At 52.4% G+C, this 111,935-nt stretch carries 120 protein-coding genes (1 of these 120 only partly in view); 83 read left to right on the top strand and 37 right to left on the bottom strand.

Annotated elements, in window-relative coordinates; translation table 11 throughout:
* Nucleotides 1-269, top strand: the final stretch of a protein-coding gene (locus tag E6C74_RS11720; RefSeq protein ID WP_136485339.1) for a 1,4-dihydroxy-2-naphthoate polyprenyltransferase. The gene continues 649 nt to the left of window position 1, outside the view; only the last 269 of its 918 coding nucleotides appear in the window; its start codon lies beyond the left edge, outside the window; the stop codon is at nt 267-269.
* 75 nt (nt 270-344) lie between these two features.
* Entirely contained in the window at nt 345-899 is a 555-nt protein-coding gene (gene rraA / locus E6C74_RS11715; RefSeq protein WP_136485337.1) for a ribonuclease E activity regulator RraA, read from the top strand.
* 157 nt (nt 900-1,056) lie between these two features.
* Here rraA and E6C74_RS11710 read toward each other — a convergent pair whose 3' ends face one another.
* Nucleotides 1,057-2,427: an MATE family efflux transporter gene (locus E6C74_RS11710; RefSeq protein WP_136485335.1), complete on the bottom strand. Its 1,371-nt coding sequence runs from the start codon at nt 2,425-2,427 to the stop codon at nt 1,057-1,059.
* Nucleotides 2,428-2,629: 202 nt separating this feature from the next.
* Nucleotides 2,630-3,400, bottom strand: a complete 771-nt coding sequence (gene tpiA, locus E6C74_RS11705; protein ID WP_136485333.1) for a triose-phosphate isomerase — start codon at nt 3,398-3,400, stop codon at nt 2,630-2,632.
* 231 nt (nt 3,401-3,631) lie between these two features.
* On the opposite strand from tpiA, the gene E6C74_RS11700 reads away from it, so the two are divergent.
* Nucleotides 3,632-3,979, top strand: coding sequence for a 5-carboxymethyl-2-hydroxymuconate Delta-isomerase (locus E6C74_RS11700; RefSeq protein ID WP_136485331.1), 348 nt, complete (start codon nt 3,632-3,634; stop codon nt 3,977-3,979).
* Between the two features lie 32 nt (nt 3,980-4,011).
* Nucleotides 4,012-4,470 carry a DUF805 domain-containing protein gene (locus E6C74_RS11695; RefSeq protein WP_240798176.1) on the top strand — a complete coding sequence of 153 codons (459 nt, stop codon included), beginning with the start codon at nt 4,012-4,014 and terminating at the stop codon, nt 4,468-4,470.
* 56 nt (nt 4,471-4,526) lie between these two features.
* Here the strand turns inward: E6C74_RS11695 and E6C74_RS11690 are convergent, their stop codons facing one another.
* Together E6C74_RS11690 and E6C74_RS11685 are read right to left on the bottom strand one after the other, a co-directional pair.
* A complete protein-coding gene (locus E6C74_RS11690; protein ID WP_136485329.1) occupies nt 4,527-4,874 on the bottom strand; it encodes a DUF3135 domain-containing protein in 348 nt (115 codons plus the stop codon).
* Nucleotides 4,875-5,016: 142 nt separating this feature from the next.
* Nucleotides 5,017-5,634, bottom strand: coding sequence for a metalloregulator ArsR/SmtB family transcription factor (locus tag E6C74_RS11685; RefSeq protein WP_136485511.1), 618 nt, complete (start codon nt 5,632-5,634; stop codon nt 5,017-5,019).
* A gap of 251 nt (nt 5,635-5,885) precedes the next feature.
* On the opposite strand from E6C74_RS11685, the gene E6C74_RS11680 reads away from it, so the two are divergent.
* The 3 genes from E6C74_RS11680 to modF all read left to right on the top strand — a co-directional run bounded on the left by E6C74_RS11680 (nt 5,886) and on the right by modF (nt 9,485).
* A complete protein-coding gene (locus tag E6C74_RS11680) occupies nt 5,886-6,176 on the top strand; it encodes a co-chaperone GroES (protein WP_136485327.1) in 291 nt (96 codons plus the stop codon).
* Between the two features lie 54 nt (nt 6,177-6,230).
* On the top strand, nt 6,231-7,868 hold the full coding sequence (groL, locus tag E6C74_RS11675) for a chaperonin GroEL (protein ID WP_136485324.1): 1,638 nt from the start codon (nt 6,231-6,233) through the stop codon (nt 7,866-7,868).
* A 162-nt stretch (nt 7,869-8,030) separates the two neighbouring features.
* Entirely contained in the window at nt 8,031-9,485 is a 1,455-nt protein-coding gene (gene modF / locus E6C74_RS11670) for a molybdate ABC transporter ATP-binding protein ModF (protein ID WP_136485322.1), read from the top strand.
* Nucleotides 9,486-9,565: 80 nt separating this feature from the next.
* Here modF and E6C74_RS11665 read toward each other — a convergent pair whose 3' ends face one another.
* Both E6C74_RS11665 and epmB read right to left on the bottom strand, forming a co-directional pair.
* Nucleotides 9,566-10,039 carry an MgtC/SapB family protein gene (locus tag E6C74_RS11665; RefSeq protein WP_136485320.1) on the bottom strand — a complete coding sequence of 158 codons (474 nt, stop codon included), beginning with the start codon at nt 10,037-10,039 and terminating at the stop codon, nt 9,566-9,568.
* A gap of 116 nt (nt 10,040-10,155) precedes the next feature.
* Nucleotides 10,156-11,178: an EF-P beta-lysylation protein EpmB gene (gene epmB, locus E6C74_RS11660; RefSeq protein WP_136485318.1), complete on the bottom strand. Its 1,023-nt coding sequence runs from the start codon at nt 11,176-11,178 to the stop codon at nt 10,156-10,158.
* Nucleotides 11,179-11,211: 33 nt separating this feature from the next.
* Here epmB and efp point away from each other — a divergent pair, with 33 nt between their 5' ends.
* Nucleotides 11,212-11,778, top strand: coding sequence for an elongation factor P (gene efp / locus E6C74_RS11655; protein ID WP_136485316.1), 567 nt, complete (start codon nt 11,212-11,214; stop codon nt 11,776-11,778).
* 228 nt (nt 11,779-12,006) lie between these two features.
* On the top strand, nt 12,007-13,410 hold the full coding sequence (locus tag E6C74_RS11650; RefSeq protein ID WP_136485314.1) for an SPFH domain-containing protein: 1,404 nt from the start codon (nt 12,007-12,009) through the stop codon (nt 13,408-13,410).
* Between the two features lie 70 nt (nt 13,411-13,480).
* On the opposite strand, the gene frdD is transcribed toward E6C74_RS11650, so the two are convergent.
* From frdD to frdA, 4 genes are read right to left on the bottom strand one after another with little or no spacing between them, the layout of a single operon-like run.
* Nucleotides 13,481-13,843, bottom strand: coding sequence for a fumarate reductase subunit FrdD (gene frdD, locus E6C74_RS11645; protein ID WP_168797018.1), 363 nt, complete (start codon nt 13,841-13,843; stop codon nt 13,481-13,483).
* Between the two features lie 10 nt (nt 13,844-13,853).
* A complete protein-coding gene (frdC, locus tag E6C74_RS11640; protein WP_136485509.1) occupies nt 13,854-14,237 on the bottom strand; it encodes a fumarate reductase subunit FrdC in 384 nt (127 codons plus the stop codon).
* 2 nt (nt 14,238-14,239) lie between these two features.
* Nucleotides 14,240-14,998, bottom strand: a complete 759-nt coding sequence (locus E6C74_RS11635) for a succinate dehydrogenase/fumarate reductase iron-sulfur subunit (protein ID WP_136485310.1) — start codon at nt 14,996-14,998, stop codon at nt 14,240-14,242.
* On the bottom strand, nt 14,998-16,803 hold the full coding sequence (frdA, locus tag E6C74_RS11630) for a fumarate reductase (quinol) flavoprotein subunit (RefSeq protein WP_136485308.1): 1,806 nt from the start codon (nt 16,801-16,803) through the stop codon (nt 14,998-15,000). Before frdA ends, E6C74_RS11635 begins: the two co-directional genes overlap by 1 nt.
* A gap of 306 nt (nt 16,804-17,109) precedes the next feature.
* On the opposite strand from frdA, the gene epmA reads away from it, so the two are divergent.
* From epmA to cysE, 5 genes are all read left to right on the top strand, one after another.
* Nucleotides 17,110-18,084, top strand: coding sequence for an elongation factor P--(R)-beta-lysine ligase (gene epmA / locus E6C74_RS11625; protein ID WP_136485306.1), 975 nt, complete (start codon nt 17,110-17,112; stop codon nt 18,082-18,084).
* Between the two features lie 149 nt (nt 18,085-18,233).
* Nucleotides 18,234-18,668 (top strand): rhodanese-like domain-containing protein, encoded by a 435-nt coding sequence (locus tag E6C74_RS11620; RefSeq protein ID WP_136485304.1) that lies wholly within the window; start codon nt 18,234-18,236, stop codon nt 18,666-18,668.
* Nucleotides 18,669-18,847: 179 nt separating this feature from the next.
* On the top strand, nt 18,848-19,315 hold the full coding sequence (gene secB / locus E6C74_RS11615) for a protein-export chaperone SecB (RefSeq protein ID WP_136485301.1): 468 nt from the start codon (nt 18,848-18,850) through the stop codon (nt 19,313-19,315).
* Between the two features lie 222 nt (nt 19,316-19,537).
* Nucleotides 19,538-20,575 carry an NAD(P)H-dependent glycerol-3-phosphate dehydrogenase gene (gene gpsA, locus E6C74_RS11610; RefSeq protein WP_136485299.1) on the top strand — a complete coding sequence of 346 codons (1,038 nt, stop codon included), beginning with the start codon at nt 19,538-19,540 and terminating at the stop codon, nt 20,573-20,575.
* Between the two features lie 91 nt (nt 20,576-20,666).
* Nucleotides 20,667-21,488: a serine O-acetyltransferase gene (gene cysE, locus E6C74_RS11605; RefSeq protein ID WP_136485297.1), complete on the top strand. Its 822-nt coding sequence runs from the start codon at nt 20,667-20,669 to the stop codon at nt 21,486-21,488.
* Between the two features lie 114 nt (nt 21,489-21,602).
* Here the strand turns inward: cysE and E6C74_RS11600 are convergent, their stop codons facing one another.
* The 3 genes from E6C74_RS11600 to argE all read right to left on the bottom strand — a co-directional run bounded on the left by E6C74_RS11600 (nt 21,603) and on the right by argE (nt 26,490).
* Nucleotides 21,603-22,142 (bottom strand): PadR family transcriptional regulator, encoded by a 540-nt coding sequence (locus E6C74_RS11600; protein WP_136485295.1) that lies wholly within the window; start codon nt 22,140-22,142, stop codon nt 21,603-21,605.
* 348 nt (nt 22,143-22,490) lie between these two features.
* Nucleotides 22,491-25,124, bottom strand: a complete 2,634-nt coding sequence (ppc, locus tag E6C74_RS11595) for a phosphoenolpyruvate carboxylase (protein WP_136485293.1) — start codon at nt 25,122-25,124, stop codon at nt 22,491-22,493.
* Between the two features lie 229 nt (nt 25,125-25,353).
* On the bottom strand, nt 25,354-26,490 hold the full coding sequence (gene argE / locus E6C74_RS11590) for an acetylornithine deacetylase (protein WP_136485291.1): 1,137 nt from the start codon (nt 26,488-26,490) through the stop codon (nt 25,354-25,356).
* A 179-nt stretch (nt 26,491-26,669) separates the two neighbouring features.
* Here argE and argC point away from each other — a divergent pair, with 179 nt between their 5' ends.
* The 4 genes from argC to argH all read left to right on the top strand — a co-directional run bounded on the left by argC (nt 26,670) and on the right by argH (nt 32,011).
* Nucleotides 26,670-27,674 (top strand): N-acetyl-gamma-glutamyl-phosphate reductase, encoded by a 1,005-nt coding sequence (gene argC / locus E6C74_RS11585; protein WP_136485289.1) that lies wholly within the window; start codon nt 26,670-26,672, stop codon nt 27,672-27,674.
* Between the two features lie 9 nt (nt 27,675-27,683).
* Entirely contained in the window at nt 27,684-28,475 is a 792-nt protein-coding gene (argB, locus tag E6C74_RS11580; RefSeq protein WP_136485286.1) for an acetylglutamate kinase, read from the top strand.
* Between the two features lie 179 nt (nt 28,476-28,654).
* Nucleotides 28,655-29,872, top strand: coding sequence for an argininosuccinate synthase (locus E6C74_RS11575; protein WP_136485284.1), 1,218 nt, complete (start codon nt 28,655-28,657; stop codon nt 29,870-29,872).
* Between the two features lie 264 nt (nt 29,873-30,136).
* Nucleotides 30,137-32,011 carry an argininosuccinate lyase gene (argH, locus tag E6C74_RS11570; RefSeq protein WP_136485281.1) on the top strand — a complete coding sequence of 625 codons (1,875 nt, stop codon included), beginning with the start codon at nt 30,137-30,139 and terminating at the stop codon, nt 32,009-32,011.
* 196 nt (nt 32,012-32,207) lie between these two features.
* Here argH and E6C74_RS11565 read toward each other — a convergent pair whose 3' ends face one another.
* Together E6C74_RS11565 and E6C74_RS11560 are read right to left on the bottom strand one after the other, a co-directional pair.
* Entirely contained in the window at nt 32,208-32,471 is a 264-nt protein-coding gene (locus tag E6C74_RS11565) for a DUF3624 domain-containing protein (RefSeq protein WP_136485279.1), read from the bottom strand.
* Nucleotides 32,472-32,723: 252 nt separating this feature from the next.
* On the bottom strand, nt 32,724-33,464 hold the full coding sequence (locus E6C74_RS11560; protein ID WP_136485277.1) for a glutathione peroxidase: 741 nt from the start codon (nt 33,462-33,464) through the stop codon (nt 32,724-32,726).
* Between the two features lie 143 nt (nt 33,465-33,607).
* On the opposite strand from E6C74_RS11560, the gene oxyR reads away from it, so the two are divergent.
* A complete protein-coding gene (oxyR, locus tag E6C74_RS11555) occupies nt 33,608-34,528 on the top strand; it encodes a DNA-binding transcriptional regulator OxyR (RefSeq protein ID WP_136485275.1) in 921 nt (306 codons plus the stop codon).
* 83 nt (nt 34,529-34,611) lie between these two features.
* Here the strand turns inward: oxyR and E6C74_RS11550 are convergent, their stop codons facing one another.
* Nucleotides 34,612-37,092 (bottom strand): PBP1A family penicillin-binding protein, encoded by a 2,481-nt coding sequence (locus E6C74_RS11550; RefSeq protein WP_136485273.1) that lies wholly within the window; start codon nt 37,090-37,092, stop codon nt 34,612-34,614.
* A 211-nt stretch (nt 37,093-37,303) separates the two neighbouring features.
* Here E6C74_RS11550 and pilM point away from each other — a divergent pair, with 211 nt between their 5' ends.
* From pilM to E6C74_RS11465, 17 genes are all read left to right on the top strand, one after another.
* Nucleotides 37,304-38,287: a type IV pilus assembly protein PilM gene (gene pilM, locus E6C74_RS11545; RefSeq protein ID WP_136485271.1), complete on the top strand. Its 984-nt coding sequence runs from the start codon at nt 37,304-37,306 to the stop codon at nt 38,285-38,287.
* Complete coding sequence (locus E6C74_RS11540) at nt 38,284-38,847, top strand: PilN domain-containing protein (protein WP_136485268.1); 564 nt, start codon at nt 38,284-38,286, stop codon at nt 38,845-38,847. Before pilM ends, E6C74_RS11540 begins: the two co-directional genes overlap by 4 nt.
* A complete protein-coding gene (pilO, locus tag E6C74_RS11535; protein WP_136485266.1) occupies nt 38,844-39,452 on the top strand; it encodes a type 4a pilus biogenesis protein PilO in 609 nt (202 codons plus the stop codon). Before E6C74_RS11540 ends, pilO begins: the two co-directional genes overlap by 4 nt.
* Nucleotides 39,445-39,939 carry a hypothetical protein gene (locus E6C74_RS11530; protein ID WP_136485264.1) on the top strand — a complete coding sequence of 165 codons (495 nt, stop codon included), beginning with the start codon at nt 39,445-39,447 and terminating at the stop codon, nt 39,937-39,939. Before pilO ends, E6C74_RS11530 begins: the two co-directional genes overlap by 8 nt.
* A 2-nt stretch (nt 39,940-39,941) precedes the next feature.
* Nucleotides 39,942-41,360: a type IV pilus secretin PilQ family protein gene (locus E6C74_RS11525; protein ID WP_136485262.1), complete on the top strand. Its 1,419-nt coding sequence runs from the start codon at nt 39,942-39,944 to the stop codon at nt 41,358-41,360.
* A gap of 188 nt (nt 41,361-41,548) precedes the next feature.
* Nucleotides 41,549-42,067, top strand: coding sequence for a shikimate kinase AroK (gene aroK, locus E6C74_RS11520; protein ID WP_136485260.1), 519 nt, complete (start codon nt 41,549-41,551; stop codon nt 42,065-42,067).
* A 27-nt stretch (nt 42,068-42,094) separates the two neighbouring features.
* Nucleotides 42,095-43,180, top strand: coding sequence for a 3-dehydroquinate synthase (gene aroB / locus E6C74_RS11515; protein WP_136485258.1), 1,086 nt, complete (start codon nt 42,095-42,097; stop codon nt 43,178-43,180).
* 46 nt (nt 43,181-43,226) lie between these two features.
* Nucleotides 43,227-44,714 carry an AAA family ATPase gene (locus tag E6C74_RS11510; protein ID WP_136485256.1) on the top strand — a complete coding sequence of 496 codons (1,488 nt, stop codon included), beginning with the start codon at nt 43,227-43,229 and terminating at the stop codon, nt 44,712-44,714.
* Nucleotides 44,715-44,828: 114 nt separating this feature from the next.
* Nucleotides 44,829-45,668, top strand: a complete 840-nt coding sequence (locus E6C74_RS11505; RefSeq protein WP_136485254.1) for a Dam family site-specific DNA-(adenine-N6)-methyltransferase — start codon at nt 44,829-44,831, stop codon at nt 45,666-45,668.
* 113 nt (nt 45,669-45,781) lie between these two features.
* Nucleotides 45,782-46,453, top strand: a complete 672-nt coding sequence (rpe, locus tag E6C74_RS11500) for a ribulose-phosphate 3-epimerase (RefSeq protein ID WP_136485252.1) — start codon at nt 45,782-45,784, stop codon at nt 46,451-46,453.
* A gap of 64 nt (nt 46,454-46,517) precedes the next feature.
* A complete protein-coding gene (locus E6C74_RS11495) occupies nt 46,518-47,198 on the top strand; it encodes a phosphoglycolate phosphatase (RefSeq protein WP_136485250.1) in 681 nt (226 codons plus the stop codon).
* A 150-nt stretch (nt 47,199-47,348) separates the two neighbouring features.
* Nucleotides 47,349-48,365: a tryptophan--tRNA ligase gene (gene trpS, locus E6C74_RS11490; protein WP_136485248.1), complete on the top strand. Its 1,017-nt coding sequence runs from the start codon at nt 47,349-47,351 to the stop codon at nt 48,363-48,365.
* A 418-nt stretch (nt 48,366-48,783) separates the two neighbouring features.
* Nucleotides 48,784-49,362 carry an aminodeoxychorismate/anthranilate synthase component II gene (locus E6C74_RS11485; RefSeq protein WP_136485245.1) on the top strand — a complete coding sequence of 193 codons (579 nt, stop codon included), beginning with the start codon at nt 48,784-48,786 and terminating at the stop codon, nt 49,360-49,362.
* Between the two features lie 421 nt (nt 49,363-49,783).
* Nucleotides 49,784-50,995, top strand: a complete 1,212-nt coding sequence (locus E6C74_RS11480; protein ID WP_136485243.1) for an aspartate aminotransferase family protein — start codon at nt 49,784-49,786, stop codon at nt 50,993-50,995.
* Between the two features lie 98 nt (nt 50,996-51,093).
* Nucleotides 51,094-52,113, top strand: coding sequence for an arginine N-succinyltransferase (astA, locus tag E6C74_RS11475; RefSeq protein WP_136485241.1), 1,020 nt, complete (start codon nt 51,094-51,096; stop codon nt 52,111-52,113).
* 34 nt (nt 52,114-52,147) lie between these two features.
* Nucleotides 52,148-53,605 (top strand): succinylglutamate-semialdehyde dehydrogenase, encoded by a 1,458-nt coding sequence (gene astD, locus E6C74_RS11470; protein ID WP_136485239.1) that lies wholly within the window; start codon nt 52,148-52,150, stop codon nt 53,603-53,605.
* Nucleotides 53,606-53,709: 104 nt separating this feature from the next.
* Nucleotides 53,710-54,504 (top strand): DUF1338 domain-containing protein, encoded by a 795-nt coding sequence (locus E6C74_RS11465; protein WP_136485237.1) that lies wholly within the window; start codon nt 53,710-53,712, stop codon nt 54,502-54,504.
* 168 nt (nt 54,505-54,672) lie between these two features.
* Here the strand turns inward: E6C74_RS11465 and crp are convergent, their stop codons facing one another.
* From crp to E6C74_RS11435, 6 genes are all read right to left on the bottom strand, one after another.
* Nucleotides 54,673-55,305 (bottom strand): cAMP-activated global transcriptional regulator CRP, encoded by a 633-nt coding sequence (gene crp / locus E6C74_RS11460; RefSeq protein WP_004728582.1) that lies wholly within the window; start codon nt 55,303-55,305, stop codon nt 54,673-54,675.
* 233 nt (nt 55,306-55,538) lie between these two features.
* On the bottom strand, nt 55,539-56,408 hold the full coding sequence (locus E6C74_RS11455; protein WP_136485235.1) for a phosphoribulokinase: 870 nt from the start codon (nt 56,406-56,408) through the stop codon (nt 55,539-55,541).
* Between the two features lie 93 nt (nt 56,409-56,501).
* Nucleotides 56,502-56,711, bottom strand: a complete 210-nt coding sequence (locus E6C74_RS11450) for a YheU family protein (protein ID WP_136485232.1) — start codon at nt 56,709-56,711, stop codon at nt 56,502-56,504.
* A 42-nt stretch (nt 56,712-56,753) separates the two neighbouring features.
* Nucleotides 56,754-57,728: a hydrolase gene (locus tag E6C74_RS11445; protein ID WP_136485230.1), complete on the bottom strand. Its 975-nt coding sequence runs from the start codon at nt 57,726-57,728 to the stop codon at nt 56,754-56,756.
* Between the two features lie 97 nt (nt 57,729-57,825).
* Nucleotides 57,826-58,299, bottom strand: coding sequence for a TIGR02444 family protein (locus tag E6C74_RS11440; protein WP_136485228.1), 474 nt, complete (start codon nt 58,297-58,299; stop codon nt 57,826-57,828).
* Entirely contained in the window at nt 58,296-60,218 is a 1,923-nt protein-coding gene (locus tag E6C74_RS11435; protein ID WP_136485507.1) for an ABC transporter ATP-binding protein, read from the bottom strand. Before E6C74_RS11435 ends, E6C74_RS11440 begins: the two co-directional genes overlap by 4 nt.
* 134 nt (nt 60,219-60,352) lie before the next feature.
* Between E6C74_RS11435 and kefG the strand changes: the two genes are divergently transcribed.
* The 7 genes from kefG to E6C74_RS11400 all read left to right on the top strand — a co-directional run bounded on the left by kefG (nt 60,353) and on the right by E6C74_RS11400 (nt 67,090).
* Nucleotides 60,353-60,943 carry a glutathione-regulated potassium-efflux system ancillary protein KefG gene (gene kefG, locus E6C74_RS11430; RefSeq protein WP_136485226.1) on the top strand — a complete coding sequence of 197 codons (591 nt, stop codon included), beginning with the start codon at nt 60,353-60,355 and terminating at the stop codon, nt 60,941-60,943.
* Complete coding sequence (gene kefB, locus E6C74_RS11425) at nt 60,924-62,726, top strand: glutathione-regulated potassium-efflux system protein KefB (protein ID WP_136485224.1); 1,803 nt, start codon at nt 60,924-60,926, stop codon at nt 62,724-62,726. Before kefG ends, kefB begins: the two co-directional genes overlap by 20 nt.
* A 14-nt stretch (nt 62,727-62,740) precedes the next feature.
* The gene (locus E6C74_RS11420; protein ID WP_136485222.1) at nt 62,741-62,941 is read left to right on the top strand and encodes a YheV family putative zinc ribbon protein; all 201 of its coding nucleotides are present in this window, start codon (nt 62,741-62,743) and stop codon (nt 62,939-62,941) included.
* Nucleotides 62,942-63,133: 192 nt separating this feature from the next.
* Nucleotides 63,134-63,664 (top strand): peptidylprolyl isomerase, encoded by a 531-nt coding sequence (slyD, locus tag E6C74_RS11415; RefSeq protein ID WP_136485220.1) that lies wholly within the window; start codon nt 63,134-63,136, stop codon nt 63,662-63,664.
* A gap of 187 nt (nt 63,665-63,851) precedes the next feature.
* The gene (locus tag E6C74_RS11410; RefSeq protein ID WP_136485218.1) at nt 63,852-64,793 is read left to right on the top strand and encodes an isoaspartyl peptidase/L-asparaginase; all 942 of its coding nucleotides are present in this window, start codon (nt 63,852-63,854) and stop codon (nt 64,791-64,793) included.
* Between the two features lie 129 nt (nt 64,794-64,922).
* Nucleotides 64,923-66,239, top strand: coding sequence for an adenylosuccinate synthase (locus E6C74_RS11405; RefSeq protein WP_136485216.1), 1,317 nt, complete (start codon nt 64,923-64,925; stop codon nt 66,237-66,239).
* A gap of 215 nt (nt 66,240-66,454) precedes the next feature.
* Nucleotides 66,455-67,090: a tetratricopeptide repeat protein gene (locus tag E6C74_RS11400; protein ID WP_136485214.1), complete on the top strand. Its 636-nt coding sequence runs from the start codon at nt 66,455-66,457 to the stop codon at nt 67,088-67,090.
* A 125-nt stretch (nt 67,091-67,215) separates the two neighbouring features.
* Here the strand turns inward: E6C74_RS11400 and E6C74_RS11395 are convergent, their stop codons facing one another.
* A complete protein-coding gene (locus tag E6C74_RS11395) occupies nt 67,216-69,063 on the bottom strand; it encodes a DUF3413 domain-containing protein (protein ID WP_136485212.1) in 1,848 nt (615 codons plus the stop codon).
* A gap of 185 nt (nt 69,064-69,248) precedes the next feature.
* Here E6C74_RS11395 and rnr point away from each other — a divergent pair, with 185 nt between their 5' ends.
* From rnr to rplQ, 30 genes are all read left to right on the top strand, one after another.
* Nucleotides 69,249-71,696, top strand: a complete 2,448-nt coding sequence (rnr, locus tag E6C74_RS11390; protein ID WP_136485210.1) for a ribonuclease R — start codon at nt 69,249-69,251, stop codon at nt 71,694-71,696.
* A gap of 10 nt (nt 71,697-71,706) precedes the next feature.
* Nucleotides 71,707-72,447, top strand: a complete 741-nt coding sequence (rlmB, locus tag E6C74_RS11385) for a 23S rRNA (guanosine(2251)-2'-O)-methyltransferase RlmB (RefSeq protein WP_136485208.1) — start codon at nt 71,707-71,709, stop codon at nt 72,445-72,447.
* A 428-nt stretch (nt 72,448-72,875) separates the two neighbouring features.
* Nucleotides 72,876-73,187, top strand: a complete 312-nt coding sequence (gene rpsJ / locus E6C74_RS11380) for a 30S ribosomal protein S10 (RefSeq protein ID WP_001181007.1) — start codon at nt 72,876-72,878, stop codon at nt 73,185-73,187.
* Between the two features lie 14 nt (nt 73,188-73,201).
* Nucleotides 73,202-73,831 (top strand): 50S ribosomal protein L3, encoded by a 630-nt coding sequence (gene rplC / locus E6C74_RS11375; protein ID WP_136485206.1) that lies wholly within the window; start codon nt 73,202-73,204, stop codon nt 73,829-73,831.
* A 16-nt stretch (nt 73,832-73,847) separates the two neighbouring features.
* Nucleotides 73,848-74,450 carry a 50S ribosomal protein L4 gene (gene rplD / locus E6C74_RS11370; protein WP_136485203.1) on the top strand — a complete coding sequence of 201 codons (603 nt, stop codon included), beginning with the start codon at nt 73,848-73,850 and terminating at the stop codon, nt 74,448-74,450.
* On the top strand, nt 74,447-74,749 hold the full coding sequence (rplW, locus tag E6C74_RS11365; RefSeq protein WP_004394523.1) for a 50S ribosomal protein L23: 303 nt from the start codon (nt 74,447-74,449) through the stop codon (nt 74,747-74,749). Before rplD ends, rplW begins: the two co-directional genes overlap by 4 nt.
* 16 nt (nt 74,750-74,765) lie before the next feature.
* On the top strand, nt 74,766-75,590 hold the full coding sequence (rplB, locus tag E6C74_RS11360) for a 50S ribosomal protein L2 (RefSeq protein ID WP_136485201.1): 825 nt from the start codon (nt 74,766-74,768) through the stop codon (nt 75,588-75,590).
* A gap of 20 nt (nt 75,591-75,610) precedes the next feature.
* Nucleotides 75,611-75,889, top strand: a complete 279-nt coding sequence (gene rpsS / locus E6C74_RS11355) for a 30S ribosomal protein S19 (protein WP_004394525.1) — start codon at nt 75,611-75,613, stop codon at nt 75,887-75,889.
* Between the two features lie 10 nt (nt 75,890-75,899).
* Entirely contained in the window at nt 75,900-76,232 is a 333-nt protein-coding gene (rplV, locus tag E6C74_RS11350) for a 50S ribosomal protein L22 (protein ID WP_136485198.1), read from the top strand.
* A 19-nt stretch (nt 76,233-76,251) separates the two neighbouring features.
* Nucleotides 76,252-76,953, top strand: a complete 702-nt coding sequence (gene rpsC, locus E6C74_RS11345; protein WP_020329479.1) for a 30S ribosomal protein S3 — start codon at nt 76,252-76,254, stop codon at nt 76,951-76,953.
* A gap of 11 nt (nt 76,954-76,964) precedes the next feature.
* Nucleotides 76,965-77,375, top strand: a complete 411-nt coding sequence (rplP, locus tag E6C74_RS11340; RefSeq protein WP_004728605.1) for a 50S ribosomal protein L16 — start codon at nt 76,965-76,967, stop codon at nt 77,373-77,375.
* Nucleotides 77,375-77,566 (top strand): 50S ribosomal protein L29, encoded by a 192-nt coding sequence (rpmC, locus tag E6C74_RS11335; RefSeq protein WP_136485196.1) that lies wholly within the window; start codon nt 77,375-77,377, stop codon nt 77,564-77,566. Before rplP ends, rpmC begins: the two co-directional genes overlap by 1 nt.
* Complete coding sequence (gene rpsQ / locus E6C74_RS11330; protein ID WP_136485194.1) at nt 77,566-77,820, top strand: 30S ribosomal protein S17; 255 nt, start codon at nt 77,566-77,568, stop codon at nt 77,818-77,820. The genes rpmC and rpsQ overlap by 1 nt, the downstream gene beginning before the upstream one ends.
* A 159-nt stretch (nt 77,821-77,979) precedes the next feature.
* Nucleotides 77,980-78,351, top strand: coding sequence for a 50S ribosomal protein L14 (gene rplN, locus E6C74_RS11325; RefSeq protein ID WP_136485192.1), 372 nt, complete (start codon nt 77,980-77,982; stop codon nt 78,349-78,351).
* 14 nt (nt 78,352-78,365) lie between these two features.
* The gene (gene rplX, locus E6C74_RS11320; protein WP_136485190.1) at nt 78,366-78,683 is read left to right on the top strand and encodes a 50S ribosomal protein L24; all 318 of its coding nucleotides are present in this window, start codon (nt 78,366-78,368) and stop codon (nt 78,681-78,683) included.
* 24 nt (nt 78,684-78,707) lie between these two features.
* Nucleotides 78,708-79,247, top strand: a complete 540-nt coding sequence (gene rplE, locus E6C74_RS11315; protein WP_136485187.1) for a 50S ribosomal protein L5 — start codon at nt 78,708-78,710, stop codon at nt 79,245-79,247.
* A 17-nt stretch (nt 79,248-79,264) separates the two neighbouring features.
* Nucleotides 79,265-79,570 carry a 30S ribosomal protein S14 gene (rpsN, locus tag E6C74_RS11310; RefSeq protein WP_020329484.1) on the top strand — a complete coding sequence of 102 codons (306 nt, stop codon included), beginning with the start codon at nt 79,265-79,267 and terminating at the stop codon, nt 79,568-79,570.
* A 29-nt stretch (nt 79,571-79,599) separates the two neighbouring features.
* Entirely contained in the window at nt 79,600-79,992 is a 393-nt protein-coding gene (rpsH, locus tag E6C74_RS11305) for a 30S ribosomal protein S8 (RefSeq protein WP_136485185.1), read from the top strand.
* Nucleotides 79,993-80,008: 16 nt separating this feature from the next.
* Nucleotides 80,009-80,542 (top strand): 50S ribosomal protein L6, encoded by a 534-nt coding sequence (gene rplF, locus E6C74_RS11300; RefSeq protein ID WP_136485182.1) that lies wholly within the window; start codon nt 80,009-80,011, stop codon nt 80,540-80,542.
* A gap of 9 nt (nt 80,543-80,551) precedes the next feature.
* Nucleotides 80,552-80,905 carry a 50S ribosomal protein L18 gene (rplR, locus tag E6C74_RS11295; RefSeq protein ID WP_136485180.1) on the top strand — a complete coding sequence of 118 codons (354 nt, stop codon included), beginning with the start codon at nt 80,552-80,554 and terminating at the stop codon, nt 80,903-80,905.
* A gap of 14 nt (nt 80,906-80,919) precedes the next feature.
* Nucleotides 80,920-81,423 carry a 30S ribosomal protein S5 gene (rpsE, locus tag E6C74_RS11290; RefSeq protein ID WP_136485178.1) on the top strand — a complete coding sequence of 168 codons (504 nt, stop codon included), beginning with the start codon at nt 80,920-80,922 and terminating at the stop codon, nt 81,421-81,423.
* A 7-nt stretch (nt 81,424-81,430) separates the two neighbouring features.
* A complete protein-coding gene (gene rpmD / locus E6C74_RS11285; RefSeq protein ID WP_000201159.1) occupies nt 81,431-81,607 on the top strand; it encodes a 50S ribosomal protein L30 in 177 nt (58 codons plus the stop codon).
* A gap of 5 nt (nt 81,608-81,612) precedes the next feature.
* On the top strand, nt 81,613-82,047 hold the full coding sequence (gene rplO / locus E6C74_RS11280; RefSeq protein WP_136485176.1) for a 50S ribosomal protein L15: 435 nt from the start codon (nt 81,613-81,615) through the stop codon (nt 82,045-82,047).
* 20 nt (nt 82,048-82,067) lie between these two features.
* On the top strand, nt 82,068-83,402 hold the full coding sequence (gene secY, locus E6C74_RS11275; protein WP_136485174.1) for a preprotein translocase subunit SecY: 1,335 nt from the start codon (nt 82,068-82,070) through the stop codon (nt 83,400-83,402).
* 36 nt (nt 83,403-83,438) lie between these two features.
* Complete coding sequence (gene rpmJ, locus E6C74_RS11270) at nt 83,439-83,552, top strand: 50S ribosomal protein L36 (protein ID WP_000868186.1); 114 nt, start codon at nt 83,439-83,441, stop codon at nt 83,550-83,552.
* 149 nt (nt 83,553-83,701) lie between these two features.
* On the top strand, nt 83,702-84,058 hold the full coding sequence (rpsM, locus tag E6C74_RS11265) for a 30S ribosomal protein S13 (RefSeq protein WP_136485171.1): 357 nt from the start codon (nt 83,702-83,704) through the stop codon (nt 84,056-84,058).
* Between the two features lie 19 nt (nt 84,059-84,077).
* Nucleotides 84,078-84,467, top strand: coding sequence for a 30S ribosomal protein S11 (gene rpsK, locus E6C74_RS11260; RefSeq protein ID WP_001118870.1), 390 nt, complete (start codon nt 84,078-84,080; stop codon nt 84,465-84,467).
* 27 nt (nt 84,468-84,494) lie between these two features.
* Entirely contained in the window at nt 84,495-85,115 is a 621-nt protein-coding gene (rpsD, locus tag E6C74_RS11255; RefSeq protein WP_136485169.1) for a 30S ribosomal protein S4, read from the top strand.
* Nucleotides 85,116-85,139: 24 nt separating this feature from the next.
* Nucleotides 85,140-86,132 carry a DNA-directed RNA polymerase subunit alpha gene (rpoA, locus tag E6C74_RS11250; protein ID WP_004728619.1) on the top strand — a complete coding sequence of 331 codons (993 nt, stop codon included), beginning with the start codon at nt 85,140-85,142 and terminating at the stop codon, nt 86,130-86,132.
* A 26-nt stretch (nt 86,133-86,158) separates the two neighbouring features.
* Nucleotides 86,159-86,545 (top strand): 50S ribosomal protein L17, encoded by a 387-nt coding sequence (gene rplQ / locus E6C74_RS11245; protein WP_136485167.1) that lies wholly within the window; start codon nt 86,159-86,161, stop codon nt 86,543-86,545.
* A 98-nt stretch (nt 86,546-86,643) separates the two neighbouring features.
* On the opposite strand, the gene E6C74_RS11240 is transcribed toward rplQ, so the two are convergent.
* On the bottom strand, nt 86,644-87,150 hold the full coding sequence (locus E6C74_RS11240) for a DUF2780 domain-containing protein (protein WP_136485165.1): 507 nt from the start codon (nt 87,148-87,150) through the stop codon (nt 86,644-86,646).
* Nucleotides 87,151-87,254: 104 nt separating this feature from the next.
* A complete protein-coding gene (locus E6C74_RS11235) occupies nt 87,255-87,875 on the bottom strand; it encodes an FKBP-type peptidyl-prolyl cis-trans isomerase (RefSeq protein ID WP_136485163.1) in 621 nt (206 codons plus the stop codon).
* Nucleotides 87,876-88,106: 231 nt separating this feature from the next.
* On the opposite strand from E6C74_RS11235, the gene E6C74_RS11230 reads away from it, so the two are divergent.
* Nucleotides 88,107-88,709 (top strand): LysM-like peptidoglycan-binding domain-containing protein, encoded by a 603-nt coding sequence (locus E6C74_RS11230; protein WP_136485505.1) that lies wholly within the window; start codon nt 88,107-88,109, stop codon nt 88,707-88,709.
* Between the two features lie 122 nt (nt 88,710-88,831).
* Here E6C74_RS11230 and E6C74_RS11225 read toward each other — a convergent pair whose 3' ends face one another.
* Entirely contained in the window at nt 88,832-89,284 is a 453-nt protein-coding gene (locus tag E6C74_RS11225) for a GNAT family N-acetyltransferase (protein WP_136485161.1), read from the bottom strand.
* 171 nt (nt 89,285-89,455) lie between these two features.
* On the opposite strand from E6C74_RS11225, the gene dbpA reads away from it, so the two are divergent.
* Nucleotides 89,456-90,838, top strand: a complete 1,383-nt coding sequence (gene dbpA, locus E6C74_RS11220; RefSeq protein WP_136485159.1) for an ATP-dependent RNA helicase DbpA — start codon at nt 89,456-89,458, stop codon at nt 90,836-90,838.
* 5 nt (nt 90,839-90,843) lie between these two features.
* On the opposite strand, the gene E6C74_RS11215 is transcribed toward dbpA, so the two are convergent.
* On the bottom strand, nt 90,844-91,431 hold the full coding sequence (locus E6C74_RS11215) for a Crp/Fnr family transcriptional regulator (protein WP_136485157.1): 588 nt from the start codon (nt 91,429-91,431) through the stop codon (nt 90,844-90,846).
* Nucleotides 91,432-91,895: 464 nt separating this feature from the next.
* Here E6C74_RS11215 and cobA point away from each other — a divergent pair, with 464 nt between their 5' ends.
* From cobA to cysC, 5 genes are all read left to right on the top strand, one after another.
* On the top strand, nt 91,896-92,771 hold the full coding sequence (cobA, locus tag E6C74_RS11210; RefSeq protein WP_136485155.1) for a uroporphyrinogen-III C-methyltransferase: 876 nt from the start codon (nt 91,896-91,898) through the stop codon (nt 92,769-92,771).
* A 72-nt stretch (nt 92,772-92,843) separates the two neighbouring features.
* Entirely contained in the window at nt 92,844-93,752 is a 909-nt protein-coding gene (gene cysD / locus E6C74_RS11205; protein ID WP_032082223.1) for a sulfate adenylyltransferase subunit CysD, read from the top strand.
* Nucleotides 93,753-93,769: 17 nt separating this feature from the next.
* A complete protein-coding gene (gene cysN, locus E6C74_RS11200) occupies nt 93,770-95,197 on the top strand; it encodes a sulfate adenylyltransferase subunit CysN (RefSeq protein ID WP_136485153.1) in 1,428 nt (475 codons plus the stop codon).
* 46 nt (nt 95,198-95,243) lie between these two features.
* Nucleotides 95,244-96,968 carry an SLC13 family permease gene (locus E6C74_RS11195; protein WP_136485151.1) on the top strand — a complete coding sequence of 575 codons (1,725 nt, stop codon included), beginning with the start codon at nt 95,244-95,246 and terminating at the stop codon, nt 96,966-96,968.
* 33 nt (nt 96,969-97,001) lie between these two features.
* Nucleotides 97,002-97,631, top strand: a complete 630-nt coding sequence (gene cysC, locus E6C74_RS11190; RefSeq protein ID WP_136485149.1) for an adenylyl-sulfate kinase — start codon at nt 97,002-97,004, stop codon at nt 97,629-97,631.
* A 98-nt stretch (nt 97,632-97,729) separates the two neighbouring features.
* On the opposite strand, the gene E6C74_RS11185 is transcribed toward cysC, so the two are convergent.
* The 8 genes from E6C74_RS11185 to msrA all read right to left on the bottom strand — a co-directional run bounded on the left by E6C74_RS11185 (nt 97,730) and on the right by msrA (nt 104,029).
* Entirely contained in the window at nt 97,730-98,626 is an 897-nt protein-coding gene (locus E6C74_RS11185; RefSeq protein WP_136485146.1) for a TIGR03899 family protein, read from the bottom strand.
* Nucleotides 98,627-99,005: 379 nt separating this feature from the next.
* Entirely contained in the window at nt 99,006-99,485 is a 480-nt protein-coding gene (locus tag E6C74_RS11180) for a DUF3299 domain-containing protein (protein ID WP_240798177.1), read from the bottom strand.
* A 104-nt stretch (nt 99,486-99,589) separates the two neighbouring features.
* Complete coding sequence (locus E6C74_RS11175) at nt 99,590-100,849, bottom strand: ABC transporter permease (protein ID WP_136485142.1); 1,260 nt, start codon at nt 100,847-100,849, stop codon at nt 99,590-99,592.
* The gene (locus E6C74_RS11170) at nt 100,846-101,562 is read right to left on the bottom strand and encodes an ABC transporter ATP-binding protein (RefSeq protein ID WP_136485140.1); all 717 of its coding nucleotides are present in this window, start codon (nt 101,560-101,562) and stop codon (nt 100,846-100,848) included. The genes E6C74_RS11175 and E6C74_RS11170 overlap by 4 nt, the downstream gene beginning before the upstream one ends.
* 51 nt (nt 101,563-101,613) lie before the next feature.
* Nucleotides 101,614-102,225, bottom strand: a complete 612-nt coding sequence (locus E6C74_RS11165; RefSeq protein WP_136485138.1) for a DUF2796 domain-containing protein — start codon at nt 102,223-102,225, stop codon at nt 101,614-101,616.
* Nucleotides 102,226-102,336: 111 nt separating this feature from the next.
* Nucleotides 102,337-102,609, bottom strand: coding sequence for a DUF2607 family protein (locus E6C74_RS11160; RefSeq protein ID WP_240798175.1), 273 nt, complete (start codon nt 102,607-102,609; stop codon nt 102,337-102,339).
* A gap of 115 nt (nt 102,610-102,724) precedes the next feature.
* Complete coding sequence (locus tag E6C74_RS11155; RefSeq protein WP_136485134.1) at nt 102,725-103,276, bottom strand: YtfJ family protein; 552 nt, start codon at nt 103,274-103,276, stop codon at nt 102,725-102,727.
* Between the two features lie 123 nt (nt 103,277-103,399).
* Nucleotides 103,400-104,029 (bottom strand): peptide-methionine (S)-S-oxide reductase MsrA, encoded by a 630-nt coding sequence (msrA, locus tag E6C74_RS11150; protein WP_136485132.1) that lies wholly within the window; start codon nt 104,027-104,029, stop codon nt 103,400-103,402.
* Between the two features lie 176 nt (nt 104,030-104,205).
* Between msrA and E6C74_RS11145 the strand changes: the two genes are divergently transcribed.
* From E6C74_RS11145 to E6C74_RS11135, 3 genes are read left to right on the top strand one after another with little or no spacing between them, the layout of a single operon-like run.
* Nucleotides 104,206-105,921, top strand: coding sequence for an autotransporter assembly complex family protein (locus E6C74_RS11145; protein ID WP_136485130.1), 1,716 nt, complete (start codon nt 104,206-104,208; stop codon nt 105,919-105,921).
* Nucleotides 105,918-109,676, top strand: coding sequence for a translocation/assembly module TamB domain-containing protein (locus E6C74_RS11140; protein ID WP_136485128.1), 3,759 nt, complete (start codon nt 105,918-105,920; stop codon nt 109,674-109,676). Before E6C74_RS11145 ends, E6C74_RS11140 begins: the two co-directional genes overlap by 4 nt.
* A 39-nt stretch (nt 109,677-109,715) precedes the next feature.
* Nucleotides 109,716-110,063 (top strand): gamma-glutamylcyclotransferase, encoded by a 348-nt coding sequence (locus tag E6C74_RS11135; protein ID WP_136485126.1) that lies wholly within the window; start codon nt 109,716-109,718, stop codon nt 110,061-110,063.
* Nucleotides 110,064-110,115: 52 nt separating this feature from the next.
* Here E6C74_RS11135 and ppa read toward each other — a convergent pair whose 3' ends face one another.
* Both ppa and fbp read right to left on the bottom strand, forming a co-directional pair.
* The gene (ppa, locus tag E6C74_RS11130; RefSeq protein ID WP_136485124.1) at nt 110,116-110,646 is read right to left on the bottom strand and encodes an inorganic diphosphatase; all 531 of its coding nucleotides are present in this window, start codon (nt 110,644-110,646) and stop codon (nt 110,116-110,118) included.
* Nucleotides 110,647-110,887: 241 nt separating this feature from the next.
* Nucleotides 110,888-111,898, bottom strand: a complete 1,011-nt coding sequence (gene fbp, locus E6C74_RS11125) for a class 1 fructose-bisphosphatase (RefSeq protein WP_136485122.1) — start codon at nt 111,896-111,898, stop codon at nt 110,888-110,890.
* Between the last annotated feature and the right edge of the window lie 37 nt (nt 111,899-111,935).

Below are 111,935 nucleotides of genomic sequence, written 5' to 3'. Positions count from 1 at the left end.
GTCAGCAACGCGCCAAGCACTATCACTTTCTGCTCCTGGCGGGTGCGCTGGTGGCATTTGGCGGCTATCTGCTGATGCAGAGTAAACCGGTCTGGATCAGCCTGCCGTTTCTGCTCAGCCTGATTATTGTTACCCGCCACAGCCGTGCGGTATGGGCGACCCAAAAGCCGGCCCAGATTGCCCCTATGCTACCGGCGATCGTCAAATGTTCGCTGGTGACTAACCTTTTGTTTGTTGGGGTAGTTATCGCGCAAACTCTGACGAGTTAATGTGCACAATGTCATTGCATTGACTCAACGACCCGATATACTCGTTTAAAGACTGTTCGCAAAGAGACTCAAGCTATGGAATATAACACCTCTGCGTTATGTGATATCTATCTCGACCAGGTGGATGTGGTAGAACCCATGTTTAGCAATTTTGGCGGCTGTGCTTCCTTCGCGGGGCAGGTCACGACCATTAAATGTTTTGAAGATAATGGTCTTATCCGCGAAACCCTCGAGCAGGACGGCCTGGGCCGGGTACTGCTGATTGATGGGGGCGGCTCACTGCGTCGTGCGCTGATTGACGCTGAACTGGCGGCATTGGCGGAAGAGAACGAATGGGAAGGCATCGTGGTCTACGGCTGTGTACGTGAAGTCGACGAGCTGGAAGACATGAGTATCGGCATTCAGGCCATGGCCTCGATCCCGGTTGGTGCCACCGCGCAGGGGATTGGTGAAGTGGATGTACCGGTCAATTTCGGTGGCGTCACTTTCCTGCCGGAAGATTATCTCTATGCGGACAATACCGGTATCATCTTGTCACAAGAGCCGCTCAACAGTGGTCTCGACGGTGAAGAAGATGAAGTGCTGGAAGAACTGGAAGAGATTCTGGACGATGACGACAGACTGCTCTGATCGTTACTGAAATTAAGCCGGCCTGACAGCCGGCTTTTTTGTCGCCACCAGACAGTGAGCTTGTTGCTGGCAGACAGATTACTGCTGGTAGATAGCTTACGGCTGACAGAGATCTAGTGATGCGGCTTAAGGGTCGCAATGCGACTGACGTGTTGGCTTAGTGTGTCGCCGCGGAGCTGCCTGCTTGGTGGTGCGCGGCGCTAAAACGGCGGCGCAGCAGCACGGCGTACAGATAACCTAACACGCCGCCGAGGACATTGCCGCAGGCAATACCGATAAATAACCCTTCAATATCGAACAGCCATGACCCAAGCCAGGCCGCAGGCAGGGTAAACACAAACAGACGCATAAAACTCCACTGAAACGCCTTGAGCGGCAGATGCAGGGCATTCAGCGCTGATACCAGCATCATTACCACTCCCTGACAGCCGTAGCTGAACGGCACCACCAGCAGGTAATGCCATAACAGATCACGCACCGCCTGCTCTTGTGAGAACAGCGCCGCGAGCGGAATGCTCAGTGGCACCATCATGATAAAAATCATCAGTTGAAACAGCAGGGCAAAACGCAGGCTGAGGAACAGGCCGGCAAAACTGCGCTGCGGATTCCCCGCGCCCAGATTCTGCGCCATAAACGGCGTCAGCACCGAAGTCAGCGACATCAGTACCAGGATCAGAATGGATTCAATCCGCTGTGCCGCACCATAAGCTGCCACCGCTGCCGTACCGTGACTGGAGAGCAGCTTCATCAGCAGTGCGCCGCAGATAGGGTTCATGGCGGTGGAGAGCGCGGCCGGAGTACCGATTTTCAGGATCTGGCGCCAGTCGTGCAGCAAATAATTGAGGCGCGGCACAGCCAGCAGGTGTTCGCGTTTGATCAGCACATACCCGGAGCCGAGCAGAGCGCCGAGCCAGGATACAGCGCTGGCAATCGCCGCGCCCTGCATGCCCAGTTCGGGAAACGGACCGTAGCCAAAGATCAGCAGCGGATCGAGGCCGCCGTTAATCGCTCCGGCTAGCAGCATCATTTTCGCCGGTGTTTTGGTGTCACCGGTGGCGCGAATCGCGCTGTTGCCGGCCATCGGGATCACCAGCAGCGGAATCGTCAGGTACCACACCTGCATATACTGTTCGATCAGCGGCAGTAGCTCAGGTTTGGCGCCCAGTGCCAGAAACAGCGGCTCGATAGTGAAGAAGCCGCTGAGTGAGGCGAGCGTGACCAGACACACGGCCAGGATCAGACCATGAGTGGCAAAACGGGCGGCATTCGGGGCTTCGCCCTGGCCGAGCAGGCGGCCGATGCTGGTCGATAAGCCGACGCCGATGCCCATGGTGATGCAGTTGACGGCAAACGTGACCGGAAAGGTATAACTGATCGCCGCCAGGGCATCAGTACCGAGCAGAGAGATGAAAAAGGTGTCGACCAGATTGAACATCAGAATTGCTATCATGCCGACGACCATAGGGAGGGTCATCTGGCGCAATACCAGCGCAATCGGTGCCGAGAGCAGGCCGTGTTTATCGTTCATATCTGTTTCTGCAAGCCGGTTGGTGATGTATGAAGCCGCCGGGAGACTCGCGCCTGTGGGCTCAGATGAAGACGGATAGGCGAGTGTGGCAGCGCAATATAATAAGGATACCTGATATTGCCGGGAGGCACTAGCACGCTGACGGTAAGGCGCAGCAACGAAAAAAGGCCGGCAAGCCGACCTTTTTTACCCAGAAAAGCGATTAAGCTTTGGCTTTTGCTGCTGCTTTAGCAATCGCGGCAAAGCTTTTCGCATCCAGAGATGCGCCGCCAACCAGAGCACCGTCGATGTCTGGTTGGGCGAAGTAAGCTTCTGCGTTTTCAGGTTTTACTGAACCGCCGTACTGGATGATCACTTGCTCAGCCACCGCTGCGTCTTTGGCTGCGATCAGGGCGCGGATAGAAGCGTGGATGCGCTGTGCATCGTCTGCAGTCGCTGCTTTACCAGTGCCGATTGCCCAGATTGGTTCGTAAGCGATGATCGCGCCGTTCAGGGCTTCTACGCCGTAAGCGTCGATCACTGCGTTGATTTGACGTGCGCATACTGCTTCAGTTTCGCCCGCTTCGTTTTGCGCTTCAGACTCACCGATACAGAAAACCGGAGTCAGGCCGTTTTCTTTCAGGAACGCAAATTTCTTCGCGACGAACTCGTCTGATTCGTGGTGGTATTCACGACGCTCTGAGTGACCGATGATGATGTGAGAAGCACCGAAATCTTTCAGCATAGCCGGAGACATATCGCCAGTGAACGCACCGCTGTTGTTCAGGTCAGTGTTTTGTGCACCCAGGATCATCTTGTTGCCGCCTTCTGCGATCAGACGCTCAGCCAGATCCAGGTAAAGTGCCGGTGGCGCGACTGCCACGTCAACACCAGTTACACCTTCAAGTTCTGCATTCAGGCCAGCCAACAGTTCAGTCACCATTGCTTTGCTGCCATTTAGTTTCCAGTTCCCCATCACTACAGGACGACGCATAGGAATATCTCCAATTTCAATTAATAAAAAAAACCTGATTGCGACTGAATATAACAGATAAAACTGAGCAGATCATGACTCCGGTCATGACTTTCTGGGATCTTATCCAGTGCCGCACGTGTGCGGCAGTGATCTGCTATACAGAATAGAGGGGATATGCTCGGATTTTGTGCTGCGACTTGCTATTAGTGTCAGTTTACTATGATGAAATGACGTAACAGGGAAGTGACTATGCCTAATTTGGTGCTGGAGTACTCTAATTCAGTTGAGGAGCGCGTCAATGTGCAGGGGCTGCTGGAAGATCTCCATCAAGTGATGATTGAGTCCGGATTATTTGATGTGCTGACGGTGAAATCACGCACCCTGCGCTGTCATCACTGGTTGATTGGCGATCAGGCCGACAGTGAAGACTTTATTTATATCAGTGTCGAAGTGATGTCCGGTTACAGCGCTGAGCAGAAGCAGGCGTTATCGCAGCAACTGATGCAAGTGCTCGACAGCCAGACCGGGCAGGTACGTAGCTTATCGGTCAGTATTCGTGAATTGGATCAGGCCTGTTTCCGTAGTGTGATGCATTGACATTCCGCCAGCCCGGGCCCAAAGGAGAGGTTATGTCGTTAAGAGTTATGTCTTTAGATTCACAATCGTTACAGCAGTTGCTGTTCTCTTTTCAGGGCCGGGTCGGACGGCGTACCTTCTGGATCTGGAATCTGTGCTACTACCTGAGCATCGTGGTCTTTATTCAGCTGTGTCACCGCCTGGTGCCGGGGCTGGCTCCGGTCCTGATCCCTTTGCTGCTGCTGGTATTACTCATCCCCGATCTGGCTGTCACCGCCAAACGCTGGCACGATCGCAATAAAACCAGCTGGTGGTTGCTGCTCAATGTGCCGCTGGTGATCGGGCGTATGATGGTGCCGGGCGCCGAAGATGACATGGCCATCACGCCGACCTTGCTGGATACCGGAGCGACCCTGCTGGCGCTGCTGTGTGGCAGTTGGATTTTAATTGAGTGTGGCTTGTTACCCGCCGTTGAAGACAACAACCGGTTTGGCCCGCCGGAGCAGGGCTGAAACCGCTGACTTATCGCTCCGCTTTGGAGGATACCCTGGCATCCTCAGGATGAGTGTTAGCGCCAGGTGTCATTGCGCGGCCGGAATGGAATAACCTGCGCTTCACTTTGTTCATCCAGATCGCCATCCAGTGCATTGCGGAATTTTACCATCTGCATCGACAGTTCGCGCATCAGGGTCACATTGGCGTGGTCGGGATTTTTGCAGTGACTGAGGATCAGGTCGATGTGGCTCTGCTGGGCCTGCAGTCTGGCCTGCATGGTATCTGAGGCCGACTGAATCATCTCCTGACACATGGTGTGCTTAAAGCGGTTGAATCCATCCGGATCGGTTTTGGCCATTTCGACCAGTTCATCAAACGGTGGCAGCGTCTGCAGGGCTTCATGGGTATGTGGGGGGGACATGGCTTGCTCCTGTGCCAGCATGGCATTGATGATGTTATCAATACTTCAAGCATAAGAGACAAAACGGCATACTGCCTGGCGGCTATGGGTGCTTCTCAAAAATGAGACAGCGCTGTTGGTGTGACGGCCAGTCAGCGCCTGATCAGAGCGGATAAATCTGGTAGGTACAGCGCCGCTCACCGGCAATGATATGTTCACTGCGTTCCACCCGGCATTCATCGCCGAGCAGGCGCTGAAACACGTTGAGCTCTGACTGACACAGATTCGGACAGCGTTGGGCGGCTTTACAGATAGGGCAGTGGTTTTCCACCAGCAGGTAGCCCTGCTCGGTCTGTTCCAGTTCGGCCATGTAGCCTTCCTGCTCGCGAAGTTCGACCAGTTTTTCCAGCTTCGCGGTCAGATCGGGGCAGTGTTGCACCGCTTGCTGATACTGGGCCAGTGTCTGCGCTTCACGCTCAGCGGCGACTTTAGCTAGCCCTTTTTTACCGAAAATGTGTTCCACCGCTTCGATAACCTGAATGGTCAGCTCGCCGTGGCGGTCGGCAAACTGATCATGGCCCTGTTTGGTCAGGGACCAGTGGCGGGTCGGACGGCCGACTTTGACCTTCACATCATGAAAGGCCAGAACACCGTCATCTTCTAAGGCCTGCAGGTGCTGACGGGCCCCCATGGTGGTGATGCCTAAGTCTTCGGCAAGCTGTTTGGCGGTCACGGCACCTTCACGTTTGATGGTGTGTAAAATCCGGTCGATCGTCTTCATCATTTCCCTCTTATTCCTCTGATCTATTATGGATAATCAGGTTAATAAAGCAAATTATTTACTATACACGGGCAAGGAAAACGTGCCGCAGTGCAGTAGCTGATGAATGACTGCGCAGATTCGTTAATTTCATCACATTTTTTTCACTTCACCCCCTTGGGTTATGCTGTTTTATCCCCCACATATCATTCACAAGCTGGTCACCCAGCGTTACATCAACCAAATGGAAATTTAATCAGGAGAGACGACCGATGAATATTCGTCCATTACATGACCGAGTTATCGTTGAACGCCAAGAAGTTGAATCTAAATCTGCTGGTGGAATTGTTCTCACTGGTTCTGCAGCTGAAAAGTCAACGCGCGGTAAAGTGCTTGCAGTAGGTAAAGGCCGCATTCTCGAAAACGGTACAGTTCTGCCTCTGGACGTGAAAGTTGGCGATGCAGTGATTTTTGCAGAAGGCTACGGCACCAAGTCAGAAAAAATCGACGGCAAAGAAGTACTGATTCTGTCTGAGAACGACATTCTGGCAATCGTTGAGTAATTGCTCCGAATCAAAACGATTAATTAAAACCGAATTCAAGAGAGGAAATACAAAATGGCTGCTAAAGACGTAAAATTTGGTAATGACGCTCGAGTAAAAATGCTGGAAGGTGTAAACGTTCTGGCTGATGCAGTAAAAGTAACCCTGGGCCCTAAAGGCCGTAACGTGGTACTGGACAAATCTTTTGGTTCACCTACGATTACTAAAGATGGTGTATCTGTGGCGCGTGAAATTGAACTGGAAGACAAATTCCAGAACATGGGCGCACAAATGGTGAAAGAAGTGGCGTCGCAGGCAAATGACGCAGCAGGCGACGGTACCACTACCGCGACTGTACTGGCACAGGCTATCGTCAACGAAGGTCTGAAAGCCGTGGCTGCGGGCATGAACCCGATGGATCTGAAGCGCGGTATCGACAAAGCGGTCATCGCGGCCGTTGAAGAGCTGAAAGCGCTGTCTGTTCCATGTGCAGACAACAACGCCATCGCGCAGGTAGGTACCATCTCTGCCAACTCTGATTCAAGCGTTGGTAACATCATTGCTCAGGCGATGGAAAAAGTCGGCCGTGACGGCGTGATCACCGTTGAAGAAGGTCAGGCTCTACAGGACGAGCTGGACGTAGTAGAAGGTATGCAGTTTGACCGCGGTTACCTGTCTCCTTACTTCATCAACAACCAGGAAGCGGGCAGCGTTGATCTGGAAAACCCGTTCATCCTGCTGGTTGACAAGAAAGTGTCTAACATCCGTGAACTGCTGCCAGTTCTGGAAGGTGTCGCGAAAGCATCTCGTCCGCTGCTGATCATCGCAGAAGACGTAGAAGGCGAAGCGCTGGCAACACTGGTTGTCAACAACATGCGTGGTATCGTGAAAGTCGCCGCAGTGAAAGCTCCTGGTTTTGGCGATCGTCGTAAAGCGATGCTGCAGGATATCGCAATCCTGACTGGCGGTACTGTTATCTCTGAAGAGATTGGTCTGGAACTGGAAAAAGCGGTTCTGGAAGATCTGGGTCAGGCGAAACGTGTCACCATTACCAAAGAAAACACCACGGTTATCGACGGTGCCGGTGAAGAAGCCGCGATTCAGGGCCGTGTGGTTCAGATTCGTCAGCAAATCGAAGAAGCAACTTCTGACTACGACAAAGAGAAACTGCAAGAGCGCGTGGCTAAACTGGCCGGCGGTGTTGCGGTCATCAAAGTTGGCGCAGCCACTGAAGTTGAAATGAAAGAGAAGAAAGACCGCGTTGAAGATGCACTGCACGCAACTCGTGCAGCGGTAGAAGAAGGTGTGGTTGCTGGTGGTGGTGTGGCTCTGATCCGTGCTGCATCGAAACTGACTGAACTGACTGGCGACAACGAAGAGCAGAACGTCGGTATCCGCGTTGCTCTGCGTGCGATGGAAGCTCCAATCCGTCAAATCACTAAGAACGCAGGCGATGAAGAGTCTGTGGTTGCCAACAACGTGAAAGCGGGCGAAGGTAACTACGGTTACAACGCAGCAACGGGCGAATACGGCGATATGATCGCAATGGGTATTCTGGATCCAACCAAAGTAACCCGTAGCGCACTGCAATTTGCCGCGTCTGTTGCTGGCCTGATGATCACCACTGAAGCTATGGTGACTGAACTGCCACAGAAAGACGGCCCATCAATGCCTGACATGGGCGGTATGGGTGGCATGGGCGGCATGATGTAATCATCCCCTGATGCAGAAGAGAGCCGGAGTGAACACTCCGGCTTTTTTTATGCCTGTTTGCCAGACTGGCAGTGGAGATTTGTGCGCAGTGAAATGACACAAGCACTGGTAATTCGGCGGCGCTTTTTGCACACTAATCGGCTCTTACCAAGGAAGGACGTTATGCAGATTCAACAGCTTAAACACCAGACCGAATCGGTCTCACTCACCATAGAACAGTGGCAGCTTACACCTGGTCAGCACTGGGGCATGTTCTCGACCCACAGTAACGCCGCGTCTTTGCTGGTGCGGGTTTTAAGTGGTGAACTCAGCCCGCAGCAGGGTACAGTGACCGGTTTGCCTGAGCGTATTGCCTGTGTTTCGCTGCATGAACAGCAGCGTCTGCTCGATCTGGAACTGGCTAACGATGACACCGATTTTATGGACCGCATCGACTACGGTTCGAGTGTGGAACAGCTGGTGCGTGACACCGGCTGCAGTGCTGAGGAGCTGGAGCTGTTGCTGCAACAGACGGACCTGCTGGCTTTGCGTCAGCGCGGCTTTCGTCAGCTCTCGACCGGGGAAACCCGCCGGGTGATGCTGGCCCGCGCGATGGCGCTTAAACCACAATTGCTGATCCTCGATGAACCTTATTCCGGGCTGGATATCGCCCACCGGGCCCATCTATCTGAACTGCTTGAGCAACTGGCACAGCAGATGCAACTGCTGATCGTGACTGCGCGCGAAGATGAGCTGCCACCGTTTATCACTGATGTGGCGCTGTTCGATGAGCAGAAACTGGTGCAGACGTTAACGCGTGCTGACTGGCTCAGCCACCCATTAATGGCGCAGATGAAAGCGCTGTCAGAGCAGAAAAGTGATGCCATGCTGGCGCTGATGCAGGCGCATCAAAGTCCGCATGCGTACCCCGACCCGCTGGTGGAGATGAATAACGTCACCGTCGAGTATGTCGATGCGCCGATTTTCCACGGTGTGAACTGGCGGATTGAACGCGGTCAGCACTGGCAGGTGCGCGGGCCGAACGGCTGCGGTAAAAGTACCTTACTGGGCCTGATTCTCGGTGACCATCCGCAGTGTTACAGCAATGACATTCGTGTGCTGGGTATGCAACGCGGTAGCGGCGAAACCATCTGGGATGTCAAAAAGCACATTGGTGTGGTGTCGTCGGCACTGCACCTGCAGTATCGGGTCAATTGCAGCGCGCTGGAAGTGCTCGTGTCGGGTTTTTATGACTCGATTGGTCTGTATCAGCAGCCGAGTAAAAAAGAGATCCTCCTGGCGCGTGAGTGGCTTGGGATGCTGGAGATGGCCGAGCTGGAAAAAGTCGGATTCCGCTCACTGGGTTATGGCCAGCAGCGCCTGCTGCTGATTGGCCGTGCGCTGATCAAACAGCCGGCTTTGCTGATTCTGGATGAGCCGTATCAGGGGCTGGATTTTCTCAATCGCAAGCTGGTATTCCATGCTCTGAACCGGATTGCCTCAAGCCAGATTAGCCAGTTGCTGTATGTGACTCACCACGAGGAAGATGCGCTGGATGCGGTGCATCATTTTGTCGACTTTGTCGCTAACAACGGACAGGGCTACCGGGTCGACATCCACTCGCGCAGCGGGCGGTAAGTCACAAAAAAAGCGTTGCCGGGGCAACGCTTTATTACCGGTTCTTTTTACCGGGCATTGTTAGCGATCACTTTTGCCGGTTAATGGCGACGACGCAGGCGCTGATGCACACCGCGGCGCAGACTCTGGAAAGTATTCTCGACTTTGTCGACCCCGTACAGCACACTCAGTACCAGTACAGTGATCATCACGGACTGGGCCATATAGCCAAGACCAATCATCAGCCCGAGCGCCGCCAACACCCAAATTACCGCGGCTGAAGTCACGCCATGAATCTTACCATCCTGGGCCATCATTACCCCGGCGCCGAGAAAACCAACCCCGGTAATGATCTGACCCAGTACCCGCGCCTGATCAAGCGTATTGGGTGAAAGGGAGACGGCCATGGCCATAAACAGGTAGGTGCCGGAGATAATCAGAATCGAGGTGCGAATACCGACCGGCTTACCGCGTGTCTGGCGTTCGACGCCAATCAGAAAACCATTGATGGCACAACACATCAGCGCAGGCCAGCTGAACGGCCCGAAATCAAACAAAAAATCCAGCGCAGACATGTCGCCCTCCACAGATGCTGGGAAAGGGCGAAGTATGCGTTTTATTGCGTTGAGATGCGAATAAAAGCTTTTAGTGGTGTGGATAAAAAACGCTTGTAAAGCCGGGCCTGACGCGCTTATTCCAGGTGCAGATCGAGCGGGGTTTTGCTCTTGCGGCCACCGATTTCACGGGTCAGTTTAGGCACCAGATAGCCGGACACCCGGGTCATGACTTCCGCCATAATCGCTTTTGCCTGCTGATCGCTGATAAAGAAATGCGCCGCACCCTGTACTTTATCCAGCACGTGCAGGTAATAGGGCAGAATGCCGGCATCAAACAGGGTTTCGCTCAGTTGAACCTGGGCATCGACACTGTCGTTAACCCCTTTTAGCATCACCCCCTGGTTGAGCAGGGTCACATTGACCGCGCGCAGGCGGGCCATCTGCTGTTTCAGTTCGAGGTTAATTTCGTTGCCATGATTGATATGGGTCACCATGATGACCTGCAAACGGGTCGTGGCGAGCAGATCGACCAGTTGATCGGTAATGCGGGCCGGGATCACCACCGGCAGACGTGAATGAATGCGCAGCCGTTTGATGTGCGTAATGGCACCAATCGCGTTAATCAGCCAGGCCAGTTCATGATCTTTGGCCATCAGCGGATCACCGCCGGACAGGATCACTTCATTGAGCTCCGGATGCGCGGCGATGTAGTCCAGGCTGTGTTGCCAGGTGGTTTTGTTGCCCTTGTTATCGGCATAAGGAAAATGGCGCCGGAAACAGTAGCGGCAGTTAATCGCACAGCCGCCTTTGACGATCAGCAGCGCGCGGTTACGGTACTTATGCAGCAGGCCGGGCGTGGTATTGTTCTGCTCTTCGAGTGGATCGCTGGAGTAGCCGGCATGCACTTCAAACTCTTCACTGAGCGGCAAAACCTGGCGTAGCAGCGGGTCGTACGGATTGCCTTTTTGCATCCGATCGACAAAACTTTGTGGTACGCGCTGTGCGAACAGCTGACGTGCTGCAAATCCGTTTTGCCAGGGCTTGGGATCGATCTCGAGCTGCTGGAGTAACTGCGCGGGATCGGAGATCCCATTCGCAAGCTGTTGGATCCAGTTTTGCTCAACAGATTCGACTTTTCGGGTTATGATGTGCGGCATTAAACTTTAACTCGAAGAATGTAAGAGGAAATAATGGCTACTGTTAGCACGAATGAATTTAAAGGCGGTCTTAAAATTATGCTTGATAATGAGCCTTGTGTCATTCTCGAAAACGAGTATGTAAAACCAGGCAAAGGTCAGGCGTTCAACCGCGTACGAATCCGTAAACTGCTTTCTGGTAAAGTTCTGGAAAAAACATTCAAATCTGGTGACACTGTTGAAGTCGCCGACGTGATGGATATCGATCTGGACTACCTGTACAACGACGGTGAGTTCTACCACTTCATGAACGCTGAAACGTTCGAGCAGATCCCGGCTGATCTGAAAGCTGTTGGCGAAAACGCAAAATGGCTGGTAGAGAACAACACTTGTACTCTGACCCTGTGGAACGGTAACCCAATCACGGTCACTCCACCAAACTTTGTGGAGCTGGAAGTGACGGAAACTGACCCAGGTCTGAAAGGTGATACTCAGGGCACCGGCGGTAAGCCTGCGACTCTGAACACCGGCGCAGTAGTGCGTGTTCCTCTGTTCATCCAAATCGGTGAAGTCATCAAAGTCGACACCCGCAGCGGTGAATACGTCAGCCGCGTGAAGTAATCCTTCCGGGTATGACTGTGAGTCAAAAGGCCGCTGATGCGGCCTTTTTTACCTCCTGAGCAAGCTGGCATCTGAGTAATCTTCGGAAAAACTATATTCATCAGGATAAATATTCGACTATTTCTTTGTGTCTTAAATTGTTACATTTACCTCCGTTATCAATTGGCTAGTTAAGTTATTGGTTTATAAATATTTATATCAAAAATAACCATAACAAGGAGAATCAAAATGAACAGTGCGGACCTGGCAAAAGGTTTGAAAGTCGAACAGCGACGTCAGCTGATCCGTCGCGGACTCAAAGCGGCAGTGGTGGGTATTCCGGTTTTGGCGGTGGCCTTAACCATCAACAGCTCGGTATTGATGACCGATGCCGGCTACAGTTACGTGCACCAGAATAATATTACCGGTGAGTTGGATGTGTTTACCGAACCGGGTATTCATTTCCGGATGCCGTTTTTGTCCAAAATTACCCAGTATGACCAGGTGATCACGGTGTCATTTGGCAACAATACCGGGGAAGATTTTTATCAGCGTCTCGATCCGGTTCAGGTGCGTTTCGCCGATACTTACATCGGCCAGATCCCGGTGACGTTCCGTTTCAAACTGAGTACCGATCCCCAGGCGCTGATTAAAATGCACCGCGAATTTCGTAACAACAGCAATTTAATTGACGCGCTGCTGGTCAAAAATGCCCGCAACGTTACGGTGATTACCGCCACCCAGTATACCGGCGAAGAATTCTTCCAGGGCGGTCTCAACCAGTTTAAATCTAAGCTGGGCGATCAATTGCGTGAGGGTATCTACCTCACCGAACGTCGTCAGGTCGAAGTAGAGGAGATGGATCTGGCTCCGGTGGGAATGAATCAAAGCAATCCGAACCAATTGCAACGGACCAATCAACTGGTGTGGAAAACCGTGCCGGTGCTGGATAGTACCGGGCAGCCAATCCGCCAGGACAACCCGCTGCTGCAGTACGGCATTCATGTGACCCAGGTGACGATTGGTGATCCGCAACCGGAAACCCAGCTTGATCAATTGCTGGCTGATAAAAAGCGTTTGGTGGCAGATCGTATCCGCGCCATCCAGGAGCAGGAAACATCCAAAGCTCAGGCCGAAACCGAACAGCTGCGAAAAGAAATTCAGCGTACCCGGGAAGTGCAGGATGCGCAGCGTCAGAAAGAACTGGCGTTGATCTCGCAGCAGAAAGACGTTGAGGTCGCACGTCAGATAGCGGAGCGTGAGATTGTCGAAGTAGAAAAAACCAAGCGTCTGGCTGAGGTTGAGAAAGAGAAAGAGCTGGCGATTGCAGAAGCGAACCTGGCGATTCAGAAAGCGAATGCCTTGTCATCCGAGTACGAAGCTAAAGCCATTCTGGAAAAAGGCCGTGCTGAGTCGGAAGTGTTAAAAGCCAAATACGCCGCGTTGGGGGCCAACCGGGAAGTGTACCTGGCAGAGCTGCAACGGGATGTGGCCAACTCACTTTACAGCAATCTGCAGAACTTCCAGGTGCAGATGCCGCAGAATTACATCGGCGGTGGCGAGGCAAGCGGGCTGAAAACCAACCTGGATGTGATTACCGGTTTCGGCGCACTAGGCCTGATGGACCAAACCAAGAAAGTCGTCAGCAAATAACCGGCTCAGTCACGGGCGAGCATTTACAAACCACAAGGCGGGCTCAAAGCCCGCCTTGTTCATTTCGATTTTAAATCATCAGGATAAACACCACCCCTAACACGCTGAACAGCGCGGCGATACCGTAGCAGGCGATTTTGCCGATCAGGCCAGTGTGTAGCTTAAGATCGTGCATACCGTGATGAACGCGGTGCATGGCGTGCCACATCGGCAGGGCGATAGTGGCGATGACAAACAGGGCCCCGATAATGCTGGTGGCAAAGTCGGCGACGCGTTCATAGCTCAGGGCTGCGCTGTCAATCACACCAAGTGGCACCAGAATACCGAGTACCAGAATCGTGATCGGAGTGACCATGGCAAACCAGGTACCGCCGGCACCGAACAATCCCCACCATACCGGTTCGTCTGAACGTTTTGGATTGGTATTAATCACAACAGGCTCCTTACACCAGAATGAGAACAAGCAGTGAGATCACCGCCACCGCGGCCCACTGCGTGACAACGATGACGCTTTTTTCTACCAGTTTGCCCTTGAGGCGAATCGGCATCACCTGCGGCACCATGGAGAAAAAGGTCTGCGCGTGCAGCAGGCTGCCGGCCAAAGCCACGATGTTGATGGCCACCACAACCGGATTAGCCATAAAGGCCAGCCAGTTGTGCCAGGCATCAGCACCTTTGACCAGCGATGCAAGGCCAATTAGCACAAACAGCGTGAACAGAATCAGCGGCAGTACTGTCGCTTCGCGCAGCATGTAGAAGCGGTAAAACGGATGATTCTGCCACCAGGTGCGTTTTACTTCACGCACATAAGGTTTACGGTTCGTCATCATCAGGCCTCCTGTGTTTTCACTGAACCGTCCGGTTTCAGCATCGCGATAACAAAATCCATCGATGACTCGACTTTACCCTGGTTGACGGCGGCAGCCGGATCGACATGTTTCGGACACACTTCCGAGCAGTAGCCGACAAAGGTACAACCCCAGGCACCATTTTCACCATTAATCAGCTTCATCCGTTCCGCTTTGCCGTGGTCACGGCTGTCGAGGTTATAACGATGGGCCAGAGTCAGCGCGGCCGGACCGATAAATTCCGGATTGAGGCCGAACTGAGGGCAGGCGGCGTAACACAGGCCGCAGTTGATGCAACCGGCGAACTGTTTGTACTTTTCCATCTGCTGCGGGGTTTGCAGATTGGTGCCGTCTTCCGGTTTGCGGTCGTTGCCGATGATGTAGGGTTTGATGGCTTCGAGACGCTCGATAAACGGCGTCATGTCGACGATCAGATCTTTTTCAATCGGGAAGTTGGCCAGTGGCTCGATTTTGACCCCGTTCGGGTAGTCACGCAGGAAACTTTTGCACGCCAGTTTCGGCACCCCGTTGACCATGATGCCGCATGAGCCACAGATAGCCATCCGGCATGACCAGCGGTACGAGAGCTGTTTATCGAGATGGTCTTTGACGTAACCAATCGCATCGAGGACCGACATGGTCTCATCAAACGGTACTTCAAACGCCTGCAGATAGGGCTCGTTGTCACGCGCCGGGTCGTAGCGCAGAATTTCGACTTTCTGAATACGGTTAGCTGACATTAGTTCTGCTCCTCTGCAATCTGCGCGGCTTCTGCGGCGGCGGCTTGTTCGGCAGCTTCACCATACAGGCGGGCTTTCGGTTGCGACTTGGTAATAGTAACCGGGCTGTAATCGATCTTCGGTGCGGCGCCAGCCTGATAATAGGCCAGTGAGTGACGCAGAAAGTTGACGTCATCCCGTTCGGTACAACCTTCATCCAGACGCTGGTGAGCACCGCGTGACTCTTTGCGCAGAATCGCGGAATGAACCATGGCTTCGGCCACTTCCAGGCCGTAACCGACCTCAATCGCGTACAGCAGATCCGTGTTGAACACCTTACCCTGATCCTGGATGCTGATATGCTGGTAACGCTGTTTCAGCTCCGCCAGCTTGTCAATGGTTTGTTGCATCAGATCTTGCTCGCGGTAAATACCACAGCCGGCTTCCATCGCATGGCCCATTTCCGTGCGGATATCGGCCCAGTTTTCATCGCCCTGCTGATTGAGCAGGGCCTGAATGCGGGCTTCAACGGCTTCGACCTGCTGCGCAATGGCGCTGTCATTCCAGCCCTGGAACGAGGCGGCGCGCTGCACGGCGTGTTCACCGGCGACGCGGCCAAACACCACGAACTCAGCCAGCGAGTTGGAGCCGAGGCGGTTAGCGCCGTGCAAACCGACCGAGGCACATTCTCCGACCGCAAACAGGCCGCGGATACGGGTTTCACACTGGCCGTTGGTTTCAATGCCGCCCATGGTGTAGTGCACGGTGGGACGAATCGGGATCGGCTCTTTAGCAGGGTCGACGTTGACGTATGCCTTAGCCAGTTCACAGATGAACGGCAGACGCTCCTGCAGATACGCTTCACCCAGATGACGCAGATCGAGATGGACCACGTCGCCGAGCGGATGCTTAATGGTGTTGCCTTTTTGCTGCTCGTGCCAGAAGGCCTGTGACACTTTGTCTCGCGGGCCAAGCTCCATGTATTTGTTTTTCGGCTCGCCGACCGGTGTTTCCGGACCCATGCCGTAATCCTGCAGGTAGCGGTAGCCATTTTTGTTGACGATAATCCCGCCCTCACCGCGACAGCCTTCCGTCATCAGGATACCAGTGCCCGGCAGTCCGGTTGGGTGGTACTGGACAAACTCCATGTCGCGCAGTGGTACGCCGTGGCGATAGGCCATCGCCATACCGTCACCGGTAACGATACCGCCGTTAGTGTTACAGTGGTAAACCCGGCCGGCACCACCGGTGGCCAGGACGACGGATTTGGCTTTGATCGTAACCAGTTCACCTTCGGACATGTGAATCGCGATCAGGCCCTGGACTTCGCCGTCCACCACCAGCAGATCAACCACAAAGTACTCATCAAAGCGTTTGATTTGCGGATATTTCATTGAGGTCTGAAACAGGGTGTGCAGCATATGGAAGCCGGTTTTATCGGCGGCAAACCAGGTGCGCTCGACTTTCATGCCCCCGAAACGGCGCACGTTGACTTCGCCGTTTTCTTTACGGCTCCACGGACAGCCCCACTGTTCCATCTGGATCATTTCGCGGGTTGAGTTGGCGACGAAGTATTCCACCACGTCCTGTTCGCACAGCCAGTCACCGCCGCCGACGGTGTCGTTAAAGTGGTTGTCTAAGCTGTCTTCTGCTTTAACCACCGCCGCTGAGCCGCCTTCGGCTGCTACGGTATGGGAACGCATGGGATAGACTTTGGAAATCAGTGCGACTTCTAAATTCGGGTTCGCTTCGGCTGCGGCAATTGCCGTACGAAGACCAGCGCCGCCAGCGCCGATGACTGCGATATCTGTGGTGAGAGTTTGCACAGTTATCCTCCGGTGTATTGAGATTTGGGCGAGGCCGGACACGAGCCTCTTAATTATAATCAGCAGCGGGTTGGCTTCGGGAAAGAGACGGGAGCTGGCACTCGCTGCGCACCACCTGTACCTAAGTGGTAGAGCTAGTGTAGAAGAGGCCAGCGGGGCAAATATTGATTCGGTTGGACTTTTGTGGCGGTATCGCACATGCGAGCATATTTAATGCTGCAGGTGTGAGTTTGATCACGTCACTGTTTGGAATTTGTTCTCCAGCAGGTAGAATTGGCGGCTTGTGCGTAGTGAAGAAGAACAAATATGAGCCAGCCAGAGTGGATGCCAACGGCATCAATCCAGCAACTTAAGCAGCGTGCCGCGCTGCTGAATACTATCCGGCAGTTTTTTGCTGCCCGTGATGTCCTTGAGGTCGATACGCCGGCCATGAGCCACGCCACGGTGACTGACGTCCACCTGCATACTTTTCAGACCGAGTTTGTCGGGCCGGGTTATGCTGATGGCGGGCATCTGCATCTGATGACCAGCCCGGAGTTCCACATGAAACGCTTGCTGGCCGCCGGCAGCGGTTCGATTTACCAGATAGGTAAAGCCTTTCGCAATGAAGAGAACGGCCGTTACCACAACCCGGAATTTACCATGCTGGAGTGGTACCGGGTCGGATTTGACCATCACATGTTGATGGATGAAATGGAGGCGCTGCTGCAACTTGTGCTTGGCATCGGCGCCGCTGAGCGCATGACCTATCAGCAGGCATTTATCACTGTGCTCGGTGTCTGCCCGCTGCAAGGCAGTATGACGGAACTTAAACAGGCGGCGGCGCAACTCGGCCTGAGTGATATCGCTGAGCCGGAGCAGGATCGCGATACCCTGCTGCAACTGCTGTTCAGTATGGGCATCGAGCCGCACATCGGCCAGCAGGTCCCGGCGTTCGTGTATGACTTTCCGGCCTCTCAGGCGGCGCTGGCCAAAATTAACCCGCACGACGCGCGGGTGGCTGATCGCTTCGAGGTCTATTTTAAAGGCATTGAGCTGGCGAACGGCTTCCATGAACTGGATAACCCGGCCGAGCAACTGGCACGTTTTGAGGGCGACAATGCCAAGCGTTTAGCAATGGGACTGACGGCGCAGCCGATCGACTACCACCTGATTGCGGCGCTGCAGGCCGGACTACCACCGTGTGCCGGTGTTGCGCTCGGTATTGATCGCCTGATCATGCTGGCGCTGGGCGAAGATCATATTGATAAGGTGACGGCGTTTCCGTTTCCACGCGCGTAAAGCCCGGTCAAGGACGGCGGATCCCGGTAACATCCGGGATCAATTTCGTGGCCTGGGTCAGGGATTCTGCGCGCTAAGCGCTCGCGTCATGCGGGCAACCTCGCTATACTCCTTGACTGTTTTGAACCACCATTGCAAGAGCACAGGATATGCAAGAATACATTGAGTTTTTTCAACAGAACATGATCCTATCGTTGGCCTGGGTAGGTATTTTGGTGGCGTTGATCGTTACCACGTTTAAATCCGCTACGGCCGCCTACAAAGAAGTGAGTGCCTCTCAGGTGACTCAACTGATGAACCGTGAAAATGGTGTGGTGGTTGATATTCGTACCAAAGACGAATACAAACGTGGCCATATTACTGACTCAGTTCACATTTTACCGTCAGACATCAAAGCCGGTAATCTGTCTGCCCTTGAAAGTCATAAATCAGACCCAATCATTGTGGTATGCAAGACCGGTCAGACGGCGCGTCAAAGCGCTGAGCTGTTAGCCAAAGCAGGATTCGAAAAAGTGAATCTGCTCAAAAATGGCCTGGTCGCCTGGAACGAAGCGAATCTGCCGCTGGTACGTGGCAAGAAGTAATTCCGGGGCAACAAAACACGGTTGTAATGGTGGCGGTGGTGCTGGTTGCAAAGTCAGCACCCACTCGCACCGGATGTGATGGCCGGCACGGAATGACGCATCGTTCTAGTGCCGCAGCACGCTCTCGGTTAGTCTCCCCACCATTATGACCCGAATTTATCTGTATTAAGGACAAAATCATGGCTGAAGCAGCACAACAACAAGCTCCGCAACAAAACTTCGCAATTCAACGCATCTATCTGAAAGATGTGTCGTTTGAAGCACCGAACTCGCCAACCATGTTCCAGAAAGAGTGGAACCCGGATGTGAAACTGGATCTGGATACGCAGAGCCGTGAACTGGGCGAAGGTGTCTACGAAGTCGTGCTACGTCTGACTGTGACAGTGAAAAACGAAGAAGAGAACGCGTTCCTGTGTGAAGTACAGCAAGCGGGTATCTTTACGGCTGAAGAGATGGAAGCCGGTCAGCTGGCTCATTGCCTGGGTGCATTCTGTCCGAACATCCTGTTCCCGTACGCACGTGAAACTATCTCAAGCCTGGTGGTAAAAGGTACTTTCCCACAACTGAACCTGGCACCAGTTAACTTTGATGCGCTGTTCATGAACTATCTGCAACAGCAGGCTGGTCAGGAAGAAGCGCAAGCTTAAGCGCTGCGGGTTTCTGACTCATCCGGGCCGGCGGTGCGACAACCGGCGGCTTATTGAATGCACAACGCACTGACACATCAAGGTGCGGTGTGCATTTTTGTTTTCACTCAGGGAAAACAGACGAATGCGCCTGCACCTCGCGCTGTTTTGGGTATAGAATAACAAAACCGATGACCAAGCCCCGGGCTTTGGTGCATCTGAGCATAGCTATCAGGCGGAACAATGAGCGATTCACAAACAAATAATGCCGACGGTAAAGCGATTTCAATGAGCGTGATCGGTGCGGGCTCTTACGGTACCTCACTGGCGATATCTCTGGCTCGTAACGGAGCTAACGTGGTGTTGTGGGGACATGACCCTGAGCACATGGCGCGTCTGCAAGCCGATCGGGCCAACCACGCCTTTTTGCCGGGTATCGATTTCCCGCCATCTCTGATCATTGAAGCTGATTTGCAAAAGGCGGTGCAGGCGAGTCGTGATTTGTTGGTCGTGGTACCCAGCCATGTGTTCGGTATTGTGCTCAACAGCCTGCAACCTTATCTGCGCGAAGATACCCGTATCTGCTGGGCAACGAAGGGGCTGGAGCCGGAAACCGGCCGTCTGCTGCAGGATGTGGCTCGTGAAGTGCTGGGGGATAACCATCCACTGGCGGTGCTGTCCGGTCCGACGTTTGCCAAAGAGCTGGCGATGGGACTGCCGACGGCGATTTCCGTCGCCTCGTCCGATGCCGAGTTCCTGGAGCAGTTGCAGGAGAAAATCCACTGCAGCAAGACCTTCCGCGTCTATGCCAACAGTGATTTCACCGGCCTGCAACTGGGCGGCGCGGTGAAGAACGTGATTGCGATTGGCGCCGGGATGTCGGATGGCATCGGGTTTGGTGCCAATGCGCGCACTGCGCTTATTACCCGTGGCCTGGCGGAAATGAGCCGCCTGGGCGCGGCTCTGGGCGCACAGCCGGAAACCTTTATGGGCATGGCTGGTCTGGGCGATCTGGTGTTGACCTGTACAGACAATCAGTCACGCAACCGCCGTTTTGGTCTGGCGCTGGGTCAGGGCAAAGATGTCGATACCGCACAGGATGAAATCGGCCAGGTGGTTGAAGGTTACCGCAACACCAAAGAGGTGTGGTTGCTGGCGCAGCGTATGGGTGTTGAGATGCCAATCGTTGACCAAATTTATCAGGTATTGTATCAAGGCAAAGACGCGCGTCTGGCCGCTCAGGACTTATTGGCGCGCGACAAGAAAGCAGAACGAGAATGATCACCACCAAGCTGCTTGGTAGAGTTTTGAAGGATTAAAAGAGCTGAGCGGTACGCCGTTGTGCCGAACACAGCCTGAGGCAGAGTGAATAATGAAACAGTGTGCGCAAAGTAAAGTTTGGCAGACCATAGTACAAGAAGCCCGTGAGCAGGCAGAGCAGGAGCCAATGCTGGCCAGTTTCTACCATGCGACCATTATTAAGCATGACAGCCTGGCGGCTGCGTTGAGCTACATCCTCGCTAACCGTCTGGAGACGGCGTCGATGCCGGCGATTGCGGTACGGGAAGTGGTCGAGGAAGCGTTTAAATCAGATCCGGCTATTGCAGAAGCCGCCGCCTGTGATATTTGCGCCACGGTCAACCGTGACCCTGCGGTGTCGATGTATTCTATGCCGCTGCTGTACCTGAAAGGCTATCACGCCCTGCAGGGCCATCGTGTCGCCAACTGGCTGTGGAAGCAAGGACGTCAGGCGCTGGCAACTTATATGCAGAACCAGATTTCTGTCGCGTGTCAGGTCGATATCCACCCGGCGGCACAAGTCGGGCGCGGCATCATGCTGGATCACGCTACCGGTATTGTGATCGGTGAAACGGCCGTGGTCGGCGACGACGTATCGATTCTGCAGGACGTCACGCTGGGCGGTACCGGTAAAGAGAGCGGTGACCGTCACCCGAAAATCCGTGAAGGGGTTATGATCGGTGCCGGAGCGAAAATTCTCGGTAATATCGAAGTCGGCGAAGGCGCTAAAATCGGCTCTTGCTCGGTGGTGCTGCAACCTGTGCCGCCACACACGACAGTAGCCGGGGTGCCGGCACGTATCGTCGGCCGGCCAAAAACCCAGAAGCCGTCGCTGGATATGGATCAGCAGTTCAATGGCCGCACTCAGACGTTCACCGGCGGAGATGGCATTTAAGCTTGCCTGACCGTAAGTGGTTTAAAATCTGCCTGGGTTGACAGCGTAAGGCGAAAACGAAAAAAGGATGATGCCGGGCATCATCCTTTTTGTTTGCTGTTCGGTTGGTGCGGCTTACGCCATTGCATCCAGTTCCGCAATCACTTCTTCTGCCCAGTTGATCCAGGCCTGGCGAACCAGCAGATTACGGCGTAGCGTCAGACGCTCCAGACGTTGCTGCTTATCCATTACCGCCGGATTGGCGTAGTAAGCCGACTCAATCTCTTTGTAGTGAGTCACCAGCTTACGGGATTCTTCAATCAGCTCGCCCAGTTGAGCCCGGTAAGGGTGTGCAGGCTGAACGGCACAAGCCATCAATTTAGCACTGAATTCATCCCTTACTGTCGGATGCGCGGTCGGCTGATCGAACCATTCGCCCAGAGCGCTGCGGCCTGCGTCCGTAATCGAATAAACTTTACGGTCAGGTTTGCCTTCCTGAGGTTCCAGGACACAAGTTACCAGGCCCTGCTGACCCATTTTATTCAGTTCACGGTAGACTTGTTGGTGGCTGGCTTTCCAAAAATAGCCAATGCTCGCAGAAAACTCTTTGGTGATATCGTAGCCGGTTGCATCGCGAGTGCTAAGAACAGTAAGGATAACGTGTGGTAATGACATGTCTTCAATCCAAATGGTTAATAAACTTTTTACACCAGATTCAGCTATCGTGGGTACTCTGCGGTACTCTCTGATGCAGTGCCTGATTCTGGTCAGCAGAAATCTGCTGTCATGTCACCTTAAAGCCGTTTATCACCTAGGGTTGATACTCTACGTATCGCTCTGCGACTTGTTGTTATTAAATGCCGTCATCGAGCAGCCGTAGTATATCTAAATAATAAGCATAAAGTAGAATACAATGCGGTTTTGAAATAAAAAACTGATATTATTCTCAATAAGATTGCTAGGTAAAACAAAAGACCGCAAAGATGCGATCTTTTGTTAATTTTTAGAATTTTATACTGGCGATTAGCCGGTGTTACGCATGCCTGCGGCAATACCTGCGATGGTCACCATCAGTGCTTCTTCCAGCTCGGGATCCGGCTGTTCACTCTGACGGGTACGGTACAGCAGTTCAGCCTGCAGCATGTTGAGCGGCTCAACGTAGATGTTACGCAGGCGAATCGACTCATGGCCCCATGGGTCGCTCTGCATCAGGTTCTCGTTGTTTTCCACGTTCAGCACGGTTTTGATGTCTTTCTGCAATTGATCGCGCAGACGCTGGCCAAGCGGACGCAGTGGTTCATCCACCAGGCGCTCGTCGTAGTAACGGGCAATATCCAGATTACACTTGGTGTACACCATTTCCAGCATACCGAGACGGGTTGAGAAGAACGGCCATTCGCGACACATCTCTTCCAGCTGCGCCTGGTAACCTTGATCGATGGCGTGCTGAATCGCTTCGCCGGCACCAAGCCAGGCCGGCAGAACCAGACGGTTCTGGCTCCAGGAGAAGATCCACGGAATGGCACGCAGACTTTCCACGCCGCCATTCGGGTTACGTTTCGCCGGGCGTGAACCGAGCGGCAGTTTACCCAGCTCCAGTTCAGGTGTGGCCTGACGGAAGTAAGGGACGAAGTCGGCTTCTCCACGCACGACCGCACGGTAAGCCGCGCAGGATACGTCTGACAGCACTTCCATCAGATCGCGCCACTCCTGTTTTGGCTCCGGAGGCGGCAGCAGGTTGGCTTCCAGAATCGCACTGGCGTACACGTTGAAGCTGTTGACCGCCACGTCCGGCAGACCGAGTTTAAAGCGGATCATTTCACCTTGCTCGGTCACGCGCAGGCCGCCTTTCAGGCTCTTTGGCGGCTGAGACAGCAGTGCGGCGTGCGCTGGCGCACCACCACGACCGATTGTACCGCCGCGGCCATGGAACAGGGTCAGCTCAATACCGGCTTCTTCGGCGACTTTAACCAGGGATTCCATCGCATGGTACTGTGCCCAGCCCGCCGACATCACACCGGCGTCTTTGGCGGAATCGGAGTAACCGATCATCACCATCTGGTGGTTCTGGATAAAGCCGCGGTACAGGTCGATGCTCATCAGCTGGGTAATAACGGCTTCGGCGTTATTGAGGTCATCGAGCGTTTCAAACAGCGGACATACATCGAGGCGGTAAGGACAGCCGCATTCTTGCAGCAGCAGATGGACTGCCAGCACGTCAGACGCAGTGCGCGCCATGGAAATCACGTAGGCACCAAAGGCTTCACGTGGCTGAGACGCGATAATTTTACAGGTATCGAGGACTTCTTTAACCGGCTCTGAAGGTTGCCAGTCGCGCGGCAGCAGCGGGCGTTTAGAGGCCAGCTCGTTAGTCAGGAAGGCAATCTTGTCCTGCTCACTCCACTGGTCGTAATCACCAATACCCAGATAACGGGTCAGTTCAGACAGCACATCAGAGTGACGGGTACTTTCCTGACGGATATCAAGGCGTACCAGGTGTACGCCGAACGCTTTCACGCGGCGCAGGGTATCGAGCAGTGAGCCATCGGCAATCACGCCCATGCCACATTCGTGCAGCGACTGGTAACAGGCGTACAGCGGCTCCCACAGCTGACTGATGTTACGCAGCGGTGCTTTAACCGCCAGTTGCTGGCCATGCACTTTGGCATCGAGGATTTCCAGCGTTTCCTGCAGCACCGAACGCACCCGTTTCAGGATGGCGCGGTACGGTTCGTGTTCTTCTTCACCAGCCAGATCGCGAACCGTGTCGTTACACTTGGTCATCGACAGTTCGGAGATCAGCTCATTGATATCACCCAGATACAGGTCCGCCGCTTTCCAGCGTGACAGCAGCATGACTTCACGGGTAATGGTGTGGGTGACAAACGGGTTACCGTCACGATCGCCACCCATCCAGGAGGAGAAATGGACCGGACGGGCATCGATAGGCAGCCCTTCGCCGAGGTAGTTTTTCACGCTGACGTCCAGTTCGCGCAAAAATTCAGGTACCGCCTGCCATAGTGAGTTCTCAACCACAGCGAAACCCCATTTGGCTTCATCCAGCGGCGTCGGGCGCTGTTTACGGATAACATCAGAGTGCCAGCCCTGAGCGATCAGCTGTTCTAAGCGACGCTCGGTTTTAAGGCGCTCTTTGGACGAAAGGTCGCTCAGCTCAAGTTTCGATAAACATTCGTTAATCTTAACCAGATTATTGATCATGGTACGACGGGTGATTTCCGTCGGGTGCGCGGTCAGAACCAGCTCAATATTGAGATCTCGCACCGCCTGTGCGGTATCGAGTTTGCTGATACTGTTGTCGCTCAGTTTACTGAACAGATCGTGAATGGCGTCAGGTTCACACACATGCTCTTCGCAGTGACGCGAGATAGTGTGGTACTGATCGGCAATATTGGTCAGATTCAGAAACTGGTTAAACGCGCGGGCAACCGGCGTTAACTGATCATTGTTCAGGCTTTTAATCTCTTCAATGAGATTATCGCGGTCGGCCTGATTACCGGCGCGGGCAGATTTGGAAAGTTTTCGGATGGTTTCCACTTTCTCTAAAATAACGTCACCGCTGGCATCCTGAATTGTCTGCCCCAGAAGGCGACCCAGCATGCTCACGTTACTTTTGAGCGCGGCGTATTTCTCGTTCATTGTCATCCTGCCTTGTAAAAAAATTACATCCATTGTTCTTTTCTTAAGTACACAATCTAACTATGTTTGTCCACTACAGTCAAACCCGACATACTAAAATTCCATTTATGCCGTTGAGCGATCATTTGAACACTTGTTCAGTCAAATCCCCAATTTTGTTGAAAATTTATTACAAAAACCCCCGGGCGAATAAAATCTGCTCAGGGGGCTGTCATTCAAGATTTATGCTTTAAAAGCAGTATTTAACCATGGCTTTCGATAACACATTGATGGTCGGATCAATGAAGTCAAAGGCGAGGAACTCATCCGGCTGGTGCGCCTGATCAATCGATCCCGGACCCAGAACCAGGGTCGGACACAGCTGTTGCAGGAATGGCGCCTCAGTGCAGTAATTGACGGTTTGCGCCGGCTGCTCACAGATTTGACTGATGTCAGTCACGAACGGATGGTCGTGATCACAGGCATAACCCGGAATCGCATCATGCAAAGGTTCAACTTCAATCCGGCCCGGCCATTTGTCCTGTACCTCTTTCAGGGCACCGCGCAGCATGTTATCCAGACCGTCCAGGCTGATGCCCGGCAGCGGACGTACATCGTAGTGCAGCTCACAGCAGCCACAGATGCGGTTTGGTGTGTCACCGCCATGGATATGGCCGAGGTTAAGCGTCGGGTGCGGGATTTCAAATCCCGGATGCTGATACTCTTTAATCAGCTTGTCGCGCAGTTGCATCATCGCGAACATGACTTCGTACATAATTTCGATCGCATTGACGCCCAGTGCCGGGTTGGAGGAGTGGCCCGACTTACCGGTCACGCGAATCGCATTGGCAACGTGACCTTTATGGCCGTAAATTGGCACCAGACTGGTGGGTTCGCCGATGATGCAGTAATCGGGCTGAAATGGCGCGTTTTCAGTAAAGTGACGCGCACCGAGCATGGTGGTTTCTTCATCACAGGTCGCCAGCACGTACAGGGGTTTGGTCTGCTTGCTCCAGTCGACTTTTTTCACCGCTTCGAGGATAAACGCAAAGAAGCCTTTCATATCAGCGGTACCGAGGCCGTAAAAGCGGTTGTCGGCCTGAGTCAGGGCATGGGGATCAAAATTCCAGCGTCCTTCGTCAAATGGCACGGTATCACTGTGACCGGCCAGCAGCAGGCCGCCTTCGCCCTGACCCTTTTTCGCAATCAGGTTCTGTTTGCCGGGAGCGACCTGGTCGATTTCAACGCTAAAGCCAAGCGCAGTAAGCCAGTCCGCCAGTTTGGCAATCACCTTTTCATTGCCCAGGTCCCATTGCGGGTCCGTGGAACTGATCGACGGGGTCGAAATCAAGCCTTCATAGACTTCGAGGAAACTCGGTAATTGCATATTATTCTTGCTCCTACTATTGACAGAATAACGCTGAAAATGTAAAACACATATTAAATCACTTTTAATGAATAAAAAACCAAATAATCCGGTCTTTTTACAAATTAATAGTCAGTTTAAATGTAAATCAATAATCAGTTTTAACTATTATCATTTACCTTCACTTTGGATGCTTTGAGATGCTAAAAACCACCATTATCGGCGCAAGCGGCTACACCGGAGCAGAACTTGCTCTTATGGTTCACAAACACCCAGAGCTCACGCTATCAGGTTTATACGTTTCCGCCAACAGCGTCGATGCAGGAAAATCGATTGCCCAGTTGCACGGTAAACTGGCGGGGCTGGTCGATATGCCGGTACAGGCATTGACGGATGTGGAGCAGGTCGCGCAAGAGTGTGATGTGGTGTTTCTCGCGACGGCGCACGAAGTGAGCCACGATCTGGCACCGGTTTTCCTGGCCAACAACTGTCAGGTGTTTGACCTGTCAGGTGCTTACCGGGTGCAGAGTGAAGGTTTTTATGACCAGTACTACGGCTTCCAGCACCAGCATGGTGACTGGCTGGCGGAAGCGGCTTACGGACTGGCCGAGTGGAACCAGGAAGCTATTCTTAATAGTCAGCTGGTCGCGGTAGCCGGTTGTTACCCGACGGCTTCGCAACTGGCCATTAAGCCACTGCTGGCAGCGGGTCTGGTTAATAAAGCGCAGTGGCCGGTGATTAATGCGGTCAGTGGCGTCACGGGCGCAGGCCGTAAAGCCACCATGACCAACAGTTTCTGTGAAGTCAGCCTGCAGCCGTACGGTGTGTTTACCCACCGTCACCAGCCGGAGATTGCCACTCACCTGGGTTGTGATGTGATTTTCACGCCGCACCTGGGTAACTTTAAGCGCGGGATTCTGGCGACCATCACCATGAAACTGGCGGCGGGTGTCAGCGCTGAGCAGGTTGCACAGGCCTTTGCTGAGGCATACGGCGACAAGCCGGCGGTACGTTTGCATACCAGCACGCTGCCGCGTATTCAGGATGTTGAGTTCACTCCGTTTTGTGATATTGGCTGGAAGGTGCAGGGCGAGCACGTCATCGTGGTCTCGGCAATTGACAACTTATTAAAAGGCGCATCGAGTCAAGCGATGCAATGTCTGAACATACACTACGGTTTCGATGAACTGACCGCTTTGGTGTGAGGGTAAGGTATGACGGATACAAAACAAAATCCATTAGTGGTTAAGTTAGGCGGCGCGGCGCTGTCGTGCAGTGAAACGCTGAGCAAGTTGTTTGGCGCGATGGCTCAATACCAGGCTGAGGCGCAGCGTCCACTGGTGATTGTGCACGGTGGTGGTTATATCGTCGATGAACTGATGGAAAAACTGCAGCTGAAAACGGTTAAGAAAGATGGTCTGCGTGTTACCCCGTATGATCAGATTGGCTACATCACCGGCGCTCTGGCCGGTACAGCCAACAAGCTGCTGCAGGGCCAGGCGATTAAAGATGGCCTCAATGCGGTCGGTCTGAGCCTGGCGGACGGTGGTCTGTGTCAGGTCGAGGAACTGGACCCTGAGCTGGGCGCTGTGGGCCTGGCGAAACCAGGTAAAGCGGACGTGGTGAATGCGCTGCTGGCGGCGGGCGCTCTGCCTATCATCAGTTCCATCGGCATGACCAATGAAGGTCAGCTGATGAACGTCAATGCTGATCAGGCCGCAGTGGCAGTGGCAGCGGCACTGGATGCCGAGCTGGTGCTGTTGTCGGATGTCAGCGGCGTACTGGATGGTAAAGGTCATCTGATCCACAGCCTGAATCAGCACCAGGCGGACGCTCTGATTGAAGCCAAAGTGATTACCGATGGCATGATTGTTAAAGTCCGTGCGGCTCTGGAAGCGGCACAGGATCTGGGCCGCCCAATTGAAGTGGCCACCTGGCGTTATCCGGAAAAACTGGCGCAGCTGTTTGCCGGCCAGAGTATCGGCACCCAGTTTTTACCGCAGTAAACATATTGAATTATTCACCCATCCGTTTTGTTAACTCGTCTGTTTGAAAAGATTGATTTTTAACGTAATGTGTTGAACGGATGGGAAACCAAACGAAGCAGATTTTTTACAGCATCATAGCAAAACAACCTGAGCACTAACCGCCAAGCGCAGAGCCAGGGAATCGGAGATAAAAGAACATGAGCAAAGTTCAAGTAAATAAAGTGGTTGTCGCTTATTCTGGCGGTCTGGATACCTCAGTGATCATTCCATGGCTGAAAGAGAACTATAGCTGTGAAGTGGTTGCCTTTGTGGCCGATGTGGGTCAGGGTGCTGACGAGCTGGTTGGCATCGAAGAGAAAGCGATCGCATCAGGTGCATCTGAGTGTTATGTGGTTGACCTGAAAGAAGAGCTGGTTAAAGACTACATCTACCCAACTCTGAAAACCGGTGCTTACTACGAAGGTAAATACCTGCTGGGTACCTCAATGGCACGTCCTGTGATTGCTAAAGCTCAGGTAGAAGTGGCACGTAAAGTGGGTGCGGATGCACTGGCACACGGTTGTACCGGTAAAGGTAACGACCAAATCCGTTTTGAAGGTGCATTTGCGGCACTGGCACCGGATCTGCACGTGATTGCACCATGGCGTGAGTGGGATCTGGTCAGCCGTGAAGAGTGTCTGGATTACCTGGCAGAGCGCAACATTCCGTGTGCGGCATCACTGACTAAAATCTACTCACGTGATGCCAACGCATGGCACATCTCGACTGAAGGTGGCGTACTGGAAAGCACCTGGAATGCACCAAACGACGATTGCTGGGCCTGGACAGTGGATCCTGAGCAGGCTCCAAACGAAGCAGAATACGTGACGCTGAAAGTGGCCAAAGGTGAAGTGGTTGCGGTTGACGGTCAGGAACTGTCGCCATACGACGCACTGGTTGCCCTGAACGAAAAAGGCGTGAAACACGGTGTGGGTCGTATCGACATCGTAGAAAACCGTCTGGTTGGTATGAAGTCGCGTGGTTGTTACGAAACTCCGGGGGGCACCATCATCATGGAAGCTCTGCGTGCCGTTGAGCAACTGGTGCTGGATAAAACGTCTTTTGAATTCCGTGAAGAGCTGGGCATTAAAGCATCACACCTGGTGTATGATGGCCGTTGGTTTACTCCACTGCGTCAGGCTGTGTTCGCTGCGGCAGATGAACTGGCGCAGGACGTGAACGGTGAAGTAGTGATCAAGCTTTACAAAGGTCAGGCGACAGCAACGCAAAAACGTTCTGAAAACAGCCTATACTCAGAAGAGTTTGCCACCTTTGGCGCGGATGAAGTTTACGACCAGAGCCACGCGGGCGGTTTCATCCGTCTGTACTCTCTGTCTAGTCGTATCAGAGCGTTGAACGCCGCTGCGAAAAAATAATCCGGCGTAGCCTGCGTCTACACGCTTTAAACTGAATCTCAGCCCGCTTGTTTTGCAAGCGGGCTTTGTTGTATGTGTGAGATTATAAGCATAGTTATCTGATTATTTTTGAATAAGTATGTTTAAAAAGTGAATTTTTACTTTATTTTTTGTTCAACTTCCCGTAACTTTGACGGGTAGGCAAATAACACAATAAATCGCCTGTTTCAGGTCGAATATCATATTAGCAAAAGCAAGTGATTAGTGAGCATTAGGAGAAACGCAATGGCATTATGGGGCGGAAGATTTACCCAGGCAGCAGACACCAGATTCAAACAATTTAATGATTCATTGCGCTTCGATTACCGCTTGGCGGAACAGGACATCGTCGGCTCGATTGCCTGGTCCAAGGCTCTGCTGTCAGTCAATGTGTTAACAGCAGAAGAACAGCAAAAGCTGGAGCTGGCACTCAATGAGCTGAAACTGGAAGTGATGGAAGATCCGGAACAAATCCTGTTGTCAGACGCCGAAGATATCCACTCCTGGGTTGAACAGCAGCTGATTGGCAAAGTGGGTGACCTGGGTAAAAAACTGCACACTGGCCGTTCACGTAACGACCAGGTCGCGACCGACCTGAAACTATGGTGTCGTCAGCAGGGTCAGCAACTGCTGATCGCGCTTGACCGTCTGCAAAATAAAATGGTGGAAGTGGCCAGAGAACATCAGGGCACAGTACTGCCGGGTTACACTCACTTGCAACGCGCTCAGCCGGTCACATTTGCTCACTGGTGTCTGGCTTACGTGGAAATGTTTGAACGTGACTATTCACGTCTTAGCGATGCCATCAAACGTCTTGATACCTGCCCGCTGGGTTCAGGCGCTCTGGCGGGTACCGCATACTCTATTGACCGTGAGAAACTGGCACACAATCTGGGCTTCCGTCGTGCCACCCGTAACTCACTGGACTCGGTATCTGACCGTGACCATGTGATGGAGCTGATGACCACTGCGTCTATCTCTATGCTGCACCTGTCACGTCTGGCAGAAGATATGATTTTCTATAACTCAGGCGAGTCAGGCTTTATTGAACTGGCAGATACTGTGACTTCCGGCTCTTCCCTGATGCCGCAGAAGAAAAACCCGGATGCGCTGGAGCTTATCCGTGGTAAAACCGGCCGGGTGTATGGTTCACTGGCTGGCATGATGATGACAGTGAAAGCACTGCCACTGGCTTATAACAAAGACATGCAGGAAGATAAAGAAGGCCTGTTCGACGCGCTCGACACCTGGAACGACTGTATGGAAATGGCCGCGCTGTGCTTTGAAGGTATCAAGGTCAATGGTGAGCGGACTCTGGAAGCGGCCAAGCAAGGTTACGCCAACGCGACTGAACTGGCTGACTATCTGGTAGCAAAAGGCATCCCGTTCCGTGAAGCGCACCATATCGTTGGTGTGGCCGTGGTCGGTGCGATTGCCAAAGGCAGTGCGCTGGAAGAGCTTTCTCTGGCAGAACTGAAAGAGTTCTCACCGGTGATTGAAGAGGATGTGTACGCGATTCTGACGATTGATTCGTGTCTGGAAAAACGTAGTGCGTTGGGAGGTGTCGCGCCGCACCAAGTAGCTTACGCAGTAGAACAGGCGGAAAAACGGCTGGCTAAACGTGATGCCTCATCGGTCAAAGTACGTCCGGCTCGTCTGACCGACATTGAACGTCTGGAAGGCATGGTGGCTTACTGGGCCAACATGGGGGAAAACCTGCCACGTTCACGCAATGAAATTGTGCGCGATATCGGCTCATTCGCCGTGGCAGAACATAATGGTGAGATCACCGGTTGCGCGTCACTGTATGTATATGACTCAGGTCTGGCAGAAATCCGCTCCCTGGGGGTGGAAGCCGGCTGGCAAGGTCAGGGCCAGGGGACAGCGATTGTCGATTACCTGGTTAACAAAGCGCGTCAGATGGCCATCAACAAGGTGTTTGTTCTGACCCGTACCCCGGAGTTCTTTATGAAGCAGGACTTCATTCCGACCTCGAAGACGCTGTTGCCGGAAAAAGTACTGAAAGATTGCGAACAGTGCCCGCGTCAGCATGCCTGTGATGAAGTGGCTCTGGAAGTGAATCTGGATGACCAGCTGATCATTAAGGCGAGTGTTGCATAAGCTGCTGAATATAAAGCGTTCATGAATTTGTTTAAAAAAAGATCAAAAAAGATCGATTTTTATCGGAACCAATAAGAGGAAGCAGGGTCTATTACTGTACCACTGCTTTTTCTTAGAACTCTCTAAGAGAGCCCTGAAACAGACTTAGTTTCAGGGCTTTTTTTCTTTTTTGCCCCGCACCATTCACAATGGTGAATTATTCATCAGGCTTATCTTTGCCACTGTGTTTACGTAATGGCAGGATCACGAACTTCATCCAGACATGCAGCAACAGCAAACTATTGCAGGCAAAAGCGGCCATGAGCAGGGTAATGGATTCAATCGTGCGCGGTGTGTCGCGGCAGGTAAACCACCAGAGAATCCAGCACAATACCGACAGCACGGTTAATTGATTCATACAGCGTTGGCAGCGGCCGATTTTTTTCCAGAACCAGTGGCTTTGACAGTCGTAACAACTCATCGTCTTCTACTCATCGGTAACCGTTCATCCTTAATCACTTATTGTCAGTCTGAATTGAGAGTGCGGACTCCAGTATAAGGCGAGCAGGAAAAAAACAGCAAGCTGTGGCATCTATCCTCTTTAGCGCCATTCAGCCTGTGGGGCGCTCACAAAAAAGCCGCCAGCTTGTGAGGCTGGCGGCGGGTCATGTTTATAAGGTAAATGTCATCGGTGACTGAACGGCTTCCTGCAGTGTGTGGCGCAGCCTGACTGTTATGCGCTGCGGTTGATTAAGTAGCTTTCCAGCTCTTCACTGCCACCAATATGTTTACCGCCGATAAACACCTGCGGCACTGTGGTACGCCCGGTGATGGCGCGCAGGCTGACGCTGGTGGCATCTTTACCCAGAATCACCTCTTCATACTGCAGACCGGCGTCAATCAGATTCTGCTTGGCTTTCGCACAGAACGGACAGCCCGGTTTGCTGAATACCGTAATCGATTCCTGGGTTTTAAACTCCGGTGCCAGGTAGCTCAGCATAGTATCGGCGTCAGACACTTTAAACGGGTCGCCCGGTTCGTTTGGTTCGATAAACATTTTTTCCACGATACCGTTACGTACCAGCATGCTGTAGCGCCATGAACGCTGACCAAAGCCGAGATCGCGCTTATCGACCAGCATGCCCATGCCTGAGGTGAAATCGCCGTTACCATCCGGAATAAAGGTGATGTTTTCGGCTTCCTGATCGTTTTTCCAGGCATTCATCACAAAGGTATCGTTGACCGATATACAGAGGATGTCATCAACGCCATTTTCTTTGAAGACCGAAAACAGTTCGTTGTAGCGTGGCAGGTGGCTGCTGGAGCAGGTCGGGGTGAACGCGCCCGGCAGGCTGAATACAATCACGGTTTTGTTAGCAAACAGTTCGTCACTGCTGACATTGACCCATTGATCGCCCTGACGAGTCGGGAACGTAACCTGCGGGACTGACTGATCTTCTTTCGATACAAACATACGGTTTTCCTTCCAAGTTTTAGATTCGTGTCCAGGGCAAAGTGATTTCCCCCTGTTGATGACGCCATTATTGAATAAATACTTTGATAGCTCTAATCGTTTGATGTTATGGTTTTGATAGGTACATCCTATAGAGGTACACAATGAACATTCGTGATTTTGAATACTTGGTCGCCCTGGCCGAGCATAAGCATTTTCGCAAAGCGGCTGAGGCCTGCTTCGTCAGCCAGCCGACCCTGAGCGGTCAAATTCGCAAGCTGGAAGATGAACTGGGTACGGTGCTGCTTGAGCGCAGCAGCCGGCGGGTGCTGTTTACTGATGCCGGTCTGCAGCTGGTGGAACAGGCTAAACGGATTCTGAGTGACGTGAAAACCTTTAAAGATATGGCCAGCGGACAGGGTGGGTCGATGACCGGCCCGATGCACATCGGCTTTATTCCGACCCTGGGACCCTACTTATTACCGCGTATTGTACCGACCCTGAAACAGCGTTTTCCCGAACTGGAACTGTATCTGCATGAAGCACAAACCCAGCAGCTGATCCATCAGCTTGAAGAGGGTAAGCTCGATTGTCTGGTGCTGGCGTCGGTCGCTGAAACCGAACCGTTTAAAGAGCTGGACATTTATGTCGAACCGATGAGTATTGCGATTCCGTGCGGCCATGAGTGGGCCGAGCGTGATGAAGTCGACATGATGGAGCTGAAAGGCAAAACCGTACTGGCTCTGGGCGATGGTCACTGCCTGCGCGATCAGGCGCTGGGTTTCTGTTTTGCTGCTGGTGCTCAGGATGATGAACGTTTTAAGGCCACCAGTCTGGAGACGCTGCGCAATATGGTTGCGGCGGGAGGCGGCATTACGCTGCTACCGGAGCTGTCGCTGCCGGCGGAAAAGGTCAAAGACGGTGTGTGCTATGTTAAAGCGGTCAATCCGGTTCCTTCGCGTAGGCTGGTACTGGTGTATCGTCCGGGCTCACCGCTCAGACAGCGTTTTGAGACTCTGGCTGCGGCGATGCATGACTGTCTGATGGCGCTGCCGAACACCGCCACCGGTCTGACTGCCGCCTGATTATTAATCTCAGGCTGATAAACCACAAAGAGAAACAAAAAAAGAGGCTGAATATTCAGCCTCTTTTTTATCTTACCTGACGATTAGAACAGGGATTCGTTCTCATCGTTGGTGTAGGTACTGTTGGTCGATGACTCGCTAACGTAATCTTCAGGTTCGGTGCCGTCGGCAAAATACTCAAACATTGAGCTGCCATCAAGCTTATTGGTCAGCAGCCCGGTGTTGCGGTCGATACGCACTCGTGAGATGCCATCCGGCACTTTCTTATCCTGCTCGCCAACCCCTTGCAGGGCTTGCTGCATGAATTCGATCCAGGCTGGCTGAGCCGTTTTCGCACCCGCTTCCACACCGGAGACATCATCTTCAATCGCAGGGTTTGGTGTACTGCGACCCAGATCGCGGCTGTGCTCATCAAAACCGACCCAGGCGGTGGCGACAATGCCCGGAGCAAAGCCGTTGTACCATGCATCTTTTGAATCGTTGGTGGTCCCGGTTTTACCGCCGATGTCGCGGCGTTTCAGTGCTTGTGCGCGCCAGCCGGTGCCGTTCCAGCCGGTGCCTTCACGCCAGTCACCACCACCCCAGATGTTGCTGTACATCATTTCGCGTACCAGGAAGGCGTTCTGCTCAGAGATCACTTGTGGTGCATACTGAGTGTCCGCATCCTGCTCGCTGATGCCGTTCATATCGGTCTGGTCACAGGCCTGGTGGCAGACTACTTTCGGAGTTGCCTCATATTCAGGTTCGCCGAACGGGCCCATCACTTTGCTGATGTAGTATGGCTCAACATAGTAGCCGCCATTGGCAAAGACGGAGTAACCTTGTGCCATTTTGACCGGAGTCAGGCTACCGGCACCGAGTGCGATGGTTTCTGAACGCGGTAATTTATCCAGTTCAAAACCAAACCGGGTCAGATACTGACGCGTATCATCCAGGCCAACTTCACGCAGTACCCGTACTGCCATGACGTTTTTCGACTGCGCCAGACCAATACGGAGACGGGTCGGACCGCCATAAGTCGGTGGCGAGTTCTTTGGACGCCATGCGGTGCCCTGGCTCTGATCCCACTGGTTAATCGGTGCGTCGTTGATCAGACTGGCCAGGGTCATGCCTTTATTCAGTGCGGCAGAGTAGATGAATGGCTTGATACTGGAGCCGACCTGACGCACGGACTGCGTAGCACGGTTGAACTTGTTATGGACGAAGTTGAAACCGCCGACCAGAGCACGGACCGCACCGTTTTCCGGGTCCATGGCAACAAATGCGGTCTGCGCATTCGGTACCTGGCTCAGTTTCCAGTGTTGCTGATCTGCATCATCTTGATGTAACTGACGTACCCAGATTTGCTGACCGGCCGCCATAATGTCACTGGCCGCTTTTGGCAGCGCGCCCTGACGTTCATCGGTGATGAAGCGGCGGGCCCAGTTCATATCATCCCAGGCGATGGTTTGCAGGCCGTTGTTTTTGACCCAAACCTGAGCCGATTGCGGCTCAACGTTCACTACAACAGCAGGGTAGAGATCGTTGTAGGTCGGCTCATCCTGCAGATGGTCGCGAATTTTCTCTTCGTCCCATGCAGCCTGGCCGGATTTCCACAGTTCTTTTTCCGCGCCGCGGTAACCGTGACGTTCATCATAAGCCAGCAGGTTATCCAGAGCGGCGCGATTGGCCGCTTTCTGCAGTTTTGAATCGACTGTGGTGTAGACGTTCATACCTGAGGTATAAGCATCTTCGCCGTAGCGGTCGATCATCCAGGCACGGGCAATTTCGGCGACGTAAGGTGCGTTAAGAGAAATCTCTGCACCGTGGTAGCGTGACTGCAACACTTCGTTCCGCGCTTCGTCATACTGCGCCTGGGTGATGTATTTCTCATCCAGCATACGTTGCAGTACCACGTTACGACGATGGGTCGCACGCTCAAGCGAGTAGATAGGGTTCATGGTCGACGGTGCTTTTGGCAGACCGGCAATCATGGCGATCTCACCTAAGGTCAGATCTTTCACTTCTTTACCAAAATAGGCCTGTGCGGCTGCGCCGACTCCGTAAGAACGGTAGCCGAGATAGATTTTATTCAGGTACAGCTCAAGGATTTCGTCTTTGCTCAGCAGTTGTTCGATATGCACAGCGATAAAAATCTCTTTGATTTTTCGCATGATCTTCTTCTCGTTAGACAAGAAAAAGTTCCGTGCCAGCTGCTGGGTAATGGTACTCGCACCCTGAGAAGCGCTGCCGGTTGCAATCACAGCGAACGCGGCACGAGTGATACCGATCGGATCAAATCCGAAATGTTCGTAGAAGCGTGAGTCTTCGGTGGCGATGATCGCCTCGACCAGCTCTTTCGGCATTTCGTCCAGTTTGAGCGGAATACGGCGCTGCTCACCAAACTGAGCAATCAGTTTGCCGTCGCGACTGAAGACCTGCATTGGCGTCTGCAACTTTACATCGCGCAGTGTCGCCACATCTGGGAGGTCAGGCTTTACATAATAGTAGAAGCCAAAGATTGTTGTGACTCCAAGAATAATGCAAATCAATGAAAATATTAATAAACGCTTTATGAACTTCACCGGAGAATCCCTGTTTAGTAGAGGCTGCCCTAATGGAAACCCTTGTACTCTAGACTAAAACCTCAGCACTTAAAAATGTAACGCAGCTATTTTTCACATAAAGCTGTTTGGCGAACTGAGCTCTGTTACGAATATCGCTTTCAGCGACCTTGCGATGTATTGCATATCACTGCGTGGTCACAGAGTGTTGTTACTGGAGTTAATCTTATTTATGGGTCAATCATTAGTTGCAGGTGTCGATATCGGCCACCACAGTATTAAAGCCGTGCTATTAAAACCGCATCGTGAATCTTACTCGCTGCTCGGTTGGCAGGAGATAGTCGTACCTGATGATATTTTCGCTGATAACCACACGCTGAATTATCAGAAAATTGTAAAGAAACTCAAAGAACTAAAAAAGGCATTACCGCTATTTAGTCGTAAAGTGGCGTTGGCGGTGCCGGACAGTTCGGTAATAACCAAACAAATACAAATAGATAGTGCTTTAGACAGCCATGAACAGCAGTTTGCGGTCTACCAGGCCTTTGCCCAGCAGTCTCCCCTGCCTCTTGATGCGCTGCAGTTGGATTACATTATGCAATCTGGATCCGTTAGCGCTGAGGGCAAGCAGGAGGGGCAGGTGTATGCGACCCGGAGTGAAGTGGTGCAAAGCCGGGTTGCGGCACTGCGCGGTGCCGGATGGCAACCTTTGCAACTGGCCCTGCTCAGTCAGGTGATGCGTGGTTTGTGGCGCTGGTACAGCGTGCAGCAGGGACGCAGTGACTGCCTGCTGGTCGATGTCGGCCAGCGTTGGCTGACCTTAACGATGCAACTGCCCGACGGCAGTTTTTACTACAGGCAACAGAGTTTTAATCAGCCGCCCGCTTTAACCTTCCCAGCTATGCCCTCCGCTGCCGAAACGGTGGCGGACGCCATGTTATGTGATTGCCTGCAGCGTGAGCTGCAACGGTTGTCCGCTCTGCACGGTAGTGATGTAGTGGCCGGACTATGGCTGTGTGGCGGCGGCGCAGAGCAACTGCTCAGCAGCCCGCTGACTGAGGCTCTGCCTTGTGACCTGCTCTCTGTGTTCGATGGCCTGGATCGGGCGGGCGGCGCAAGCCTGCCGGAGAAACCGCATTGCTATAGCCTGGCGATGGCTCTGGCGTTATCGGGTTTACGCTGGCAGCAGCAGTTATTGTCAGGGGCGAAGCGATGAGCGCGGAGGTGAACTTCCTGCCCTGGCGCGAACACCAGCGCGTCGCCGCTCAGCACCGTTTTGTTGCCGCCAGTCTGGCGGCAGTGATGTTCGGGTTGGTACTGCTCGCATTGGTGGCCTGGCAGCAACAAAGCAGAATCACGCAGCGTCAGCAGCAGCTTAGCGCGTTACAGCTGCAGTCAGCTCAGTTGGCGCGCTATCCGCAGCAACTTGCCGAGTGGCAGCATAAGCTGGCTCGCTCACGTGCGCATCAGCAAAGCCGACAACAACTGCTGGACCAGCGTCATCATGCCGAGCGACTGATGCAGCAACTGGCATCAACCGTGCCGCCTGGTGTCTATCTCGACAGTGTTATTCAGAGTGTTGCTGTGGTTGAGGTGCGCGGAGTCAGCCTGGCCGCCGACCATCTGCATAATCTGCTCGAACAACTGCAAGAGGCAAGGTCAGTCAGCGCAGTCAACATCGAACTTATTGCTGCGCCTGAACATCGCTTTGGCAGCATCTATCAGCCGTTTGAGCTGTCATTCCGGTGGCAGCCGGAGCGGGCGGTGCAGCCATGATGCGTGATTTACAATTTGATCTCAGCGAGATGGCGCAATGGTCACCCGGCGCGCAGTGGCTGCTGCGTCTGCTGCTGGTGCTGATTGTGGCAGCTATCGGCTATCAGTCGCGCCTGCTGCCTCAGCAGCAGTTTGCAGCATCCCTCGATCAGCAAATTGAGCAGATAAGCCAGGAGCTGCGTCAACGGGCGGAGGCGAAACATGAACTGCAGATGCTGCAGGACCAATATGCCGACCAGCGGGCGAGCCATGACGCATTACTGCGTCACTTTCCGCGTCAGCAGCAGTTGGCGCCTTTGTTAAATCACATCAGTCAGTTGGCTGCTCAGCATCAGCTTGTGCTGACCCGGCTTGAGTGGCAAACCGTGGTGCCTGAGGCCCAATTACTGCGTGTACCACTGCGTCTGGAAGCCAGTGGTGAGTATCCGGCGTTGCGCCACTTTATGCGCGATCTGGCGGCGCTGCCTTTTGGCGTGCTGTTGACTGAGGTGCGCTGGCAGCGTATCTCCCCGGATCTGTCACGGCTGCAGATCCGTGCCCGCGGCTTTACCTATCTGGCTGATGAGTTGCACAGTGATGATGAGTTCGGGAGTGAGGATGACTAGGTCAGGAATGCGGCTTATCAGCCATAGACTATTGCCTGCGGTGCTGGTGCTGACGGGACATTGTGTCTTTGCCGCCGCCCCCTTTACTGCCGACTCTTTGAGCGCTGAAACAGGGCCGTTGACCGGAGCGGAGGCTGAGCGGCATAGCGCGGCGAGTAATCCGTTTGCGGTGCCGTCCACAGCCAGTGATGCTTCCGAACCATGCCGCAGTTTGTTGCCACTGCCGCTATCGTTGCGCGCGGAAAATGAAGGATGGCCTGCTGAGGGCAGCTGGTTATTGAAAGCCGTGCTCGGTAATGAGCAGCAACGCCTGGCTGTGATTGAAATTCAGGCCGGGCAACTGGTGCAGGTTAAGGTCGGCGACCAGGTGGCAGATGCGCGGGTGGAACGAATCGATGCTCGTTCGCTGTGGCTGGTGCTGGCTGAGAATAGCAACTGTAACCGGCCTGAGCCGCTGAGGATCAAGATGGAGTTGAGTGCAGCGTGAATATGATGCGATGTCCCGCAGCGGTCAGTCGCTTTGCCTGGGTGAGATTGCTGGTTGTGAATCTGCTGCGCCTGCTGATCCTGGTGCTGGCTGTGAGCGGTCCGCTGACCGGGCTGGCGAGCGAGCAGGCGACCAGATCCGCGTCGAATACCATCACAGCTAAGCCCGGTGAAAGCGCCCGGATTTCACTTAATTTTCAGGCGATAGCGCTGCGCAGTGTGTTGCAGTTACTGGCGGATTATCAGGGGGTCAATCTGGTGGTGTCGGATAGTGTGCAGGGTGAGCTGACGCTGCGCCTGGAGGATGTCACCTGGCAGCAGGCTCTGAATCTTATCCTGCGACACAGCGGGCTGGAGATGCAACGGGTGGATGGTGTGATGCTGATTGCGCCGCAGGATGAGTTTGCCCGTCAGGCCCAGCACCACAGGGAGCAGGCGCAGCTCCTGGCACCGCTGCATAGCCAGGTGGTCACGGTGCATTATGCCAGAGCGCAGGACATGGCGGCGATCATTGCGACGGACGGTAATTTTGGCCTGCTGTCTGAGCGCGGTTCGCTTAGCGTTGATGAACGCACCAATGCGCTGCTGGTGCGCGATCTGGCACCGAACGTTGCGGATATCGCGAGAATGGTCAAAGCGCTCGATGTGCCGGTCAAGCAGGTGCAGATTGAGGCGCGCATTGTCAGCATCAATGAAGGTGATTTGGATGAGCTGGGGGTACGCTGGGGATTTCATTCTTCCCCCGCGCATGGCCGGATAGGGGCCTCTCTGGAGGAGAATCTGTTTGCCGGCGCAGGCCTGGCGGATGAATCGGGCGATCTGGCACTGGAAGATCGTCTCAACGTCAATCTGGCCGCCACCTCACTGAATGCGTCCACGATTGCGTTTCAGGTGGCGCGCCTTGGCTCTGACACCTTGCTTGATCTTGAACTGTCGGCTTTGCAGCGTGAGTCGAAAGCGGAAATTATCTCCAGTCCGCGTCTTATCACCACCAATCAACAGCCGGCTTTTATTGAGCAGGGCACAGAAATTCCGTATCTGGAGTCGTCGTCGAGCGGGGCGACCAGCGTGGCGTTTAAAAAGGCGGTGCTGAGCCTCAAGGTGACCCCTCAGATTACGCCGGATAATCGACTGGTGCTGGATTTGAATGTCACTCAGGACCGGCCGGGGGAAGTGGTGCAGACCGGAACTGGTGAAGCGGTTGCCATTAACACTCAGCGTATCGGTACCCAGGTGCTGGTTAATGACGGTGAAACCGTGGTGCTGGGCGGTATTTTCCAGCACAGTGTCAGCCATACGGTGGATAAGGTGCCGCTGCTGGGGGACTTGCCGTGGCTGGGGGCATTGTTCCGGCGCAGTTACCAGCAAAGTGGTAAAGGTGAGCTGCTGATCTTCGTCACGCCGAAAGTTGTGATTCAGTAACTTACCCGTCAATATTGGTGGTCGGTAAAAATTAAAGTTGCATTACTGGCACCATATCTAGATAATTTCGGGTCTTATCACGAAATATCTGTGAGGAATAGGTGCCACAAGCAATCCTATCGCTGACTTCTGTCCGGCGTAACCTTGTGGCGATGTCATTGAATTAACGTTGTAAATTACTGCTAAACATGGCTGAAAAACGCAATATTTTCCTTGTTGGCCCAATGGGCGCTGGCAAAAGCACAATTGGTAGACACCTGGCTCAGCAACTGCATATGGAGTTTGTTGACTCTGATACTGTGATTGAAGAGCGCACTGGCGCAGATATCGCATGGGTATTTGATGTCGAAGGTGAAGAGGGCTTCCGTAAACGCGAAGAAGCTGTGATTAATGATCTCACTGAGCAGCAAGGTATTGTTCTTGCCACCGGTGGTGGTTCTGTGAAAAGCAAAGAGAACCGCAACCGTCTATCTGCACGTGGCATCGTTGTTTACCTGGAAACCACCATCGAGAAGCAACTGGCGCGTACCAATCGCGACAAAAAACGTCCGTTGCTGCAGACTGACAACCCTCGCGAAGTCCTGGAAGGCCTGGCGGGTGATCGTAACCCACTGTATGAAGAGATCGCAGATATTACTGTACGCACTGATGATCAAAGTGCAAAAGTGGTAGCCAACCAGATCGTAAAAATGCTAGAAGAACATTAAGTTGTTCTTTGACGTGGAGTGCATACCATGGAACGGATTACGGTCAGCTTAGATGAACGTAGCTACCCTATCTCTATTGGCGCCGGATTGTTCAATGATCCGGCTCTTCTTTGTCTGTCGGCAAAGCAAAAAGTCCTGATTATCACTAACCATACCGTGGCCCCACTGTATGCGGATAAACTGACAGCGATGCTGGATAGCCTCGGTTGTCAGTCGGCAGTGCTTGAACTACCGGATGGCGAGCAATACAAAACTCTCGACACCTTTAATACCATCATGAGTTATCTGCTTGAGCACAACTACAGCCGCGATGTGGTGATTGTCGCGCTCGGTGGCGGCGTGATTGGTGATTTGGTTGGATTTGCCTCGGCGTGTTATCAACGCGGAGTCGACTTCATCCAGGTGCCGACCACACTGTTATCGCAGGTCGATTCATCGGTCGGCGGTAAGACCGCGGTTAACCATCCGCTGGGCAAAAACATGATCGGTGCTTTCTATCAACCGAAAGCGGTGCTGATTGATACCCAGTGTCTGTCAACGTTGCCGGAGCGTGAGTTTGCGGCCGGGATGGCAGAAGTGATCAAATACGGCATCATTTATGATCAGGATTTCTTTGTCTGGCTGGAGCAGAACATGTCTGCGCTCTACGCTCTGGATGAAGAGGCGCTGACCTACGCTATTGCGCGCTGTTGCCAGATTAAAGCTGAAGTTGTGGCGCAGGATGAGAAAGAAGCGGGTATCCGTGCTCTGCTCAACCTCGGACACACGTTCGGTCACGCGATTGAGGCTGAGCTCGGCTACGGTAACTGGCTGCACGGTGAAGCGGTCGCTGCAGGCACTGTGATGGCGGCCAAAACCGCTCAGTTACAGGGGCTGATTAGCGAGCCGGAACTGGAGCGCATCAAAGCTATTCTGTTGCAGGCCAAACTGCCTATCCATACTCCGGACAGCATGTCGTTCGATGATTTCATCAAGCACATGATGCGGGATAAAAAAGTATTGGCAGGTGAGCTACGCTTAGTATTACCGACTGGTATTGGTACCTCTGAAGTAGTGAAAGGCGTACCGCAAGCCATCATTCAACAGGCGATCGATTACTGCCGCACGGTATAAACCTGTCTCGGGCTGCAGTCATCCCGTCTTATCACTAGGATAAGTCATGAGTTTGGCACATGAGTTGACACTGGATTCTCAGGTGGAGTTGCTGGAACGCTTGCAGCTCCTGACCCGGTATAGTTCCAATTTTGTCAATGTCGCCGGAAGCAAAGGCGCCGGAAAATCCTGGCTTGCCCAACGTTTTCTGGAGCACTGGGCTGAGGATAAAAATCAGTCTTTGCTGATGTGCCATCCTAATCAGGATGACGAGCAGCGCCGTACCACCATTCTCAATCAGCTGGTTTCTGACCCGCTGTTTAACCCCAAAGATTCCCTCAGCGATAGCTTTTCTGCTCTGTTTGCCGACAGCATCTGTGATGTTGTGATTGTGGTCGACGATGCCCACTTGTTGTCAGACGTCCTGCTGTCAGAGCTATGGATGTGGCTGCTTGAAGCGCAAAGCCATCCGTTATGGCGTGTTAATGTGGTGCTGTTTTCACTGCCAAGTCGTCTGGATACCTTACTGACCCGGCTCAGCTATGGTCAGGAGTTAAAACCGGTCGATCTGGAAATTGAGTCGCTTTCACAACCTGAGGCGGACAGACTGTTTGAACAGCGTGTTATGCGTTATGTTGATGATGACAGGGAACGCCAGGTTCGTCAGGCGTTTAAAAAGGTCAAGCGGTTACCGGGAGACATTATGGCGCTCGCAGAGCAGAAGATGGAAAAACGCATCGTGATTCGTTCAATCATAGGTTCACCTCTCAATATCGCCTTGCTGGTGATTTTACTGCTGCTGTTGATCGGTGGTGGCTACTGGTGGATGTGGTCGCAGCCGTCCGCAGATGAGACTGCGCAGCAGCTAACACAAGGGATTGAACAGACGGCAATTCCAACCCTGGAATCAAATGAGCAGGTGCGGATGGACGATGTGGCCGCCGAGGCTGCCGATAACCGAACCCAGGCCGATGATGATTCATCAGCCCTGCCGCCGGCGGTGATCGAATCGAGCGAAGGGGTGGGCAAGGCTGATGGTGATCAGCAGCGCGTCGTGATTACGTCTGATGTGGTCGATGCGCTGCTGGATGACAAAGCGGCAGTGCCAGCCCAATCTCAGTCTCAACCGCAAGCCAGCGCCGACGCGGCACCGCAAAACAGCGCTGCAGCGGCTGAAAGCGAAACGAACGACCAGGCTGCTGGCGCTGAAAATAGTGCCGCCGAGGCCGGTCAGAGCGATAGGCCGGTGCGTTTTTCATTCGGGCGGGACGAGCTTAATGCCATGTCGCCACGCAGCTACACCTTGCAGCTGGCTGCGGTGAACTCATTGCCGGAAGTGCAGCGTTTTATCGACCAGTATCAGTTACAGGGCGAGGTGAATGTGTATCCGACGGTGCGTAATGACACCGAATGGTACATTATCACGTACCGCAACTATGCGACGATTCAGCTGGCGCGTGATGCGGTTGAGACTCTGCCGCAGCCGCTGCAGTCACTCGGCCCGTGGGCTAAGTCACTCAGCCAGGTACAACGCGAGATTGCCCGCGGTCAGTAAAAGGCACACATTCTCGGGCTATTCGCGTCTTACGGCGCCAATTACGTTGGGTCTGACCTGAAAATATGTTACATTCCGCAGCCTTATTTTTTCGGTGATTGATTAGAGCAGTAGATGAAGAAGCAGCGTGCCTTTCTGAAATGGGCTGGAGGAAAATTTAGCCTGGTTGAAGACATTCAACGTCACCTGCCGCCAGCGGAGCAGCTGGTTGAACCGTTTGTCGGTGCAGGATCTATTTTTCTCAATACCGAGTTTGAACGCTACCTGCTGGCGGACATTAATCCGGATCTGATCAACCTGTACAACCTGCTCAAGCAGAGTCCACAGCAATATATCGATGAAGCACGGCGCTGGTTCGTGGCCGATAACAATCGCAAAGAAGCGTATTTGTCTATCCGGGCCGAATTCAATCAGAGCGATGATGTGATGTACCGTTCGCTGGCGTTTCTGTACATGAACCGTTTCGGTTTTAACGGCTTGTGCCGTTACAACAAGAAAGGTGGCTTTAACGTGCCGTTCGGTTCGTACAAAAAACCGTATTTTCCGCACGCCGAGCTGGAATTTTTTGCCGAGAAAGCCCAGCGAGCGACCTTTGTCTGTACCAGCTATGTCGACACTTTTGCCCGCGCGGATGAGAACAGTGTGGTCTATTGTGATCCGCCGTACGCACCGCTCTCCAACACCGCCAACTTTACCTCCTATGCCGGTAACGGCTTCTCTCTTGATGATCAGGCGGCGCTGGCTGACGTGGCGGAAAAAACCGCTTCTGAACGCGGTATCCCGGTGCTGATTTCCAACCACGATACCATCCTGACCCGCCGGCTGTATCACGGCGCGCAGCTCAATGTGGTGAAGGTCAAACGTACCATTAGCCGCAACGGAGCCGGGCGTAATAAAGTCGATGAGCTGCTGGCGCTGTTTAATCCGCGAGCGCTGAGTGCCGCCCGCGACTGAAAGATCCTGCCGCTATCTGACGATCCTTGCCTTGCTGCTAGGATCTCGCCGCTCGCTTAGGTAGAATGCGAACATAAACTGTTCATCGTATTCCATCGCCTAAGAGGTCAGGTATGAAAGATTTTCTCATTGCGCCATCCATTCTCTCCGCTGATTTTGCCCGTCTCGGAGAAGACGTCGAACGTGTACTTGCGGCCGGTGCCGACGTCGTTCACTTCGATGTGATGGACAATCACTACGTACCTAACCTGACGTTCGGTGCGCCAATCTGTAAAGCGCTGCGCGACTACGGCATCACCGCTCCGATTGATGTGCATCTGATGGTTAAGCCGGTCGATCGCATCATTCCCGATTTTGCCAAAGCCGGTGCGTCGATGATCACTTTCCATGTTGAAGCGTCTGAACACGTTGACCGTACCCTGCAACTGATTAAAGAGCATGGCTGTAAAGCCGGTGTCGTGCTTAACCCGGCCACCTCTCTCAGCCATCTGGATTACCTCATGGACAAAGTGGACATGATTCTGCTGATGTCAGTGAATCCGGGTTTTGGCGGTCAGTCCTTCATTGCGCATACCCTGGATAAACTGCGTGCTGTACGCAAGCTTATCGATGCCAGCGGGCGCGATATCCGGCTTGAAATCGACGGCGGAGTCAAAGTGGACAACATTCGCGAAATCGCCGCCGCCGGTGCCGATATGTTCGTCGCCGGTTCGGCGATTTTTGGTCAGCCGGATTATCAGGCAGTGATTGCCGAAATGCGCGCTGAACTGGCCCGGGTTGAATAACGACTTGGTCACCATGATTACTCTTAATCAGCCTCATGATTATAACCAGCCTAGGAAGAATATTTTGAACCAGATTAAACTGATTGCTTTTGATCTCGACGGTACTTTGCTCGACAGTGTGCCGGATCTTGCGGTTGCGGCTGACCAGGCCGTGCGTGCTTTGGGTTACCCTGGCGTGTCTGAACTGCAGGTGCGCGATTACGTCGGTAATGGCGCCGATGTGCTGATTGGCCGCGCGCTGAGCCAGAGCCTGACTATAGATCCAGAGCTGAGCGCCGCAACCCGCAACCAGGCGCGCGCTCTGTTTGACGACTTCTATGAGCAGACCGGCCACAAGCTGAGCCATCTGTACGCGAATGTCAAACAGACGCTGAGCGAGCTGCATGATGCCGGTTTCACCCTGGCAGTGGTGACCAATAAACCGTCTAAGTTTGTGCCGCATATCCTCGAGCAACATGGCATCGACGGCTTTTTCAGCGATGTGATCGGTGGTGATACCTTCCCGCATAAAAAACCGGATCCGATGGCACTCAACTGGCTGCTGGAAAAACATCAGCTCAGTGCAGCGCAGATGCTGATGGTCGGCGATTCCAAAAATGACATTCTGGCGGCTAAAAATGCCGGCTGCGCGTCGTTTGGTCTGACTTATGGCTACAACCATGGTGAGCCGATTGCCAATGCTGGTCCGGATGTGGTCGCGGATAACATTGCCGAACTGCTGGAACTCCTGGCGGTTTGCGCCTAAAGTTGGCAATCTTCTCTGGCAAAATACTCGTTAATGAGTACACTGCTGAATTACTGTTTTCGAATTAACACCCGCCCGCTCTAGCCTGGCGGGTGTTATTACAGATTTGTTCTGTCTTATCTCATTTTAAGTAACAAGGAAATCATTCTCATGAGCAAACCCATCGTATTGAGTGGTGTTCAACCGTCAGGTGAACTTAGTATCGGTAACTACCTGGGTGCTCTACGTCAGTGGCAACAAATGCAGGACGATTATGATTGTCAGTACTGTGTGGTGGATCTGCACGCGATTACGGTTCGTCAGGATCCTAAAGCGCTGCATGAAGCGACCCTGGACGCGCTGGCAATTTGTCTGGCGGTTGGCGTTGATCCGCAAAAGAGCACGCTGTTTGTCCAGTCACATGTACCGGAGCATGCTCAATTGGGATGGGTGCTGAACTGTTACACGCAAATGGGTGAACTGAACCGCATGACTCAGTTCAAAGATAAGTCAGCCCGTTACGCCAATGATGTTAACGTGGGTCTGTACGATTACCCGGTTTTGATGGCGGCCGATATTCTGCTGTACGGTGCCCACCAGGTACCGGTTGGCAGCGACCAGAAACAACATCTGGAACTGGCGCGTGATATCGCGACTCGTTTTAATAACATCTACAGCCCGGATGCGCCAATCTTCACCGTACCAGAGCCGTACATTCCGGAAGTGAATGCGCGCGTAATGAGTCTGCAGGATGCGACCAAGAAGATGTCGAAATCCGACGACAACCGTAAGAACGTGATCACCCTGCTGGAAGAGCCGAAGTCGATCATCAAGAAGATTAACAAAGCGCAAACGGATACCGATACACCGCCACGCATTGCTTATGATGCGCAGAACAAAGCGGGCATTGCGAACCTGATGGGCCTGTATGCAGCAGCGACCGGTAAGACATTTGCCGAGATCGAAGCCGAGTACGCCGGGGTGGAAATGTACGGCCCGTTTAAGAAAGATGTCGGCGAAGCACTGGTGGCCATGCTGGAACCTGTGCAAGCAGAGTACCACCGTGTGCGTGCGGACCGCGCGTTCCTGGACAGTGTGATGCGTGATGGTGCCGAGAAAGCCTCTGCCCGTGCTTACGAAACCCTGAAACAGGTTTACCAAGCGGTCGGCTTTGTTGCTCGTCCGTAAGCGCGAATGCATGAGTTATCAGCCCTGGCTTCGGCCGGGGCTTTTTTTGTTCCGCGTCAGGTAGGTCAGGCGAACGCAGGTTGAGACAGCGGCGGCCTGACGAAAAACCGTGTAATCAAGGCTTAATCTAAGCGTCATCTCAATTGTCACTCGCTCTGTTTAAAATGCATGTCTCCGGTTGGTTGCCCGCATTCGTCGCACGGCAAAGGTCGCTGTCAGGCGCCACGCTGAGCCGATAAAGCGCAGCATAGGTGATTGAGGGGGCTTAGGTCCCCTTATTTATGGCAGCGATCGACGCCGGTGAGCGGCATGGCACAGACAAAAACAGCCATGATTAGCGGCAAAACGCTTTTATTGATTGAATCCGCATCGGGGATTTGTAGAATGCGGGGGTTGTTCTCTAACCTGTAACACCACTATGCTTCTGATTATCGATAACTATGATTCGTTCACCTATAACCTGTACCAGTACTTTTGCGAACTGGGCGCAAAGGTTGAGGTGGTGCGTAACGATGAGATCTCGCTCGAACAGATTGAAGCGATGGCGCCAAGCCATCTGGTGATTTCGCCCGGGCCGTGCACGCCCAATGAAGCCGGTATTTCTCTGGCGGCGATTGCGCATTTTGCCGGCAAGCTGCCGATGCTTGGCGTGTGTCTGGGCCATCAGGCGATTGCACAGGTATTTGGTGGTGAAGTGGTGCGTGCCCGTCAGGTGATGCATGGTAAAACCTCACCGGTCCGACATACCGGACGCAGTGTATTCGCTGGTCTGAACAATCCGCTCACTGTGACCCGCTATCACTCGCTGGTGGTCAAAAGCGGTACTTTGCCGGATTGTTTTGAGCTGACCGCCTGGACTGAACTGGCCGATGGCAGCGTGGATGAGATCATGGGCTATCAGCACAAAACCCTGCCGATTGACGCGGTGCAGTTTCACCCGGAATCGATTAAAACCGAACAAGGCCACGAGTTGCTGGCGAATTTTCTTAAGCGCTGAGCGCGCAAATCTTTCTTTTTCCTCTCAGCCTGGCGGTATATCCGGCGGGCTGATTCCTGATCGCGATCACTTTTCTTAACATTTTCGTCATTAAATTTACCTTTTTTCTGTGTTGAAAATTTATGCGCCGCACATCCTGCCAACGCCTTGCTAGCGCTGATGGATACAGGGCTCAAATGAGGTTTTTTCGCTCATTGTTAAAAAGTGCTTCATAAAAGAGTTTACATGGTGCATAAATAATCATGAGTGGTGAGGATTGTGAGCTTAAATGCTAAGCTGAAAGAATAATTCACTATTGAATTGGTTAATATTTTGTAAATACAATGCTGCATCTGCTTAAACGCAACACAAAATCTTATGAGTAAGGTTTTGGGAAGGAGAGCCTTTTTGCCAGGCATGCGGTATTGATAAGGAATGGGTAATGACAGTGGAAAATAAAGTAGATCGTGGTTTGTTTGATGAGGTGATGGTGCCTTGTTATAACCCGATGGAGTTCATCCCGGTTAAGGGCCAAGGTTCACGTGTTTGGGATCAGCAGGGTAAAGAGTACATCGACTTTGCCGGCGGTATCGCAGTGAGCTGTTTGGGGCACTGTCATCCGGCTATGGTGAAAGCGCTGACTGAACAGGGCAACAAAATCTGGCACCTCAGCAACGTGATGACCAATGAGCCTGCGCTGCGTCTGGCAAAAAAACTGACCGAGGTCAGCTTTGCGGAAAAAGTATTCTTTGCTAACTCTGGCGCAGAAGCGAACGAGGCGGCCCTGAAGCTGGCCCGTCGTTATGCGGCAGATGTGTATGGTGCGCAAAAATCGGAAATCATCGCATTTAAACAGGGTTTCCACGGCCGTACTTTCTTTACTGTCACCGTGGGCGGCCAGGAAGCATACTCGGACGGCTTTGGTCCAAAACCGGGCGATGTGACGCACCTGCCTTACAACGATATCGAAGCGCTGCAGGCACACATCTCTGATCGCACCTGTGCCATCATGATGGAGCCGCTGCAGGGCGAAGGCGGCATCGTGTCGCCGAACCCTGAATTTGTCCAGGCGGTGCGTGAGCTGTGTGATAAACACAACGCCCTGCTGATTTTTGATGAAGTACAGACCGGTAACGGCCGTACCGGTGATTTCTATGCTTATCAGGGCATTGGCGTGACTCCGGATATTCTCAGCACCGCCAAATCACTGGGCGGCGGTTTCCCAATCGGCGCCATGCTGACCACGACTAAATTGGCGCAGCACATGAAAGTGGGCGTACACGGCTCGACGTATGGTGGTAACCCGCTGGCTTGTGCTGTGGCAGAGGCGGTGGTGGATATCGTCAGCCAACCTGAGACGCTGGCGGGGGTTAAGCAGCGTGAAGCTCTGCTGCGTGCCGGACTGGAGAAAATCAACGCCAAATACAACCTGTTTAAAGAGATCCGTGGTAAAGGTCTGCTGCTGGGTGCGGCACTGAACGATGAGTGGCAAGGCCGCGCGCGTGATGTGTTGGTGGCGGCTGGTCAGCAAGGCCTGATGCTGCTGGTGGCAGGTGCGTCTGTGGTGCGTATGACACCATCACTGGTGATCACAGAGCAAGAAATTGAACAAGGCTTAGCACGACTGGATAAAGCGATTGCGACGCTAGTTTAAGCGAGCCGGAGCACTGTATCCTAGCCAGCAGATGGCGCGGATACAGTGTGTTATCAGGCTGACAGGCGCGGGCCTGTCTGCATCTGGAGGGAATATAGATGCTTGTTGTTCGCCCCATTGCAATGTCTGATTATGACGCGCTGCATACCTGCGCGGTTGAATCGGGACATGGTTTCACCTCATTGCCGGTCAACCAGGAACTGTTGACCAACCGCATTACCCATTCCGAATACAGTTTTAGCAAATCCAATGTGACCGAGCCGGGAGACGAAGGTTACCTGATGGTTGGCTTTGACTCCGAAAGCGGCGAAGTGGCCGGTACCACCGGTATTGAAGCGGCGGTTGGCTGGGACATGCCCTGTTACTCTTATCACATCAGTACCATAGTGCATTCTTCACCTAAACTCGGCGTCAACAATGTGGTCAAGTTACTGACGTTTGGCAACAACTACACCGGTTGCTCCGAGATCTGCACCCTTTACCTGCGCCCGGCGTTCCGTCAGGGGCTGAACGGGCGTCTGATGTCGAAGTGCCGTTTTCTGATGATGGCAGAACACCCGGAGCGCTTTTCGCAAACCATATTCGCCGAAATGCGCGGCGTGTCGGACGAGCAGGGTAACTCGCCGTTCTGGCAGTGGCTGCAGGAACACTTTTTTTCGATTGATTTCACCATGGCGGATTATCTGACCGGGATTGGCAAAAAAGGCTTTATTGCCGATCTGATGCCCAAACTGCCGATCTACATCAACCTGCTGAGTAAAGAAGCGCAGGCCGTGATTGGTCAGGTGCATGAGAAAACCCGCCCGGCATTAGCCTTACTGGAAAAAGAGGGCTTTACCTGCCGCAACTATGTCGACATTTTTGATGCCGGTCCGTCAGTCGAGTGCGATTTACGCAATATCGAATCGGTGCGCGAGTCGGTGCGGGCTAAGGTTGAAGTGGCTGCGCACTCCAGTTCGCAGACGTTTTTGATGTGTAACAGCTCATTTGAACAGTTTCGTGCCACCGCAGCGAAAGCAGCGCATAACCGCGAAAACGGCACCGTCATTATTGCGCCGGACGTCGCTCTAGCGCTCCAGGTGGAAACCGGTGACTGGGTGCGGATTCTGGCCCAGTAGGTCCCATTTACAAGACAAGTTAAGGATGTAACACATGACTCAGTGGATTGCCGGTCAATGGGTGGCTGGCCAGGGTGAACATTTCACCTCTCTAAGCCCATACAACCAGGAAGTAGTCTGGCAGGGGGACTGCGCGACACCAGCTCAGGTTGAAGCGGCGGTCAGTGCCGCGCGCAGCGCACTGCTGAGCTGGAAGCAACGTTCGTTTGCTGAGCGTGAACAGGTCGTGCTGGCGTTTGCTGAGCAGGTGAAAGCCAACAGCGAGATGATCGCCGAAGTCATTGCCAAAGAAACCGGCAAACCATTGTGGGAAACCCGCACTGAAGCGGCGGCGATGGCCGGTAAAATTGCGATTTCTATTCGTGCTTATCATGACCGTACCGGCGAAAGTGTGCGTGAGGCGGCGGGCAACCAGATTGTGCTGCGCCATCGCCCGCTCGGCGTCATGGCGGTATTCGGGCCATATAATTTCCCGGGGCATTTGCCGAACGGACACATTGTACCGGCGCTGCTGGCGGGTAATACTGTGGTGTTTAAGCCGTCAGAGCAGACGCCGTGGACCGGTGAAATAGCGATGAAACTGTGGCAGCAGGCCGGATTGCCGGATGGTGTGCTTAACCTGGTTCAGGGCGGAAAAGAGACTGGCATCGCTTTAGCGCAGTCAAAAGGCATTGGTGGCCTGCTGTTTACCGGCAGCGCTCATACCGGTCATTTGTTGCACCGTCAGTTCGCCGGTCAGCCGGGTAAGATGCTGGCGCTGGAAATGGGCGGCAATAACCCTATGGTGATCTCTGAGCAGTATGGCGATCTGGACTCGACCGTGTACACCATACTGCAATCCGCTTTTATCAGTGCCGGGCAGCGTTGTACCTGCGCGCGGCGGTTGTACATTCCCGCCGGAGAGAAAGGCGATGCGCTGCTGGTACGTCTGGTTGAGGCGACCCGCAAGCTGCGTATTGACCAGCCGTTTGCCGAGCCGGCGCCATTTATGGGCCCGCAAATCTCGGTTGCGGCGGCTGAGGTGATCCTCGCTGCGCAGGCCCGTCTGGTTGAGCTTGGTGCTGAGCCTTTGATTGAGGCTCGTGCGCTGCAGGCGGCGTTTGTGACACCGGGGATTATTGATGTGACCGCGGTGCGTGAACTACCGGATGAAGAAGTGTTCGGGCCGTTGCTGCAGGTAGTGCGTTACCACGGCCTTGAGCAGGCTGTTGCGCTGGCCAATGATACCCAGTTTGGTTTGTCAGCCGGTCTGGTCAGTACCGATGACAACGAGTGGCAGTATTTCGTCGACCATATTCGTGCCGGTATTGTTAACCGTAACCGGCAACTGACCGGCGCGAGCGGAGATGCGCCGTTTGGCGGGCCGGGTGCGTCCGGTAACCTGCGTCCGAGTGCCTACTATGCCGCCGACTACTGCGCTTATCCGATGGCTTCGATGGAAGGTTCTGCGACGGAGTTGCCGGCGACGCTCAGCCCGGGCATCGAACTGTGAGTTCAGGGGCTGGCCAAGTGCCGGCCCGGTAGTTGCTATCACTGTGCCGCCCTGTCGGGTGGTGAACGCTAATGCACGCGCTGGCGTGCTGATAAGGAGGCGTTATGACGCCAACAGATCTGTTTCAATCTCTGTGGAATGATTACATTGACCGTCTTTGTCCTTCGGCGGACAAAGTGCATCAGTTGCTGGAAGAAGACGAAGCACTGATCAATGACCATATTGCCCTGCGTACCTTCAATCTGGCGCCATTAGGCCTGGAGACTCTTGCCCGGCCGTTTATCGAGCTGGGTTATCAGGCGTGCGGCGAGTATCTGTTTGAGAGTAAAAAACTGGTGGCCAAACATTATGAGCATCCGGATCCGTTGCAGCCGAAAGTGTTTATCAGTGAACTCAAAGTGGCAGAGTGCTCAGCGCAGTTGCAGGCCATTGTACAGGGGTTGGTGGCTCAGGTTGATGAGCGTCAGCTGACGGGCAGTGATTTTCTCTTCGGCGGGCGCTTATGGGAGTTAAGCTACGCGGATTATCAGGTGCTGGCCGCTGAGAGCGAGTATGCCTCCTGGCTGGCAGCACACGGTTATGGTGCCAACCATTTCACCGTCAATGTCAATCAGCTCAAGCATCTGCATGAAGTGCAGCAGGTTAATGATCACCTGCGCCAGGCCGGATTTACCATCAACGAATCGGGCGGCGAAGTAAAAGGGTCGCCGCAGGTATTGCTCGAACAGTCCTCGACCATGGCGGATAAGGTTGAGGTGCGTTTTAGTGAGGGGAGCTATACCATCCCGGGCGGTTTTTATGAGTTCGCCAAACGTTATCCGCTGCCGGATGGTAAGTTGTACACCGGCTTTGTCGCGGCCTCGGCCGATAAGATTTTCGAAAGTACAGACAGCCGCTAGAGAGCCTGCTTGGTACCCTAAGCTCAATAATTAGGTGTCTTGAGCTCAATAATTAGGTGCCGTGAGCTCAATAATTAGGTGTCTGAAAGTAATCACCTGGTGTCCTGAACGCTATAAAAAAGCCACCGCGAGGTGGCTTTTGCAATCTTGTCTATTTGCCGTATGGGCTTAACGCGTGCCGTAAACCACGATGGTTTTGCCGTGCGCAGAAATCAGGTTCTGCTCTTCCAGCATCTTCAGGATACGGCCAACGGTTTCACGTGAACAGCCGACAATCTGACCGATTTCCTGGCGGGTAATCTTGATTTGCATACCATCCGGGTGGGTCATCGCATCTGGTTGTTTCGCCAGGTTCAGCAGAGTCTGCGCGATACGGCCCGTTACGTCCAGGAACGCCAGATCGCCTACTTTTTGGCTGGTGACTTGCAGACGGCGCGCCATCTGACCAGAAAGACGCATCAGGATATCAGGGTTAACCTGAATCAACTGACGGAATTTCTTGAACGAAATTTCAGCCACTTCACAAGGAGATTTGGCACGAACCCAGGCAGTACGCTCTTGGCCTTCTTCAAACAAGCCAAGTTCACCGATGAAATCACCTTGGTTCAGGTAAGACAGAATCATCTCCTTACCTTCTTCATCTTTGATCAGTACCGCAACAGAACCTTTAACGATGTAGTACAGGGTTTCTGCTTTTTCGCCCGCGTGAATCAGCGTGCTTTTTGAAGGGTACTTATGAATGTGACAATGGGAAAGAAACCACTCTAGTGTTGGGTCGGTTTGAGGTTTACCTAGAACCATAATATCTCACTTCCTCTGCAGGGTACGCTTGCTGCTATCCATATTTTAGCGAAGCCTTATTCAACGGATTCTCTAGAATAAGAGGACTTTATTATTGCTGCAAGTTATCTTGTGTTTCGGTTTAGAATAGTATCCTTTTTCCAACACGATTTCTTGACTTTAATCGTGTTGGAGACCGGATAATGTACGCAAAACTGTGCCCATGATCACGGTATGAAAAGTAAGCGACAGCCTCAGCCGATTTTTCCTGATTCTATCAGTTGTTCCAGCAGTGGCCGTACGATCAGCTCCATCGCGAAGCTCATTTTACCGCCCGGAACCACGATGGTGTTGTGGCGTGACATAAACGAGCCGTCAATCATCGCCAGTAGGTAGGGATAGTCGACATTTTTAATCCCGCGCACCCGGATCACCACAAAACTTTCATCCAGGCTCGGGATGCCTTTGGCGTTTAGCGGGTTAGAGGTATCGACCGTCGGTACGCGCTGGAAGTTGATGTGGGTGCGGGAAAACTGCGGTGTGATGTAGTTGAGGTAGTCATCCATCGAACGCACGATGGAGTCCATCACCGCTTCACGTGAGTGGCCGCGGTCGCGGGTATCACGCACGTATTTCTGAATCCATTCCAGGTTGACGATAGGCACCATGCCGATCAGAAAATCGACATGCTGAGCGACATTGATGTCACCATCGACGACTCCGCCGTGCAGACCTTCGTAGAACATGATGTCTGAGTTCTGTGGCAGATCCTGCCACGGGGTAAAGGTGCCCGGCATCTGATTGTAAGGGACCGCTTCGTCAAAGGTGTGCAGATAACGGCGAATCTGGCCGGTACCGGACTTACCATACTGACGGAAGAAGCCTTCCAGCGCGGCAAAATCGTTGGCCTGAGGGCCGAAGTAGCTGATATGGCGCCCTTGCTCCCGTGCTTTACGGATTTCGACGTCCATCTCCGGACGGGTAAAACGGTGAAAACTGTCACCTTCCACCCAGGCCGGCCGGATGTCCATCATATTGAACATCTTGCGAAAGGCTTCTGAGGTGGTGGTGGTGCCCGCGCCCGATGAACCGGTCACGGCAATAATTGGGTGTTTCGCTGACATGACAGACCTTGTCTCTGATTCCTTAACGAGGCTGTGTAATTTCACAGCCTGAGTCGAAACACTATAGCACGGAAACGGTGAGCGGGTGATGGCTTAAGCGCGGTTGGTTTTGATATCGACCGTTTCATGCAGTTCAGAGTAAACAATTACCGCATCACCGCGCTGCAGCTGGGATCTGACCTGATCGACTTTATCCTGCAGCGAAACTTCTTGTGCACCGTAGTCGGTGCCTTCACGTAACACGAATTCGCGGATCAGGCTGTCTAACGTGTCGGGGTCAATTTGTTGCCAGGGAACAATCATAAATACCTCATACTTTTATGATGGATGAACAGGGCGATTATATCAGTTTTTATCGCGCAGGCAGGCATAGTAAGCGGGCAGGGCTTGTTCGAGCCAGAACACCGGTTTGAGCAGGCTACCGCTGACAAAGCCGACGTGGCCACCCTGCTCGAATAGACGATAGTCAATGTTATCCGGCAGGATAAATTTCGGGATCACTGCATCGGTCATAAAGGGGTCGTCTTTGGCATGAATGATCTGGGTCGGCAGGCGGATATCCTGCAATTTATGAATCCCTGAACAGCGCTGGTAATAATCGCTGGCATCACGAAAGCCGTGCAGTGGGGCGGTGATCAGGTCGTCAAACTCCTGCAGGCGGGTGACACGCTTTATATTGTGGTAAGACAGCCCGAGTTCACCTTTCAGCAGGTGATGCTTTTTGAGCGCGGTATTTTTCAGTGATGAGAGCAGATAGGTACGGTACAACTTGGAGAAGCCGCGCTCAATCCGCTCTGAGCAGGCGGCCAGGTCAAGCGGCGCCGAGACGATAGTCGCGGCGCTCAGGATCGGATCCTGGTTGTAATGGGCGAGGTAATTAACCAGCATGTTGCCACCGAGTGAGATGCCGACCGCGATAATGGTCTGCTGTGGGAAGCGCTCACGGATGTTCTCCAGCACAAAGCGCGCATCTTCCACCTCGCCGGAATGATAAGCACGTGCCAGGTGGTTGGGTTTACCACTGCAGCCGCGAAAGTGCATCATCACGGACAGCCAGCCATCCTGGGCAAAAGCGTGCATCAGGCCATTGGCATACGGGCTGTAAAAGCAGCCTTCCAGACCATGAAACAACACGAACACGGGCTTATTGCCGCGGGTATGCTGCGGGTCTTCACTCCAGGCCAGATCGAGAAAATCACCGTCCGGCGTGTCCAGTGTCTGCCAACAAGGTTCGAACAGTGCCTTTTTGCGGATAAAGCGCGGCAATAAGGTTTGCAGGTGGGGATTCTTCAGGCCGGTCGCGGCAACAAATTGGGTCATAGTTCAGCCAATACAAAGTGTTTAAATGAGTATATACCCTAATAATCGGCTGTTCGAATTTTGCCGCGCTGCCCTGTCTGGGCGCAGTGGTGAGCGCTCAGAATGAAGCCGGAACGGGTTTACCGAAAATGGTGGCCAGATGTTCGGCACCGAGCTGGCGACAGTAGCGTAAGGTCAGTACTTCGCCGTGATTGATGGTCAGGGTATGACGGTTGATGACCTCAATAAGGTCAGACTGCTGCTGCTTCTCAAGCTGCAGTTCAAACTGCAGCGCTTCGCGGTATAAAGTATCGGTCAGATTGTTTTTGAGCTTGCGGCGCAGTTCGCGGTAGTGATGGAGCAGGGTTTCGGTTCTGGCAATGCCTTCAATCAGTGATTGCCAGTCCTGTTCCTGCAAGGTGAGCTGCTGCTCGTCGAGATATTTAAGCAGCAGCAGTAAGTTCACATTGCCGTTAAAGTTATTCTGTAAGCTGAGACACGCCTCTTTGACCTCGCGTACGCTGTAGTATTGCAAACTGAATTGCCACAATCTTTCTAACGTGAGGGATAGTGTGACGTGTTCTTGGCTCATTGAATGTTGAACTCCTGTTCCATCTCTTCCAGGGCTTCCTGCTCACTCATCCAGTCACCTTCGACCTGTTCCAGTTCGGATTTAGCGCTGGCCTGAGTTGCGAGAACCTGATTAAGTTTAGCTTTATTTTCCGCGTCATACAGTGCGGAATCGGATAATTGTTGTTCTGCCTCGGCAATGGTGGCGTTCAACTTATCCATTTTTGCTTCCAGTTGTGTCAGCTTTTTGCGAATTGGCGCGGTCAGCTTGCGGAAATCTGCTTCACGTCGTTTCTGCTCTTTTTTCGCTGCGGCACTGTTGGTGTTGTCTTTGGCCGGTGCCTGCGCTGCACTCTCTTTACGATCGGCTTTTTGTTGGTCAGTCAGCCACTTATAGTAGTCGTTCAGATCGCCATCAAACGGTGCGACTTGTTGGTCATGTACCAGGTACAGGTCATCGGTGGTCGCGCGCAGCAGATAGCGGTCGTGGCTGACGATCACCATCGCCCCCTCGTAGCTTTGCAGAGCCAGGGTCAGGGCCTGGCGCATGTCGAGGTCGAGGTGGTTGGTCGGTTCGTCGAGCAATAGCAGGTTGGGCTTTTGCCATACGATCAGCGCTAATACTAAACGCGCCTTTTCCCCACCGGAGAAGGGGCCGACTTTATCCAGCGCTTTATCGCCGTGAAAACCAAAGCTGCCGAGATAGTTACGTAACTCCAGTTCGTTTTTGTCTGGTGCGATTTGCATCATATGCTGCAGCGGCGTCTCTTCCGGGTGCAGTGTTTCCAACTGATGCTGGGCAAAGTAACCAATCTTGACGCCTTGCGAGTAGGTCAGATCGCCACCTTGCGGATTGAGCTCGCCCGATAAGAGTTTAATCAGGGTTGATTTACCTGCCCCGTTACGGCCCAGCAGACCGATGCGGCTGCCCGGAACCAGATTCAGGCGAATTTTTTCCAGAATCAGATGGTCGCCGTAACCTGCACTGACCTGGTCCATCATCATAATCGGGTTAGGTAGAGCGGCTGGCTCACGGAACTCAAAACTGAACGGGTTATCGAACTGGGCCGGCAGAACCTGTTCCATTTTCTCCAGCGCTTTGATGCGGCTCTGTGCCTGACGCGCTTTGGAAGCTTTGTAGCGGAAACGGTCGATGTAGCTTTGCATGTGTGCCATCTGTTTCTGCTGTTTCTGGTACATGGCTTGTTGTTGCAGCAGTTTCTGCGCACGCTGGGTTTCAAACGAGGAGTAGTTACCGGTGTACTCGTTGAGTTTCTCGTTTTCGATGTGAATAATCCGCCCGACAATCGGGTCCAGAAAGTCACGGTCGTGGGAAATCAGCAGCAGCGTGCCCGGATAGGTTTGCAGCCAGCGTTCCAGCCACATCACAGCATCCAGATCCAGGTGGTTGGTCGGTTCATCGAGCAGCAGCAGGTCCGAGCGGCAAATCAGCGCCTGAGCCAGGTTAAGGCGCATACGCCAGCCACCGGAAAACTGGGTCAGATTCCACTCCATCTGCTCCTGGCTGAAGCCCAGACCATCGAGCAGTTCGGCTGCGCGGGCACGGATGCTGTAACCGCCGATGGTTTCCAACTGACCATGCAGCTCAGCCACGCGGGTGCCCTGATCCTGTTGCTCAGCCAGATGTAACTGGCGTTCCAGCTCGCGGTATTCGCGGTCACCGTCAATCACGTACTCCAGCGCAGTGCGTTCCAGAGCCGGAGTTTCCTGCGCCACCCAGGCCAGTTCCCAGTGTGCGGGCTGGTTAAAACTGCCGGCATCTATGGTCAGCTCGTCTTTCAGCAGCGCAAACAGGGTGGATTTACCGCAGCCGTTTTTACCCACCAGGCCGACTTTATCGCCGGGATGAATGGTCGCTGAAGCTGCATCAAGCAGTGGTTTGCCACCGCGCAGTAACTGAATATCGGAGAAGGTAATCATAATAATGCCGTCTGTTCTGGTATTAAATTTTCGCCCGGAATAGTAGGGGCAATAAGGATAAATGTCGATCATTATACAAATTACGTTATGATGCTCAGTAACCGTTTGATAACCACAGGGAGTGTGCTCAACGAATGGCAAACCCAGAGACCGTGGCTGACAACAAGCCCAAAGTATTGGTGGTGTATGCTCACCCTGAGCCGGATCACTCGGTCGCCAATCAGATCATGATCAAAAAGATCAAGCACCTTGAGCATGTCTCGGTGCTGGATCTCTACGCCACCTATCCTGATTTCTTCATCGACGTCAATCGTGAGCACCAGCGCGTGCTGCAGTACGACGTGATTGTGTTGCAACATCCGCTGTATATGTATTCCTGTCCTGCTTTGCTCAAAGAGTGGATTGATCGTGTGCTGGGCAAAGGTTTTGCCTTTGGCGATGAGAGTGCCATGAAAGGCAAGATCTGGCGCAGCGTGGTCACCACCGGCGGTAACCAAGATGCATTCAGCCATCACGGCTACAACCGTTACTCGATGCGGGAAATTCTGCAGCCGTTTGAACTGACCGCCGCGCTGTGCTGTATGGAGTGGATGGAGCCACTGATTCTGTACTGGGCGCGTAACGTCAGTGAAGAGGAACGTTATCAGCATGCCGAGCAATACCATCAGTGGTTGCTCGACCCGCTGGGGCAGACAGGAGTGAGTGATGGCCGCACTGACCGGTGATTTTTTGCAAAGTGCTGTGGTGTTCCTGACTTCGGCGGTCGTTGCGGTGCCGCTGGCACAGCGCGCCGGGCTTGGCTCGGTGCTCGGCTATCTATTGGCCGGAGTGGCGATTGGCCCGTGGGGGCTCGGGCTGATCAGTGATGTGAATGCGATTCTTCATTTCGCCGAATTCGGCGTGGTGCTGCTGCTGTTTCTGATTGGCCTGGAGCTGAATCCGAAAAAACTGTGGCAGATGCGCGGCCCGATCCTCGGCCTTGGCGGCGCTCAGGTGGTGGTGACCGGTGCGGTGTTATCCAGCCTGGCCTGTCTGCTCGGCATGAGCTGGCAGAGCAGCCTGGTGGTGGGCCTTGGCCTTGCTCTTTCTTCCACCGCGATCGCATTGCGCGTGATTGACGAGCAGGGACTGAGCCGCAGTGAGACCGGACAGTCGGGCTTTGCGGTTCTGCTGTTTCAGGACATTGCGGTGATTCCCATTCTGGCACTGATGCCGGTGCTGGCCGGTAGCTCCGGGGGGAACTGGCTGGACGGCGTGTGGATGCTGTGCGGCATCATCGGCCTGCTGGTCGGCGGCCACTATCTGCTCAGCCCGCTGTTTCGTTATATTGTGCTGAGCGGGGTGCGTGAACTGTTTACCGCCGCGGCACTGCTGCTGGTGGTCGGGATTGCGCTACTGATGCAAAACCTGGGCTTGTCGATGGCGCTGGGTACTTTCCTGGCGGGTGTCCTGCTGGCCGAAAGCGAGTTCCGCCATGAGCTGGAAATTGCTATCGAACCGTTTAAAGGCTTGTTGCTTGGCCTGTTCTTTATTGCGGTTGGCATGGCGGTTGACCTCGGTATGCTGATGACCATGCCTGTGCAGATCCTGCTGGCGGTGACCGGCCTGGTGGTGGTCAAAGGCCTGATTCTTTATGCGCTGGCGCGTTTATCCGGCACCCGGGCGAAAGCGCGCAGCAGCATGGCGGCGATTCTCAGTCAGGGCGGCGAGTTTGCCTTTGTCATTTTTACTGCCGCGAGTCATGAAGGCTTACTGGCAGCGGAGCAGGTTTCATTTTTGCTGGTGGTGGTCAGTTTATCCATGGTGACCACGCCGCTGATTCTGACCTTACAACGTCAATGGTTTGCCCGTCGTCTCAACAGTGCAGCGGATGAAACGCTTGATAGTGATGTGTTCAATAAAGAGCCACGTGTGATTATTGCCGGTTTCGGCCGTTTCGGGCAGATTGTCGGCCGTTTGATGTTTGCCAATAAGATTAAGGTGACGGTGCTGGAAAGCGATGCGAGCCAGATCAAATTGCTGCGCAAATATGGTTATAAAGTGTTTTATGGTGACGCGACTCAATTAGAATTGCTGCGCGCCGCCGGGGCCGAGGATGCAGAAGCGATAGTGATCTGTACTGATGCGCCGGATGAGGTGATGAAAATCGTCGCTCTGTGTCAGCACCATTTCCCGCGCCTGAAAATTCTTGCCCGTGCCCGCAGCCGGGTCGAAGCCTATCAGCTGATGAATCACGGTGTAGAGTGTTACTCACGCGAAATGTTCCTCGGTGCGCTCGACTTGGGGCGGCAGGCACTGGTTTCTCTCGGTATGCATCCGTATGAGGCCAAGCGGGCCGAAGCGCATTTTCGTCGTCTCGATCATGCCATGCTTGAAGAGCTGCTGCCGCAGCATACTGAGGGCACCAAACTGGGGTTGCGTGCTAAAGAAGCACGTAAAGAGCTGGAAGAGATATTTGGCCGTGAGATGGATAATGATCGTCAGTCGCGCGGCTACTGGGAACAATAACAGGATCAAATAACGTGAAAGCCAAGAAACGTTTTATTGCCGGTGCGGCCTGTCCGCACTGTCAGGCGCAGGATACTCTGCGCTGGTGGGTCGACAATAATGTCGAATTAGTCGAGTGTGTCGAGTGTGACTACACAGAGCAACGCGCGCCAAAATCGGTCGAGCAGAGTTCGCATGCCGGTGAGCAGATGATAGGGATCTTCCGTCCCGAGTAAGTGTCGCGCCGCGTATGCCTCTCGCTGAGAGCGGGATAAAACGCGCTTTTGCGGCCTGTGACCGACTTAAACCGGGCCCGCTTGCCACGCATGCCTTGAGGTGACAAGGCGAATCATCCATAATGTCGCCTATCTCAAGCTAATCTGTGTGATCTGATTTGAGTACTGAATACACAACTCCTTGGAGCCGTTATGAAAATTGAAAAGAACGTGGTTGTAAGCCTTGCCTACCAGGTAAAACTGGAAGATGGCATTGTGGTAGACCAGTCAACAGTGGAAGCACCACTGGATTACTTACATGGTCACAACAACCTGATCATTGGTCTTGAGCGCGAACTGGAAGGCAAAGCTGCCGGTGATAAATTCACCGCAACGATTGCACCAGAAGATGCGTACGGTGAGCACAGTGATGCACTGGTTCAGCGTGTACCAGCTGACGTATTCCAAGGCGTAGACCAAATTGAAGTGGGCATGCGTTTCCTGGCGGATACTGACCAGGGTCCAATCCCGGTAGAAATCACCGAAGTGGATGGCGACGAAGTAGTGGTTGATGGTAACCACATGCTGGCTGGCCACACTCTGACTTTCGAATGTGAAGTGGTTGCACTGCGTGAAGCGTCTGAAGAAGAGCTGGCGCACGGTCACGTTCATCAGGCTGGCGGTCACGATCATGACCACGACCACGAAGGTGGTTGCTGTGGCGGTGATCATCACCACCACTAATTGATTTCAGCGCCGGTCACTGCACCGGAAGCCGAAATGAATCAAAGCGCGAGCCAGGTGATCTGGCTGGCGCTTTTTTATATCTGATCACTTTCTTTTGCGTGTCCGGTGAGGACGTTACGCCTGCGCAGTACTACCGCCCAGCGAGGTGCCGCCCAGCGTGATGTCGGCGGACAAGGAGCACAGCATGACCCAACCTTTTGCCATCGCCATCCATGGTGGTGCCGGTACCATATTACGCGCCCAGATGAGCGCTGAGCTTAACCGCGAGATCCGCCAGGCTCTGCAGCAGGCCGTCAGCGCCGGTCATCAATTGCTCGCCCGGGGTGGCGATGCCCTGGACGCTGTGGTGGCGGCAGTCAGGGTGCTGGAAGACAGCCCGCACTTTAATGCCGGTCATGGCTCGGTACTGACGGATAAAGAAATGGTGGAAATGGATGCGTCGGTGATGCATGGCGCGCAGATGAATGCCGGTGCGATTGCCGGGGTGCGCCACATCCGTAATCCGGTTGAGCTGGCCCGGGATGTGATGCTGCGCAGCCAGCATGTCATGCTGGCCGGTGAGGGCGCGGAAGAGTTTGCGTTCAGCCTTGGCTATGAGTATACCGAACAGGATTACTTCTTTACCGAGCGCCGTTATGACCAGTTGCAAAGCATGAAGCAAAAAGGCTTGTTTGCCCTGTCGGAATCGGCTTATCCGGACGATACTAAGCACGGTACTGTGGGTGCGGTGGCGCTCGATCAGCAGGGTAATCTGGCTGCGGCGACCAGTACCGGTGGCATCACCAACAAACGGTATGGTCGCATCGGCGATTCGGCGATTATCGGTGCCGGAACGCTGGCCGAAAACGGCACGGTGGCGGTGTCAGCGACAGGGATGGGCGAGTACTTCATTCGTAAAGGGGTGGCCGGGGATGTGGCGGCGCGGATGCGCTATTTGCAGCAGGACGTACATACGGCTTGCGAGCAGGTCATTCAGGGCGATCTGAAAGCGATGGGCGGTGAAGGCGGTCTGATTGCTATTGACGCACAGGGCGAGATTCATTTTGCCATGAACAGCAGCGGTATGTACCGCGCCAGTATCGATGTACAAGGTCACTTGCTGGTCAAGATTTATGCTGATGAATGAGCGTTGAATTCACTAAATTAATGGATTGCAACGGTAATTTTTCATCCATTTTTTATGCTTAAAAAATGACTGCATCGAATCGTTTTCGGTGCTAGAATCCATTTTTAATCAGCAATCAGACTTGGAAAGATGGGAAATAACGTAGTCGTTCTTGGCACCCAATGGGGTGATGAAGGAAAAGGGAAGATCGTTGATCTTTTAACTGAAGATGCAAAATATGTGGTTCGCTACCAGGGCGGTCACAATGCAGGTCACACACTGGTTATCGACGGCGAGAAAACCGTCCTGCACCTGATTCCTTCCGGTATCCTTCGTGATAACGTGAAATGTATCATCGGTAACGGTGTGGTACTTTCACCTGACGCATTAATCAAAGAAATGACAGCTCTGGAAGAGCGCGGTGTTCCGGTACGTGAACGTCTTTACATTTCTGAAGCTTGTCCCCTGATTCTTCCTTACCACATCGCTCTCGACCAGGCTCGTGAAGCTGCACGTGGTAAAAAAGCCATTGGTACGACTGGTCGCGGTATCGGTCCTGCTTACGAAGACAAAGTTGCTCGTCGTGGTCTGCGTGTTGGCGACCTGTTTGACCGTACTGCTTTTGCTGAGAAGCTGAAAGAAGTCATGGCACTGCACAACTTCCAGCTGGAACACTTCTACAAAGTTGAACCTGTCAGCTACGAAGAGGTGCTGGAACAGGCGATGGGTTACGCTGATCTGCTCACTTCTATGGTTATCGACGTCACTGACGAGCTGGATGCAGCCCGTAAACGCGGCGACAAAATCATGTTCGAAGGCGCGCAAGGCACACTGCTGGACATCGACCACGGTACTTACCCATACGTGACTTCATCTAACACCACGGCTGGTGGCGTTGCTGCTGGTTCTGGCTTTGGTCCTCGCTACCTGGGCTACATCCTGGGTATTGCGAAAGCTTACTGTACCCGTGTAGGTTCTGGTCCGTTCCCGACCGAACTGTACGATGGTCTGGACAAGCAAGATCCGGTTGGTAAACATCTGGGTACGGTAGGTCATGAGTTTGGTGCGACGACCGGTCGTCTGCGTCGTACTGGCTGGTTCGATGCGGTTGCGATGCGTCGTGCAATCCAGATCAACTCAATCACTGGTTTCTGTCTGACTAAACTGGACGTTCTGGATGGTCTGAAAGAGATCAAGATCTGTACTGGTTATCAGATGGCTGACGGCTCAATTGCTGAAGTATCGCCAATGGCTGCTGACGCATACGACAACGTGACGCCAATTTACGAAACCATGCCAGGCTGGTCAGAAACAACTTTTGGCGCAAAATCGATTGATCAACTGCCACAAACTGCTCTCGATTACATCAAGCGTATCGAAGAGCTGACTGGTGTGCCGGTTGACATCATCTCGACCGGTCCTGACCGTAACGAGACCATCATCAAAGTACACCCGTTTAACGTGTAATTGATAGGAAAGTATTTTTGAAAGCCGGCTGTCTCAGCCGGCTTTTTTTATGCTTCTCATTCCAGAACGGGCAACTGCTGCGGCAAAAAGTTGCCAGTCGGTGGCAATATTTGCCTAAAGCGTGGCGGGCATTGGCCGATAAAAGAATCAGACCGGGCCTGCGCGTATCACGCGCTATACTGTTATGGCTATCGGAGTTAACTAAGAGTGCAGGTATGAAGCTACGAACGGTAGCCGCTTCTCTGGTGTTAGTCTTTCACGCATCTTTCAGCCAAGCAAATGTGGCTGAGGTCGGTGAGCCAGTGCCAATTTATTCAGAAGCTGAGCTGATCAAACTAATCGAGAACAACAAACATCTGGAACGCGTTAAAGCGGATAATTGCCAGTTGGTCGAGGACATCGTTGCCCGCGCCACACGCATTAATTTGCCGGCTTACGAGTTTCTGTATGGTGACATGCTGGCATGGGGCGTGTGTGTGGAGCAGGACGTGGAGCTTGGCCTGTACTACATGGAAAATGCCGCTCACCAGGGATTGCCAGCTGCGCTGGAACAACTGGGGCGCTATTATTCGCGCGGCACCTTAGTGCAGCAGGATAAAGAGCGCGCGATTCCTTATCTGCGTGAAGCCGCGTCGATGGGCAATCTTAACGCGCGTATTCATCTTGCCGAGCTTCTGCTGCGTGATTACGGCAGTCCGCTGGATTATGAAGATGCCTACCGCTGGCTCTACAGCTCAGTAACGGCAGACCAACGGACTCACAACCGGATTGCGATTCTGCGCCAGGGGCTGGAGCAGCGTATGCCGCAGAATATTATTGCCCGCGCCAAGCGGCGTACCACCTTCTGGTAGCCTCACCAGACTCCCTTTCTGTACTATTGCGGCTACGTTGTCATACCTGCACGTGGCCGCACTTGTCTCTGTCGTTGCACTTGTCTCTGCCGTTGGCGATACGTCGCCAACGGCAGAGACAATGCTTATTTCAAAAAGCGATTCATCTGGGTCAGTGCCTGCATCAGATCGCTGCTGGTAAATGAGTGCTGTGCTTTCGGCTCTAACTGCGGTGTCATGCTCTGAACGCTGCCGCTCGGGTAGGTCACCATAATCTCATCATCCGCCACCATGGCGTAGTTGAAATAACTGCCGATCAGTAACCAGTCCCGGTCACGCTGAGTATCAAACAGATCATAACCCACCGAATAGTCGCTAACCGGGTTAGAGACCCCGAGTGTGCGCTGCATAAAAGTCGGTGCGATATCCTGATGGGTGGTCTTCCAGCGAATGTCTTTACTCTCCCGGCCCGGCACATAGATATAGAGCGGGACATGAATCTGCGCCATGCTGTAGTTACTGCCGTGCCCCCAGTAGTTCTGATGGTTATCGTTAAACTCCTGACCGTGATCGGACGTAATGACGACAATGGTGTGGTCCAGTTCGCCGCGTGCCTGCAGCGATTTCAGGACCCGTTCGACCTGAGTGTCGATGTAGTACAGCGCATTGCGGTAGCGGTTGCGGTACGGCTCAGGATCGAAATCGTTGTTGAGTTTGATGTGATCCACCCGCTCCCAGGAAGGCGAAAAGTGCAGCGGCATGTCAGCCGGAAAATCGGTGGCATGGGCGGAGTCATAGAACAGGAAACCAAAATAAGGTTTGCTGCTGTCACGTGTGTGCAGAAAGTCGATGAAGTCATCGGTAATGCGCGCGTCACGTTGTGGCGAGGTATCTGCCGGTGTATCAATACGCAGATTTTCCACCCCGTTAAATACCGTGCGATCAAACGGCGGGCTGTTCAGCGGCGCCGCGGCATAAATCGCAAACTGATAATCTTGTGCCTGCAGGGCATCCATCAGCGCCGGACGTTGCTGCGCGGACAGGAAAGCGTTCCAGTAGGTCGCCGGCAGACCGTAGAACAGGCTGAAAATACCGGCCTGGGTTGAATTGCCGCCACTGACATGCTGCTGGAAACGCAAACTGCGCTGGGCAAACTGGCTGATATGCGGCGTCACTTGTGGGTTGGCATCATCGTAGCGCCAGGTATCGATGGCGATGAACAGAATATTCGGTTGCTGCTTGGGTTGCTGCGTGGACTTCTCATAGCTGAGCGGATGCAAAGGGTAATTGAGGTTCGAACTCTGTGGCTGGGCCAGAGTCAGGTTCTCTTCGCGTGCCGCCTGGATATCAATCCAGCCCATCTTATGGAAAAAGCGTTTGGCAGTCAGAGGGTAGTACAGTGGCCAGTGATAGCTGTAGCTTGGTACGACGCTGTCGTAATTGGCATCGCGCCACATGTGAATGCTCTGGCTGGTCAGCAGGCAAGCAAACCAAATCGCGCAGGCGTATCTGGTCCAGCGCAGTTGAGTGCGAGCCAGTTTACTGCTCAATACGCTCACCACCAGGCTGGCCAGTCCAAGTCCCAGCACAATCATGCCCGCCATCAGCAGGGTGTACCAGGACAGGCTGATGACCTCATCACCGCCTTCGATCAGCAACTCCCAGACGAAACCACTGAGATGGAAGCGGTACTGCTGGTAAACCTGCACATCGACGATCAGCAGCACCGAAGCCAGCCAGGTGATCAGGGTCGCTATACATTTCAGCCAGCGTCCCGGCAGCCAGCTCAGCGCCAGCATGGCTAAACTGATGGCCAGGGCAAACAGACCAAACCAGCCTATCTGGGTGGTCAGCAAGTACAGTTTGGCCAGCCAGTCGTGTTGCGGGGTGATCATCCAAGTCAGATAAGGCAGGCCTAGTACTGATAATAAAACAACGTTCAAAACAAACTGGCTCAGTAACCAGCGCACCTTGTGGCGTACATTTAACAGCATAAGATTATCCGTCTCCGCGAGAGGGGTGAAACAAGAGGTAGAAAGCCGGTCAATGTAGCGTAAAGTTTGATTCATGTCACATATTTGCCTTTGGTGATCTTGTTCAGGATATTTGTTTTAGTTCTTATGCTCAGATTCTCAGTAGGTTATACTGGTGTTCCCTTCATAATTAAGCAGGTCTGGCTATGTCTGACACCCCGCACGTTGATCCTTTCGCGGATCGTGAAGCTGATAACTACGAAAATCCAATACCAAGTCGTGAATTCATTATCGAATATCTGACTCAGGCCAATGTGCCGATGAACCGCAATGATCTGTTCGAGGCGCTGCAGTTGTCTGGTGAGGACCAGTACGAAGGCTTGCGTCGTCGTCTGCGTGCCATGGAACGAGACGGCCAGCTGGTGTTTACCCGCCGTCAGTGTTACGCCCTGCCGGAAAAACTGGAAATCGTCAAAGGCTATGTGATCGGTCATAAAGACGGTCACGGCTGGGTACGTCCGGAAGGCAGTGCCAATAAAGACAATGACATTCTTCTTCCTCATCACCAGATGAAACACATCATCCATGGTGATCTGGTACTGGTACAACCAACCGGTACTGACAAGCGCGGCCGAAAAGAGGGGCGATTAGTCCGCGTGCTGGAAGAGCGTCAAACTCAGATTGTGGGTCGCTTTTTCTTTGAATACGGCTACTCCTATGTGGTGCCGGATGACTCGCGGATTCATCAGGATATCCTGATCCCGAACGAGCTGCGCGGCAGCGCGCGGATGGGCAACGTGGTGGTGATTGAAATTACCGACCGTGGTACCCGCAATCGCGGCATGATGGGCCAGGTGGTTGAAGTGCTGGGCGAGAACATGGCGCCGGGTATGGAGACGCAAATTGCTATCCGCACGCACCAGATCCCGCATGTGTGGCCGCAAGAAGTGGAAAAACAGATTGCCGGTCTGGGTGAAGAAGTGCCGGAAGAAGCCAAACAGGGCCGGGTCGATCTGCGTCAACTGCCACTGGTGACCATCGATGGCGAAGATGCGCGGGACTTCGATGATGCGGTCTACTGTGAAGCCAAGAAAGGCGGCGGCTGGCGTTTGTGGGTCGCGATTGCCGATGTGAGCTATTACGTCCGTCCGGATTCTGCGCTGGATAAAGAAGCGATTCAGCGTGGTAACTCAGTCTACTTCCCGTCCCAAGTGGTTCCTATGTTGCCGGAAGTGCTGTCGAATGGTCTGTGTTCTCTCAACCCGCAGGTCGATCGCCTGTGTATGGTGTGTGAGATGACCATTTCGGAAAGCGGTAAGCTGTCTGGTTACAAACATTATGAAGCGGTAATGAATTCCCATGCCCGTCTGACTTACACCAAGGTGCACGACATTCTGGAAGGGGATGAAGAACTGCGTGCGCGTTATCATGCTCTGGTGCCGCATCTGGAAGAACTGCACCGCATGTATAAAGTGCTGAAAGGCTCACGAGAACAGCGCGGCGCGATCGAATTTGAAACTGTCGAAACCAAGTTTATTTTTAACGCCCAGCGCAAGATTGAAAGTATCGAGCCGCTGGTGCGTAACGATGCCCACAAGCTGATTGAAGAGTGCATGATCCTGGCCAACATCGCCTCGGCCTCGCTGGTGGAAAAAGCCAAAGAGCCATCGTTGTACCGCATCCACGAGTCGCCGGGTGAAGAGCGTCTGATGGGCTTCCGTGACTTCCTGTCCGAGCTCGGACTCGATTTAGGCGGTGGCCTGGAGCCGTCGCCGACCGATTACGCTCACCTGATGAGCCAGATTGGCGAACGTCCGGATAAAGAACTAATACAGACCATGCTGCTGCGTTCGATGAAGCAGGCGGTATACAACGCAGACAATGCCGGCCACTTTGGTTTGGCGCTGCAACGTTATGCTCACTTTACTTCGCCGATCCGCCGTTATCCGGATCTGCTGCTGCACCGCGCGATCAAGTATCTGATCGCCAAGCAGGAAGGGACCAATAAAGATCGCTGGACACCGACCGGCGGTTATCATTATTCCTTTGATGATATGGATTTCTATGGTGAGCAGTGTTCGATGACCGAGCGCCGTGCGGATGATGCAACGCGCGAAGTCTCTGACTGGCTGAAATGTGAATACATGCAGGATCACGTGGGTGAAGAGCTGGAAGGCGTGATTGCCAACGTGACCGGGTTTGGCTTCTTCGTACGCCTGACGGATCTGCACATCGATGGTCTGGTGCATATTTCCAACCTGGCAAACGACTACTATCAGTTTGATCCGATTGGCCAGCGTCTGGTGGGGGAATCGTTTGGTGCCATTTACCGCCTCGGCGATGCGGTAAAAGTCAAAGTGCTGGCAGTTAACCTCGATGATCGTCAAATAGACTTTGAATTAGTGGAAACAAGTCGTAAGCTACGCGGCGAAGGTAAAACGGCTAAGAAACGCGCGGCGGACGCCAAAGCCAAGGCGAAAGGCAAAAAACAGGCCGCCACTCGTGGCGCGAAAGCGGTTCCGCAAATTGAACCGACTAAACGCCCTGACGACAGGGATGCCGCCGAGCAACCGAAGCGTAAAAAAAGCAAAGCGGAAAAAGCACGTAAGCATCAGTCGCGCAGTAAAGCCGACAAAGCCCGTGCGAAAAAGTAATAGGTAACTAATGAGTAACGAACTGATCTACGGCATTCACGCAGTGCGTGCCGTCCTGGAACGCGACCCGGCACGTTTTGTTGAAGCGTACGTCCTGAAAGGTCGTCAGGATGATCGCCTGCTGCCGGTACTGAACGAGCTGGCTCATATCGGTGTATCGATTCAGGAAATGAACCGCAAAGTTCTGGATGACAAAGCGAACGGAGCCAACCACCAGGGCGTGATTGCCAAAGTCAAACCGAGCAAGCCGCTGAATGAAAATGACCTGGACGCGATCCTGGCTCAACATGAGCAGCCATTGCTGCTGGTACTGGACGGCGTCACCGATCCGCACAACCTGGGGGCGTGTCTGCGTAATGCCGATGCCGCAGGTGTGGCAGCGGTGATTGTGCCGAAAGATAAATCAGCACCGATGACAGCAACGGTCAGCAAAGTGGCGTGCGGTGCGGCGGAAACCGTGCCTCTGGTGCGGGTAACCAACCTGGCGCGTACCATGCGTGCACTGCAGGAGCAGGGCGTTTGGTTTGTCGGTACGGCTGGCGAAGCGACCCACGACATCTACCACAGCAAACTGACCGGGCCGCTGGCTATCGTGATGGGTGCGGAAGGGGATGGTATGCGTCGACTGACCCGAGAAACTTGTGATGACCTGATCAAGATCCCGATGGCCGGCACAGTTTCCAGCCTTAACGTGTCTGTGGCAACCGGTATCTGCCTGTTTGAGGCAGTGCGTCAGCGTTCGCTGAGCTAACTGAGCCGCTAACACAGCAAAACGCAGGCCCAGGCCTGCGTTTTTTATTGGTACTGCTGGTTACAGCTTAACCCCGAATCAGTGGTTTAGAATTAATAGCGTTTATTTTTCAAACACTGCTTGCATGCCCCCCGCCGATCTGTATAATGCAGCCCCACTGGTTAAGCCAGTTGTGAACCAATGAGCAGCGAGGAGCTGTTAAATCTTCGGATTTTTCAGGTAATGTAAACTCAGCTTATGTTCGCAGTTAATAAAAATTTAGCTTTTAACTGTCGTTATGATAGTTCCAGGTTAATCACCTATTAGCTGACAATGCGTCCTAATCTTGGATGCTACGGTTTCACATAAATCAATCGGCATTCTCTCGCCCTGGCGAGTTTGAGTGGCGATATTGTTTGTGTAATTTATCAAATTTGGAGCTCTGTCTCATGCAGAACCAACGTATCCGTATCCGCCTAAAAGCTTTCGATTACAAACTGATCGATGCTTCTACCGCGGAAATCGTTGAAACAGCTAAGCGCACTGGCGCACAGGTTCGTGGTCCAATCCCACTGCCAACTCGTAAAGAGCGTTTCACAGTTCTTATCTCTCCACACGTTAACAAAGATGCTCGTGATCAGTACGAAATTCGTACTCACAAACGTCTGATCGACATCGTTGAGCCAACAGACAAAACTGTTGATGCTCTGATGCGTCTAGACCTTGCTGCGGGCGTTGACGTACAAATTAGCCTAGGTTAAGGGAGATTAGAAGAATGATTGGTCTAATCGGTCGTAAAGTGGGCATGACCCGCGTATTTACTGAAGAAGGCGTTTCTATCCCAGTAACAGTTGTTGAGGTTGAAGCTAACCGTATTTCTCAAGTTAAAACTCTTGAGTCTGACGGCTACGCAGCAATCCAGGTAACTGCTGGTGCTAAGAAAGCAAACCGCGTAAACAAAGCTGAAGCAGGTCACTTTGCTAAAGCTGGCGTTGAAGCTGGTCGCGGTCTTTGGGAATTCCGTTTGGAAAACGGTGAAGAGTTTGAAGTTGGTGCTGAACTGACTGTTGAACTGTTCAACGAAACTAAGAAAGTAGACGTTACTGGTACATCTAAGGGTAAAGGTTTCCAAGGCGCTGTTAAGCGTTGGAACTTCCGCACTCAAGATATGACTCACGGTAACTCATTGTCTCACCGCGCACCTGGCTCTATCGGTCAATGTCAGACTCCAGGCCGCGTGTTTAAAGGCAAGAAAATGGCAGGTCACATGGGTGCTGAGCGTGTAACGACTCAAAACCTAGAGATCGTACGAGTTGACGCTGAGCGCAATCTGCTTCTTATTAAAGGTGCAGTCCCAGGCGCAACTGGCGGCAACGTGATCGTAAAACCAGCTGTTAAAGCATAACGTCTAGGAGTAAGTAATGGAATTGATGGTTAAAGGTGCTAACGCACTAACTGTTTCCGAAACTACTTTCGGACGTGAGTTCAACGAAGCTCTTGTACACCAAGTAGTTGTTGCATACGCAGCAGGTGCTCGTCAAGGTACTCGTGCTCAAAAGACACGTTCAGAAGTTTCTGGCGGTGGCGCTAAGCCATGGCGTCAAAAAGGTACTGGCCGTGCGCGTGCTGGTACAATTCGTAGCCCAATCTGGCGTACAGGTGGTGTTACTTTTGCTGCGAAACCACAAGATCACAGCCAAAAAGTAAACAAGAAAATGTACCGCGGTGCTATGAAAGCAATTCTTTCTGAGCTAGTTCGTCAAGAGCGTCTAATCGTTGTTGATAACTTCTCAGTAGAAGCACCAAAAACTAAAGAGCTAGTAGCTAAGCTTAACGAACTTGAGCTTAACGATGTACTTATCGTTACTGGCGAAGTAGACGAGAATCTGTTCTTAGCTGCTCGTAACCTGTACAAAGTTGACGTGCGCGACGCTTCTGGTATCGACCCAGTAAGCCTGATCGCATTTGACAAGGTTCTTATGACTGCTACTGCAGTTAAGCAAGTAGAGGAGATGCTGGCATGATTCGTGAAGAGCGTCTACTAAAAGTTCTACGTGCTCCACACATCTCTGAAAAAGCAACTATGGCTGCAGAGAAAGCGAACACTATCGTTTTCAAAGTAGCAAAAGATGCAACTAAGAAAGAGATCAAAGCAGCTGTAGAAAAGCTATTTGAAGTTGAAGTTAAGTCTGTAAATACTCTTATTCTTAAGGGTAAGACCAAGCGTCAAGGTCTACGCCAAGGCCGTCGTTCAGACGTGAAGAAAGCGTACGTAACTTTGAAAGAAGGTCAAGATCTTGACTTTGTTGGCGGCGCGGAATAACAGGAGTAGTTGAAAAATGGCTATTGTTAAATGTAAGCCGACTTCGGCTGGTCGTCGTCACGTAGTTAAAGTTGTTAACACTGACCTGCACAAGGGTAAGCCTTACGCACCACTTTTAGAGAAAAACTCTAAAAATGGCGGTCGTAACAACAACGGTCGTATCACTGTACGTCACATCGGTGGTGGTCACAAACAACACTACCGTGTAATCGACTTTAAACGTACTAAAGATGGCATCCCAGCGAAAGTTGAGCGCCTAGAATACGATCCAAACCGTAGCGCGAATATCGCTCTGGTTCTGTACAAAGACGGTGAGCGTCGTTACATCATTGCACCTAAAGGTCTGCAAGCTGGTGATGTTATCCAATCTGGTGTTGATGCACCGATTAAAGCGGGTAACACTCTGCCAATGCGCAACATCCCTGTAGGTTCAACCGTTCACAACGTAGAGCTGACTCCTGGTAAAGGTGCACAGCTAGCTCGTTCTGCGGGTGCATATGCACAAATCGTTGCTCGCGACGGTTCATATGTAACTATCCGTCTACGTTCTGGCGAAATGCGTAAAGTATTGTCTGAAGGCCGTGCAACAATCGGTGAAGTAGGCAACTCTGAGCACATGCTACGTGAACTGGGTAAAGCTGGTGCTAGCCGCTGGCGCGGTGTTCGTCCAACCGTTCGCGGTGTGGTAATGAACCCGGTTGACCACCCACACGGTGGTGGTGAAGGCCGTACTTCTGGTGGTCGTCACCCAGTATCTCCTTGGGGTATGCCTACTAAAGGCTTTAAGACCCGTAAGAACAAACGCACTGACAAGTACATCGTACGTCGTCGCAATAAGTAATCTATTAAAGAGGATAAGCCATGCCACGTTCTCTCAAGAAGGGTCCATTTATTGACCTACACTTGCTGAAGAAGGTAGAGAAAGCGGTGGAAAGCGGAGACAAAAAGCCTATTAAGACTTGGTCCCGTCGTTCAATGATCATTCCTACAATGATCGGTTTGACCATCGCTGTCCATAATGGTCGTCAACACGTTCCAGTTTTCGTAACTGACGAGATGATCGGTCACAAGCTGGGTGAATTTGCACCAACTCGCACTTACCGCGGCCACGCTGCGGATAAGAAAGCTAAGAAGCGCTAAGGAGTAAATAATGGAAGCATTAGCTAAACATAACTTTGCTCGCATTTCTCCTCAGAAAGCTCGCTTAGTTGCAGATCAAATTCGTGGTAAGAAAGTTGACCAAGCACTAGAAGTTCTGACTTTCAGCAACAAAAAAGCTGCTGTACTAGTTAAGAAAGTTCTAGAGTCAGCTATCGCGAACGCGGAGCACAACGAAGGTGCAGATATTGACGACCTACGTGTCGCTAAAATCTTCGTAGATGAGGGCCCAGTCATGAAGCGTATTATGCCTCGTGCTAAAGGCCGTGCGGATCGTATCTTGAAGCGTTCAAGCCACATCACTGTGGTTGTCGCAGATCGCTAAGAGACTAGGAGAGTAAGCAATGGGTCAAAAAGTACATCCAAATGGTATTCGTCTAGGCATCGTTAAGCCTTGGAATGCTACATGGTTTGCTAACACCAAAGATTTCGCTGACAACCTAGACGGCGACTTCAAGGTACGTCAGTTCCTGACTAAAGAACTGTCAAAAGCGTCTCTATCACGCATCGTTATCGAGCGTCCTGCGAAGAGCATCCGTGTGACTATTCACACTGCTCGTCCAGGTGTTGTTATCGGTAAGAAAGGTGAAGACGTTGAGAAGCTACGCGCAGCAGTAGCGAAAATCGCAGGTGTACCAGCGCAAATCAACATCGCTGAAGTACGTAAGCCTGAGCTAGACGGCCAACTAGTGGCTGATAGCATCGCGTCTCAACTAGAGCGTCGTGTTATGTTCCGTCGTGCTATGAAGCGCGCGGTACAGAATGCTATGCGTCTAGGCGCTAAAGGTATCAAAGTGGAAGTAAGCGGTCGTCTAGGCGGCGCTGAAATCGCACGTTCAGAGTGGTACCGTGAAGGCCGTGTGCCTCTACACACTCTACGTGCTGACATTGATTACGCAACTTCTTCGGCTCACACCACTTACGGTGTAATCGGCGTTAAAGTTTGGATCTTCAAAGGTGAGATTCTAGGCGGAATGCCAGCTGCTAACGCAGTAGAGCCTAAGGCTGACAAGCCTAACAAGAAGCCGCGTAAAGGCCGTAAGTAAGGAGTCGACAGATGCTACAACCTAAACGTACTAAGTTCCGTAAGGTTCATACAGGTCGTAACCGTGGTCTGGCTAAAGGTACTGAAGTAAGCTTCGGTTCTTTTGGTTTGAAAGCTGTAGGCCGTGGTCGTCTAACTGCTCGTCAAATCGAAGCGGCACGTCGTGCTATGACGCGTCACATTAAGCGTCAAGGTAAAATCTGGATCCGTGTGTTCCCAGACAAACCAATCACAGAAAAACCACTAGAAGTTCGTCAAGGTAAGGGTAAAGGTAACGTTGAGTACTGGGTAGCCCAAATCCAACCTGGTAAGGTTATGTACGAAGTTGATGGTGTACCTGAAGAACTGGCTCGTGAAGCGTTCCGTCTTGCGGCGCGTAAACTGCCATTCAAGACTACATTTGTAACTAAACAGGTGATGTGATGAAAGCACAAGATCTACGCGAAAAAAGCGTTGAAGAGCTGAATGCAGAGCTGATGAATCTGCTTAAAGAGCAGTTCAACTTGCGCATGCAAGCTGCAACTGGTCAACTACAGCAAACTCATACTCTGAAAGCTGTACGCCGTGATATCGCACGTGTTAAAACTGTTTTGACTGAGAAGGCGGGCGCATAATGAGCGACAATATTCGTACCCAGCAAGGTCGTGTAGTTAGCGACAAGATGGACAAGTCTATCACTGTTGCTATCGAACGTTTTGTGAAGCACCCAATCTACGGTAAATTCGTTAAGCGTACGACTAAAGTACACGCACATGATGAAAACAACGAGTGTGGCATCGGCGACACAGTTGAGATTTCAGAATGTCGTCCACTGTCTAAGACTAAGTCTTGGACTTTGGTAAAAGTAGTAGAAAAAGCGAAAATCTAATTTAGCTTGACTACGAATAAAGCGGCCCCAATTATTTTTGGGGCCGCTTGTTTTTTGACTACCCAATCTCGAAAAAGGGTGGTACAATTCGCGTCCCTTTAAAGAGGCAGCCCGACCCGAGACGGGTCTAGTTTATTTAATATTTAGCGGAGCACTAACATGATCCAAATGCAAAGTATGCTGGACGCAGCTGATAACTCAGGCGCTCGCAGCGTAATGTGTATTAAGGTTCTGGGTGGCTCTCACCGTCGTTACGCTCATGTGGGCGACATCATCAAAGTTACCGTGAAAGAAGCAATTCCACGCGGTAAAGTGAAGAAAGGTGATGTACTGAAGGCGGTGGTAGTTCGCACCCGTAAAGGCGTACGTCGACCAGACGGTTCTGTCATTCGCTTCGACCGTAATGCTTGTGTGCTGTTGAACAACAACACCGAGGCACCAATCGGTACACGTATCTTTGGTCCAGTGACTCGTGAACTTCGTACTGCGAAATTCATGAAGATTGTTTCACTGGCTCCAGAAGTTCTGTAAGGAGCGGCAATAAAATGGCAGCTAAAATCCGTCGTAATGACGAAGTGATCGTTCTTGCTGGTAAAGACAAAGGCAAGAAAGGTAAAGTAACTAAGGTTCTAGCAACTGGTAAAGTTATCGTAGAAGGTATCAACCTTGTTAAGAAACACCAGAAACCTGTTCCTGCACTAGGTATCCAAGGCGGTATCGTAGAGCAAGAAGCAGCGATCGACGTTTCTAACGTGGCTATCTTCAACGCAGCTACTGGTAAAGCGGACCGTATCGGTTTTCGTTTCGAAGACGGCAAGAAAGTTCGTTTCTTCAAGTCTAACAACGAAACCGTTTCTAACTAATTAGAAGTAATTTGGAGTTCTACTATGGCGAAACTGCATGATTACTACAAGTCGTCTGTAGTCGCTGAACTGACCAAACAGTTCGGTTACACAAGCGTCATGCAAGTCCCTAGAATTGAGAAAATCACCCTCAATATGGGCGTTGGTGAAGCAATCAACGATAAGAAACTACTGGAAAACGCAGCATCTGACATGGCAACCATTTCTGGTCAAAAGCCACTGATCACTAAAGCGCGTAAATCTGTTGCTGGTTTCAAAATTCGTGAAGGCTACCCAATTGGTTGTAAAGTAACCTTGCGTGGCGAACGCATGTGGGATTTTCTGGAGCGCTTAATTGCAATCGCTCTACCACGTGTACGTGACTTCCGCGGTGTTAGCGCTAAGTCTTTTGACGGCCGCGGTAACTACAGCATGGGCGTTCGCGAGCAAATCATCTTTCCGGAAATCGACTACGATAAAGTCGATCGTGTGCGCGGTCTTGATATCACTATCACGACGTCTGCTGCAAACGATGAGGAAGGCCGTGCTCTGCTGGCTGCCTTTAACTTCCCATTCCGTAAGTAAGGTGAAGGGTTACTGTTATGGCTAAACAATCAATGAAAGCACGTGAAGAAAAACGTGCAAAGCTAGTAGCTAAGTTCGCAGAAAAGCGTGCAGCGCTAAAAGCTATCATCAGCGATGTAAACGCATCTGAAGAAGATCGTTGGAATGCAGTTCTGACTCTGCAATCTCTTCCACGTGATTCAAGTGCATCACGTCAGCGCAACCGTTGTAACCAAACTGGTCGTCCACACGGTTACCTACGTAAGTTCGGTCTGAGCCGTATTAAAGTTCGTGAAGCTTGCATGAAAGGCGAGATTCCTGGACTTCGTAAGGCTAGCTGGTAATTGCCACTTAATCATTTGGAGTAAAGTTTATGAGCATGCAAGATCCGATTTCGGATATGCTGACCCGTATTCGTAACGGTCAGGCAGCAAACAAAGTTGCTGTTAAAATGCCTTCTTCAAAGCTGAAAGTTGCAATCGCTGCACTACTGAAAGCTGAAGGTTACATCGTTGACTTCGCTGTTGAAAGCGAAGCAAAACCTGAGCTGGAAATCACTCTTAAGTATTTCCAAGCGAAACCAGTAATCGAGCAAATCAAGCGCGTTTCTCGTCCAGGTCTTCGTGTTTATAAGAAGAAAGACGAGCTGCCATCAGTGATGGGCGGTCTTGGTGTTGCTGTTGTTTCCACTTCCAAGGGTCTGATGTCAGACCGCGCTGCTCGTAAAGCAGGTCTTGGCGGTGAAATCATTTGCTACGTAGCTTAATTTTAAGGAGTAGAACATGTCTCGTGTTGCTAAAGCACCTGTCGCTATTCCAGCTGGCGTAGAGGTGAAACTAAACGGCCAAGAGATCACTGTTAAAGGCGCTAAAGGTGAACTAACTCGCGTTATTCACAACGGCGTAGTGATCGCACAGGAAGAAAACAACCTAACTTTCGGCCCAGCTGAAGGTGTTGCTAACGCATGGGCTCAAGCAGGTACTGCTCGCGCTCTGGTTAACAACATGGTTGTTGGTGTTACTGAAGGCTTTACTAAGAAGCTAGTTCTTAAGGGTGTAGGTTACCGTGCTGCTATCAAAGGCAACGCTGTAGGTCTGACCCTGGGCTTCTCTCACCCTGTTGAGCACGAGCTGCCAGCGGGTGTTAAAGCTGAATGTCCAAGCCAAACTGAAATTGTACTGACTGGTGCTGATAAGCAAGTAGTTGGTCAAGTTGCGGCTGACATTCGTTCTTACCGCGCGCCTGAGCCTTACAAAGGTAAAGGTATTCGTTACGCAGATGAAAATGTGCGTACTAAAGAAGCTAAGAAGAAGTAAGGTAACACTATGGATAAGAAAGCATCTCGCATCCGTCGTGCTACACGTGCACGTCGTAAGATTGCAGAACTGGGTGCGACTCGCCTAGTTGTACACCGTACTCCTCGTCACGTGTACGCTCAGGTAATCGCAGCGAACGGCTCTGAGGTTATCGCATCAGCTTCTACTGTAGAAAAAGCGATCCGTGAGCAAGTGAAATACTCTGGTAACATCGATGCAGCTAAAGCAGTAGGTAAAGCTATTGCAGAGCGTGCGCTTGAGAAAGGCGTATCAGCTGTTGCATTTGATCGTTCCGGTTTCCAATACCACGGTCGAGTAGCGGCGCTGGCAGACTCTGCTCGCGAAGCTGGTCTGAAATTCTAAGGTAGGGTTGGAAGATGGCTAAAGAACAACAAGTTCAAGCGAATGATTTGCAAGAAAAGCTAATCGCCGTTAACCGCGTTTCTAAAACGGTTAAAGGTGGTCGAATCATGAGCTTCACTGCACTGACTGTAGTTGGTGACGGTAACGGTCGTGTAGGTTTCGGTTACGGTAAAGCCCGTGAAGTACCTGCAGCGATTCAAAAAGCAATGGAAAAAGCACGTCGTAACATGGTTACTATCGCGCTTAACGAAGGTACTCTTCACCACCCGGTGAAAGGTCGCCACTCGGGCTCTAAAGTTTACATGCAGCCAGCTGCAGAAGGTACTGGTGTAATCGCAGGTGGTGCGATGCGTGCAGTACTTGAAGTTGCGGGTGTACATAACGTTCTGTCTAAAGCATACGGTTCTACGAACCCTATCAACATCGTTCGTGCAACGATCGACGCTCTAGTAGATGTTAAGTCACCAGAAATGGTTGCGGCTAAACGTGGTCTAACTGTTGAATCTATTTCGGAGTAAGAACACCATGGCAACTATTAAAGTAACTCAAACTAAAAGCTCAATTGGTCGCCTACCGAAGCACAAAGCTACTTTGCGCGGTCTAGGTCTTCGTAAAATCAACCACACAGTAGAACTTGAAGATACTCCGTGCGTACGCGGTATGATCAACAAGGTTTACTACATGGTTAAAGTTGAGGAGTAATCATAATGTTTTTGAATACTCTATCACCGGCTGCTGGTTCTAAACCTTCTAAGAAGCGTGTAGGCCGTGGTATCGGTTCTGGCCTTGGTAAAACTGGTGGCCGTGGCCACAAAGGTCAAAAGTCACGTTCTGGCGGTAAAGTTCGTCCAGGTTTCGAAGGCGGTCAGATGCCTCTGAAACAACGTCTACCAAAATTCGGTTTCACTTCTCGTAAGAGCCTAGTGTCTGCTGAAATTCGTCTGTCTGAACTGGCGAAAGTAACTGGTGACGTAGTTGATCTAAACAGCCTGAAAGCGGCAAACCTGGTGACTAAAAACATCGAGTTTGCAAAAATCGTTCTTTCTGGCGAGATCAACAAAGCAGTGACTGTAAAAGGTCTGCGCGTAACTAAAGGCGCTAAAGCTGCAATCGAAGCTGCAGGCGGTAAAATCGAGGAATAATCTCGAGGATTGAGGTACAGATGGCTAAGAAACCAGGACAAGATTTTCGTAGTGCTCAGAGCGGCTTAAGTGAGCTGAAGTCGCGCTTATTATTCGTAGTGGGTGCGCTTCTAGTATTCCGAGCAGGCTCTTTTGTGCCAATCCCTGGTATTGACGCTGCTGTACTTGCCGATTTGTTCGAACAGCAAAAAGGCACCATCATTGAGATGTTTAACATGTTCTCTGGTGGTGCACTTTCGCGTGCATCTATATTCGCACTGGGCATCATGCCGTATATTTCGGCATCTATTGTTGTCCAGTTGCTGACTGTAGTTCATCCAGCGTTAGCCGAACTCAAGAAAGAGGGTGAGGCAGGCCGTCGTAAGATTAGCCAATATACGCGTTACGGCACGCTTGTACTTGCATGTTTCCAGGCTATTGGTATTGCAACCGGCTTACCAAACATGGTCGACAATCTGGTTGTTATCAACCAAACCATGTTTACGCTAATTGCTACCGTGAGTTTAGTAACCGGCACCATGTTCCTGATGTGGTTAGGTGAACAAATTACAGAGCGTGGAATTGGTAATGGTATTTCATTACTAATCTTTGCAGGTATCGTTGCTGGATTGCCACAAGCAATCGGTCAGACAATCGAGCAAGCGCGTCAAGGTGAACTGCATGTACTTCTTCTACTGTTAATTGCAGTGGTAGCTTTTGCTGTTATTTACTTCGTTGTGTTCATGGAACGTGGTCAGCGTCGAATCGTCGTTAACTACGCGAAGCGTCAACAGGGTCGTAAAGTTTTTGCAGCGCAAAGCACTCACTTGCCATTGAAAATTAATATGGCGGGTGTTATCCCTGCGATTTTCGCATCGAGCATTATCCTGTTCCCAGGAACACTGGCTCAGTGGTTTGGTCAGAACGGCGAGAGCAGCACATTTGGTTGGCTAACTGATGTGTCTTTGGCTCTGAGCCCGGGTCAACCGCTGTATGTAATGCTTTATGCAGCAGCGATTATTTTCTTCTGTTTCTTCTATACTGCGTTGGTGTTTAACCCTCGCGAAACAGCAGATAACTTGAAGAAGTCTGGTGCATTCGTACCCGGTATCCGCCCAGGCGAACAGACAGCTAAGTACATTGATAAAGTAATGACTCGCTTAACCTTAGCCGGTGCGCTATACATTACTTTCATCTGTCTGATCCCTGAGTTCATGATGGTCGCTTGGAACGTACGTTTCTACTTCGGCGGCACATCACTACTGATTGTAGTTGTCGTAATCATGGACTTTATGGCACAGGTACAGACTCATATGATGTCAAATCAATATGATTCTGTGTTGAAAAAGGCAAATCTGAAAGGTTATGGCCGTTAACAGGTCGCCATTCAGAGAGATTTACGGAGTTTAGCAATGAAAGTTCGTGCTTCCGTTAAAAAAATCTGCCGTAACTGTAAAGTTATCAAGCGTAACGGTGTCGTTCGCGTGATTTGCAGTGAGCCAAAGCACAAGCAACGCCAAGGCTAATAAGCAGAAATTTTTACTTGAAAAGTAAGGGTTGGTCGAGTATATTCCTCGGCCTACCTTTTGCGTGCAAAAGAAGTAGTATCCCGCAGCGTATCCTCTACGGGCTTTGCTGCGGATAATTCTTTTATAGAAAGTACTAGGAGTGAATAGTGGCCCGTATAGCAGGCATTAACATTCCTGATCAAAAACATGCAGTAATCGCGCTTACCGCGATTTACGGCATCGGTAAGACTCGCTCTCAAGCTATCCTAGCTGAAGTGGGTATCGCTGAAAATGTTAAGATCAGTGAACTAACAGAAGATCAGATCAATCTACTGCGTGATGGTGTAGCTAAGTACACTGTAGAGGGTGATCTACGTCGTGAAGTATCCATGAACATCAAGCGTCTTATGGACCTTGGCTGCTACCGTGGTCTTCGTCACCGTCGCAGTCTACCACTACGTGGACAGCGTACTAAAACCAATGCTCGCACCCGTAAGGGTCCGCGTAAGCCGATCAAAAAGTAATCGGGAAGGGTAGAGTACAATGGCTAAACAACCAACTCGCGCACGTAAGCGTGTACGCAAGCAAGTTGCTGATGGCGTAGCGCATATCCACGCATCTTTCAACAACACAATCGTAACCATTACTGACCGTCAAGGTAATGCTCTAGCATGGGCTACCGCAGGTGGTTCAGGTTTCCGTGGTTCTCGTAAGTCAACTCCGTTCGCTGCACAGGTTGCTGCTGAACGTTGTGCTGAAATGGCCAAAGAATACGGTCTGAAGAATCTGGAAGTTATGGTTAAGGGTCCTGGTCCAGGTCGCGAATCTACTGTTCGTGCACTGAACGCCGCTGGTTTCCGCATTACAAACATCGTAGATGCGACACCAATCCCTCATAACGGTTGTCGTCCACCTAAGAAACGTCGCGTTTAACGTTTCTGGGAACATTGGAGAAAGATCATGGCAAGATATTTGGGTCCTAAGCTGAAGCTTAGCCGCCGCGAAGGTACTGACTTGTTCCTTAAGTCAGGCGTTCGTGCGATTGATACCAAGTGTAAAATCGATAACGCACCAGGTGTACACGGCGCACGTCGCGGTCGTCTATCTGAGTATGGCGTTCAGCTTCGCGAGAAGCAAAAAGTTCGTCGTATGTACGGCGTTCTAGAAAAACAATTCCGTAACTACTACAAAGAAGCAGCTCGCCTTAAAGGTAACACTGGTGAGAACCTACTTCAGCTTCTTGAAGGTCGTCTGGACAACGTAGTTTACCGTATGGGCTTTGGCGCAACTCGCGCAGAAGCACGTCAGCTGGTTAGCCACAAAGCTATCCTGGTTAACGGTAAAGTTGTAAACGTTCCTTCTTTCAATGTTGCGGCCAACGACGTTGTTGCAATCCGTGAGAAAGCGAAAGCGCAATCTCGCGTAAAAGCGGCTCTTGAAGTTGCTGAACAACGCGAAAAACCAACTTGGATTGAAGTAGATGCAAGCAAGATGGAAGGTACTTTCAAGCGTTTGCCTGAACGTTCTGATCTATCAGCTGACATCAACGAACAATTGATCGTCGAGCTTTACTCTAAGTAAGGTTTAAACTAAAGAGAGGACACAATGCAGGGTTCTGTAACAGAATTTCTTAAGCCACGTCTTGTTGATATCGAACAAATCAGCACGACACACGCAAAAGTAACTCTTGAGCCATTAGAGCGTGGTTTCGGCCATACTCTTGGTAATGCACTTCGCCGTATTCTTCTATCTTCTATGCCGGGTTGTGCCGTAACAGAAGTAGAGATTGAAGGCGTACTTCACGAATACAGCACCAAAGAAGGTGTTCAGGAAGATATCCTTGAGATTCTACTGAACCTGAAAGGTCTGGCAGTTCGCGTTGCCGAAGGCAAAGATGAAGTGTTCATTACACTGAACAAATCAGGCTCGGGCCCTGTGGTTGCAGGTGACATCACCCATGATGGTGATGTAGAGATCGTAAACCCTGAACACGTTATTTGTCACTTAACGGATGACAACGCTGAGATCGCAATGCGTATCAAAGTTGAACGTGGTCGTGGTTATGTTCCAGCTTCTGCGCGTATCCATACTGAAGAAGATGAGCGTCCAATTGGTCGTCTGCTTGTCGATGCTACATTCAGCCCAGTAGACAAAATTGCCTACTCTGTTGATGCAGCACGTGTTGAGCAGCGTACTGACCTGGACAAGCTTGTTATCGATATGGAAACAAACGGTACTCTTGAACCTGAGGAAGCTATCCGTCGTGCAGCAACTATTCTTGCTGAACAACTGGATGCATTCGTAGATCTTCGTGATGTACGTGTTCCTGAGGAGAAAGAAGAGAAGCCTGAATTCGATCCGATCCTACTGCGTCCTGTAGACGATCTTGAACTAACAGTTCGCTCTGCTAACTGTCTGAAAGCAGAAGCGATTCACTACATCGGTGATCTAGTACAGCGCACTGAGGTTGAGCTACTTAAAACGCCTAACCTTGGTAAGAAATCTCTTACAGAGATTAAAGACGTGCTTGCATCACGTGGTCTTTCTCTGGGCATGCGCCTGGAAAACTGGCCGCCAGCGTCCATCGCTGAAGATTAATCGATACTAGTTAGAAGGATTTGGTCATGCGCCATCGTAAGAGTGGTCGTCAACTCAACCGCAACAGCAGTCATCGCAAAGCGATGTTCAGCAACATGGCTAGCTCTCTAGTACGTCATGAAGTTATCAAGACTACTTTGCCAAAAGCTAAAGAGCTACGTCGCGTAGTTGAGCCTTTGATTACACTAGCTAAGACTGACAGTGTTGCTAACCGTCGTCTGGCATTTGCACGTACTCGTGACAACGAAGTCGTTGCTAAACTATTTAACGAACTTGGTCCACGTTTCGCTGCACGTCAAGGCGGCTACACTCGCATTCTGAAGTGTGGTTTCCGTGCCGGCGATAAAGCTCCAATGGCTTACATTGAGCTTGTAGATCGCCCAGAAGCTGCTGAAGAAGCTGCTGCTGAGTAATCGGTTCGCGATTAAAAAAGCCGAGCGTAAGCTCGGCTTTTTTGTATCTGCAGATTCTGATATGCACACTCAACATTTCTGTTGGGTGTGCACTCTCATCAATTCGCTGATGACGTTCCCCACAATTGGCTCAACGAGCCGAGCAGACCATCACTGGCACCCTGGCTGGTCAGGTACTGCAGCACCAGCGGTGCAAACTGACTAATCATGCTTGGGTCAAGGCCCAATCCTTTGAACACATCATTGACTGCACTGAGGCTATTCAGGCCCGATAACGTATCCTTGCTGCCAGACAAATTCAGATTGGTTAACTGATCCATGCCGGGTAACAGTTGCCCCAGCTCTTCGCTGTTGCTTTCTGAGAGCTGATTTTGGGCCAGCGATAACATCGCGCCAACCCCACCGGTGGCTTGTTGTGGCGAGACTGGTAGTTGGTTGGTCACCTGGGTGATCAAGCTCGAGTTACTTTCGGCCTGATTGAGCGTGCTGCTGACCATGCTGGCGAGGTCGTTGCTTTGATCTTTGCTGCCGAAATTGAGAAATGCAAAGCTGGGTGCGCTGAAAACGGTGCTGAGCACCAGCGCGGAGACAATGGAGCGTTTCATAGATGAGTGCCATTCCTTAACTTTAGGCTCAGTGACCTTCATTCTAGCCAAAAAAAAGCGGCGCTGGGCGCCGCTTGATGTCAATTTTTTGCGAATTCGTTGGATTACAGGATATCCAGCAGTTCCACTTCGAATACCAGGGCAGCAAATGGAGGGATTGCCGCGCCTGCGCCACGTTCACCGTAAGCAAGATCTTGAGGAACGTACAGTTTCCATTTTGAGCCAACAGGCATCAGTTGCAGCGCTTCTACCCAACCTTTGATTACACCGGTTACCGGGAATTCAGCAGGCTGGCCACGAGTGACTGAGCTGTCGAATACTGTGCCGTCAACCAGTTGACCGTGGTAGTGTACACGTACCGCTTTGTCTGCCGTTGGGATTTCGCCTTCACCCTGGCTGATCACTTCGTATTGCAGACCAGATTCCAGTACGGTGACTTCAGGGCGCAGAGCGTTGTCTTTCAGGAAAGATTCGCCTTCAGCCGCTGCAGCTTTTGCTACTTCCTGGCGAGTTTCTTCAGCGCGCATGTGAAGAGCTTGCAGAGCCTGGTTGATCTCGTCGATTTCGATAGCTGGCATGTCGCCAACCAGTGCAGTGGCAATACCCGCTGCGATCGCGTCAACACTCAGTCCTTCCAGACCGCTACCTGCCAGTTGTTGGCCCATTTGCAGACCGATACCGTAGCTAGCTTTTTGCTCTACAGTTTCAAATTTTACTTCAGACATAAAAGTCACTCTTTGTCGTGTCAAATAAAGCCCACAGGATAACAGTTTCGTCCGGGGGATGAAACGTTCAGGCTGAATTCGTTACAATTGAGGTTTAAGGTGTGATTGAGCGCAGAATCCCGGCCAAAAAACATCAGGATTATGTCAACCTTTAGCAGATCAGCGGCAAGCCCCTATACTCTCGGCACGTGAGTTTTTATACTGTGGCAAGGAATTTATGGACGGATGAAAATGAATCGTCGACACAAGAAGAAGCAGCAGACCGATTATCTTGCCTTGGTTCAGAACCAGTGGGACTCTATTGACTGGCGTGAATATCAGCAACGTAGCGTGCAGTTGTGGCAGCGTTTACCTAAGCTGCATCAGCGCGCACTGATGGTTTTGGTGCCGGTCGTATTGATTCTGATGGTGATCCCGTTACCAGAGGGGGCGGATGATGCGGTGCAAGACACCGCTGCAGAGCCGCTTTCGGGTCAAATTCAGCGCGTTGCGGTCAATGTGAATACCCGTGGCTTGAGTGAAGAGCAGCAACAGAATACGCCTCAGGCTCAGACTCCTGGCCAGATACAGAGTACCGCCTGGCGTGAGTATATAGTGCAAAGTGGTGATACCCTGTCGCAGGTATTTCGTAATAATGATCTGTCGATGGCTGATCTCAATGATCTGGTTAAAATCGAAGGCAGCGATAAGCCGCTGAGTCAGATCCGCGCAGGCCAGTTGATCCGTTTTAAACTGTCGAAAGACGGCAAGCTCGACATTTTACAGCTAGAGAAAAACAATCAGTCGGTGATGTTTTTCCGTTTGTCTGACGGTGGATTTGGCCGCAGTAAATAGCTTGCGATATGCTTAACCTGTCGCTGGGCGACTTTGGGGGCCAGCGGCACAATGATCATCCCTATTCCAAACCAGATCAGTTGACCCGGTTGTTCATTAAACCAGTACAGCCCGGACAGGGCTCATACGCTGCGCAGCATGCCGACATGTTCGATGTCGTCTTCGAGGTAAATATCGGTCGTGGTGACAAACCCGTGCTGGCGATAAAATGCCTGTAAGTGAGCCTGGGCGCTGATCTCAATCGCCTGCTGTGGCCACAACTGTTGGCAATGCGTTAAAGCCTGGCTGAGCAAGTCATGCCCGAGTCCGTTGCCGCGCGCGGATTGCAGGGTTGCAACCCGGCCGATGCTGGCGTTGTCATAGCTGACGCCGGGAGGCAGCAGGCGGGCGCAGGCCACCAGTTGTTCTGCCTGGTAACCGAGCAGATGGCAGGCGCCGGGGGCATGATCTTTATTGTCCAGTTCCGGGTAAGGGCAAGTTTGTTCCACAACGAAGACATTGACCCGTAATTGCAGTAATTGATAGAGCTGAAAAGTACTGAGTTGGTCAAAAGTGAGGCATTGCCAGGTGATCATGAATAACTCCTTGTATTGAAATGGCGCTCACTGTAGCAGCGCACCCTGCGCCTGGCATTAACAAAAGTTAAGAACGAAGCAGAATAAAAAATTAAATTAATATTCACTGGTGATCCGGGGCAAAATAACGATAATAGCCGCTCGTTTTTTCGTCTGACTAAGGACACTCCTGTGACCTCCACCTCTTTTTCTGCCTTGAATCTCAAGCCTGAACTACTTTCTAACCTCGATACTATGGGGTTTACTCAAATGACGCCGATTCAGGCCCAGTCATTGCCGGCTATCTTGCAAGGCCAGGACGTGATTGGTCAGGGTAAGACCGGCTCAGGTAAAACCGCGGCGTTTGGTCTGGGTGTGTTATCTAATCTGAACGTGAAACGCTTCCGTGTGCAGGCTCTGGTGTTGTGTCCGACCCGCGAACTGGCTGATCAGGTCGCGACTGATATCCGTACCCTGGGCCGCGCAATTCACAATATCAAAGTACTGACCCTGTGTGGGGGAATGCCGATGGGCCCGCAGATTGGCTCACTGGAGCATGGTGCACACATTCTGGTCGGCACTCCGGGCCGTATTCTTGATCACTTGAGTAAAGGACGCATCGATCTGTCTGAGCTCAATACTCTGGTGCTGGATGAAGCGGATCGTATGCTGGAAATGGGTTTCCAGGAAGCGCTGGATGCTATTATCGGCGCGGCACCAAAACAGCGCCAGACGCTGTTGTTCAGTGCCACTTATCCGAAAGCAATTGCGAATATTGCTCAGTCCGTCACGCATGATGCACTGATGATCAAAGTGGCAGCGACGCATGATACGTCTAGTATTCAGCAGTTGTTTTACAAGCTGGACGGAACCGAAGCGCGTGATGCGGCGCTGGAGACCTTACTGCTTAATCATCAACCTGAATCGGCGGTGGTGTTCTGTAATACCAAACGCGAAGTGCAGAATGTGGCCGATGAGTTACATCATAAAGGCTTTAGTGTGGTTGAGCTGCATGGTGATATGGAGCAGCGTGAGCGCGACCAGGCACTGGTTCAGTTTGCCAACAAAAGTATTTCCATCTTAGTGGCCACTGATGTGGCGGCGCGCGGCCTTGATGTTGATAATCTGGATGCGGTGTTCAACTTTGAACTGTCACGTGATCCGGAAGTGCACGTGCACCGTATCGGCCGTACCGGCCGTGCGGGCAGCAAAGGCCTGGCGTTCAGCTTCTTCAGTGACAATGAAATGTACCGCGTGGCACAGATTGATGAATACATGGATATCGCGATCAGCCCGGCGGTATTGCCGGCAGTGAAAGCAGGTGCCGAGCCGTATCAGGCTGGCATGGTGACCATTCAGATCGATGGCGGTAAGAAGCAGAAAGTGCGTCCGGGTGATATTCTGGGTGCGCTGACCGCCGGCGGTGCGCTGACAGCGGATCAGATCGGTAAGATCAATCTGATGCCAATGCGTGCCTATGTGGCGGTCAGTAAGAAAGTGGCCAAGCAGGCACTGCAGATCCTCGCCAACGGTAAGATCAAAGGCCGCCAATTCCGCGCCCGTCTGGTCAAGTAAACCGCTTACTTTACTCTCAGCCGGGCTTTAATCCGGCTGAGACTGATGGGGGTTATCCCCAGATAGGCAGCGATCAGGCTGTCGCTGATGCGCGGAATTAAGTCAGGAAACTGCTCGCACATCGCCTGATATCGTTGCTCTGGTCGCAGCAGTAACATGACTCTTTCTTTATGCTCTTTATGTATCAGTTGGGTTTCCAGCAGCTTGAGGTATAACGGGTGTGCTTCACTGCGCCACTGATGCAGGTGTTGCAGTGGCAGGCATAACAAAACGACCGGCGTCAGTGTCTCTAGTAAGTAGGGCGATGGCGTATTCTCAATCAGGTTTTCAAAACCGATAATCCAGTCCTCCTCCCAGTAAAACTCTTTACTGAATTCCTTACCCTGCTCAGTCAGATAACTGGCGTGGCAGATTCCCTGGCTGACGAAGTAAAAGTGGCTTGGCATTTCGCCCTGATTAATCAGTATGTGCCGGGTTGGCAGTTCAAGCGGAAAAGCACCGTCCAGCAGCTGCTCAATTTGTGTTTCACTGAAACCGTTTTGTTGCATCTGCTGATAAAATTGCTGTGAAATCGTATCGTGCGGCAATGCCATCGGATGTCCTTGTTAAGCGATTATGTGCCAGCGATGAAGCAGAGGGATTAATGTGTTTAGACCAGATTCTGGTTTGACTGGCTAATGCTTTGTCCGCCGGGCACGGGTCGGGCAGCATGAAATTTTGACGTATTTTAGCCTAACGTCAGGCTTGGTTTCGAGTCATTTCCACACCACAGCACTGTCTCTATGCTTGTATCCATCACGCTCACCAAGGGCGACTTTGTGGCTGGTGTCACACAACCACCCCCTGTTGCAGCAAGGCTTAGCAAGCGATTTGTTGCTGTTCACACTTCATCGCTGTGTAACCAGATAGTCACGATTTTGTTACTCAAATTTACCGTGATGCTGCAAATGTGCCAGTCCTATATCAGTTTTTCGAATAAAAAATGAAATTTTAGAATTTCAGGTAATAACAAGAACTGCCCATAATGCAAGCATTAATCGGGTAAGGGATGACGAACATGGCGGGCTCAGAAACGGTGTCAACGCTGCAACATAAAACACCACGTTTAGTGGCGATTGAATCAGGTAAGCAACCGGACGCGTTTAAGCGTATTGCTCGCAGCCAGCTGCAAGCTGGTGAAGTCGCTCTGGTTGGTGCCGGCCCTGGCGATCCTGAACTGTTGACGGTTAAAGCACTGAGCTATCTGCAACAGGCTGATGTGGTGTTGTACGACTACCTGGTTTCTGACGACATCATGGCATTGATCCCGGATGAGACCATTCTGGTGTGCGTGGGCAAACGTGCCGGTCACCACAGTGTGCCGCAGGAGAAAACCAACCAGCTGTTGGTTGAGTTTGCCAAACAAGGTCATCGTGTCGTACGCATCAAAGGCGGCGATCCGTTTATGTTTGGTCGTGGCGGCGAAGAGCTGGAAGTGCTGTTCGATGCGGGAGTGTCATTTCAGGTGATTCCCGGCATTACAGCCGCTGCTGGCGCAACAGCCTATGCGGGCATTCCGCTAACTCACCGAGATTATGCGCAGTCGGCGCTGTTTATTACCGGTCATCTCAAAGCGGAAGCCGCGGCTGAAATGGACTGGTCAACCCTGGCTCGCAGCCAGCAAACGCTGGTGATTTATATGGGACTGATGAAATCCAGCACCATAGCGCAGCAATTGATTGAGCATGGCCGCAGTGCCGGGACGCCGATCGCGATTATTGAGCGTGGGACTCAGTCAACCCAGAAAGTGTTTCGCGGTCAGCTCAGTGAACTGCCGCAGTTGGCCGCTAACGCTGAGTCACCGTCACTGATTGTGATTGGCGAAGTGGTGACTTTGGCCAACAAACTGACGTGGTTTGGTGACAATACCGCGCCGTCTACCCAAATTGCATAACAAACATAATTCAAATTGCGAGACCCGCAGGGGTCTTTCAAGCCACCAGGCAGCTAAAAGGAAGCACGCAAAATGGATCAACAACGCTTAACCCATTTAAAACAGCTTGAGGCAGAAAGTATCCACATCATTCGTGAAGTGGCTGCCGAATTTGCCAACCCAGTGATGATGTATTCGATCGGTAAAGATTCGTCGGTCATGCTTCATCTGGCGCGTAAAGCGTTTTATCCGGGCAAGATCCCATTCCCTCTGTTACACGTTGATACCGACTGGAAATTCCGCGACATGATCGCGTTCCGTGATGCAACGGCGAAGAAATACGGTTTCGAACTGTTGGTACACAAAAACCCGGAAGGTTTGGCGATGGGGATCAACCCGTTTGACCACGGTTCTTCTAAGCACACTGACATCATGAAAACCCAGGGTCTGAAGCAGGCGCTGAACAAATACGGTTTTGATGCTGCGTTCGGTGGTGCCCGTCGTGATGAAGAGAAATCGCGTGCCAAAGAGCGTGTTTATTCATTCCGTGACAAGAACCATACCTGGGATCCAAAAAACCAGCGTCCAGAGCTGTGGAAAACTTACAACGGTCAGATCAATAAAGGCGAGAGCATCCGTGTTTTCCCACTATCGAACTGGACCGAGCTGGATATCTGGCAATACATCTACCTGGAAAACATTGAAATCGTTCCTCTGTACCTGTCGGATGTGCGTCCTGTGGTTGAGCGTGATGGCATGCTGATCATGGTTGATGATGACCGTATGAAACTGAAGCCGGGTGAAGAGATCCAGCATAAGAGCATACGTTTCCGTACTTTGGGTTGTTACCCGCTGACCGGCGCGGTGGAGTCGGAAGCGAAAACGTTGCCGGAAATCATCGAAGAAATGCTGGTTGCCACCTCAAGTGAGCGTCAGGGCCGTGCGATCGACCACGATTCGTCAGGATCGATGGAAATGAAAAAACGTCAAGGTTACTTCTAAGGGTCTAAGGAAAGAAAATGAATAGTGCAGTTCAAGCTCAACTTGCTGAGCTAGGTATTGAAGGTTACCTCAATCAACACCAACATAAATCGCTACTTAGATTCCTGACGTGTGGTTCGGTAGACGATGGTAAAAGTACACTGATCGGTCGTCTGCTTCATGACTCAAAACAAATTTATGAAGATCAGCTGGCCGCTGTGCATTCCGACAGCCAGCGTGTCGGTACCACCGGTGAGCGTCCGGATCTGGCGCTGCTGGTTGACGGCCTGCAGGCCGAGCGTGAGCAGGGCATCACCATTGATGTGGCGTACCGTTACTTCTCGACTCAGAAACGTAAGTTCATCATTTCTGACACACCGGGACACGAGCAGTACACCCGTAACATGGCGACCGGTGCGTCGACCTGTGATCTGGCGGTGATTCTGATCGATGCGCGCAAAGGCGTATTGGATCAAACGCGTCGTCACTCGTTCATTTCCAACCTGCTGGGTCTGAAGCACTTCATCGTTGCGGTGAACAAGATGGACCTGGTGGACTACTCGCAGGAGCGTTTTGAAGAGATTCGCGCTCAGTATCTGGAGTTCTCGAAGCATCTGCAGGGTGAAACCAACATCGAGATCATTCCACTGTCTGCGCTGGAAGGCGATAACGTGGTGGATAAGAGCGAGAACATGGCATGGTACCAAGGTCCGTCACTGCTGGATCTGCTGGAAACCGTCGATGTTGATCAGGAAAAAGGCACCGGTGAATTCCGCTTCCCAGTGCAGTACGTGAACCGTCCTAACCTGGATTTTCGTGGTTTTGCCGGCACCATCTCATCCGGTGCAGTCAGCGTTGGCGACAAAATTAAAGTGCTGCCATCAGGCAAGACTTCAACCGTTGCTCGTATTGTAACGTTCGATGGCGATCTGCCACAAGCAAGCGCTGGTCTGGCGGTTACGCTGACTCTGGCGGATGAAATTGATATCAGCCGTGGCGATCTGATTGTGCTGGAGCAGGATCATGTCGACAGCACCAACCATCTGCTGGCGGATGTGGTGTGGATGACAGAGCAGCCGCTCAAACCAGGTCGTGAATACGATGTGAAAATCGCAGGCATGAAGACGGTTGGTCAGATCGTTGCGGTTCGCCACCAGTACGACATTAACAATCTGGACACTTTCCAGTCTGAAGAGTTGCCACTGAACGGTATCGGTTTGTGCGAATGGACCTTTAATCAGTCCGTTGCACTGGACAAGTACCTGGATTGTGCTGATACCGGTGGTTTCATCATCATCGACCGTCTGACTAACGTCACTGTCGGTGCCGGTCTGGTGCGTGACAGTCTGCAGAATGTGGCGCAAGCCGAAGGCCAATTCTCTGCGTTTGAAGTGGAACTCAACGCGCTGATCCGTAAGCACTTCCCACACTGGGATGCCAAAGATCTGAGTCAATTGCTTAAGTGATCAGTGATGGGGGGCAGGTGACTGCCCCCATATCGAGGGAAGCGTTATGTGGGAACAAGGGCTGGTACTGGCGATTCTGCTGGGCATTGTGACCTGTCTGTTAGTGACACGAATTAAGCCGAGCTTTATCTTTGCCGGCGCAGCATTTGCTGCTTTTATGACTGGCATGATGGATGTCACCGAGCTGGCGGCGAATTTCACTAACGCTTCTTTACTGACTTTAGTGTTACTTATTCTGGCTTCGACGGCGTTGGAAAAAACGCGTCTGGTCAGCTGGGTAAGCCGTAATATTTCTGAAGGTAATCTCGGCATGGTTGTCGCCAAGCTGGGGTTCTCAACCGCGTTTTTATCCTCGTTTACGAATAACACGGCGGTAGTGGTGTCGTTGATCGGAGCGATCAAACGCAACCAGCAACATGCGCCTTCGCGTTTGTTGATCCCGCTTTCTTATACCGCAATTTTTGGCGGCACCCTGACTTTGATCGGCACCTCGACCAACCTGATCATCAATAGCTTTGTCGAAGATGCCGGGCTACCCAGCCTCGGCTTTTTCGCCCCGTCTTTGATCGGCCTGGCCGTGTTGGTGGGTTGTGTGATCATCTTGATCCCGCTCAGCTATCTGCTGCCGAGCTATGATGAACAGAGTCAGGATGATTTACCCTATTTTCTTGAGGCCAGTGTTGAGCCGGGCTCTCCTCTGGTCGGGCACAGCATCGCAGAAAATAATCTGCGTGAGCTGCGTAAACTGTTTCTGGCCGAAGTGATTCGTGACGGCGAAAGCGTCCGCTCGGTCGGACCGGATTTTATCCTTGAGGCGCGCGACCGTCTGTTGTTCTGTGGCGATGTTGAGAGTGTCTCCACGCTGCAGGAGATTCAGGGGCTGACCCTGTTTGGCCAGCATCATCTCAATGGCCAGAACTTTGTTGAAGTTGTGGTTAGCTCATCGGCCAGTTTTTGTAATACCACGTTGAAATCGAGCCGTTTCCGGGATCGTTTTGATGCTGTTGTCGTCGCCATTCGCCGTGGTCATGAGCGTCTCGAAGGCGGGCTGGGTAATATTACCCTCACCGCAGGTGATACTCTGGTTCTGGTTCCGGGTAAAGGTTTCGATGCTCAGCGCCGTTCCAACAGCCGTGAATTTGTGCTGATCAACGATCTTGATTCGAGTGCCAAACTCGATACCAGCAAATCCAGCCTGGTATTGCTCGGCTTTGCCGCCGTCATCGCTGCATCCCTGCTTGGTGTTTTGCCGATTATCAAAGGGCTGCTGGCGTATTTATTAGTGCTGTTTGTGTGCGGCATCGTACAGGTCAGTGAGCTGCGGCGCCGCTTCCCGCTCGATATCGTGGTGATTGTCGGCTCAGCACTCTCCATTGCCCAGTTGATGATCTCGTCCGGATTATCGCAGGAGATGGGCGGGCTGTTTATCCAGGCGTTTAACGGCTGGGGTGTATTTGGTGCCCTGGTGGCGACCTATCTGGTCACCCTGGTGTTGACGGAACTGATTACCAATAACGCCGCCGCGGCACTGGCATTCCCGATTGGCTACAGTATGGCCGTCGGCTACGGTGTCGATCCGATGCCATTTATCATGGCCGTGCTGTTTGGTGCCAGTGCCAGTTTTATTTCGCCTTACGGTTATCAGACCAACCTGCTGGTTTATAGCGTAGGCAATTACAAAATGTCGGATTATGTGCGTATCGGTATCCCGATTTCGCTGGTCTACTCCACTCTGGTGCTGACCCTGATCCCAGTATTTTTTCCATTTTAATTTTACAATCAATAATGTGCAGAAGGATGACTTATGAGCACCGCATCTAATGTGAAAGACGAAAACATCGTGTGGCATCAACATGCGGTTGATAAGCACTTTCGTGCCGAGCTGAAACAGCAAAAACCGGCCGTACTCTGGTTCACGGGTTTGTCTGGTGCAGGCAAATCAACCGTCGCTGGCGCACTGGAAAACCGCCTTGCTGAGCTGGGTTTTCACACTTACCTGCTGGATGGTGACAATGTACGTCACGGTCTGTGCGGCGATTTAGGCTTCTCGGAACAGGATCGCCGCGAGAATATCCGTCGTATCGGTGAGCTGGCCAAGCTGATGGCCGATGCGGGGTTGATTGTACTGACGGCGTTTATTTCTCCGCACCGTGCTGAGCGTCAGCTGGTGCGTGACCTGCTGCCGGAAGGCGAGTTCATCGAAGTGTTTGTCAACACTTCGCTGGAAGTGTGTGAGCAGCGCGACCCGAAAGGTCTGTACAAGAAAGCACGTGCTGGCGAAATCCCGAATTTCACCGGTATTGATTCAGCTTACGAAGCGCCGCTGAATCCGGAAATCGATCTGCCGGCCGGAGATAAGAGTATTGATGAGCTGGTAGAGCAGTGTGTGGCCGAGTTGACGCAACGCGCGATCATCAAGCGCTCAGCGCGATGATCAAACACTGACATCAAGTGCTCAGTCAGAGTGAAATAGAGAAATCAGGCCCCGGCCTGATTTTTTGTTTCTGATCTCGGCTCAGCGCTCCGGCTGACTTACACCGTATGGTGAATACTGCTGCTGGCGTCGCTATGCACGGTAAACTTCTGACTCAGCAGCGCGACCAGCTGATCGTAATAACTCATGTTCGGTTTATTACCGAGCAGACGGCACAGCTCATTACCGGTCGGTGAAAAGCGGTAGTAAAGCAGGCGCACTCCGCGCGAGTTGGCATTTAACGACAGCTGCTTACCCTGATAACTGAGACTGAGGGGCGGATCGATTTCAATTTCTCCCGACTCCAGTTCGCTGGCGTGCAACAGGCCGAGTTCGATCAAAACCAGCAGGCTGGCGTAGGGCAGTTGATGGTTACCGATATTGAGGGTATTGGTGCTTTCCCGTTTACCCAGCCGGAACAGACTGTGCTGAACTTTGAGGCCAAATAGCAGTTTCAGGCTGCTATCGGTGCCGAAACTGCAGGCCAGAGCGGCTGCACGCTGCAAAATCTGCGCTTCTTTGGGAGTCATACCCTGCAGGACCTGCAGCGCTTTCATCGAAGTAAAACCCGGATTAGTCACTTCGCGCTTGAGTACTTGTGCCCACAGGCGCTGCATCGATGAATTATGAATATCCTGGGCCATATCAAAAAAACGATACAGCCAGTCCTGATCCGGTTCTCCAGCTGTTTCATTGCGACAGGAAACATGCGCCAGACGTACGATTTGCTCAAGATTCTTCTGGCGCTGCTCTTTACGATCGCGCTCGCGTTTTAAGGCCCGCTCAAAGGGTGTCTTTTTGGCCGGCTCGCTGCTCAGTAAAGCATCCAGGCCATGCTGCTGGGCAATCGCGATAATGCGGTTAGCACTGTCTTTGACATAATGGGAGCGTTTTTCCTGGCCGGAGCCGGTTGTTGTTTCGTGTTCGATCAGCACGGATTGTTTAGGATCGGCCATGTTTTCGGGCACTTATACAGAGACACACATAGGTTAAAATCTACCCTGTATATGCGGTGATAGCCAGAGTTACGATCGACAAATTTGCGCTACCACGAATGATAATAGTTTGTTAAAATTGTTAATCATTAGCGCTGGGGGTGAGTATGAAAGAGTGCGGGGATAACAGAATGCGCAAGCACCTGTCGATTGTTTTACTGTTTGTCATTTACCTGGGTGTACTGACGTATCTGTCCAAATATCTGATTTAGCATCACAATTAACAGGTGGTTTTCTTAACCAATCCAGACTTGTGCTAACTTAACAACGTTGGCTCACTGAACATTTTTGCTAACCGAAAACTTTCATTAAACCCAAAGAATGGCTGGTTAGCTCGCTATTACATGTCGTCGTAAGGCTCAAGGTTGTCCCCTTGCAGGGTATAGCCACTTTCAGCCAGTTCGAGACTGACCGGGTCTGTTTTCAATGTCCCCACCACATACACTATGTCCCACAGCTCCTGCACGGGCGCACCTTGCGGAAACTTCACATAAATAATCTGATTCGGTGGCGGCGGTGGCACATGGATGCAGGCGCCAAAGTAGGGCACCAGCAGAAATTCAGTCACGGTATTTTCATCCCCTTCGAGCGGAATAACAAAGCCGGGAATTTTGACTTTACTGCCGTTCAGCTCCGGGCGCACATGGCCGATTTTAGACTGTTTGGCCTGGGCGTTGCCGCTGTGATCCGGCATGGGTAATCCCTGCTGGTCAAACTGGTTGCGTTCGTTTTGCGGGATCAAATCGAGCCAGTCGAGTTGGAGCACATCATCGCTGGCCAACGCGGCGGGCGCACAGAGGCTGAGCAGCAGTATGCACATTGCCTGGTAACACGTTTTCATAGTCGTTCCTTGTCGTGGTCCCGGCTGATTAAGCGCCGGGACGAAGATGGATGTTGTCAGTGTCGTTATCGGGTGGCTGCCACTTACAGCCGGATGGTCATCCCATCACTGAGCGACTGCCGATAGGCGCGCAAGGCCGGTACAATTCCTATCACAATTCCGGCGCATTGCACATAACCCAGCAGTTGCCATTCGTGGCGGCTGATAGCGCCAAGATCGATACGAATCCCGTACTGGCTTTCAATCAACGGAGCCGCCAGCGCGAGCAGGGCATACAGCCCAAGCACTCCGAGCACAATACCGGCCAGAGTCAGCAGAGCGGCCTCACTGATCAGCAGGCTGAAGATGTGTCTTGGCCGCGCTCCCATCGCACGCAGGATGGACATCTCGCGCCGCCGCTCCTGCAAGCTGGTCAACAGGCTGCTCAGCATGCCAAGCAGCCCGGCGACCACTACGAAGACCGACACGGCCATCAAAGCCTGTTCTGCCACTGACATCATGCCCCATAACTCATGCAGTGCGACTCCAGGTAAGATGGCACTGAGCGGCTCCTGACGGTATTGGTTGATTTCCCGTTGCAGGGCAAAGGTCTGAATTTTCGATTTAAGTCCGAGCAACATGGCAGTGATCTGTTGTGGCTCAAACTGCTGCTCAGCCAGTTGCTTGGCATCCGGAGTATTGCCCAGATGGGCACCGGACTGCCAGCCGACATGAATGGCTTCAATCGCAGCCAGCGAGACGTGCACGGTTTTGTCGACCGGGGTACCGGTCGGCGCCAGAATACCGACCACTTTAAACGGCAGCTTGTCGTGCCGGGCAAAGGCAACATCACTGATGCCGTGGGCAATAATGATTTCGCTGCCGATGGTGTAGCCGAGTTTTTTCGCCACATCGGCACCGAGCACGGTTTCAAACAGGCCATTGAATTGTCTGCCCTGGCTGAAAGTAAGTGACTGCTTACTTCCGAAGCGGTAGTGTTCGAAATAACTGTGATTGGTACCCATGACCCGAAAGCCGCGATGTGAATCGCCGAGTGAGATAGGGATTGCCCACTTCACCGCCGGATGCTGGCTGAATTCGCGGTAGCTTTGCCAGTCGATATTGTTGGTGGCGTTGCCAATCCGAAACACCGAATAGAGCAGCAGGTTCACAGAGCCCGAGCGCCCACCGACAATCAGGTCAGTCCCGGAAATGGTATTCGCAAAGCTGCTCTTGGCCTGGGTTCGAATGCGTTCTACGCCGGTCAGTAGCAGCACGGAAATGGCAACGGTCAGTATGGTCAGCAGTGCGGTCAGTTTGCGGTTGAGCAGACTTTTCCAGGCTAATTTGGCGATGACACTCATTGCATCCCCCGTGCGCGGTTAATGACAGGTAAGTGAATGCTTCGTTCAAAGCATGACTCCAGCGTCGGGTCGTGGCTGACAAACACCAGCGTCGAACCGGCGCGATTGACCTCTTCCAGTAACAAATCAATAAATGCGCTGCGGTTGTCATGATCGAGGGCTGAGGTCGGTTCGTCGGCAATAATCAGATGCGGTTCGCCAATCAGGGCGCGCGCCGCCGCAACCCGTTGCTGCTGACCGATACTCAGCTCCAGCACCGATTTGTGCAGCAGGGCGTGAGGCAGGTGCAGTCGCTCCAGCAGTTCGCAGGCACGAGCCTGCAGTGCGCCGGAGACTTTACTCTTGCGCAGAGCGGAAAACTGGCACGGCAGAATGACATTATCCAGCACAGATAAATAGGGCAGCAGGTTGAACTGCTGGAAAATATAGCCGATATGGTCAGCGCGGAACCGATCGCGCTGGCTGGCCTTGAGCCGGGCCAAATCCTGCCCCAGCAGGCTGACCCGGCCTTGGCCGGCAGTATTGATACCGGTCAGCAGGCTGAGCAGCGTGGATTTACCACAGCCGCTTGGCCCTTTAATGAACAGATGCTGCCCGGCCGCGACAGCGAGTGCGGCGATATCCAGAGTCGGCTGGTCCGTGTCCGGCCACCGGAACACCACATTTTCCAGGGCAATCACCTGCTCGGCAGAATAGAGATGGGGTTGATTCATCACGTCTCCTTGGCGAAAAATCGGGTAAGTGCTCACTTACCCGTATGCCTATTACAGTGAAATGACGGTTTGCTGCGGCGTCAGTTCCGTCGCGGTTTGCCTATTGTCGGTCAGCAGGTTGACCTGCATTTCGCGTGTGGACGGGAATAAATCAAACCAATGGGTTTCTATCTGTTTGAGGTCGCTGATCTGCTCACAGTGATACTGGTATTGAATGGTGAACGCACCGTGTTCACTGTGGTGGGCATGATCCGCATCATCGTCAGCATGGTGCGGGTCGTCATGGCTGGCATGATCATCATGGTCATGGTGTTCATCATCATGATGCGGCTGGTGGCCGCCCAGATTATGGCCGACGTCAGCATGTTGCAGTGAGCATAAGCCAGCTTCACTCAGGGTAAACAGCGAATCCGCCTGATTGAGATTCTCGAGTGCCTGATTGAGCAGTCTGATCTCGCTGTCTGATTGCGGCGCATGTTCAAAGCCGGTGACATCGGCGCCGGGCGCGGTGATTTCGACTAACAGGTCATGGCCATCCTGGGCAATATTGAGCTCAACATGGCCGTGAACGTGAGCGTCATGCTGGCGAAACTCGGATTGGGCGAAAGCACTGCCGCACAGCGCTGCAGTGATGCTGAGAACCAGCATGGTTTGGTTAAACATGGTTTGACTCCGTCAATAAGCAGTGAAACACATTACGTCACATCACAGATGGCGCTGGGTAGCCGCCTACTCTGAGCAACAATAATGTTGAAATAGAAAACGTGAACGGCGTTAAGCCGAGAGGTACTGCAGAGCGAGAGTCGGTGGTGAGCGGGCGCAATAGTCAGTCGGGGGCTGGGGTAGCCGTACCACCCGGTTATCGGGCTGGAGATATGAGGTGCCCGAACACGGCGCCAGTTCAGGCAGAGCCTGGGCCAGACCATGTTGCAGGCCATTGAACAACTGGCATTGGTGATGAGCGTGATGAGACGGCGTAGTGTCCTGCTGGTGACTTACCTCGGCAACAATCAGCCATAGCGTCAGCAGGAGCGCGACTATCGCCACGCTCCTGCTGTGAACTCGTATGCTGTACAGGCTTTTCGGCATGACTGACCCGACGCTGGTTATCCTAACCTTGTTATACTATAACAATCAGCCGGAGAGGCAAGTGAGATTATGGTCAGAGATTACGCTGCACCAGTTGCAGCACCTGCTCTATCTGGCTGTCATCCAGCGCGCCTTCATGCACAAACAGGATCTGGCCGCGTTTATCCTGCACTATGATGGCTGAAGATTCCGGTTGCAGTGCCCAGCTCCGGGCGACGTTGCCGTCTTCATCCAGCACTATCGAGGACCACGGGTACTCTTTTTTGCTGTCCTGCGCGGAAGATTTAACGAACGATCCGGTGCCCCAGATCGCATCATCCTGGTTGATGATCGAGGTGGTCTGATACTGCTCAGCCGGGAACTTCGCCGCGCTGATGGCGCTCATCAGTTGCTGGTTAAGTTCTTTCGCGCTGCTGCGTCCGGCGATGGCCTGGATCACCCGCACTTTGCCGACCATCTGCTGGCTGTTCCAGCTTTGAAAAGTGGTATCGTTATTGTTGAGGATGACTTCACCGTATTGCTGTACCGACACTTCGGGCAGTGTTTGGCCGATATGCAGGTTGTGAGCAGAGACAAGGGTGGGAGAGCACGCCAGCAGTATGGCGATAAGCGTTTTATTTTTCATTATATTTTCCTTTGGTTGAGCACCAAAAGATATAGCATAGAAAGTGGCTGGCTGAGAAATTCAGGTTACCGGATTGCGTGTCAGGTAACCTGATTAGACTAAAGGTCGAGCCGGATTAGTCTCTTATTGAGGTGGAAAACACACTCCGGTGCCACCCAGTCCGCAGTAACCTTGCGGATTTTTGGCCAGATACTGCTGATGGTAAGTTTCGGCGTAATAGTACGGGCCGGCTGGCGCAATCTCTGTGGTGATCACAGCACGTTGCTGCTCGCTGAGCAGTGACTGGTAATCGGCCTGGCTTTGCTCGGCAATGGCCTGTTGCTCATCACTGTACGTATAAATGACTGAGCGGTATTGAGTACCGAGATCGTTGCCCTGACGCATGCCCTGAGTCGGATCGTGCCGTTCCCAGAACGCGCGCAGCAATTGCTCCAGCGGCAGTACCTGCGGGTCAAACACCACCCGTACCACTTCGCTGTGGCCGGTCAGACCGGTACACACTTCTTCATACGTCGGGTTGGGGGTAAAACCACCGGCATAACCGACCGATGTTGAGACGACTCCTTCAATCTGCCAAAACAGGCGCTCAGCACCCCAGAAGCAGCCCATGCCCAGCAGAATTTGCTGCTGGCCGTTAACCGGTGCGGCACTCAGACTGGTTTGGTTAACGAAGTGGGTATCATCTACACTCAAAGGGGTAGAGCGGCCGGGTAAAGCGGTTTCAGCGCTAACCATCATTTGTTTGTCTAACATGATTTATCCTTTTGATTCGCTGACGGTATGACGATAGCCAGGATGTGGGTTAAATCCTGACTATTCAACAGTAAGACCGGATAATTGACGCTTTTCATACAGACGTATTTGCATATAGTCGGTATGATTCTCAACTAGTGAAACCTTAACTGCTGTTCAACGCCACTAACTTAAGCATGAGACGAAATTTATTACCAGCGCTAATCCCGGCTTTGCTTTATTCTGCTGCCTCTTTCGCCGATGTTGATCTCACGATCGAGGGCTTGGAGGGGGAGCTGAAAAGTAATGCCGACGCCTACCTCTCTTCGATTCCGTCCGCCGACTATTCAACTCAGTTGCGTTTTCAGTCGCGCCTGGAAAATACGCTGACAGAAGCGCTCAATGCGCTGGGCTATTATCATCCAGAGTTTGATTTTGAAGTCACCGAGCCTAACGCCGCAATGACGCTGCGTATCACGCCGGGTGAAGTGGTGCGCCTGCAGCAGGTTGATATTAGGATTGAAGGCGAGGCGCAGGATGATGCGGATTTCCAACGTCTGATTGAACGCAGTGGCCTCAAAGTCGGCGAGCCTTTGAATCACAGTCAGTACGACAGCCTCAAATCCGGCTTGCGGAATCTGGCGTTGCAAAAAGGCTACTTTGACGGTGAGTTCGTGACCAGCCGCCTGGAAGTCTCTCCCGCTCTGAACCTGGCCTACGTGCATCTGCACTATAAAAGCGGTATTCGCTATCAGTTTGGCGAAACCTTGATTGAGGGCAGTCAGATTGATGAAAACCGGGTGCGCTCACTGAGCCCGTTTAAGGCCGGCGACCCGTATCAGGTGGCTCAGGTTGGGGAGTACAACCAGAATTTGTCCAATACCGAGTGGTTCTCCTCGGTAGTGGTGGCACCAGATTTAGCGCAGCTTGGTCAGGGACGGCAACTGCCGCTCAATGTCAGTTTGAGCCCGCAGGCGCGTAACCAGATCGAAACCGGTATTGGCTATTCGACCGACGTCGGAGTGCGCGGCTCACTGAAGTGGAAAAAACCGTGGGTTAACGATCTTGGTCACAGCTTCGACAGCAGTTTCTCCATTTCTGCTCCGGAGCAGAGTGTCACCGCCAGCTACAAGATTCCGCTTGATGATGTGTTACGCCAGTACTATCGCATTCAGTACGGCATGAAGCATGTCGATAACCGTGACACACAGAGTATTGAATCCAATCTTGCACTGGAGCGGCACTGGGTGCTGGATAACGGCTGGCACCGCACCCTGTTTGTGCGTTACCTGGTGGAAGATTACCAACAGGGTGTACTGGATGATGCGGCGCAATACATTCTGCCTGGCATCAGTTATACCCGCAGTCGGACCCGAATGCGCGGCTCGCTGCTGACCTGGGGCGATAAGCAGACCGTTACGCTGGAGTACGGCGATCCGGATCTGTTCTCAGAAACCCGGGTGACGCGTCTCCTGGCCGGGACTTCCTGGCTGCGCAGCTTTGGCCGTAACCACCGTGGTCTGATCCGCCTTGATGGCGGAGCTAACTTCGCGGAGGAATTTGATAAGCTGCCGCCATCGATGCGTTTCTTTGCCGGTGGTGATAACAATCTGCGCGGTTACGGGTATGAGTCCATTTCACCGCGCGATGAGACCGGATCATTAAGCGGGGCCAAATACATCGCCACCAGCACGCTGGAATACCAGTACCGTTTGACCGGTAACTGGTGGGGTGCGTTGTTTGTCGATTATGGGGATGCCTTTAACGATACGCCGGACTGGAAAACCGGTACCGGCTTTGGGATCCGCTGGATTTCGCCGGTCGGGCCGATTCGGCTCGATTTCGCGTGGGGCCTGGATTTGGATCCGGCCGATCGCTTTAAGATCCACTTTACCCTGGGGCCTGAGTTATGATCAAACGAGCCATACGTTGGACCAAATGGCTGACCGCGGCGCTGGTGGTGTTGATCATGGTGCTGACGCTATCGATCGCTGCGCTGTTATTTACCGGACCCGGGTTGAATGTGATCGTTTGGGGCGCGCAGCAGGCGCTGCCTCAGTTGACCATCGCTTCCAGTCAGGGGGCTTTGCTGCCGCGTTTCACCCTCAGTGAGGTGCGTTTTAACGATCCGGGGCTCAATATCGATGCCCGGGTTGACCACCTGACTCTGGCGATGCAGGCCAGTTGTCTGCTCGACCCTGTGGTGTGTATTAATGAAGTGGCGGTTGACGGGCTCAAGTTATCATTGCCGCAATTACCGCCGGCCAGTGACGAAAGCACACCAGAGTCTGAGCCGGTCACTCATATTGCCACGCCGGTACCGATTCGGATCGGCCGCCTGAGTCTGAGCAATATTGATCTCGACGTGCTCGGTAACCAGATCCGCTGGCAGCAGTTTTCGACCCGGGCCCAGTTTCAGAGTAACAGGCTGACCATCGGCCGGACTGAATGGCAGGGCATTGATGTCACACTGGCGCAGACGGCGGATGAGCCGGTCAATAATAGCGCAGGTGCAGAGGGGCAACCCCGTGAAGATATCACTCTGCCTGAGGTGATTATTCCGCTGCGGGTGGAGCTGAACCGTTTTGATGTGCGTGATTTTACCCTGCATCAGGCAACGCCGGTCATCATTAATCATCTTGGTTTGCAGGCCGACGCCTATCGTTCTCAGGTTAATGTGACCACGCTTGAACTCGACATGCCGCAAGCAACTGCCAAGCTGGATGGCAAAGCGACCCTGCAGGGCGATTATCCGCTGGCGTTAAATCTCGAGTCGACTCTGTTACTGGATGAAGCTAAGGGGCAGACACTGCATTTACAGGCCAGTGGCAGCGCGGCGGATCTCAAACTGCAGGCTGAACTGGGTCAGCGTGCCCGGGCGCAGATTGAGGCCAGTTTGCAGCCATTAAACGCTGACTTACCTTTCACGGCCTCGATTCGCGATCTGGCGGCGCAGTGGCCGCTGGTCGGTCAGGGGCAATACCGTGTTGAGGCGCCGCGTATTGAGGCGCACGGCTCACTGCAGGGCTATCAGTTTGATGTGCAGAGCCAGCTGCAAGGGCAAGGCATGCCGGATACCACACTGTCACTGACCGGCAACGGTGACCTGCATCAGGTGAGTCTTGATGCGCTCAAGATAGCCACTCTGGGCGGTGAAATTACCGGGCAGGCGACAGCCAATTGGGATGCGCCGGTTAACTGGCAGGCCAGTCTGCGACTCGACAATATTCAGCCCGGCCTGCAATGGCCCGAAGCGCAAGGTGTCATTAATGGCGAACTGACCACGTCGGGGCAACTGACGGCGCAGGGCGGCTGGCGAGCCGAGCTGCCGTTACTGGCCATCAAGGGTGACATAGCCGGTTACCCGCTCAATATTAATGGTCGTCTCAGCGCTGCAGATGCCAGCGGAAAGGGCGAGTTTACAGTCTCAACGCCCGGTGTGACGATAGCGCATGGTGCAAACCGCCTTGTTGCTCAAGGTGAACTCGACCAGCAGTGGCGTATGGACGTATCGATCAATTTACCGGATTTGTCCAAATCGGTGCCCGATCTGAAAGGCAAAGTGATTGGTGATGTGTTGCTGCGCGGAGCGCTGCAACAGCCGGATATAAAACTGGCGCTGGATGGTGACAAGCTGGCCTGGCAGCAGATGGCGACGATTGGTCATCTGACGCTGAGTGGCAATGTCAGCCCACTGCCGCAGCCCCAAGCCGATCTGACCCTGCAGGTCAATGACATTGACGTTGAGCAGCAGCATATTCGCTCCGCCCGTCTGATCGCGAGTGGCTCGCAAGCTGAGCACCAGCTGACTCTGGATGTGGACTCGGATGTGGCGGCGACCAGTCTGGCGATTCGCGGCTCGTTGCTGCAGGACCCGCAGAGGGTGTGGAACGGCGAGCTACAACGGATGTGGATTGAGTCGCAGCAAGGGCGCTGGCGCCTCAATCAGGCCACGGCAGTCAACGCCAATATTGATACTCAGCAGGCGACCATTGCAGCGCACTGCTGGCAGCAGGCGGGGGCATCGCTGTGCCTTGATAAACCGGCGCAAGTGGGAGAAAAGGGCAGCGCGCAAGTCTCGTTGCGAGGCTTTGAGTTTGAGCAGATTAAAGATTTACTGCCGGAGGAAACCAAGCTCAAAGGGGCACTGGATGCGAATGCCCAAGTGAGCTGGTCAGCCAATAAAGCGCCGCAGGTCGATGCATCGTTGCGTATGCCGGCGGGTTATGTCGAGCAGCAGGCTGGCGAAACCGTACATCTTGGCTGGGATCAGGTGGCAATTAACGCCAAACTGCAGGGCAATCAATTGCAGGCTGACTGGCAACTGGATGTGACTGATAACGGTGATGTCAGTGGTCAGGTATCGATAGCCGATGTCACCAGTCAGGATCGGCAGATGGAAGGGGCGTTGACTCTGACCCGCTTTAATCTTGATTTCCTCGCTCCTTTAATCGGTGAATACAGTCAGGTTAAGTCGACATTACAATCGGATCTGACCTTCAACGGACCACTGCTGCATCCGAAAGTGTACGGTCGCTTCGCCGTCAGCGATATTGTAGTGCAGGGCGACATTGCGCCGGTTGAGGTCCAGTCCGGTGAAGTTAATCTGGATTTCAACGGCTATCAGGCGGGCCTGAATGCTGCGATCCAGACTCCGGATGGTCAACTGGACATTACGGGTGACGCCGATTGGCAGCAGATGGATGACTGGCGGGTGAATGCCCATGTCGGCGCAGAATCGCTGCTGGTGGATATGCCGCCGATGGTGAAGATGAAAGTGGTGCCGGATCTCAATCTGGCTATGCAGCCGCAACTGGCCCAAATCAGTGGTCATATCGCGCTGCCGTGGGGAAGAATTGTAGTGGAAGAGCTGCCGCCGAGTGCTGTCGGGGTGTCGAAAGATCAGGTGCTGGTGGATGAAAATCAGCAGCCCATCAGCGATGAAACGGCCGTGCCGTTTAATGTCGAAACTAATGTCAGCATTTCGATTGGCGATGATTTCAAACTGAGCGCCTTTGGCCTCGAAGCTGGTCTGGTGGGACAGCTTAATGTCAGCCAGAAAGATCAGGGTCCGTTTGTGACCGGTGAGGTTAATATTACCGATGGTCAGTACCGTTCGTTTGGTCAGGATTTGATTATTCAGGAAGGTAAGATCCTGATGAACGGACCGGTTGATCAGCCCTATTTGTCAATCAAGGCGATTCGTAACCCGGACAACACCCAGGACGATGTGACCGCCGGAGTACAGGTGACCGGCCCGGCCGATGAGCCGAATGTGTCGATTTTCTCTGACCCGGCGATGCCGCAGGCTAACGCGCTGTCGTACCTGTTGCGCGGCCAGGATATTGATTCTGAAACCGGTGGTAACGCGATGACCACGACCTTGATCGGGCTGAGTCTGGCCAAGAGTGGTAAGGTGGTTGGCCAGCTGGGTGAGGAGCTCGGCGTGCAGAATCTGCAACTGGATACCGCTGGCAGCGGGGATGATTCGCAGGTCACGGTCAGTGGCTACATTCTGCCGGGCTTGCAAGTCAAGTATGGTGTGGGTATTTTTAACTCAGTAGGGGAATTTACCGTCCGCTACCGGTTATTGAAGGATCTCTATCTGGAAGCGGTATCCGGACTCGACAGTGCTGTCGACATACTGTATCGCTTTGAGTTTGACTAATGCAGTAGGACGGCGTTGGCTGTCAATGAGGAGAAGGCTGTGCAGCATCTGGTGTTTGTATATGGGACGTTGCGTCAGGGAGAGAGCAATCATCATTTCCTGAGCGAGAGTGAACTGTTGGGGCGTTTTGAAACCCAGCCGGTATTTGCCTTGCATGATCTGGGACCGTATCCCGGCCTGATCGCTGGCCATCAGTCGATTGTGGGCGAAGTGTACCGGGTCGATGATGAGACACTGGCTAAGCTGGACATTCTGGAAGACGTGCCGGTTGAATATCGGCGCGAGAGCCTGGTCACTCCTTTTGGCACTGCGTGGATTTATATCTATCAGGATACCGGCGGTCTCGACTCGCTGATTGAATCCGGTGACTGGTGTCAGCGGATTTGACCACAAAAAAAGCCAGCAGTGATTTGCTGGCTTTTTTCATGCGTGGCGCAAATTATTTTTGCTGTGCACGCTCGTATGAAGTCAGGATTTCTTGACGTGCAGATGCAGCATCTTCCCAACCGTCAACTTTAACCCATTTACCTGATTCAAGCTCTTTGTAACGCTCGAAGAAATGAGTGATTTGAGCTTTCAGCAGTTCTGGCAGATCGTTTACGTCCTGGATGTGGTCGTATTCTTTTGACAGTTTAGTGTGCGGAACCGCAACCACTTTCGCGTCTTCACCAGACTCGTCAGTCATCTTCAGTACGCCAACCGGACGGCAGCGGATTACTGAACCTGGGATCAGCGGGTATGGAGTCGGAACCAGAACGTCTACCGGGTCACCGTCCAGAGACAGGGTGTGGTTCACGTAACCGTAGTTACATGGGTAGAACATAGGAGCAGACATGAAACGATCGACGAACACAGCGCCAGAATCTTTGTCTACTTCGTATTTGATTGGATCCGCGTTCGCTGGGATCTCGATTACTACGTAGATATCATCAGGAAGCGATTTGCCTGCTGGCACATTGTTTAAGCTCATTAAGGTTTCCTTATCAATTAGCCGGACTTCAAAATTCGAAACTTATTATTAGTCAAGATTCGCCAAGGTGCAAAAATCCGCACCGCAAACCCGAGAGTTTACTCGGAAATGGGCTCAGACCCAAGTAAACCTAAGTCTAAGCATGCTAAATCAAGGCGATATTTTATTAACTGTCTGAATTTTCTGGCTGGCAAAAAAAGAGCGCCGCAGGTGCGGCGCTCACGATCACGCTGTGTGGCGATTAATCCGGATTCGCGGCAAGGAATTCTTCGACCTTGCTGACCATATTTTTCGATCCGACGAAGAAAGGCACACGCTGGTGCAGCTCGGTCGGTTTCAGATCCATAATACGGTTGACGCCGTCAGATGCGGTACCGCCGGCCTGTTCAATCAGAAATGCCATCGGGTTGCACTCATACAGCAGGCGCAGTTTACCGGTCGGGTGACTCTGGGTGCTCGGGTAGAGGTAGATACCGCCTTTGAGCAGGTTGCGGTGGAAATCTGCCACCAGAGAGCCGATGTAGCGCGAGGTGTACGGGCGACCGTCTGCCGGCTCATTTTCCTGGCAATACTTGATGTACTTTTTCACGCCGGTCGGGAAACGAATGTAGTTACCTTCGTTGATGGAATAGATGTTGCCATCCTGAGGAATGCGCATGTTTTCGTGCGACAGGCAGAACGAACCGATGGACGGATCGTAAGTAAAGCCGTTGACACCATTACCTGTGGTGTACACCAGCATGGTGGATGAACCGTAGATAACATAGCCGGCCGCCACTTGCTTATGGCCTGGTTGCAGGAAGTCTTCTGCACTTGGCGGTCCGCCTACCGGGGAAATCCGGCGGTAAATCGAGAAAATAGTGCCGACTGAGACGTTAACATCGATGTTGGATGAACCGTCCAGCGGATCCATCAGCACCACGTATTTGGCGTTTTTGTTCAGTTCTTTGTTAAACGCTACCGCTTCATCTTCTTCTTCACTGGCGACACCACACACCTGATCGCGCGCTTCCAGTGCCGCTTTAAATTTTTCGTTAGCGTACACATCCAGCTTCTGTTGCTCTTCGCCCTGAATGTTGGCCTGACCGGATGCACCGGTAATATCGGCCAGACCGGCTTTATTAATTTCACGGTTGACGATTTTTGCCGCCAGGCGAATTGAGGCCAGCAGGGAAGAGAGTTCACCTCTTGCGTGGGGGAAGTCATGTTGCTTCTCAACAATGAACTCACCAAGGGTCTGCATTTCAGACATGTTGTTTCCTTAACACTAATTTTGGGGGAGTTATCGC

The organism is Vibrio sp. H11 (assembly GCF_004804295.1).
Classification (GTDB): Bacteria; Pseudomonadota; Gammaproteobacteria; order Enterobacterales; family Vibrionaceae; genus Vibrio; species Vibrio ostreae.
Note: the sequence above shows the minus strand (reverse complement) of the source record. Positions and strands in the feature narration are given on the sequence as shown.

Excerpts from the sequence above, each read along its gene's own strand:
- rraA (WP_136485337.1), top strand. The coding sequence starts at position 345 with ATGGAATATAACACCTCTGCGTTATGTGATATCTATCTCGACCAGGTG.
- E6C74_RS11710 (WP_136485335.1), bottom strand. The coding sequence starts at position 2,427 with ATGAACGATAAACACGGCCTGCTCTCGGCACCGATTGCGCTGGTATTG.
- tpiA (WP_136485333.1), bottom strand. The coding sequence starts at position 3,400 with ATGCGTCGTCCTGTAGTGATGGGGAACTGGAAACTAAATGGCAGCAAA.
- E6C74_RS11700 (WP_136485331.1), top strand. The coding sequence starts at position 3,632 with ATGCCTAATTTGGTGCTGGAGTACTCTAATTCAGTTGAGGAGCGCGTC.
- E6C74_RS11695 (WP_240798176.1), top strand. The coding sequence starts at position 4,012 with ATGTCGTTAAGAGTTATGTCTTTAGATTCACAATCGTTACAGCAGTTG.
- E6C74_RS11690 (WP_136485329.1), bottom strand. The coding sequence starts at position 4,874 with ATGTCCCCCCCACATACCCATGAAGCCCTGCAGACGCTGCCACCGTTT.
- E6C74_RS11685 (WP_136485511.1), bottom strand. The coding sequence starts at position 5,634 with ATGAAGACGATCGACCGGATTTTACACACCATCAAACGTGAAGGTGCC.
- E6C74_RS11680 (WP_136485327.1), top strand. The coding sequence starts at position 5,886 with ATGAATATTCGTCCATTACATGACCGAGTTATCGTTGAACGCCAAGAA.
- groL (WP_136485324.1), top strand. The coding sequence starts at position 6,231 with ATGGCTGCTAAAGACGTAAAATTTGGTAATGACGCTCGAGTAAAAATG.
- modF (WP_136485322.1), top strand. The coding sequence starts at position 8,031 with ATGCAGATTCAACAGCTTAAACACCAGACCGAATCGGTCTCACTCACC.
- E6C74_RS11665 (WP_136485320.1), bottom strand. The coding sequence starts at position 10,039 with ATGTCTGCGCTGGATTTTTTGTTTGATTTCGGGCCGTTCAGCTGGCCT.
- epmB (WP_136485318.1), bottom strand. The coding sequence starts at position 11,178 with ATGCCGCACATCATAACCCGAAAAGTCGAATCTGTTGAGCAAAACTGG.
- efp (WP_136485316.1), top strand. The coding sequence starts at position 11,212 with ATGGCTACTGTTAGCACGAATGAATTTAAAGGCGGTCTTAAAATTATG.
- E6C74_RS11650 (WP_136485314.1), top strand. The coding sequence starts at position 12,007 with ATGAACAGTGCGGACCTGGCAAAAGGTTTGAAAGTCGAACAGCGACGT.
- frdC (WP_136485509.1), bottom strand. The coding sequence starts at position 14,237 with ATGACGAACCGTAAACCTTATGTGCGTGAAGTAAAACGCACCTGGTGG.
- E6C74_RS11635 (WP_136485310.1), bottom strand. The coding sequence starts at position 14,998 with ATGTCAGCTAACCGTATTCAGAAAGTCGAAATTCTGCGCTACGACCCG.
- epmA (WP_136485306.1), top strand. The coding sequence starts at position 17,110 with ATGAGCCAGCCAGAGTGGATGCCAACGGCATCAATCCAGCAACTTAAG.
- E6C74_RS11620 (WP_136485304.1), top strand. The coding sequence starts at position 18,234 with ATGCAAGAATACATTGAGTTTTTTCAACAGAACATGATCCTATCGTTG.
- secB (WP_136485301.1), top strand. The coding sequence starts at position 18,848 with ATGGCTGAAGCAGCACAACAACAAGCTCCGCAACAAAACTTCGCAATT.
- gpsA (WP_136485299.1), top strand. The coding sequence starts at position 19,538 with ATGAGCGATTCACAAACAAATAATGCCGACGGTAAAGCGATTTCAATG.
- cysE (WP_136485297.1), top strand. The coding sequence starts at position 20,667 with ATGAAACAGTGTGCGCAAAGTAAAGTTTGGCAGACCATAGTACAAGAA.
- E6C74_RS11600 (WP_136485295.1), bottom strand. The coding sequence starts at position 22,142 with ATGTCATTACCACACGTTATCCTTACTGTTCTTAGCACTCGCGATGCA.
- ppc (WP_136485293.1), bottom strand. The coding sequence starts at position 25,124 with ATGAACGAGAAATACGCCGCGCTCAAAAGTAACGTGAGCATGCTGGGT.
- argE (WP_136485291.1), bottom strand. The coding sequence starts at position 26,490 with ATGCAATTACCGAGTTTCCTCGAAGTCTATGAAGGCTTGATTTCGACC.
- argC (WP_136485289.1), top strand. The coding sequence starts at position 26,670 with ATGCTAAAAACCACCATTATCGGCGCAAGCGGCTACACCGGAGCAGAA.
- argB (WP_136485286.1), top strand. The coding sequence starts at position 27,684 with ATGACGGATACAAAACAAAATCCATTAGTGGTTAAGTTAGGCGGCGCG.
- E6C74_RS11575 (WP_136485284.1), top strand. The coding sequence starts at position 28,655 with ATGAGCAAAGTTCAAGTAAATAAAGTGGTTGTCGCTTATTCTGGCGGT.
- argH (WP_136485281.1), top strand. The coding sequence starts at position 30,137 with ATGGCATTATGGGGCGGAAGATTTACCCAGGCAGCAGACACCAGATTC.
- E6C74_RS11565 (WP_136485279.1), bottom strand. The coding sequence starts at position 32,471 with ATGAGTTGTTACGACTGTCAAAGCCACTGGTTCTGGAAAAAAATCGGC.
- E6C74_RS11560 (WP_136485277.1), bottom strand. The coding sequence starts at position 33,464 with ATGTTTGTATCGAAAGAAGATCAGTCAGTCCCGCAGGTTACGTTCCCG.
- oxyR (WP_136485275.1), top strand. The coding sequence starts at position 33,608 with ATGAACATTCGTGATTTTGAATACTTGGTCGCCCTGGCCGAGCATAAG.
- pilM (WP_136485271.1), top strand. The coding sequence starts at position 37,304 with ATGGGTCAATCATTAGTTGCAGGTGTCGATATCGGCCACCACAGTATT.
- E6C74_RS11540 (WP_136485268.1), top strand. The coding sequence starts at position 38,284 with ATGAGCGCGGAGGTGAACTTCCTGCCCTGGCGCGAACACCAGCGCGTC.
- pilO (WP_136485266.1), top strand. The coding sequence starts at position 38,844 with ATGATGCGTGATTTACAATTTGATCTCAGCGAGATGGCGCAATGGTCA.
- E6C74_RS11530 (WP_136485264.1), top strand. The coding sequence starts at position 39,445 with ATGACTAGGTCAGGAATGCGGCTTATCAGCCATAGACTATTGCCTGCG.
- E6C74_RS11525 (WP_136485262.1), top strand. The coding sequence starts at position 39,942 with ATGATGCGATGTCCCGCAGCGGTCAGTCGCTTTGCCTGGGTGAGATTG.
- aroK (WP_136485260.1), top strand. The coding sequence starts at position 41,549 with ATGGCTGAAAAACGCAATATTTTCCTTGTTGGCCCAATGGGCGCTGGC.
- aroB (WP_136485258.1), top strand. The coding sequence starts at position 42,095 with ATGGAACGGATTACGGTCAGCTTAGATGAACGTAGCTACCCTATCTCT.
- E6C74_RS11510 (WP_136485256.1), top strand. The coding sequence starts at position 43,227 with ATGAGTTTGGCACATGAGTTGACACTGGATTCTCAGGTGGAGTTGCTG.
- E6C74_RS11505 (WP_136485254.1), top strand. The coding sequence starts at position 44,829 with ATGAAGAAGCAGCGTGCCTTTCTGAAATGGGCTGGAGGAAAATTTAGC.
- rpe (WP_136485252.1), top strand. The coding sequence starts at position 45,782 with ATGAAAGATTTTCTCATTGCGCCATCCATTCTCTCCGCTGATTTTGCC.
- trpS (WP_136485248.1), top strand. The coding sequence starts at position 47,349 with ATGAGCAAACCCATCGTATTGAGTGGTGTTCAACCGTCAGGTGAACTT.
- E6C74_RS11485 (WP_136485245.1), top strand. The coding sequence starts at position 48,784 with ATGCTTCTGATTATCGATAACTATGATTCGTTCACCTATAACCTGTAC.
- E6C74_RS11480 (WP_136485243.1), top strand. The coding sequence starts at position 49,784 with ATGACAGTGGAAAATAAAGTAGATCGTGGTTTGTTTGATGAGGTGATG.
- astA (WP_136485241.1), top strand. The coding sequence starts at position 51,094 with ATGCTTGTTGTTCGCCCCATTGCAATGTCTGATTATGACGCGCTGCAT.
- astD (WP_136485239.1), top strand. The coding sequence starts at position 52,148 with ATGACTCAGTGGATTGCCGGTCAATGGGTGGCTGGCCAGGGTGAACAT.
- E6C74_RS11465 (WP_136485237.1), top strand. The coding sequence starts at position 53,710 with ATGACGCCAACAGATCTGTTTCAATCTCTGTGGAATGATTACATTGAC.
- crp (WP_004728582.1), bottom strand. The coding sequence starts at position 55,305 with ATGGTTCTAGGTAAACCTCAAACCGACCCAACACTAGAGTGGTTTCTT.
- E6C74_RS11455 (WP_136485235.1), bottom strand. The coding sequence starts at position 56,408 with ATGTCAGCGAAACACCCAATTATTGCCGTGACCGGTTCATCGGGCGCG.
- E6C74_RS11450 (WP_136485232.1), bottom strand. The coding sequence starts at position 56,711 with ATGATTGTTCCCTGGCAACAAATTGACCCCGACACGTTAGACAGCCTG.
- E6C74_RS11445 (WP_136485230.1), bottom strand. The coding sequence starts at position 57,728 with ATGACCCAATTTGTTGCCGCGACCGGCCTGAAGAATCCCCACCTGCAA.
- E6C74_RS11440 (WP_136485228.1), bottom strand. The coding sequence starts at position 58,299 with ATGAGCCAAGAACACGTCACACTATCCCTCACGTTAGAAAGATTGTGG.
- E6C74_RS11435 (WP_136485507.1), bottom strand. The coding sequence starts at position 60,218 with ATGATTACCTTCTCCGATATTCAGTTACTGCGCGGTGGCAAACCACTG.
- kefG (WP_136485226.1), top strand. The coding sequence starts at position 60,353 with ATGGCAAACCCAGAGACCGTGGCTGACAACAAGCCCAAAGTATTGGTG.
- kefB (WP_136485224.1), top strand. The coding sequence starts at position 60,924 with ATGGCCGCACTGACCGGTGATTTTTTGCAAAGTGCTGTGGTGTTCCTG.
- slyD (WP_136485220.1), top strand. The coding sequence starts at position 63,134 with ATGAAAATTGAAAAGAACGTGGTTGTAAGCCTTGCCTACCAGGTAAAA.
- E6C74_RS11410 (WP_136485218.1), top strand. The coding sequence starts at position 63,852 with ATGACCCAACCTTTTGCCATCGCCATCCATGGTGGTGCCGGTACCATA.
- E6C74_RS11405 (WP_136485216.1), top strand. The coding sequence starts at position 64,923 with ATGGGAAATAACGTAGTCGTTCTTGGCACCCAATGGGGTGATGAAGGA.
- E6C74_RS11400 (WP_136485214.1), top strand. The coding sequence starts at position 66,455 with ATGAAGCTACGAACGGTAGCCGCTTCTCTGGTGTTAGTCTTTCACGCA.
- E6C74_RS11395 (WP_136485212.1), bottom strand. The coding sequence starts at position 69,063 with ATGCTGTTAAATGTACGCCACAAGGTGCGCTGGTTACTGAGCCAGTTT.
- rnr (WP_136485210.1), top strand. The coding sequence starts at position 69,249 with ATGTCTGACACCCCGCACGTTGATCCTTTCGCGGATCGTGAAGCTGAT.
- rlmB (WP_136485208.1), top strand. The coding sequence starts at position 71,707 with ATGAGTAACGAACTGATCTACGGCATTCACGCAGTGCGTGCCGTCCTG.
- rpsJ (WP_001181007.1), top strand. The coding sequence starts at position 72,876 with ATGCAGAACCAACGTATCCGTATCCGCCTAAAAGCTTTCGATTACAAA.
- rplC (WP_136485206.1), top strand. The coding sequence starts at position 73,202 with ATGATTGGTCTAATCGGTCGTAAAGTGGGCATGACCCGCGTATTTACT.
- rplD (WP_136485203.1), top strand. The coding sequence starts at position 73,848 with ATGGAATTGATGGTTAAAGGTGCTAACGCACTAACTGTTTCCGAAACT.
- rplW (WP_004394523.1), top strand. The coding sequence starts at position 74,447 with ATGATTCGTGAAGAGCGTCTACTAAAAGTTCTACGTGCTCCACACATC.
- rplB (WP_136485201.1), top strand. The coding sequence starts at position 74,766 with ATGGCTATTGTTAAATGTAAGCCGACTTCGGCTGGTCGTCGTCACGTA.
- rpsS (WP_004394525.1), top strand. The coding sequence starts at position 75,611 with ATGCCACGTTCTCTCAAGAAGGGTCCATTTATTGACCTACACTTGCTG.
- rplV (WP_136485198.1), top strand. The coding sequence starts at position 75,900 with ATGGAAGCATTAGCTAAACATAACTTTGCTCGCATTTCTCCTCAGAAA.
- rpsC (WP_020329479.1), top strand. The coding sequence starts at position 76,252 with ATGGGTCAAAAAGTACATCCAAATGGTATTCGTCTAGGCATCGTTAAG.
- rplP (WP_004728605.1), top strand. The coding sequence starts at position 76,965 with ATGCTACAACCTAAACGTACTAAGTTCCGTAAGGTTCATACAGGTCGT.
- rpmC (WP_136485196.1), top strand. The coding sequence starts at position 77,375 with ATGAAAGCACAAGATCTACGCGAAAAAAGCGTTGAAGAGCTGAATGCA.
- rpsQ (WP_136485194.1), top strand. The coding sequence starts at position 77,566 with ATGAGCGACAATATTCGTACCCAGCAAGGTCGTGTAGTTAGCGACAAG.
- rplN (WP_136485192.1), top strand. The coding sequence starts at position 77,980 with ATGATCCAAATGCAAAGTATGCTGGACGCAGCTGATAACTCAGGCGCT.
- rplX (WP_136485190.1), top strand. The coding sequence starts at position 78,366 with ATGGCAGCTAAAATCCGTCGTAATGACGAAGTGATCGTTCTTGCTGGT.
- rplE (WP_136485187.1), top strand. The coding sequence starts at position 78,708 with ATGGCGAAACTGCATGATTACTACAAGTCGTCTGTAGTCGCTGAACTG.
- rpsN (WP_020329484.1), top strand. The coding sequence starts at position 79,265 with ATGGCTAAACAATCAATGAAAGCACGTGAAGAAAAACGTGCAAAGCTA.
- rpsH (WP_136485185.1), top strand. The coding sequence starts at position 79,600 with ATGAGCATGCAAGATCCGATTTCGGATATGCTGACCCGTATTCGTAAC.
- rplF (WP_136485182.1), top strand. The coding sequence starts at position 80,009 with ATGTCTCGTGTTGCTAAAGCACCTGTCGCTATTCCAGCTGGCGTAGAG.
- rplR (WP_136485180.1), top strand. The coding sequence starts at position 80,552 with ATGGATAAGAAAGCATCTCGCATCCGTCGTGCTACACGTGCACGTCGT.
- rpsE (WP_136485178.1), top strand. The coding sequence starts at position 80,920 with ATGGCTAAAGAACAACAAGTTCAAGCGAATGATTTGCAAGAAAAGCTA.
- rpmD (WP_000201159.1), top strand. The coding sequence starts at position 81,431 with ATGGCAACTATTAAAGTAACTCAAACTAAAAGCTCAATTGGTCGCCTA.
- rplO (WP_136485176.1), top strand. The coding sequence starts at position 81,613 with ATGTTTTTGAATACTCTATCACCGGCTGCTGGTTCTAAACCTTCTAAG.
- secY (WP_136485174.1), top strand. The coding sequence starts at position 82,068 with ATGGCTAAGAAACCAGGACAAGATTTTCGTAGTGCTCAGAGCGGCTTA.
- rpmJ (WP_000868186.1), top strand. The coding sequence starts at position 83,439 with ATGAAAGTTCGTGCTTCCGTTAAAAAAATCTGCCGTAACTGTAAAGTT.
- rpsK (WP_001118870.1), top strand. The coding sequence starts at position 84,078 with ATGGCTAAACAACCAACTCGCGCACGTAAGCGTGTACGCAAGCAAGTT.
- rpsD (WP_136485169.1), top strand. The coding sequence starts at position 84,495 with ATGGCAAGATATTTGGGTCCTAAGCTGAAGCTTAGCCGCCGCGAAGGT.
- rpoA (WP_004728619.1), top strand. The coding sequence starts at position 85,140 with ATGCAGGGTTCTGTAACAGAATTTCTTAAGCCACGTCTTGTTGATATC.
- rplQ (WP_136485167.1), top strand. The coding sequence starts at position 86,159 with ATGCGCCATCGTAAGAGTGGTCGTCAACTCAACCGCAACAGCAGTCAT.
- E6C74_RS11240 (WP_136485165.1), bottom strand. The coding sequence starts at position 87,150 with ATGAAACGCTCCATTGTCTCCGCGCTGGTGCTCAGCACCGTTTTCAGC.
- E6C74_RS11235 (WP_136485163.1), bottom strand. The coding sequence starts at position 87,875 with ATGTCTGAAGTAAAATTTGAAACTGTAGAGCAAAAAGCTAGCTACGGT.
- E6C74_RS11230 (WP_136485505.1), top strand. The coding sequence starts at position 88,107 with ATGAATCGTCGACACAAGAAGAAGCAGCAGACCGATTATCTTGCCTTG.
- E6C74_RS11225 (WP_136485161.1), bottom strand. The coding sequence starts at position 89,284 with ATGATCACCTGGCAATGCCTCACTTTTGACCAACTCAGTACTTTTCAG.
- E6C74_RS11215 (WP_136485157.1), bottom strand. The coding sequence starts at position 91,431 with ATGGCATTGCCGCACGATACGATTTCACAGCAATTTTATCAGCAGATG.
- cobA (WP_136485155.1), top strand. The coding sequence starts at position 91,896 with ATGGCGGGCTCAGAAACGGTGTCAACGCTGCAACATAAAACACCACGT.
- cysD (WP_032082223.1), top strand. The coding sequence starts at position 92,844 with ATGGATCAACAACGCTTAACCCATTTAAAACAGCTTGAGGCAGAAAGT.
- cysN (WP_136485153.1), top strand. The coding sequence starts at position 93,770 with ATGAATAGTGCAGTTCAAGCTCAACTTGCTGAGCTAGGTATTGAAGGT.
- E6C74_RS11195 (WP_136485151.1), top strand. The coding sequence starts at position 95,244 with ATGTGGGAACAAGGGCTGGTACTGGCGATTCTGCTGGGCATTGTGACC.
- cysC (WP_136485149.1), top strand. The coding sequence starts at position 97,002 with ATGAGCACCGCATCTAATGTGAAAGACGAAAACATCGTGTGGCATCAA.
- E6C74_RS11185 (WP_136485146.1), bottom strand. The coding sequence starts at position 98,626 with ATGGCCGATCCTAAACAATCCGTGCTGATCGAACACGAAACAACAACC.
- E6C74_RS11180 (WP_240798177.1), bottom strand. The coding sequence starts at position 99,485 with ATGTGCATACTGCTGCTCAGCCTCTGTGCGCCCGCCGCGTTGGCCAGC.
- E6C74_RS11175 (WP_136485142.1), bottom strand. The coding sequence starts at position 100,849 with ATGAGTGTCATCGCCAAATTAGCCTGGAAAAGTCTGCTCAACCGCAAA.
- E6C74_RS11170 (WP_136485140.1), bottom strand. The coding sequence starts at position 101,562 with ATGAATCAACCCCATCTCTATTCTGCCGAGCAGGTGATTGCCCTGGAA.
- E6C74_RS11165 (WP_136485138.1), bottom strand. The coding sequence starts at position 102,225 with ATGTTTAACCAAACCATGCTGGTTCTCAGCATCACTGCAGCGCTGTGC.
- E6C74_RS11155 (WP_136485134.1), bottom strand. The coding sequence starts at position 103,276 with ATGAAAAATAAAACGCTTATCGCCATACTGCTGGCGTGCTCTCCCACC.
- msrA (WP_136485132.1), bottom strand. The coding sequence starts at position 104,029 with ATGTTAGACAAACAAATGATGGTTAGCGCTGAAACCGCTTTACCCGGC.
- E6C74_RS11145 (WP_136485130.1), top strand. The coding sequence starts at position 104,206 with ATGAGACGAAATTTATTACCAGCGCTAATCCCGGCTTTGCTTTATTCT.
- E6C74_RS11140 (WP_136485128.1), top strand. The coding sequence starts at position 105,918 with ATGATCAAACGAGCCATACGTTGGACCAAATGGCTGACCGCGGCGCTG.
- ppa (WP_136485124.1), bottom strand. The coding sequence starts at position 110,646 with ATGAGCTTAAACAATGTGCCAGCAGGCAAATCGCTTCCTGATGATATC.
- fbp (WP_136485122.1), bottom strand. The coding sequence starts at position 111,898 with ATGTCTGAAATGCAGACCCTTGGTGAGTTCATTGTTGAGAAGCAACAT.